Raw genomic sequence first — 83,618 nt, 5'->3', positions numbered from 1 at the left:
GTGGTGATTTGGCTCCAGAAGGCAAAAGTGGCCAGGCACAAATAGAGTCAACTGGATTAGGCGAGTTAATAATTGACTTAAACTCAATTTATGAAGATACATTGAGTATCGATCCTGATGAGTCTGCCGAGTATGAAAGGGATAGCTGGCTATATGTGCTTCGGAAAATCAGCTAACAAGTGACTGTGGTGTCGCCGCTATTGTGGCTTAGACTTCAGCCTCATCAACCCTTTACGTTAGAAATCTCTGTGGTCAGGGAAGTAATATGGAACTCGAAATAACGGTAGTAGACGCTTTTACTGATGCTGTGTTTGGTGGGAACCCAGCCGCTGTGATTATCACCGATGAATGGCTCTCCGACGATTTAATGCAGTCAATTGCGGCGGAGAACAACCTTTCTGAGACCGCTTTTTTGGTATCAGCAGATGCCTCAACGTATCAGATCCGCTGGTTTTCACCTCTGACTGAGATCGCTTTTTGTGGGCATGCCACTCGGGCTTCTGCCTTTGTGTTGTTTAATAAAAGCCCCGGCTTAACGAGTCTTAAGTTTTCAGCCGAGGCAGTTGGGGAATTATTGGTTACGAAAACCGAATCAGGTCAGGTGCAGATGGACTTTCCGAATACCCGACCTGAGAGAGTTGAGTCTATCCCGGATACCCTGCTAGCGGGCCTCTCTATCTCACCGGAGGAGGTTTATTGTAACTCGCAAGCCTATTTCGTGATTTATCAATCTGAATCTGACGTGTTGTCTGTGTTGCGTGATAACGAGACTCTGAAGCGGTTGAAGCCCCGTGATGTCGTCGTTACAGCCAGGTCCGAATCCCGTCATTATGATTTTATATCAAGGTACTTCTGGCCTGCGAATGGTGGCGATGAAGATCCTGTGACTGGCTCAATTCACACGGGTTTAGCTCCGCTTTGGGCTGAGCGTCTGGGTAAGAAGGAGTTAGTGGCCTACCAGGCTTCTCGTCGTGGAGGTGTTCTTAACTGTGTCGTTTCTGGTGACAGGGTTTTAATCTCAGGTAATGCAGCTCAGTATTTACACGGTAGTATTACCGTTTAGGGCTGTAACTTTGTAACAAGCGACAGATTGAGCTGCCTACTATTGATTATTAGCGGGGGTGTTTTCCTGGCAGTCTGTTGTTGCACTTATGCTCTCAAATCAATATGCGCATAACGTTACCCGCTAAGTATTCTCTTTCCAGGCATTCAGCTGTAAACACAGACCGGAGAAGAGGGTGTTGCTCGCAGAAGGGGGGTGATTGTCTGCTGTCATTAATAAGCGCTGGCTGGTGGTGACAGCCTTCCAGGCTGACTTTGTTAAACTCCAGTCGTTGGTGTTATCCGGCAGCAAGCCGATGTAGGTCATCGCTTTGGTGTCTTTATCTTCAGCCCACAAATGAAGTCTCTTGTCTGTGCTTCTGGTTGCCCCTTTCAACCACTGAACATGCAAGCGTGAACGCTCGTTTTGTTCAGTTTTCTTGTAGGCGGTAATGACAAATCGAACATTGTCGGGTGAATCGCCCTGAGCTGACATGTTGGCCAGATAATCAGGTCCGGCGATAACAACGGTTGGCTCAACAGGTGAACCAGTAAACAGCATATAGGCCATCAGTACCGATGCCAGTGCAGCGCCGCCTGTGGTAAAGCGCCATACAAACAGGCTATTCCAGAACGATACCTTTGCTTTTTTCTCTTCTGCTGTTTCGGTATGGATCGCTTGCTCAATCACTGTCCATGACGCTTGTTGGGCTGCCATGGATATCTCTGGTTCTGGCAAACGTATGTGCAGCTCCGCAAAGGAATCTGCCCAGCGGGCTATTGCCCGGTCCAGTTCTGGCGTGGTTATTAATAAGGCTTCAATTCTGCGACGAACGCGTGAGGTCAGTGTTCCCGCCACATATTTACTGGCAAGATAGTCACAAATAACAGGGTTTTGATATCTTAAGCAACGAGACATTTTTTTAACTCCTGCAACCCACGGCGAATTAACGCTTTAACCGTCCCTAAAGGCAGGGATAATTTTTGGGCCAGTTCACTATTGCTATAACCATTCACGTAGCTGAGCAGAATGGCATTACTGGCTTTTGGTTTCAGCTCCTTAAGGCATGTGCCTAACCAGTGATGATTGACAACTTCATTATCTTCGAATAACTGGTTTAGCAATTCAGGGGATTCGTCTGTGGACAGATGTCCTCTGGCCTGAAGAGTTCGAAGCCGGTCAATTGCACTATGACGGGAAAGCACGCAGATCCAGCCCCAGGCACTGCCACTGCCTGTATACTGTCCTGATTGTTGCCAGATTTTTATGAATACTTCCTGTAATACATCTTCAGCTTCATGGGAATCATGAACAATCCGGGTAATCAGCCCTAATATTTTAGGGTAGGTGATGTCATATAATCGTCTCATTGCAATGGCGTCTTGCCGTTGAATAAGACGAAGCAGGGATGATATTTCAGCTAACCAGTCAGAATCTGTCACTGCGTTTATCTAGTGTCCATTTGTGTGGTTTAAGAGTTTACTAAGGACGAAGTTAACAAGTCCAATGTTTCTCTTTGGGAAGAGCTGTCTTCGGTTGGAGCAGCAATACTCTCAATCTGTTCTCTAGGGGGATCAGAGCCCCTGCAACTGATTGCAATGGAGAAACGCCTGACGAGAGGCTTGCCTGCAAACCCCTCGTCAAGGTCGGTTAGTGTCGATATTCTATCTTAGTACCCGCTGTAGCTGGATCCCGATTGTGAATGTTCTGTTTTAGCCTTTTTAGTGGCGGTATGCCAGACGCCACCGATGCCATCTCCGGTTCGATCCCCTGTATGCTGGTCACCCACCCATAAGTACAGCGGTTTTCCCTGAAAGGTATGCTGCGTGGAACCATCCTCACGCATCGTAACACCCCAGCCGGGCCTTGCTGCATCGCTCGACGTCACTAAGTAAGGAGGCCAGCTGGTAGCGCAGCTGTCATAGCAGTGCGAGTTGTTAGGGCTGTCCTTATCAAAGGTATACAGGGTCATACCATCAAGGTTTGTTAAAACGGTAACGTTTTGGCTGGCAGCAACGTTAAAGCTTGCGGCTAATGTAAAGGCCAGTATCAGTAATTTATTCATATTAGTTCCTCAGCATAGCAGTTTGTTTACTTACATCTCTTATGACGAACTGACTAAGGTATTTGGATGCAAAAAAATAAATTTTTTTAGGAATGTCTGTTGTGAAAGGAGTAAGCGTAAGTTTCTCAACCGTGGGAAGCGGGTAGCGAGGTATAAATTATGGGACCTGAGTGCATTGACTGACGTGCAAACGCCATCTGTTAGCGTTGCGCTATGAAGTTTGTATCACACCCGCAAGAGTCGCTTGCTGGGTGGCAGTGTGAAAATCGGGTAGCTGAGGATCATATCATAGGGTCATACCACAGGAGTAAAGCCCTTTTCATTGCTGCGTTTTTCACGAAAAAGGGGAGAGATCTATTGCTTTCCTCATCTCTCATCTCAACCCACGGAAGCATCGCTTTTTCTGGCAAGCGATGTAGTCGCGTCGAGACACTAGCTGGCCACCTAGCGGCGGTCAGGCTACGGCTTTATCTGCGTCAGAGAGTAACAACCCGGGCGGCCAGCGCAATCAGTATTCCACCGGTCAGACGGTTAACCAGTTGACTACGGTTTTGCAGGGTTCTCAGTATCGGGCCGTGGGAGAGCAGGAAAACTACAATACTGTACCATAAGCCATCAACCAGTAAGGCGGTGACCGTCATAATCAGCTGATCTGACAGCGTCGCGTCGGGGCTGACGAACTGGGAAAACAGGGCGATAAAGAAGATCGCCAGTTTTGGGTTTAGCAGAGAGATAGCCGCACCCTCAATACCCGCGGTGAGGATGGAAACCTTTTCACCGCCATTCACGTTGAAGGCTGAGTTTTTTCCTGCTCGGATCGCTTTAACCCCGGTCCAGGCAAGGTAGCCAGCCCCCAGCCAGGTGATCAGCCGAAAAGCGGTTTCTGATTGTGCCACCAGAATAGCCAGCCCGGAGATGGTTGCAAAGGCCCACAGACCGACTCCAGCCGCATGAAACCAACTGGCGGCAAGGCCATGACTGCGGCTGTTGCTAACGGTCTGCTTCAATACTACTGCCAGGCTTGGACCAGGTGACATTGCGCCGAGACAACATACTGCAAATAGTGAAAGCCAGGCCGCGAAAGTCATGTGGATTCCTGATAATTGAAAGCAGTGAATGGGTTTCTGCTCAGCGTGATGGTCGAAAACCAGCTAAGCTGAAAGGGTGAATTATATGGCAGTGTGGTGTAGGGGGCTAGCAATCAGTCAGGATTACTTTTGCTGATTCGACCAGCCTGCTTTACCGTTAACTTTTAAACTCAGGTGTAGGTTATGCAAACTCTGGAAGCGGTGTCACGAACATGTCCTTATTGCGGGGAACCTATCGAATTAGTCGTGGATTGTACGGCCGGTAATCAGCAGTATTTTGAAGATTGCTCTGTTTGTTGTAAGCCCATTATGGTTGAGCTGGATGTCGAAGGGCCTGAGGCTGTGATCTCTCTGAAAGATGAAAATGAGGTATAAACAAACGCCGCTGAGATAAGCGGCGTTTTTATGTTTCAGACTCGGGTACGGTATTAGTCGATCAGACCGTATTGGTCACGCAGAATCTCAACGATCTCGGCTTTAGGGTTATCCGATAGCGTCAGCTTTTCGCCGATAATCTTCTCCGCGATGCCTACGTAGGTATCAGATACTTTCTGCAGCAGCGCCGCTGGCAGGGCGTTGTCTTTAGCCAGAGCGTAACGCTCTTCCATGCGGTCTTTGTTAATCAGAATATCCGGATCAGGGAAGTAGCTGAGCAGTTCCTGACGAAATACCTCTTTAGAGTTTTCGATCACTTTGCCTTCACGGTAGGAGGGACCATCCCAGATACGGGATGAATCGGGTGTGCCCACTTCATCCATATAGATCAGCTTCTCATTACCTGAGGCGTCAGTGACGTAGCCAAACTCGAACTTGGTATCAACGAAAACCTGATCGATCTTTTCCAGCTCAGCACTGATAACGTCGAAACCCTCTTTGAGAAGTTTTTCGTACACCGCAATATCGTTTTGTGAGCGGAAATGGAACGCTTCATAGTTATTGATGATGTCTTCACGGGTGACGTTAACATCATCGACCTCAGGCACACCCGGAATGCCTTTCAGAATGCCTTTGCTGGACGGTGTGATCAGCAGCTCAGGCAGTTTCTGGTCTTTCTGCAAGCCTTCGGCAATCTGAATGCCACAGAACTCGCGCTCGCCCTTAAGGTAGGAACGCCACATAGAGCCGGTAATATACTGACGGCAGATCGCTTCAATCATCACCGGTTTGGCTTTCTGAACAATCCAGACAAACGGGTGTGGGATATCGAGAATATGGCTATCAGCCAGACCATTTTCGCGGAACAGTTTAAACCAGTGGTTTGAGATGGCATTCAGTGCGGCACCTTTGCCGGGTACGCCGTTCATTCCGCCTTCGCCGTGCCAGATGCATTCGAATGCAGAGATACGGTCGCTGATGACCATGATGGCCAGCGGAGCATCCGCAGCGACATCGTAGCCTTTCTCTTTGATCAGACGGCGACTGTCGGCTTCGGTCAGCCAGTAAACGGAGCGTACTTTTCCACTGTGTACCGGCAGGTCGGTACGGATCGGCAGATCATTGTTTACTGCCAAAACCTTATCAGCAAGACTCATTGCAAACTGTCCTGTATGTCTAAAATAGATTGATAAAAACGTTCCAGAAAGTCAGCGTTTGCCTGATAACGGCAGTGCAGCTCTGGCAGAGTTACGGCGGAAAAGCCTCGTATTATTTCTGCCTGATTCTGGAACAGGGATAGTACACAGATTTGTAATATCCCGCTACATTTTGGCGCTCCAGACTTGAATATATCAGCGAATCTGGCCACCCATGCTAAACGCATTAACATATGATTCACCTCTTATTAAATCGCTATAATCATCCGTTGTTCAACGTGCTTTCAGGGGCTATCCGGGGGCGCTGATTTTGCGACCCAAAAGCTCCTTATCGCCCGGTTACTGAGTCCGTTTATTGAGTCTGTTTTTTTGAGTCTGTTTTTTTGAGTCCCGTTATTGATTAGCCGCTTTATCGTTTGCGTCAGAAAGCCCATCTGAATTTATGAACATATAAACTATCTCCTGCTATACTTCTCCGCCTTACTTCGAAGGTGTCATCGTGATCGCATACTCAGATAATTCGTTCTATCAGGAAAACCCCCGCGCCCGTTGGTTTGTACTAGTCAGTATCTGTATTGCCCTGTTTTTGGTGCCGATGTCGTTGTCCTCAGTGAATATGGCGTTGCCTGCTATTGCGGATGCGTTGCACGCCGACGCGGTATGGCTAAGCTGGATTCCCACCGCTACCTTATGGGGCAGCATTGTGCTGTTATTACCCGCGGGGAGGGTGGCTGACTCTGTTGGCCGAAAACCGATCTATGTGATCGGTGTGCTGGGTTTTTCGTTCGCCTCGCTGCTTGTTCTGGGGGTTGACTCTGTCGGGTTTCTTCTGCTGGTGCGAGTGTTGCAGGGACTGTTCAGTAGTCTGGTCTTTGCCACTGCGATGGCAATTATCGCAGCCGTATTCAGTGGCAGTAACCGGGGCACTGCGCTGGGTCTGACCGCAACATCGGTCTATCTCGGGCTTACCTGTGGCCCCCTGTTTGGCGGCTGGCTGACCGAGCATCTTGGCTGGCGGAGTGTCTTCTGGGGGCCGGTTATTCTGGCAATGGTTGCTTTGGTGCTGGCGTTTATCTATATCAGGAATGATAGCAACACTGATAAGCAGACCCATCCCCTGGACTGGTTTGGCTCGCTGTTATTTGTCGTCCTGTCTACGCTGTTGTTGCTTGGTCTTTCGGGGTTGCCGGGGCTCTATAACTGGCTGATGCTGATAGCCGGTATCGCGCTACTGTTTGTGTTTGTCCGCCAGCAGAACCGCTGCGCTTTCCCTCTGGTGCGCTTCAATATGCTGGCGGCAAACCGAGTGATGAGCCGTTCTCTGATGGCTAGTTTTATGATGTATGCGGCGCACTATCCGGTGCTCTTTCTGCTGAGTCTCTATCTGCAATATCTGCAAGGCCTGTCACCGAGTGAAACGGGGCAGATGATACTGCTACAAGCGCTGATTATGGCGTGTCTGGCACCGGTTGCGGGGCGCTTGTCTGACCGCTTTGAACCCCGGCTGATTGCCACGGTGGGATGTCTGTTCTTTAGCGCAGGTTTTGCTGTTCTGGTCTTTCTGCAGGCAGACAGCTCACTGAACCATGTGATTGTCGCGCTGGTATTACTGGGGGTTGGTTTCGGGCTGTTCTCAACGCCGAACAATAATGCGGCGCTGGGCTCTGTGCCCAAAGAGCGTCTGAGTATCGCCTCTGCGCTGTTGAATCTGTCCCGCACCGGCGGAAATATGTTCAGTATGGCGATCATTATGTTGTTAATGAGCCTGCTGCTGGGTAGTGAACAGATTCTTCCTGAGCGTTATCCGGATCTGTTGATTGTTGTGAGGCTGGGGTTTGCCAGCGCCTGTGCCTATAGCTTTGTGGCTGCCTGGTTCTCCTATAGCCGGGGTAACGTTAGCCGACAGCAAGATTAGTTAATGCGTCGTTTAAGCCCCATCTGCGCGATGATGCGGGTGGCTATCTCTTCAATAGAGAAGTGCGTGGTGTTGATATGCGGTAGTTTCTGCTTGCGGAACATCCGCTCCACCATCCGTACCTCATCTTCACACTGATCCAGTGATGCATAGCGGCTGTTAGGGCGGCGTTCATGACGAATCGCGGCCAGCTGGAATGGATCGATAGTCAGACCAAATAACTTGTCTTTGAACGGTTCTAACGCTTGCGGCAGGGTGGTACTGTTGACGTCATCATCGGTGAGGGGGTAGTTGGCAGCCCGAATGCCAAACTGAAGCGCCATATAGAGACAGGATGGGGTTTTACCACAGCGCGAGACACCGGTCAGAATGATGTCGGCTTTATCATAGTGCAACGTCCGTGCACCATCATCGTTGTCGATGGCGAAGTTCACCGATTCAATACGATCCATGTATCTGTTGATCTCATTGATCGAATGGGACTTACCCACGCTGTAGGAGGAATGGCTACCCAGTTCAAGTTCCAGAGGTTTAAGGAACGCTGAAAACACATCAATCTTATACGCCGTGCTGGTGGCGATGATCTCCCGGGTTGCCTCATCCACGACCGTATCAAAGACGATGGGGCGCTGACCATCATCTTTACCCGCCTGGTCGATAATGTCGACCGCCTCTACCGCTTTATCGATGCTATCGATGTAGGGCAGGGTCACTTTGTTAAACTGAATCGAACCGAACTGTGCCAACAGGCTGTTTCCCAGTGCTTCTGCGGTGATACCGGTACCATCAGAGATAAAAAAGGCTGTTCGTTTCATAGGGTTAAGCGATCCTGCGTCATCAAAGTGTATTTTTCAAACGTTAATATTACAGTGGTTATCGGGGCTATTATTACGGGATGAGTGGACGCTGTATAGCTAACCCTCGAATAAAGCAGGATATTGGCGAACACACTGACCTTATCGAAGAATTGCAGTATGATGCGCCATAACACTAAAAAATTTGGGAGTGCGGGGTTTTGCAGGAATATATCGTTCGTCTGGATCAGGTAGGTATGGATGATATTGAGCAGGTGGGTGGAAAAAACGCCTCACTTGGCGAGATGATCACAGAACTGTCTGGTGCCGGCGTTAAAGTGCCCGGTGGCTTCGCCACAACAGCCACGGCATTCCGGGACTTCTTGAAGCACAATCAGCTTGACCAGAAAATCAATGAAACGCTGGCTCAGCTTGACCCTGAAGATGTTAATGCACTGGCGGCTACCGGAACTCAGGTACGCCAGTGGATTCTTGAAACCCCCTTTCCTGATGCCCTGGATCAGGCCATTGAGGCTGCTTTTGAAGAGATGGGCGGGCATGCTGATCTGGCGGTGGCGATTCGCTCATCCGCGACCGCTGAAGATCTGCCCGATGCTTCCTTTGCAGGTCAGCAGGAAACTTTTCTGAATATCCGTGGACTGGCGAATATTAAAGCTGCCATCCATGAGGTGTTTGCCTCTCTCTATAATGACCGGGCAATCTCTTACCGGGTTCACCATGGTTTTGAACATCATGAAGTCGCGTTGTCTGCGGGTATTCAGCGAATGGTGCGCAGTGAAACCGGCGCCAGTGGTGTTATGTTTACGCTGGATACCGAATCAGGCTTTCAGCATGTAGTGTTTATCACCTCTGCTTATGGTCTGGGCGAAACGGTGGTTCAGGGCGCGGTTAACCCGGATGAATTCTATGTTTACAAACCCACTCTGCGACAGGGCGCTCCGGCCATTCTGCGCCGCAGCTTAGGTAGCAAAGCGATTAAAATGATTTATGGTGCTGAGGGAACAACGGCGAGTGCCGTCGAGACCGTTAGCGTACCTGTTGAACAGCGGATGCAGTTCTCTATCAATGATGCCGAGGTTCAGGAGCTGGCAAAAATCGCCATGACCATCGAGCAACATTATGGCCGTCCGATGGATATTGAGTGGGCTAAAGATGGCGATGATGGTGAACTCTATATCGTTCAGGCTCGCCCTGAGACCGTCAAGAGCCGTGATAATGCTACTGTTATCGAGCGCTATCTGCTGACCGAAACCGGTAATGTGCTGCTTGAAGGTCGCTCTATTGGTCACCGGATTGGCAGTGGTCCGGTACGGATCGTTGAAAGCCTGAGTGATATGGATAAGATCCAGCCCGGCGACGTTCTTGTAACCGATATGACCGACCCCGACTGGGAGCCGGTGATGAAACGCTCTTCTGCGATCATTACCAACCGGGGAGGGCGTACCTGCCATGCGGCGATCATCGCCCGTGAACTGGGTATTCCCGCGATCGTTGGCTGTGGTGATGCGACTGAACGGTTAACAGATGGCCAGGAAGTAACCGTATCCTGTGCAGAAGGGGATACGGGACGTGCCTATGAAGGCTGTCTGGATTTTGAGCACCAGACCAATAAAGTTGATTCAATGCCGCCGTTGCCATTCGATATTATGATGAATGTAGGTAACCCGGATCGCGCATTCGATTTTCAGGCGTTGCCCAACGCGGGTGTCGGGCTGGCACGTCTGGAATTCATCATAAACCGGATGATTGGTATTCACCCGAAAGCTCTGATCGAGTTTGATCAGCAGGATGAAGGTCTGAAACGAACCATCGAACGTCGTATCGCCGGTTATGAAAATCCGATAGAGTTTTATGTTGCCAAGCTGGTGGAGGGGATATCGACGCTGGCCGCAGCATTTTACCCCAAAAAAGTGATCGTACGGATGTCGGATTTTAAATCCAATGAGTATGGTCATCTGATCGGCGGTCAGGCCTATGAAGCCCATGAAGAGAATCCAATGTTGGGATTCCGCGGTGCCAGTCGCTATATAGCCGAATCATTCCGTCAGTGTTTTGAACTGGAATGCCGGGCACTTAAGTATGTTCGCGATGTGATGAAGCTGACCAATGTCGAGGTGATGATACCGTTTGTGCGCACCGTAGGTGAAGCAAAGCAGGTGGTTGAACTGCTGGCGGAGAATGGCCTTAACCGTGGCGAGAACGGCTTGCGGGTGATCATGATGTGTGAGATCCCCTCGAATGCGTTGCTGGCGGATCAGTTTCTCGAGTATTTCGACGGCTTCTCCATTGGTTCTAACGACCTGACTCAGCTAACCCTGGGGCTTGACCGTGATTCCGGCGTGATCGCCCATCTGTTTGATGAACGTAACGACGCTGTGCGCAAGCTTCTGGCGATGGCAATACAGGCTTGCAAGGCGCAGGATAAGTACGTAGGCATCTGCGGTCAGGGGCCTTCTGACCATCCCGATCTGGCTAAGTGGCTGATGGAGCAGGGTATCAGTTCAGTTTCGCTGAATCCGGACTCAGTGCTCGACACCTGGTTCTTCCTGGCGAATGAAGAGCATTCTGCGAGCTAAATTTATACCGTTATCTATTGTGGTGGGTGCACTGATTACACTTCGTTAACACGGCGGGTGGTCGCTACGGATGCAACTGAATCGGTTTATACAGATCAACACGCCCTATAGTCGCCAGCAGGCTAAACTCATACTGGCGCAGGGGCGGGTAAAGGTAGCGGGCCAGGTTGTTACTGATGTAAATCTGGAGATTGACCGGTTTGTCAGGATCGAACTTGATAACCGGGTGTTGCAGGAGTTGCAACGCTGCTATCTGATGCTCAATAAGCCCGTAGGAGTGGTCAGTGCTACCGAGCATCCTGAACACCAAACGGTTATCGATCTGTTACCGCAACCGCTGCGACAGGGAATGCATCTTGCGGGAAGGCTGGACCTTAAAACCACCGGCCTGATGTTGCTCACCAATGATGGCAATTGGTCCCGCAGGGTCACCCAGCCAGACTCAAAAGTAGCGAAAGTCTACCGGGTTACCACGAAGGATCCTGTTGCGGCAGAAGCCGAAGCGGTGTTCAGCCGGGGGATCTATTTTCGTTATGAAGATATCACCACCCGTCCGGCTGACCTTGAACGAATAGATCGCTTTAATTCCCGGCTGACCATTCATGAAGGGCGTTACCATCAGGTAAAACGGATGTTTGGCTATTTTGACAATGAGGTGACTGCACTTCATCGTGAAAGCATCGGCGCCATCACGCTGGACCCAAAGCTTAAGCCTGGAGAATTTCGCCCACTTACTCCTGCTGAGGTTGCGCTGTTTTAGCGTTGTAACCGCTGCGGCTTAATTGAAGTGCATTTTTAATTATCAATACTCCGCCAATAGCTCCAGCTAAATGAGCAGCTGGGTAGGGAGGCCAGGGGCTTTGACTCAATAGAGCCTGCTGACTGAACTGCTCCCATATCAGCTTAGCCATACATAGCAGCAATGGTAACCAACCATTCAGAGAAGCTTGTCTGCGTGCAAAAATTAGCAGGCTGATCAGCAGCGGCGAAAACAGCAGGCCGGATAGTCCGGCATAGCTGCTAACCCCTGACCAGGGAGATAACAGTAGTACATCAACGCTGATCATCCCAGTGAGCAGCGAGGTCAGCATAACTCTGCGTGAACTGAGTTCGAGATATCCTGCAGCGATGACGAAAGCCAGCAGATCCCATCCCAGATGGCTGGGGGATGTATGGCTCAGATGACCGGTGATGAGTCGCCAAACTTGCCCCTGTTCTATCAGTGACCTGTCGAAATAACTGAATTGAAACAGCTCAGGGGATACGCTTAACGGTATACTGAGTAACACTATTGCTAAGGTAACCAGTGGGAGTTTTAAGATACCTCCCGCGGATGCGGGAGGGCGAAAAAAGATGTCTTTTAGTGGGGCCATGTTGAGAAGCATCTCAGTCTTTCCTGCGATTACGGCTATTGCTGTATTGCACCAGTAGCAGGGTGCCGATCAGCAACAGAATCCAGTGCCCGATCGCACCTGAACCACCTCCGCCTAAAGATGCCCTGTGTTGTGATGGGTTGAACATTGGTTGCTGACGATCAGCCCGATGACTGGTCACCGGTTGCTGCAGACGCTGCTGCCTGGCATTGTCCTCACTGGCAATCCGTTGCTGGTTATTACGTTCAATATTCAGCTGTTTGAACACCTCATCTCTGACGATCAGCATTGAGGTGTAGTCGGTTACCAGATCATATTGAACGGCCAGGTCGGTGATCGCCTGTTGAGTGTCAGCGTTACTGCTTTCCTCTTCACCCAGATAGTCCATTTTAGCCTGCATAGCTTCGATGCTGGCAAAGGCCCAGATTCGCTCCAGCTCCGGGTGCAGTAAACTGGCTTCCGGTAGTGTTATCTGCGTCGTGTAGCTGCGCTGCTGATCACCGGCTTTCCCGGTCAGCGATATCTGTACTGGTCCTGGTTTGTGGTAATGCCCCAGGACCGTCAGTTGCTCACCCCGATACAGTGAGTTTATCTGTTCCGGGGTCAGATCAGTTACTCTACCGCCATCAATCTTCAACTCAACATCTCTCAACGCCTGGTGAGTCATCTTGCTGGTTGCCAGCATCAGCTGGCCGACAATGTCATCTGCATTTGAGACACTGATGGCAAAGCCGTTTGAGACCTCTGTCATGCCGTTTAGCAGTGGTCGATTTGCGCTGTTGCCCATGACAAAAGTAAAGAGGCGGATATCGGTTTGTTCCATCAGATCGAGGAAGCGCTTTTTCTCGGTGACACCTAAATTGGCAACGCCATCGGTCACCAGAATCATCGCGGTACTGCGATCGGCATCAAGATCTTTCAGCCCCAGAGATAAGCCGGAATAGAGGTCGGTGCCACTGCTTGGCTGATACTGTTCAAGTCGGTTCAGCAGGGGGGTAATTAGCGCTGGCGTCGCTGCCTGGAAACCCTGGGAGAAATCGCTGGCGGAACTGTTAAACAGGATAATTTTAAAACGATCATCAGGGCGTAATTTGTTCAGGCCCTGACGCACACCCTCTACAAGGGTGGTGTATTTTCCCTGCATTGATCCAGAGACATCCAGTACGAAGACCCAGTCCCGGCCGCCTTGTAAGGCGCCAAGATCATCCCCGGGAGTGAGCGTCATCATAAAGGTGCCCTGGGTACTGTCTGGCGCTTTGTAACTGAGCAGATCGAGGCTGCCTGGCAGGTTCTGATTATGCCGCCAATAAACGACGATATCCTTATCCAGACTGGCGGCTGGGACTACGCCCGGGCTTTGATTTTGAGCTGCCAGCATGCCCTCTGGTGGCGGTGTTTCTTCCGGTTGAAGGGCGGCAGTTTGACTGCTCATGCTGACCTGCCACTGGTTGGGCGTGATCTGTTGTATTGCAGCCTGTGAGTGCTGCGGCAAGCGGATAGAGTCAATGGGGTAGCCTGAAGCGAGCCTCATATTGAAGCTGAATTTTTCATCGACAACTTCGTTACGGCTCCAGAATGCATTTTTTTGTTCATCGACACCGCCGTCTTCCAGAGGATAAACATAGCGGCCTACTCCTGAGTCCAGATGGGCCGGTTGGATATAGACAAGCTTTATCCGTACATCGCTGTTGGGTTGTACCGGAGTGACACTGATATCAAAGGTCTTATAACTGTCTTTCTCAACCAGCGCGGCCTCATGTCCGGCCTGTTTTTGCTGTTCATAGATCTCTCTGGCCTGCTGTTTTTTCACCACTTCGCCGGTAACGGGTTTGCCATCAATCCAGTAGGTAAACTCACCTACGGCGGCGTGGTCAGGCACAGGAAAACTGTAGATAGCTTCTAATACCTGACTGGATGGATTGTGAAATACCTGCTCAACCGTAGTGACAGCATAGCTGTGTTCCAGTACCACATTAACATGGTGTTCGCTGATGCTTAGCTCAGGCAGGCTTGAGTTAACCGGCTTTAACAGTCCGGCGGCCTCGACAGATGGTATCGCTGCACTTGTTGTCAGTACTGCGCTTAGTGCCAGTGCACCGGAGAGTCTTGTGATCTTCATATGATTCCTCTGCAACCTTGTTGTTGAAGTCAGAGGGATCATGGTGGTGAAAAAGGTCAGAAAGTAGTCAAACTGATAAGGTATCAAATGATGATACGTTAAGTCTAAAACAGCGTGTCCGGCAGGTCGTCAGATCAGTTTTTACGGTAGTGTTTAAACAGACTGTACTGCCACTGACGAATGGCCAGCACCATGGTGTTGCCATGTTTCTGATCCATAGGCAGGGGAGAGTCATCGCGGATCAGACTGTTAAACTCTTCTGCGATCCGTTCCATCTTTTTCTGCATCGCCAGGTTCGCTTCCGGGCTGAGGACACCGTTCAGCACAATTAGCTTTTCATGCTTTTTATCAAACCGTGACTGGAAAAAATCCTGCTCAACTTTTTGTTGAAAGAACTGCTGGATCGGACCGTTGGGCAACCAGGTGAAGTTGGGATCGATCAGCAGTTTGATCCGGTTATTGGGCTGGAGCTCAATAATATGTATCCGGTCTAACTGGGCCAGCTTACGGATACACTGATGCTCATTAATCTGGTAATGGCTGATAATGTCGTTAAAGCTAAAACCATTGATAACACTGACGGTTACCAGCAGCAGTTCAAGGTCTGACGCGATCTCCTGTTCCTGCTCACGGGTCAGTTGTGTCAGCCGTTGCTGCTCCTGAGCCATCAGCCGGAACAGTCCACTTAGTTCCAGACCTGCCAGCTCTGCGATGATCTCCAGTCGTTGCAGGGTGAAGTTGTGTTCGGAAAACAGGCGTTTTACTGAGGCCTCGCTCAGCCCAAGTGCCTGAGCAACATCTATATAGGTTTTTCCCTGTGCCTTGAGCTGCTTTTTCAGGGTTTGCACCAGTGCCGCTGTCTGTGCCATATCGTGTTCTCTAGTCCATTAAACTAGTGTTTTTAGCATATAACCGCTTCAAAATCTGTCTTCATGAGCACCAAAATCGCGGAAAATATTTATACCGTTATCTATATTTGCTGAAAATATGTTAATTAATGTTCGAACCAGTATCCGCTATTTAGTAAAGTGAGCGGCCTGTGGCATAAATAATTGATTTCGTCAGCGTAAGGAGTGAGTGTGACCTACAGAATACCAGAGTTGATAAGCACCAGCCGCTTGAATCTCGTCAAGGTGACTATTGAAGACTGGCCGTCCCTGCACAATTTTTACAAAGATATTGAAGCAACCCGCTATACAACCGGTCGCCCTTTGAGTGAGGGTGAGAGCTGGCGTATCGTTGCCGCACTGATTGGTCATTGGCAGATCCATGGCTATGGACCTTACTCGCTGAAGCTAAAAGACTGTGGAGCCGTAGTGGGGGTTGTCGGCCTCTGGTATCCGGGAGACTGGCCCGAACCCGAAATTATGTGGTCGTTAATTCCGGGGTTTTCCGGCAAGGGATATGCGCAGGAGGCGGCGTTAGCCGTTCGCCAGATGGCCGCAGCATATCTGCCCGAGTTGCATCTGATCAGCCTGATTTTTGCTCAGAACCGGCCCTCGCGAAAACTGGCTGAAACGCTGGGTGCGACGCTTGAAAAGCGTTTTCTGTTTCGCAATAAAGAAGCCCTGATCTACCGGCATCGGTCACCGTCTGACACGGGTCAGGGAGATACCGGCGAGAATTCCGACCAGTGCGATAAGGCTGTTTGAAGACACAGCATCGCCGAGAATCAGTGTTCCGGCAAAATATGCGACGACCGGAATCAGGAAGTTACAGTTGGACAGAAAGCTCGGGCCTGCGCGGTTGACGACAACGAAGTAGATGATTGAAGCGACCCCGGACGGCATGAGTCCAAGCCAGATAACAGCCATCACCGATTGTGGTTGCGCGATATAGGCCAGCTCTTGAATAATACCTTGTGCTTCAGAGAGTACAAACGGGGATATCAGAAGCGTGCCACAGATCAGCATGCCTGAGCCTGCGACCAGTGGATTGAATTTAGGTAACAAGCGGATCAGCACCGTATTCAGCGCATAGCTGCTGGCGGCCGCGAGAATCGCCATCGCACCCAGCAGGTCGACGCTGCCAGCAGCGAACGGGTTGAGGAGAAACGTTACCCCAGAGAAGGCGAGAATCAAGCCGATTATTTTATAGCGATTAAGCGTTTCACCTTCGACAAAATAGTGGGCAATCAGCATGGTGACGAAGGGCATCACCGACATCAGCACGCCGGTGCTTGCAGATGTTACCGATTGCTGGCCCCATGAGATCAGGATGAAAGGCAGGGCACTGCCAAATAATCCCAGCAGCATGAAACTGCCCCAGCTTTTAGCATTGAGAGGTAATCGTAACCCTCTTGAGTATGCAAACAGAGTGACTACTGCTGCGCCCAGTGATATGCGTAACAGGGTTATGGTCAGTGCGGTTAAGCCCCCTCCGATGGCAACAGAGGTCACCATAAAAGAGGTGCCCCAGGTGATGACCAGAAAGCTAAGCAGAAGCCAGTTGATAAGTTGAGGTGTCAGCACGATTCAGATCTACTTGTTCAAGATTGAGAAAACGGCAAAGTTTATACTACTCTTGGTTTTATTACTGTAACTGGTTTTCGGGTTTAAGCGGTGATAACGTCGTTGATCCCGTTGCCGGTGACCATCAGGTGCCCAGCTTGCCTCTGTCCGGGGACTGCCGCATCGGCGGCTCATTGTTTAGGCTTACTATTAAGGGCGCTGCTGTAAGGGCTCGACTCTAAGGTGTTTATGAAACAACTTATTTTTATCGCCGTGGTACTGGCTCTGGTTGTGGTGAGCTACTTTGCTTATCAGGGGGTTATCTCCCGTAGTCAGAAAGCCCCGGGGCTGGTCGATGGCCGGTTAACCTCTTGTGGGACTAAACCGAACTCAGTGTGCAGTCAGAAAGATGCTGATAAGGAGCATTTTATTGAGCCGATAGGCTTATGTGTCGCTGATATGTCGTCTGTTGTGGCTGATGTAGAGCGTTTAGGGGGCCGGGTTGTTGTGCTTGAAAAAGACTATCTGGCGGCCGAGTTCAGCTCGTCAGTATTTGGTTTTGTCGATGATCTTGAGCTGCTGCGGGACCCTGTTGCCGGGGTTATCCATCTTCGTTCTGCTTCCCGGGTAGGTTATTCCGATCTGGGGGTCAACCGTAAGCGTGTTGCGGCGTTGCGTAAACTGCTGGAGCGTGGTCAATGAGCCGGAAGCGGGCAAATAACTTTTTGTCAGGTTATTCACCTGAGTTGCAACAACAGGCCACGGCTCTTATTGACTCAGGTAAACTACCGGACTATTTGCGCAACCGTTATCAGGGCGGACATGCTGTTTCAAGTTCAAAGGCGTTATATCAGTACACGCTTGAACTGAAAAATACTTTTCTCAAACAGTCTGCGCCACTCAGCAAGGTTGAATATGATGACCGTATTGACGTTATCCATAACGCCCTGGGATTGCATACACAGATCTCCCGTGTGCAGGGAAACAAGTTGCGGGCTAAAAAGGAGATTCGCATCGCCTCGCTGTTTAAACTAACCCCTGAACCTTTTTTGAAAATGATTGTGGTGCATGAGTTGGCGCATATCCGGGAAAAAGAGCATAACCGGGCATTTTATAAGCTCTGTCAGCACATGGAGCCTGATTATCACCAGCTTGAACTGGATCTGCGGCTTTATCTTACCTGTATCGACCGCTTTGGGCCGCTCTACTAAGTGTCGGACAGCTTTCACTGCTACTTTAACCTTTACTGATCTCTAAGACCTTGCATGTATGATCTTCAGCTTTACCAATATGTTTTAATCGCGCTGCTATTTGTCTGGAGCGGATTTGTTCGTTCAGGCCTTGGGTTTGGCGGGGCGGTGCTGACGTTGCCATTTCTGCTTCTGGTGGTAGATGATCCGCTGGTTTTTTTGCCGATTATCGGCGTACATCTGATGTTTTTTTCATTTCTGATAACCTGGCAGAACCGGCAACGGGTTAAGCGGGCAGCTTCTGAAAATGGTAAAGATATCTCTACCATCGACTGGAAGTATCTGCGCTTTGCCATGTCCATCATGATTGTGCCTAAGCTGATCGGTATTCTGGGATTGTTAACCCTGCCGGCATCACTGATGAGCAGTATTATCTACTGTATCGTTATCGGCTATGCGATCAGCTATGTACTCAACCGGCCATTTAAAAGTAATAGCCGCGGTCTCGATATTCTGTTTTTAATCTTAGGGGGCTATGTCAGTGGTACCTCTCTGATTGGCGCACCTCTGATTGCGGCAGTCTTTGCATCCCATGTCAGCCGGGAAAAGCTGCGCGATACGCTGTTTGTGTTGTGGTTTATTCTGGTGTTAATCAAACTGACCTCATTTGTCATTGCGGGTGTCGACCTGCAACTGATTCACCACCTGTGGTTGTTACCCTGTGCTTATATTGGTCATCTGTTTGGTGAGCGGTTGCACAACAAACTGCTCGGGGCTGAAAGCAAAGTGTTTTTTCGGGTGTTGGGTAGCGTGTTAATTCTTGTCAGTACTCTGGGGTTGATCCGGACTCTTATCTGAGATCTGTTGTATCTTATTGATGCTGAACGATACTGCAATCAAACTGATGGAAAATGTTATTTGCTGGCGCTGGGGGAGGTGATAGCTTAGTTACTTTTCATAGGAGGCGTTTATGTCAATCTGGAAAACTGAAAATAGTGTTGACGAGCTACAGCTATTTGCCAGAAACACCCTGATCGATCATCTGGGGATTAAGATCACCGAGATCGGTTCTGATTATATCAGTGCTTCAATGCCGGTTGATTGCCGAACCCATCAACCGATGGGGCTTTTGCATGGTGGTGCCTCTGTTGTTCTGGCTGAAACGCTGGGCAGTGTTGCTGCACAACTGGCGGCAGAACCTGACCAGAGTTGTGTCGGCCTAGAGATCAATGCAAATCATCTGTCAGGTATCAGCACGGGGACTGTATATGGCACGGCATCGCCGGTTCACATTGGCCGTTCAACACAGGTGTGGGATATCCGCATCGTCGATGAAAAGGGAAAAGGGATCTGTATCTCTCGCTTAACGGTAGCGGTGTTAGCAAAGTCGCCAAATTTTAGGTAAATGACCTTTGATTATGACCTGAATCGGGACTTTAGGGGTGTATATGAGTGATTTAGGATGCTAGACTGACTAACTTAACAAGCCGGCCGATTAAGCCGGCTTTTTTTTATTTTCAGGTGGGTTAAAACTCGCTGCTCTGTCTGTTTAATTTAATTTTCTGAAGAGAGAAAGCTTCGTGCGTAACGCTTTGTTGTCATTGCTTGCTCTGCTTAGCAGTTGCATCATCCTCTATCTCGGTATCGGCCTGATGAATATTCTGGTGCCATCACGGATGGGGCTGGAAGGTATCTCCACCGACACTATCGGTATGGTGTTGTCGATGTATTTTGTGGGGATGCTGACCGGGGCAATCTATAGTAAGCAGCTGGTTAAACGAGTCGGTCATGTCAGGGTGTTTGCCGGTAGTCTGGCTATAGAAGCGATCTGTATCCTGGTGTTCACGCTGGATGCGAATGCCTTGTTATGGGGACTTTTGCGGGTATTACTGGGGTTCAGTCATGCCTGTCTGCTGACGGCGATGGAAAGCTGGTTGAGTGACAGTGCCACGGAAGAGACCCGGGGGAAAATTCTCGCGGTCTACAACGCCTGCATTATGGGCGGCTTATTTGGTGGTCAGTTCCTGATGGGGCTCGCTGAGCCGACCGATGATATGTTGTTTGTCATTGTCGGAATCCTCTTCTGTCTGGCGACGCTACCGGTACTATTCAGCCGCTCCAAAGGCCCGGTGATTGAAACGGTTGCGCCGATGTCGATCATATCTCTTTTCAGAATATCACCTCTGGGGGTCGTGACCTGTCTGGCCTCCGGTGCTGTTTATTCCGCGCTTTTCAACCTGCTGCCGGTTTTTGCTACGGAATATCATATCAGCGGTTTTCAGCTATCCCTGTTTATGGGTTGCGCTATATTGGGGGCGTTCAGTATGCAGTTTCCGGTGGGACTGCTGTCTGACCGTTTCGACCGGCGCACGGTGCTGTTAGGGTTGTTGCTGATATCGTCCATGCTGGGTATCGCCATTGTTCCATTGGCTGAAATGGAGATGATGACCGCTATCTTTGTGCTCTGTGGGATGACGTCAGGAATGGTTGCCTGTTATTACCCGCTGAGTGTGGCTGAGGCGTTTGATAAACTGAAAAAATCAGAGATGGTTTCGGCGATGGGCAGTATGCTGCTGGCATTTGGTGTTGGCGGCGCGATAGGTCCTTATACTGCATCTCTGGTTATGACCGCCTTTGGTAGCTCCAGTCTGTTCTATTTCCTGGCGGTTACCCAGGCATTTCTGGCACTGTTTACCCTCTATCAGATGAAGGTAAGCAAGGCACTACCGGTAGCAGATCAGGAAGGGTTTGTTATGCAGGGTGAAGCGCTCTCTGCATCGGTACACCTTGACCCACGGACCGAATATACCGAGCCTGAGGCTAAGCTTAGCTCTGCTGCGAAAACAGCGATCAGTATTGCAGAAACTGACCCTGCGGCCGCAGTCAAGCTGGCCCGGGCACTGACCATCAGAAACCCTGAGAAGGGTACTGAAGTGGCTGCCGCGGTTGCTAAGGTACCGGGCATCGACGTGATGCGTCTGTATGAGGTAATGAAAGAAGCCGCGCCTTATCAGATTCTGGAAATCACCCAGGCGATTGTTAAGGCCAAGCCTGAACTCGCCGGAGATCTGGTATCCCGCCTGGCTGAATGGTATCCCCAGCAGGTTGTGCCTGTTGCTATTGAGGTAGGCCGGGTGTTCCCGGAAATGCGGATCGAGATGGCTCGGATTGCGGTGGCGTCAGCGCCTGAATCTGCTACTCAGGTAGCTGAATACTATGCGCGGCTGATTGCTGAAGAGCGTGAATCAATGCGTCCGGCTGACCGGGAAGACGATACCAGTGAGGTTGATGCCCTGAATATGGCGACAGAGCTTTGGGATGCGAATCCTGAACAGGCGCTTGATATCGCTGTTACCCTTGCCGGCTCTGTTCCGGAGACTGCGGTGGCGATGACAGAGGAGTATATGTCTCACTATGAGTCTGGTTCTGCGAATGATGCCTCTCTAACCGATAGTGACTCAACCGCTGAGACTGGCGAGGGCGATTATCAGGATGCGGTTGAATGGGTATCAAGAATATCTGAAGCAGCACCTGAACAGGCGATGGATGTTGCGGCAACCGTCGTTGAAGCAGTACCTGAGTCAATGTATGAAGTGACGCAAGAGTATCTGTCTGTCGCTGAAGAGGAGCAGGCTGAGCAGGAAAACGCGGATGGCCGTGAGGCTGATGCTACTGATACCGAAGGGGCTGATGGGGCAGAAGAGGTAGTGGATGAGCATCAGAAAGCGATTGAGTGGCTGACCCGGATGTCCCAGCTATCGCCGGAAATGTCGCTCAACCTGGCCGTTAAGATTGTTGAAGCGGTACCGGAAAGCGCACAGTATGTGGCGGCTGAAGTAGCCCGGTTGCTGCATGAAAGTTACCAGACGGACAATACCGGTCTGAACGCTGAGCCGGCCAGTGAAATCCGGGATGCCGTTGAACTGGTTAACCGACTCAAAGAGGTTTCACCCGATAGCGCGGAAGAGGTTGCGGTGGCGGTGCTTGAAAGTATCCCTGAAGCGGCATCTGATGTTGTTGATGCGATCAGTGTCGGTGCTGAATCCCGTGAAGGCGAGTGGGTCGATTCCATCGACAGAGACAGTGAAAAGCAGGTCGATAAGCGTCAAGATCAGCCGGATGATAACCGCGAAGATAAGCCCGTATAAGCGGGGCGGTAACGCCCCGAAGACCGTTGGCCGAACGGTGAAACTTAAAATATAAGTGCGGTTCGGCTTATCTATATTTGTGCTCTTTGCTCAGTTCAGCTCAAAGCGATTTTGCCAACCGGGTTATCGCTTCCTCAACTAATGTCGTGTCAGTATTACTGAAATTAAGACGGATATGGCAATCCTCTGGCGCTGCTTCTTGCTCATAAAAGGCGGACCCCGGCACTACTGCCAGTTTATGTGCAAGTGCTCTTGCGGCCACCTGCGCTCCACTTTTGCCTTTCAATGATAGCCAGATAAACATCCCACCCTCAACCGGGTCAAACTCGATTTGCGCTCCCAGCTGTCGATGCAGTTCGGCACTCAGATGCTGATACCGACTGTGGTATCCTTGTCGCAGTTGCACCAGGTGTTTCGGGTATTCCGGGTGGTTCAGCAAACGGTCAATGATCACCTGTTGCGGAATACCAGTATGCAGATCCGTTGCCTGCTTAATGCGTTCAGCGAGGGCGATAAATTCCGCCGGGCCACTCATCGCTCCGACTCTGAGTCCGGGAAAGCCGGTTTTTGAAAAAGATATCAGACGGATTGTTTGTTCCGGGTATAACTCGCTGACGGTAGAGAGTTGTGCACCGCTGAACCTTAACTGTCGATAGGGTGAGTCTTCAATCAGTGTCACGCCATAGTGGCGGCACAGCCCGGCAACGGCGATTCGGGTTTCAGCAGACCATACCCGACCGGTAGGGTTATGAAAGTCAGGCACCGCATAAAACAGTTTTACGGCAGTGGTTTTAAAATAGTGTTCAAGCTGGTTCAGGTCTGGCCCGGCAGCACTACTGAGCAGCGGCAACAGAGCCGCACCACTTAATTGAAACGCCTGTAGTGCGCCAAGATAAGCAGGAACTTCAGCAACAACATGATCACCCGGTTCGAGTAGCGCCCGGGCAATCAGATCCAGAGCCTGCTGACTGCCGTTGCAGATCAGCCAGGGCTGAGTTGACTCCGGCTGCCATCTCTCCAGTGTTTCAAGCAGAGGCTGGTAACCGCGGCTATTGCCATATTGAAATAATTGACGGTTGTCCGCCAGAGACGCGCAGGCAACACGCACCAGCTCCACCGGCAAGAGGGAGGCCGCAGGCAGCCCCCCGGCCATGGAGATCATCTCCGGTTGGCTTGCAGCGCTGAGAATCTCTCTGATATAAGAGGCTTGCAGTGATTGTGCGTGTGTGGAAAATTTCATACCCCTGTCCTGGTGGTCATACAGTTAGTAGTGTTAATAGGCACTGCTAATAAGCAGTGCCGATAAGCGTTGCAAAAAATGGTGATTAATAATCTGGCTGAACAAGCGTCACAGTGTATGCCTCACCCTGTTTGGTGATTTATCTGTTTATGCTTTACTACTTATCTGTTTATGATTATTACTATCGGTTAGCCGATCCTGTTAAAGTAAACAGCTAATGACCAGTGCAACACAAAAAGCCCGTATTAATGACGTCCTGCACCGCATCCACCGGGATCTTGCGGCCCCGTTAACGGGGGCAGGTCTGGCCCGGGTTGCCGCCTACTCAGAACAGCACTTTCATCGGCTGTTTCAGCAGGTGACCGGTGAATCTCTGCATCGTTACATCCGCCGGGTGCGTCTTGAACATGCCGCGAATCTGCTGATGTTCGAACCGTCGACGCCGGTGCGGGATATCGCCTTAAAGTGTGGCTATAACTCGCTGGCATCCTTTACCCGGGTGTTTGGCGAGCAGTTTGAGATGAGTCCGGGGCGCTGGCGTCACCAGGAACGATCGCAACGGATCCCCTATATGAGCGACCCTGAAGTGGCTGCCGGGGCGGAGCGCGTTGCGCTGCTGCCCCTGCCTGTGCCTGATCTGGTTGAACTTCGGGAGCGGCCGGTTGCTTATGTCCGCCATCAGGGTTATAACCACTCGATTCGTTCAGCCTGGCAGATTCTGCAGGCGTGGGCTGCGGCAGAGCAACGACCTTTTGTGGATCAGATAGGACTGCATCACTCAAACCCCACCTGGACGCCACAGGCACGCTGTCGTTATGTTGCCTGTCTCGGGGTGGATAGTCCGGTTCCCCGGCGTGGGGTTGTGAATGGGATGGTGATTCCCGGAGGGTTGCACGCACGGTTTCGCTTCAGCGGGCAGTATGGCGACCTGCTGCCCTGGATCACCCGGCTACAGGATGAATGGCTGGCAGGCTCGGGGCTTAAAACGGCTGCAACACCAGCTTTCGCCAAGTATCAGCGCAACCAGTTTATCGACTCTGAGGATAAGTTTGAGTTGGAATATTATCAGCCGGTTACGCTGTATTAACCGGTATTTTTCAGGAGCATTATGAATGGATATTGAGATCAGTCTGACCGACTTGCCGGAGCAATCTGAGGTAATCAGGCTTTACCGTGCTAATGAGTGGTCTGCTGCCGATAAACCTGAGCAGCTGATGGCGGCGCTGGCCGGGTCACACTCACTGGTGACGGCACGCATTAACGGCGAGCTGATCGGTCTGGGTAACGCACTGTCAGATGGGCATCTGGTGGTCTACTACCCGCATATGCTGGTTGCCCCCGAGTATCAGGGGCGAGGGGTGGGGAAACAACTGATGCTGGCGATGCAGCAGCGTTATCAGGGGTTTCATCAACAGATGCTGACCGCCGATGGTGAGGCGATCGGTTTTTATGAATCTTTAGGCTTCAGCCGTGCAGGTAAAACCGAGCCGATGTGGATCTACGCAGGCAATGATCATTAGGCCGGATCATTCGCTATGGCGTATAGCGCTTTAAAATTAGAATTCTGGCCTGACAACCAGTACAGTAGCGTTTTCATAGATCGGTGATCCCGTGAGACATTCTCATTTTATCCGTCTGGTTCCAGCGCTGTTTGTACTGCTCTGGAGCACTGGTTTTATTGGTGCAAAGTACGCTTTGCCCTATATCGAACCGTTCTACCTTCTGTTTATCCGTATGCTGCTGACGCTGGTAGTATTTACTGCGCTTGCACTGATCTATCGTTCCCGCTGGCCCTCTTTGCGTGAAGGGGGGCAGCAGGCAGTTACCGGGTTTCTCGTGCATGCCTGTTATCTCGGTGGCGTTTTTGCTGCGATTAAGTGGCAGATGCCCGCCGGTATTACGGCGATTGTTGTCGGCTTGCAGCCGTTACTGACCTCCCTGATCGGCTGGCAATGGCTGGGAGAGAAGTTGAGAATGGTGCAATGGTCAGGCTTGCTGATGGGACTGGCAGGAGTGGTGGTTATCCTGCTCAATGGTCAGCACAGTGAAGTGACTGTGCTCCGGCCTGAAGCTATAGCAGCATTAATTATTGCACTGTTTGCGATCTCCTTTGGCACCCTGTACCAGAAGCGTTTTGGGAGCAAGGTTGATCTGTTAACCGGGTCTATCTGGCAATATCTCTCAACCGCAGTGGCGATGGGGCTGCTGGCGTTTCTGTTTGAAGAACGCCATGTTGAATGGAACATGACGTTGCTCTTGTCCCTTGGCTGGCTGGTTTTTGGGTTGTCGATATCCGCTATTCTGCTGTTGATGTTTATGATTCGTGAAGGTGAGTCTGCCCGGGTAGCCAGTTATTTCTATCTGGTACCGCCGGTGACCTCGCTTGAAGCCTGGCTTCTGTTTGGTGAAGACCTTAGCTGGATTCAGGTGGTGGCGATTGGGGTTACCGTTTTTGGGGTCTACCTGGTGTTAAGGCCTGCAACCAAAGCCGCTGCCATGAAATAGCGCAATTATGTTACCTGTTCGCGCTGTGCGATTATTCAGCAGGATTAAAACGTTAACCCTTTGTCCCGATAGTTTTAACAATCGTCAGCCAACTCGTTGGATAAAATGTGAATATTGAGATTCTGTTTGTTTTCGCTCTGCTGTTAATCACTATCGGCCTGTTTATCTGGGATCGTATCCGCATGGATATGGTAGCGATGATGGTGGTTGTGGTGCTGGCCGTATCGGGTGTTATTACACCGGCGGAAACGGTATCCGGTTTTGGTCAGTCTCTGGTGGTGATGATTGCCGGTTTGTTTGTGGTTGGGGAGGGGCTGTTCCGTACCGGTGTCGCAGCGGCGGTGGGCGACTGGATTATGCGCATGGGCGGGCAGAGTGAACGAAAACTGTTGTTCGTACTGATACCTGTGGTGGCGGGGATGTCTGCGGTGATGAGTTCGACCGGCGCGGTGGCGCTGTTTATTCCGGTGGTCCTGAGTATCTGTCGCTCAGCCAAGCTACAGCCTTCAAAAATGCTGATGCCGCTCTCCTTTGCATCGCTGATTGGCGGAATGATGACGCTGATCGGCACACCACCGAATATGGTTGCCAGTACCCAGCTGCGGGCTGCCGGGCTGGAGCCGTTCGGTTTCTTTGATTTCACCCCGGTCGGTGGCGTTATTCTGCTATTTGGTACTCTCTATCTGGTGTTTATTGCGCCTAAACTGCTGCCTGAAACCGGGGTTCGCGAGGCGTCACATCCCCACCTGAAAGAGTTTGCTCAACGCTATGCAATCGAGGACAACCTGTATCGTTTACGGGTGAGAAAAGATTCGGAACTGGTTGGGAAAACGGTCTCAGATATGCGCCTGAGAACCCGCTTTGAGGTGACGGTATTCGCCATTCGCCGGGATGGCAAACTGGTGTCAACGTTTATGCCGGTGCTCAGTGAGACCCAGATAGAGAGTGGTGATGTGCTGTTAGCCTATGGCGAAGCGGATGGTATAGAGCAGTTGTGTATCGAAACCGGGTGTATGTTTTTTGGTTTCCCCGATGACGAACGTACCCGTATGGATAAAGAGTTCGGTGTTGCTGAGGTGATGTTGCATAATCGCTCACCGATGATTGGTAAAACAATTCAGGAAGGACGCTTTCGTGAACGTTACCATCTCAGTGTAATCGGGGTGCTGCGCGATGGTAAACCACTGGCGACCCGGTTTGGCGGAGAACCGCTGCAGTTTGGTGACACCCTGTTGCTGGCCGGGGGCTGGCGCTATATCGAAGCGCTGGATGATCGCCAGAATTTCGTTATGCTGGAAACCCCGGCGGAGATGACTGAAACTTCGGCGCGCTGGGGACACGCCCCCATTGCCCTAACTATTATGGTAGCGATGCTGGCACTGATGATCAGTGGTGCGTTGTCCAGTCTCAGTGCGATACTACTGGCTGCGGTAGCGATGGTGCTTAGCGGCTGTATCAATATGAATGAAGCTTACCGTTCATTGAATGCCAGCAGTCTGGTGCTGATTGCCGGGATGTTGCCTCTGGCACTGGCGATGCAGAAGAGCGGGGCGCTCGATCTGATTGTAACCGGGTTGCTATCTCTGCTGGGCGCAGGTACACCGATTCTTATCTGTGGTGGACTGTTTGTGCTGACCTCGGTGCTGAGTCAGTTTATCTCCAATACCGCGACGACGGTACTGATTGCGCCGATCTCTATTGCGATTGCGCAGGGGCTGGGGATGAATCCCGAGCCCTTTATGATGACGGTTGCTATTGCCGCCTCTACTGCGTTTTCGACGCCGATCGCCTCACCCGTTAATACGCTGGTGCTGGTGCCCGGTAACTATCGCTTTATTGACTTTGTAAAAGTAGGGCTGCCATTACAGATTATGTCGATGATAATTACATTGGTTGTTACACCGCTGGTTTTTCCATTTTAAGTCGGCATCAGTGCCTTAAAAATGTATTATCTGCAAACTAAAACATAATAAATTGATAGGTTTACATAATGAGTGATCGTGAATACCGCACGGTGAAGGCCTCGCAAACAGTGTTGAAAGAACTGATGGTACCCTCCTATGCTAATTTCGGCGGAAAGGTTCATGGTGGGGTGATTCTCTCGCTGATGGATAAGATCGCTTATACCTGTGCGGCGTCGCATGTCAAAGGTTACTGCGTTACCGCATCGGTCGATTCAGTTAACTTCCTCAATCCGGTGGAAGTGGGCGAGCTGCTGACGTTATCAGCCTCGGTTAACTACGTCGGTAACTCATCGCTGGAGATCGGCATCAAGGTTATCTCCGAAGATTTTCGTCTGGGTATTGTTAAGCATACCAACACCTCCTATTTCACTATGGTGGCGATGGATGAAGAGAGCCGCAAGCCGGTGCCGGTGCCAGGATTGATTCTCGAAGATGAGCAGGAGATAAAGCGCTTTATCGAAGGCAAGATTCGTAAGCAGCTTAAGTCGGAACACCGCGCGGAGATGAAGAAAATCCGCAGTAATCTCGATCTGATTAAAGAGATCAACGCGCTCGACGGTGAAAATTGCCGTCTTTATAAGTCCTGAACAGGCCGCTCTGGTTGCTCTGTGCTTTCAAGATAGGGCGGCAGAACCATAGTGAAGAAGTGTTGCCGGGCAAAGCTCAGCAGGGTTGATGCGGCAGGGCTCAGTGAACGTCCTTTGCGGCTCACCAGACAGATCTCCCGGCGCATCTGTGGTGCAGTCAGTGGAATAAAACCGAGCTCTTTGAACGACTCGGTGCTGGCGGCCAGTGCTGGCAATACCGAGATGCCGATCCCCTGGCGGATGAGTGCGGCCAGGCCTGCCGGATTGGACACCTCCAGAATCGCTTTCTGATCAGAGAGCTGTAACTGACCCGCCTGACGAAACTGATTCAGTTGTGCGCGGATACCGGTATCCGCCGACAGAAACAGTAACTCCTCCTCAATCAACTGCTGCCACTGAACCGCTTTCGTCCCTCTGAAACGGTGACTGGCTGGCACAACTACACCATAACGGTCGGACAGCACCGGCTGATAGTTGAGTTCCGGATGGGCAGAGTGGTTGGCGCCGATACCGAAATCGACATCATTATCCAGCACCCGCTGCTCAATCTGTCCGGCACTGTCATCCCGTAGCGAGATGGCGATTTCAGGAAACTGCTGACGGTAATCATCGATAACCGGGGGTAACAGACGGCTGATGGTTGAGGGTGATGCCGCGATGGCAACCTGGCCCTGTTGCTGGCCTGCGATCGCTTGCAGGTCACCAATGGCGGTATCGAAATCAGAGATCAGCTTCTCGGCAACCGGGCGGAACTGTTCCCCCTGCAGTGTCAGTAACACCCGCCGTGTGGTTCGGTCAAACAGGGTTAGTCCCACTGACTGTTCCAGCTGTTTGATGGTGGCGGTCAGGCTTGACTGGGTGAGATGAAGGCGGCTGGCAGCCTGGGTGAAGCTACCGCAGCAGGCGACCTCAGTGAATGCCCGCAGATGTCTGATAGAGAGGTTTGTATTCATTTATCGTTTTATCTGATTAATTGATCATATTTTATCGTTTGAATGATAAATGATAATTCTGCATTATGGCTATCTGTTTATCCGTATTTAGTCCGTCAAAGTGCACAGGTTGAGCGATGATCCCACGTATTGCCGAAATTAACACGACCCAGAAACTCTATCTTGATTTTATAGAGGCCTTAAAAAACAGTCACTTTGGTGGAGAAGTTAATCCTGACTATGCCAGCAGGATCGTGCTGTCTACGGATAATAGTATCTATCAGGTGTTGCCCCAGGGAGTAGTTTTTCCTAAGTCTGTTGAAGACCTGGTGCTGTTGGCCGGTCTGGCAGTGGAGCCCCGTTTTAACGGCGTGGTGCTCAGCGCCCGCGGCGGTGGTACCGGTACCAACGGTCAGTCGCTTACCGACGGGCTGATCGTCGACATCTCCCGGCACATGAATCAGATCCTCGAAATCAACGCGGAAGAACGCTGGGTGCGGGTGCAGGGTGGGGTGGTCAAAGACCAGCTTAATGCTGCACTGAAACCCTACGGGCTGTTCTTTGCGCCGGAGCTGTCAACCAGTAACCGCGCCACCATTGGCGGCATGATCAATACCGATGCCAGCGGTCAGGGGTCCTGTATGTACGGCAAAACCCGTGACCATGTACTGGAATTGAAATCCGTCTTTCTCGATGGCACCCTGTGGAGTTCAGCTCCCTTGAGCGATACTGAGCTGGATGAGATCAAAGCGCGTAATGACCGGGTTGGTGAAGTACATCGTGTGGTTGATCAGGTGTTCACTGAGCATCGTGAGCTGATCGATGCCAAATTCCCGAAACTGAACCGCTGTCTGACCGGCTACGATCTGGCCCATATCCGCGACGAAGCGGGGCGTTTTAACCTGAATTCGGTGCTCTGTGGTGCCGAAGGCTCGCTGGCATTTATCGCCGAGGCAAAGCTGAATGTTTTGCCAATTCCAAAGTACTCGGCACTGGTGAATCTCAAGTATGCGGGTTTTCAGGAGTCTCTTGAAGATGCGGCTGAACTGATGGCGTGGGGGCCAACCTCAATCGAAACCGTTGATTCGAAAGTTCTGAATCTGGCGATGAACGATATTGTCTGGGATTCTGTTAAAGACTACTTTCCCCAGAATGACGGTGAACCAACGATTCAGGGGATCAATCTGGTCGAATACACCGGCGATGATGAAGCTGAGTTGAAAGCTAAAATTGCAAAACTCACGGATTATCTCGACAGCGTGGCGGGGCAGCCGGGTAAAACCTTCGGTTATACGGTGACCTTTGGTGCGGCTGAGGTGAATAAGATCTGGGGGATGCGTAAGAAATCGGTTGGGTTGCTGGGCAATGGAGTCGGTGAACGTCGTCCCATCCCATTTGTTGAAGACACCGCCGTGCCCCCGGAAAATCTCGCCGCCTATATTAAAGAGTTCCGGGCACTGTTAGATAGCCATAATCTGGCCTACGGTATGTTTGGTCATGTGGATGCCGGTGTACTGCATGTGCGTCCCGCCATCGATATGAAAAATGAGGATGAAGAGGGGCTGATCCGTGTGATCTCTGATGGGGTGGTGGCGCTGACGCAGAAATATCATGGTCTGATCTGGGGTGAACATGGCAAGGGGGTGCGCTCTGAATACGCACCGGCTTTCTTTGGTGAGCTCTATCCGCAGCTACAGATCATTAAAGGCGCATTTGATCCGGCCAACCAGCTGAATCCCGGCAAGATCTGTACGCCGCTGATCGATGGGGCAGAACTGCTGAAGATCGATGAGGTGCCCACGCGAGGCCAGTATGACCGCCAGATTCCTGCGGTTGCCCGTGAAGAGTACAGTGAGGCGATGTTCTGCAATGGTAACGGCGCCTGCTATAACTACGATCCGAAGGATGCGATGTGTCCCTCCTGGAAAGCCACCCGCGAGCGTAAACATTCACCTAAAGGGCGTTCATCGCTGATTCGTGAATGGTTGCGTCTGATGGCGCTACAGGGCGTAGATATCGTCGCCGAGGGGAGTAAAGCCCGTCATGGGTCGTTTATGGCCAGCCTGCCTGCGCGAGTCAAAAACAGCTGGAAGAAAAAGCAGGGGGAGTACGATTTTAACAATGAGGTGCACGAAGCGATGATGGGCTGTCTGGCCTGCAAGTCCTGTGTGGCGCAGTGTCCGATTAAAGTCAATGTCCCGGATTTTCGCTCCCGCTTTCTGGAAGCTTATTACAGCCGCTATCTGCGCCCTTTGAAGGATTATATGATCGGCGGGCTGGAATATATGATTCCCTATCTGTCCCGCTTTCCGGCGCCCTATAACTGGATGATGGCTAACCGCACCATGCAGTCAGTGTTTGGTCGCTGGGTAGGGATGGTGGATAGTCCGGCAATCTGTACCAATACGCTGGTAAAAGGGATGGGCGAGCGGGGCGTGCCGTTTGCAACTGCGCAAAATCTAGCGGCCATCATGCCGGAACACAAGCCGCACTCGGTGATTCTGGTGCAGGATGCCTTTACCAGCTTTTTTGAAACCCAACTGGTGTTGGATATTATCGATCTGCTGCGTGAAACCGGCTTCAATGTACTGGTTGCGCCGTTTAAGCCCAATGGCAAACCGCTGCACGTACATGGATTTAAAGCCGCGTTTAACAAGGCCGCAGATAGCAATACCCAGATGCTGCAGTCTTTAGCCAGCAGCGGAATTGCGATGGTGGGTATTGATCCGTCGATGACGCTGACTTACCGTCAGGAGTATATTGATGATGGTATGCGCCTGCCGGTGAAGGTTGAGTTGATTCAGGAGTGGCTGGTAAAGCATTGTGATCTGCTGAACCAGAAAGCAGAAGGGCTGCCGCAAAATGACTATAAACTGATGGCACACTGCTCTGAAAAGACCTCGGCCGCAGCCTCCATTGCTGACTGGAAAAAGATCTTTCAGGCGCTGGGGCAAACGCTGGAACTGCAGGCAACCGGCTGCTGCGGCATGGCGGGAACCTACGGCCATGAAACCGAAAATGTCGAAACATCAAGAAAAATCTACGATCTGAGCTGGTCAGAGGTGGTCAATGATCCGGCTAATGACGGCCGCCTGGTCGCCACTGGCTACTCCTGTCGTAGTCAGGTTAAGCGTCTGGATGAGCAGCAGCTACAGCACCCTCTGCAGGTTCTGCTGCAACTGCTGAAAACCGCGTAAGCGTCGATTAGCATCTGAAGGCCGGATTACTGTTCAGTATTCTGGCCTTTTTTGTTTTGGGCCTGGGTATACTGACGATCCATTTCGCCATACTGTCGTTCGTAAGAGAGCGGATCAGAGCGCCACAGACGATAGAGCTTACGATCATTGCTGGCCATCGGTGGCGGATTGAGTTTTCGCCGCCTGATCGCCTGCCAGGTGATCGGTGTAAACACCAGGGCGATAAACAGGATCACAATGAGAAGTTTATACTGTTCCATTTTTCTGTCGGGCTCTCGATGCATACAGGCCTGCGGGCCTATCGTGTTGCTAGATATTTTTGCTGTTAAATAGATGCTTTTTAATAAGTGCTTAGAGGATTGTACACTAATGAGCAGAGCTGATCTCTGGAACCGACGCTACCAGGAGAAGGCTGAGATCGCCCCCGATCTGCCTGTTGAGTTACAGCACTCTCTGGCGTTACTGCCCCCAGGTTATACTCTGGATCTGGCGTGCGGCGATGGTGCGGCCAGTCTCTATCTTGCGGGCCTGGGGCATCGGGTTCTGGCGGTTGATTTTGCTATCGAAGGTTTAAAACGCTTACAGAGGTTTGCTGCACTGACAAACTCTGCAAGCGCGAGTCTCCGCCCGGAGATAGAGACGCTGGTCGTTGACCTGAATGCAGCGGACGCACTTTGCGGTTTGGGCGGTTTTGATAATATTGTGATACTGCGTTATCTCCCCGAGGTGGCGCTATTAGCCCGTTTACCCCGGCTGATGCAGCGGGGAGGTCATCTGCTGATCAAAACCTTTAATTCAGAATATCACCGGCAAACCGGCTTTCCTGAGCGGTTTTGCTTGCAGCCCGGGGCGTTGACAGACTGCCTGCCCGGGCTGACTCTGGAGCAATATGAAAACGGTCTGTTAGACGGCGGGTTTTATGACAGCTATCTCTATGCCTTTAAATGACATAGTTTCCGCCTATAGTGCAAGTGCAAAAAAGCCCAGGATAAGCGATGATACAAAACTATTAACGGTTTAATTTAAGGAGCATGCTCGTGGACGATTTATTGCCTGAACTGTGTGACCAGTTCCCGGATCTGGTGCAGGTTGTAGAGCCGATGTTTGGTAATTTTGGTGGTCGTGAACGTTTTGGTGGCGAAATCGTCACGCTGAAGGCGTTTGAAGATAACTCTCTGGTGCGTGAACAGGTGGCTCTGCCCGGTGAAGGCCGTGTTCTGGTGGTTGATAGTGGCGGTTCTATGCGCCGGGCGATGCTGGGGGATATGCTGGCCGAAAAAGCGGTGCTGAATGGCTGGTCCGGCATTATTATTTACGGCTGCATCCGTGATGTGAACGCAATAGGCGAGCTGGATCTTGGCGTGCAGGCATTGGGCACGCATCCGATGAAAACCGACAAAAACGGCATCGGTGAGCTGAATGTTGACCTGACCTTTGGTGGCGTGACATTTAAACCCGGCCATTATGTCTATGCGGATAACAATGGCATCCTGGTATCTCCGGAGAAACTTGAGCTCAGTGAAGCTTAATTCCCGGTATTGTTAAGGGTGATATAAAAAAGCCTCTGCTGATGATCTGCAGAGGCTTTTTTGTTTATCGATAGCGCTTATTTGAAAGTATCAGCAAACAGGTTGTCGGACCAGGTAAACATATCGTTGAAGTTACGGCTGCTCCAGTTATGGGCTTCACCCAGCGAGCCCGGCACCAGCCCCATTGAGCCAGTATCGGGGTTGTAGCTGTACACGGCGGTCAGCCAGGATGCCTGATCGTACGTGATTGGGCTGAAGCAAGCCGAGTTTGTGGTGATGTTCTGTAAACGCTCCTCTGTATAGCTGGAAAGCCCATGGGCGGTACGGATAATACTGTCGGCACAGATTTTAGCCTGGGCATTTGCCATATGGCCGGATTTTGGCTGGCTGGTGCCCTGAGCATCGCCAATCACATAAACATCCTTAAATAGCGTATTGGTAGACGCATAGGTTACCGGGTCAACATCTGCCCAGCGTGAGTCGCCGGTCAGTCCACTGAGTTTGAGGATGTTCTGTGCGCCGTGGGTCGGGATAACGTTAAGCACATCCCCGGCAAAACTGCCCTGAGAGGTGTTAACAATCAGGTTGTCGGAGTCGACAGACTCAACCTGGGCATTCGGAATATACTCGATAATATCGCCATAGAGATCATTGAAGGCACTGGTGAAGGTGCCTTTTTCCGCCATGATGCCGGGATTAGCGTCCAGCACCACAACCCGGGGGGCGACACTGCCACTGCCATCAAGATAACCACTGCGGCGACCGAGAATGTCCGCGACGATACAGGCCCGCTCATAGGGGCCGGGAGGGCAACGATAAGGCGCTTTAGGCACGGTCATAACAAAGGTGCCGGTGTCCGGCATTTTGTTTATTTTGTTGCGCAGGTTATTTGACTGCCCTCCGGCGATCCAGGCATGGGGAACTTTGCGGTAATCCTGCCCCGGAATGCTGTCAAACTGAATTCCGGTGGCGACCACAAGGCTGTCGTAATTGATCCATCCCGCCTCTTTTAGCTTGAGTTGCTTTTGTGGCCCTCTGATTCTGAGTGCCCGATCATGAACGACCTCAACCCCATACTTTACCTGCAGATCATTATATTCAAAGGTAAGGTCTGTTGTTTTCAGGCGTTTATTCAGAACCAGGTTACTCATGATGCAGGAAACATGATTTGCATTTGGTTCTATCAGGGTGACGGCGATTTCACCGTTGCTCCACATGCGTAAATATTTTGCAACGGTACAGCCTGCAAAGCCGCCGCCGAGCACCGTAACATGGTGAATCGGTTCTGCGGCTTTTGCTCCGCGGGTTAGCGCCAGTGCTGCAGCAGAAGCTGGCACCATCTGGATAAAATTACGTCTGGTTAATGGCATTTTGAAGCCCTCCGGTGTCCTAATAGCAAGCTATATCAATGTGATCAGAATGTAATAAATGCGCTTAGTTGCCACCGTTTTCAGGTAGGGTGGAATAATACTGAGCGATGCGTCGTATCTGATCGTCGGTATAGCCGAGGGCCTGATGGTCCATGATGCCGCTGGGGCGGTCTTCACCTTTCATATCGTATAGGTGATCGGCGAGATCTTTAGCTTCATCGCCTCCAAGATCCGGATAGGAGCCGCGCGCATATCCATTAGTGCCGTGGCACTGAGCACATTGCGAGGCGATCATTCGGTTAACCGTTTCATCTTCAGCAACGGCCGAATTGACGGATAGAAGAAGGACAGCGGGTGCTAACAGGAGCTTCCCGAAGGTTCGTGTAGAGCTGACTCTCATGCAGTTCACCTTACTTATAGAGTTAAGTTAACACAGCCCTTCTTGGACTGTGAGGCACTTCCCCCCCCATAAGCAGCTACATCATGTAGCACTTATTTATATATAGACAGCATTTCTGGCTATATCCATTAAAAATGTGGAGGATTTATAAATGATCTTTGTCAGACGTTCAGTTGTGAGAGGAATCAGGGAGAAAATGAGGCCAAAAGAAAGGCCGCTGTAGCGGCCTTGGTTTTTGCATTAAACAGTTGAACAGTCTTAATCCTCAGGGATCAGGGTGCCCTTAATCTGATAGGCTTTGCCCCGGAAAAATGCCAGCTCCTCATCTTTCTGGTTATACAACGTAATGTCGTATACACCGGTGCGGCCACTGCGCGAGCGTTCTTTGGCAATGGCCGTGAGGGTATCACCCTCAAAAGCGGGTGCGATAAACTCAATGTTACATCCGCTGGCAACGGTTGAACGGTTATAGGTGTTACATGAGTGTGCAAAGGCGGTATCACAGAGGGTAAACATCATCCCTCCGTGGCCCATTGCATGACCGTTGAGCATATCTTTACGCAATACCATCGATAGTTTTGCATATCCGGGCGCAACTTCTTCAATCGTTATACCCATCGACTGGGCTGTATGATCATTTCGGTTCAGTGCCACGCTGCAGGCTTCAGCCAGTTGTTGCGGTGTCATCTCACTGGTTTTCATCTTATGCGCCTCCGGCCACTTTTCTCAGTAACAGGGGGGATGCCCGATAACGGTCTTCACCGTAGGCATCCATCAGGTTATCCAGAACATCAAGGGCGTAGCTAAGTTCCAGTTTATTGACCCACTCAATTGGGCCACAAGGGTAGTTAACACCGCCTTTCATAGCGATATCGACCGCCTGTTCATCACAAACCTGTTGATTCACAGCATCAAAGCCTTCGTTGGCGAGCATGCAAACGGTGCGCATCACCACCATACCGGGGATATCATCAATAACGGTAACCGTCTTGCCGATTGCCTGAAACAGCCCGATGGCAGCTTCAAGTGCTGCAGGTGATGCCTGATCAGCCGGGGCCAGTGCGATACGGGTGGCGCTGGCGTAATCCAGCGCAAGATCGAAGTTGATCAGATCGGGACGGAGCGTTTCACCTGCGCGCATCGTTGTGAACTGGCCGTTGGTGAGCATCAGGGTGGCATCACCGACGGTGATCATCCCTTCAACTTCATCATTCTCGATCAGATCGACACGGATGTCCGCTTGTTCAAACAGGGCTATCAGCGGTTCAGCAACCCCCAGCTGACCCTCAATAGTGATCGATTTAGGTTCCGCACATGGCGCTGCAATTTTAGCCTCAGGTTTAACCGCCGCCGGGTTATAGTTGTAAAACCCCCGGCCTGTTTTGCGTCCCAGGTGCCCTGCATCGACCAGTTCTTTCTGAATCAGCGAAGGCAAAAAGCGCTGATCATGATAGAAGGCGTCAAACACTGAGCAGGTGACTGCGTAGTTAACATCATGGCCGATCAGATCCATCAGCTCAAACGGGCCCATCCGAAAGCCACCACAATCACGCATCAGGGCATCAATAGTGGCGATATCAGCGCCACCTTCCTGATAGATACGCAACCCTTCGGCATAGAACGGGCGGGCTACACGGTTAACAATAAATCCAGGGGTGGATTTAGCCATGACCGGTTGTTTCCCCCAGCTGGCTGACAGAGCATAAACATCAGCGGCAACCGCCGGGTCGGTATCCAGGCCACTAATGACCTCTACCAACTTCATCACCGGTGCCGGATTGAAAAAATGCATGCCGACCAGGTTTTGTGGTCGTTGCAGTGTTGAGCCGATGGCGGTCACTGATATAGACGAGGTGTTGGTGGCGATAACGGTGCTGTCTGCACAGATCTCTTCCAGTTGTCCGAACACCTGCTGTTTAATATCCAGCCGCTCGACAATCGCTTCAATCACCAGGCTGGCCGGAGCCAGGTCTGATAGCGCCTCAACAGGGGTTAAGCGGGTGAGCAGAGCATCCACATCAGCCTGGCTCATTTTGCCCCGTTCAACCAGCTTAGCCAGCCCTTTTGCGGTGTTATCAATACCCCGTTTAGCGGCGCCTTCGGCGGCATCAAACAGCAATACCTGATGGCCCGCACTGGCAGCCACCTGTGCGATACCGGCACCCATCGTGCCTGCACCGATGACAGCAATCACCGAATCTGTTGTAAAACGATTCATCTCAGTTTACTCCGTTATTTACCGGTAAATTGTGCTGGACGCTTGGCCATGAATGCGCTGACACCTTCACGATAATCATCGGTACGGCCCGCCAGTGTTTGCAGATCCCGCTCCAGATCAAGCTGCTCATTAAAGCTGTTATTTGCGGAGGACTGCAGTGCACGTTTGATCAGTGCCAGGCCTTTGGTCGGCTGAGTGGCCAGTTGTTTCGCCATCGCCAGAGCGGCATCTTTTAACTCCTCTGCGGGGTAGGTTTTCCAGATCATTCCCCATTGCTCGGCTTGTTCAGCGGGGAGTTTGTCACCCAACAGAGATAGCGCCATCGCCCGTGGAAAACCAACAGCACGGGGCAGGGTCCAGGTGCCGCCGGAGTCGGGAATCAGGCCGATCTTGCAGAACGCCTGAATAAAGCTGGCGCTTTTGGCTGCCAGTACAATGTCGCAGGCCAGAGCTATATTAGCTCCGGCTCCTGCAGCGACACCGTTAACGGCGCAGATCACCGGCATCTCCAGCGAACTGATCGTACGGATCATCGGGTTGTAGTTTTTCTCGATCGATTCGCCCAGATTAGGCATCGCGGCATCCGGATCGACGGCCCGGTCGCTGAGATCCTGTCCGGCACAGAAGCCCCGGCCATTGCCGGTAATCAGCAGGCAGCGTACCGCATCGCTGGTTTTAACCTGTTTCAGGGCATCGCGTACTTCAGCGTGCATCTGGGTATTGAAGCTGTTGAGACTGTCCGGGCGGTTGAGTGTCAGAACGGCAACACCTTCGGTGATCTCAAACTCGATATGTTGATAGGTCATGTTATTATTTTCCTTGAAAATTAGGTTGGCGCTTTTCCATAAAGGCGGCGATGCCTTCGTTCCGATCCTCTGTTGCAGCCAGCAGGGTAAATGCTTTTCGCTCTAAGTTGAGGCCGGTTTCCAGTGTTGTTTCGTAGGCTTTAAGTAGTGATTCTTTCGCCAGGCGAACGGCAATAGGGGGCTTGGCGGCGATGGTTTTTGCCAGTGTTAAAGCCCTTGGATAGCTCATTTCGGGAATAGTCACTTCGCTGACCAGCCCAAACTCACGGGCCTGCCTGGCATTTATAAACTCGCCTGAGAGAACCAGCTGCATCGCCATCGATTTACCCACGGTTCTCAGTAAACGCTGGGTGCCTCCGGCGCCGGGAATAATGCCCAGATTGATCTCCGGTTGCCCGAACTGAGCCGTGTCACCGGCGATGACAATATCGCAGTGCATCATCAATTCGCAGCCCCCACCCAGGGCAAAGCCGTTAACCGCTGCAATAATGGGCTTAGGGTATTGGGCGATACGTCGCCAGTAGGTCGGACGGATATCATTTAGCACACCGACGGTATCCAGTTCTGCCATCTCTTTGATGTCAGCGCCCGCCGCGAATACTTTTTCACCCCCGGTAATAACCACCGCTTTGATGCTTTCATCGTTGACGGTGGCGTCCAGAGTCTCTGCAATCTCGCGCAGCAGGTTATTGCACAGAGCGTTTCGCGCTTGAGGACGGTTGAGGGTAAGGGTGATTACTCCGGAATCCGGCCCTGTAACCAGAATATCTTGATAGTCAGACATGGTGTATCTCAGCATATTGGGTATCGAAAGCCGCTGTCAGCCTGAGGCCAACAGACTAAGGTTCAGCATTATCTTTATCGATCCTCTGGCTTACTCATCGTGCAATATAAGCAGAGGCTCTTATGGTTTTGTTTGTGAACCTGTCTGTTCGGGCCTGATTACGTTAACAGTCGGATCAAAGGTTACCGTAAAACGGTAAAGGGATACAAATATATTATTATTAATTTATCTTTTCGTATCACTTTGTTTGGTGTATCTTTTAGTTTTATAGCAATTTGTCAGGCAGTTTAGGCCGGTTAAATATAATCTGCTGAAAAAGTACTATCTTTTATAGCCTGTCTGAGATTTAACCCTATACAAGCAGAAAGGCGCTGGTAGATGTGACGTCTCATCAGCGACGTTCTGAACCAAGACAAAGCCTTTGGGCCAGTAAAATAAAGAGAATCCTGTATGAGTCATACCCTGTTTGATCTGCATAAAGCAAAACTTGATGCCGCGCTGAACGCAATCCGTACCCGCGATTATTACAGTGCTTATCCGGAAAGCCCAAGCCCCCGTGTCTACGGAGAAACCGCAGATAAGGATGGACAGGCTGCATTTAAAGCACACCTGAATGGTTCTTTTAAGCTGACTATGCCGGGCATTACCGGCGAAGCGGGTAGCGAAGTCTCGCCCTATGGCTTCGATCTGGGTGTGAAGTATCCGACTGTTGATATCGATGAGTTGCTGCCAGCGATGAATGAAGCGCGTAAAGCCTGGCGTGATATCGGCGTTGAAGGCCGTACCGGTATCTGTCTGGAAATTCTGAAGCGCATCAACCAGCGCAGCTTCGAGATCGGTTATGCAGTGATGCATACTTCGGGACAGGGATTCATGATGGCGTTTCAGGCGGGCGGTCCTCATGCTCAGGACCGTGGTCTGGAAGCTATTGCCTATGGCTATGATGCGATGACCCATTCGGCCGGTTCTGCCACCTGGACTAAACCTCAGGGTAAGCACGACCCGCTGGTAATGGACAAAACCTTCACCGTCGCCGGACGTGGCGTCGCCCTGGTCATCGGCTGTTCTACTTTCCCCACCTGGAACACCTATCCGGGCATGTTTGCTTCTCTGGTAACGGGAAATCCGGTTATTGTTAAGCCACATCCGGCGGGTATTCTGCCAGCCGCGATCAGTGTGCAGATTGCCCAGGAAGTACTGGCAGATCAGGGTTTGCCACCGCATATTGTGTCGCTGGTGATTGATGCTGACCCTGCCCAGCCGTGCACTAAAGCGCTGGCGCAACGTGATGAAGTTAAACTGATCGACTTCACCGGCAATACCCCGTTTGGTGACTGGCTGGAGCATAACTGCCATCAGGCGCAGGTTTACACTGAGAAAGCCGGTGTGAATACCATTATTATCGACTCTACCGACAACTTTAAGGGGATGATTCAGAATCTGTCATTCACCCTGAGCCTGTATTCCGGTCAGATGTGTACCACGCCGCAGGATATCTTTATTCCAGCCGGGGGGATCGAAACCGATCAGGGACACAAAAGTTTTGATGAAGTAGCAGAGGCACTGAGCACCGGCATTACCCGGTTCCTGTCTGACCCTGAGCGTGCCGGTATGGTGCTGGGCTGTATTCAGGCAGAGGTGACCGATAAGCGTATCGATAGCGCCCGCGAACTGGGCGAAAAGATCGGTACGGTGGTGCGGGAATCAGACCGTCCTGAAAACCCCTGGTTTAAAGAGGGGCGGATGCGTAGCCCATTGCTGATCGCGGTGGATGCCGATAAAGAAGACGCTTATATGGAAGAACTGTTTGGCCCGATCAGCTTCCTGGTGCGCACCGGCAGCACGGCGCACTCGATTGAGCTGGCGCATAAAGCGGTGAAAAATCATGGTGCGATCACCATGGGATGTTACTCAACCGATGCCGCGGTATTGGAACAGATAGAAGACGCGGCGCTGGATGCCGGTGTTGCACTGTCGACTAACCTGACTGCAGGTGTTTATGTTAACCAGAGCGCTGCGTTCAGTGATTTTCATGCCACTGGCTGCAATCCGGCGGCTAATGCGTCACTGTCTGACCTGGCTTATGTGGCTAACCGTTTCCGCATCATCCAGAGCAGAAAGCACGCCTGAAAGGCAACTCAACAGAAGACTAACGGAAAAGGCCTGGTTATGAGTTATCAATGCATTCTGACGGAAGTCAGTCAGGGGGTGGGGATTATCACCCTCAATCGCCCGGAAGTAATGAACGCACTTAACGCGACGCTGTGTCGTGAGGTGGGTGAGGCGGTCGACGGGTTTGAAGCGGATGAAGCGATCGGCTGTATTATCATCACCGGGGGCAGCCAGGTGTTTGCTGCCGGTGCGGATATTAAAGAGATGAAAGACCAGTCGTTTGCCGATCTGCACCGTAAAGATTTTCCCCGTATTCAGCGGGATTGCTGGCGGGCGATTGAAGATGCCCGCAAGCCGGTGATTGCGGCGGTGGCCGGTTTTGCACTGGGCGGTGGTTGTGAGTTGACCATGGCCTGCGATTTTATCATTGCCGCAGATAGCGCAAAGTTTGGTCAGCCCGAAATCGCGATTGGTACGATGCCGGGTGCCGGAGGGACGCAGCGTTTGACGAAAGCGATTGGTAAAGCCAAAGCGATGGAGATGTGTCTGACCGGCAGAATGATGGACGCTGAAGAAGCCGAACGCGCCGGGCTGATTGCACGTATTGTTCCGGCAGAAACGCTGGCGGAACAGGCACTCAAAACGGCCGCTAAGATCGCTTCGATGTCACAGCCTGCGGTTATGTTAATTAAAGAGAGTGTTAACATGGCGGTAAGTTGCTCTCTGGATGATGGCATGCGTTTTGAGCGCCGGGCTTTTGAAGCAACCTTTGCCTTCGAGGACTGCTCAGAAGGGATGAACGCCTTTGCTGAAAAGCGAAAACCGGTCTTCAAAAATCGCTGATCAGCCTATATTGAAAGCACAGACAAAGGGCAGCCAGACTGCTCTGATAAAGCCGCCGGGTCACTGCTCTGGCGGCTTTTGTGCTTCTGGGTACGTGCGCTTATATTTAATTAATCAGATAAAGTATCAGAGTTAATTTTATGAAATTATTAGGAAAAACTGCCTGGATTACCGGTGCCAGTTCCGGTATAGGTCAGGCAACAGCCCGTCTGTTAGCCGGTGAAGGTGCCGATCTGGTGATCAGTGCCCGGCGCGATGATCGGCTGCAGCAGCTGGCTGATGAGATTCGCCCACTGGGACGTAAAGTCACTGTTGCGACGGCTGATGTTTCTGATCGCCAGGCGATGCAGGCAGTCGGCGAGCTGATTAGCTCACTGGGTGGCGTTGATATCCTTATCAATAACGCCGGTACCATGCCGATCAGCCCGATTATCAATGGTCGGGTAGATGAATGGGAACAGATGATCGACACCAATATTAAGGGGGTGTTGTATGCTATTCACGGGGTCTATCCCGGTATGGCAGAACGTAAACAGGGCCATATCGTTAATATTAGCTCGGTGGCTGCACGGCTGACCTATCCCAGTGCCGGCGTTTATGCGGGCACCAAACATGCGGTGCGGGCGATCTCTGACACGCTGCGTAAAGAGGCGATTCGTTATGGTGTGCGGGTCACCGATATTCAGCCGGGGGCGGTTGACACCGAACTGCCGGACAGCATCGTTCACGATAAGATCCGCGCTGCGGTGAAAGAGAATATGTATGCTGAAGGTATGTCCAATCTCCAGCCGGAGGATATTGCCAATGCCATTCTCTATGCGCTGACTCAGCCGCCACACGTGGATGTCAGCGAGTTGCTGATTCGCCCACTGGTGCAGGAGAATTAAGCGCTTTTGCCAGGCTAATTATCAACCTGAGGTTATCTTTATCCTCCTGTTAACGTAAGATCAGTTTCCAGGTTTACGATTAACAGGTTGGATATCTATTTTGTACAAGTTACTTATTTTTGACTGGGACGGCACCATCATCGATTCAGCGGCCCGGATCGTCTCCAGCATGCAGAAAGCCGCGCGGGATCTGCAGCAGCCGGAACTGACCGATGACGCAGTACGTAATATCATCGGTCTTGGCTTACCTGAAGCGATTCAGGCACTGATTCCCGGCGTTGATGATGCCATTATTCCACAGATGCGGGAGCGCTACGGACACTATTATCTGGATGCGGACGACACGCCGACCGCTCTGTTTGCCGGTGTTGAACAGACGCTGAGCAATCTGAAACAGAAGGGGTTTCGACTGGCGGTCGCTACCGGAAAGAGTCGTCGTGGGCTGGACCGGGTGTTTGCTGAAACCGGCCTTGAGCCTCTGTTCGAAACCTCCCGCTGCGCTGATGAAACCACGTCGAAGCCTCACCCTCACATGCTGGAAGAGATTCTTGAGGAGACCGGTCTTAACCCTTCTGATGCAGTGATGATTGGTGATACGGAATTTGATCTCGAAATGGGTGTCAGAGCGGGTATGGATACGATTGCGGTGAGTTATGGTGCCCATCATATCGACCGGTTGCTGCCGTATAAGCCGGTATTAGTGATGCATCAGTTTGCAGAGCTGGAACACTGGCTGACAGAAACATCGCTCAACCGTTCATAAAACGTAATGTAAATTTCAAACATATTAAGGAGAACAGCGTGGGCTCAAATCCCTGGGAAGCTGAAGATAGCAAGGAACCGGAAGCAGCAAAACCGCACGAGAGCAAAACCAAAGAGTGGCGACTGATCGAGAAAACCATGATGGGGCTGCAGAAAGAGCAGCGTGCCGCCCGTCGCTGGGGCATCTTTTTTAAGCTGCTGACCTTTGGTTATCTGTTTGTGATTCTCGGCATCTACCTGTTTGCCGGCTCGTTCACCCCGGATATGGATGAAGGCGGAGAGCATACCGCGGTGGTGCAGGTGAAGGGCGTGATCGCTGACGGTGAAGACGCCAGTGCCGATAATATTATCGGCGCACTGCGCCGTGCCTTTGATGATGAGGGCACAAAAGCAGTTATTCTGCGGATTAACAGCCCTGGTGGCAGCCCGGTACAGTCGGGTTATGTTTATGATGAAGTAAAACGTCTGCGGGCACTGCATCCTGAGAAGAAAGTCTATGCAGTGATTCTGGATATCGGTGCATCAGGGGCATACTACATCGCCGCTTCTGCTGATGAGATCTATGCGGATAAAGCCAGTTTAGTGGGCTCTATCGGTGTGGTATCGTCTGGTTTTGGCTTTGTTGATCTGATGGAGAAGGTTGGTGTTGAACGCCGCAACCTGATCTCTGGCGAGAATAAAACCTTCCTCGATCCGTTTTCACCCCTGAAAGATAAAGACCGTGCTTTCTGGCAGACCGTGCTGGATACCACCCATGCACAGTTTATCGATCAGGTGCGTAAAGGCAGGGGCGATCGCCTGAAAGAGAACGATCAGCTGTTCAGTGGTCTCGTTTGGACCGGCGAACAGGCGCTGGATCTGGGCCTGATCGATGGACTGGGCAGCAGCAGCTATGTGGCCCGGGAGATTGTTGGTGCTGAGAAACTGGTTGATTACACCCCTAAAGGTACACCACTGGAGCAACTGATTGACCGGCTGGGCGTTACCTTTGGTAAAACCATTGCTACTCAGCTGGGGCTAAACGGCTCAGTTCAACTGCGCTAAGTTAATCGTTTATTGTCGAAAGCCGCCGCAGAGATGTAGCGGCTTTTTTTTTTGCTTTTTCTGTCTATCTGAAGCTGATGGCCTAAGCTGAACAGGTCAGTCTCTGCTTATGACCAGTCAGGCTGACCTCATCGTAGCCGTGACATTAGCGGCTCTTCCATCCAAAAGTAATTTGATAGTTCAACCGCTCCTCCTTATACGTAATGCAGACAGGGATGCTGATTCTTGAACTCAAGTGTTATCAGGTCTGCACTCTTCAGCTGTGTATTCACTGATGTGTCAGATAAGCCCCTTTGGGTAAGTCGCTTGATAGTGAAATACGCAGTCAACAGGTCTAACCAAACATTAGGCGTTCGATACAGATCGCAAGCCTGTAACGATCTGGATGGGACTCTTATTTATCAGCAGAAGGTGAATTCAGATGCGAATAGCTAAAGATGATATTGATGTAAAAATGGAGATTCCCGGTGCTGTGATACGTCAGCAAACCGGATTTGGTGATGCTACCGGGCTGGGGAAAATCAGTGGGGAGTACTTCAGTCTCTCGGCTGGAGTGGATACCACGCCGTTGTTTTTGGGGCTTGATGGCGATATGTGCCAGTGTCCCCACTGGGGCTATGTCATCCAGGGCGAACTGACCACCACCGACGCAAGTGGACAAGAGGAGACTGTCGGTGCAAGCGATCTTTTCTACTGGCCACCGGGCCACAACGTCAGGGTTATTGCCGATGCCGAAATAGTGATGTTCAGCCCTCAGAATCAGCACAGCCATGTGATCAGTCATATGATTGCGAAGGTGAGTGGTTGAGCATCTGTATCTAAGTTCTGCATCTACGTTCTGCATCTAAGTACCCTGAGTTACAGATTTCTCAACGTTGTCTGAAACACTGAAGGCTCTGTTTCACACATCAAAACACGCCTTAATCGATGATTGGAGGCGAGGGCTGTTCATGTGTCATTTTGCTCTATAGCATAGGGTGAAATCAGTCCGCCAATCTGTAAGGGTCTCTTCGCGGATACAAGTGTCGGGGTTTTAAAGAAAAGGAGTTTCAACGTTGCAACTGGATAGTATTGTCCCCTGGGGGCGTTCCTTAGATGAGTACCGGTTGATGTTTGCGCTATCTGAAACCGATCTGCAGAAACACATTCTGGGGTGTGGCGATGGCCCTGCAGCGTTTAATGCCGGGTTGAGTGCGCGCGGTGGCCGGGTGGTATCTGTTGACCCGGTTTACCAGTTTACAGCAGAGCAGATACGGGCGCAGATCGAGCGGGTATACCCTCAGGTTATGTCGCAGATGCAGCAGAATGCCGACAATTATATCTGGGACAGTATCAGCAGTGTTGACGCGCTGGGCAGTATCCGTATGGATGCCATGCAGGAGTTTCTGATGGACTTTGATGCGGGCCTTGAAGCAGGGCGATACCTGACCGCGTCACTGCCGGATCTGCCATTCGCAGAAAGGCAGTTTGAGCTGGCGCTCTGTTCCCATTTTTTGTTTCTCTATAGTGAGCATTTCTCCCTTAGTCAGCATATTGAAAGCATACGCGAGCTCTGCCGTGTGGCTGAAGAGGTGCGGGTGTATCCATTACTGACACTGGATGGCAAGCCATCGGATTATCTGCCTGCGGTCAGGGAGGCGCTATCCGCTGAGGGTATTGAGACGCGTCTTCAGACTGTTGACTACCAGTTTCAGAAGGGCGCAACGCAGATGTTAGTGGCCAGTGCTTCTTAAAACCTTTAAAGATAAAAGCTGTTTACCACAGAGGACACTGAGGAAAGATTTCTTGGTCGGATCTTTCTGTGCCCTCGGTGTTATCTGTGGTGAAATCACAACCAGTCGTCCGTTTAACTGTCTGTTGATGAGTTCCGGTTGCTTTGGCTTTGACGATAGAAGCTTTTTACCACCGAGGACACAGAGTACACCGAGGAAGGGCGAGAAAATTCCAGCATATGGTTTTTCTCTGTGTCCTCGATGTTCTCTGTGGTGAGATCACAACCAGTCGTCCGTTTAACTGTCTGTTGATGAGCTCCGGCTGGTCTGGCTTTGAAGATAGAAGCTTTTTAACTACCGAGGACTCAGAGTACACCGAGGAAGGGCGAAAAATTACAGCATATGGTTTTTCTCTGTGTCCTCGGTGTTCTCTGTGGTGAAATCAAATTCGGTCGTCCGTTTAACTGTCTGTCGATGAATTTCGGCTGCTCTGGCTTTGAAGATAGAAGCTTTTTAACCACCGAGGACACAGAGTACGCCGAGGAAGGGCAAAAAATTCCAGCGGTTGTGTGACGCATAAATCTGATTAGTCTTTCAGTTATTTTTTTGTGGCAGCAGCGGTTATTTCGGCGTAGATTCGCTTGGAGAAGAGCACCACGCAGGCGCATCTCTCAGGTTTTGCAGATCAATAATGAAAATCTCTTTTTGCAGGTGCGGGTTGGTATTATGAGCTATATGAGTGACAACGCCGGTAAGGTGCTTGAGCCTTTTGGTACTTTGCTGGGATACGCTCCGGGTGGGGTGCCTGCTTATTCCTCTGATTACGATACCGCCTCTGATACCGATTACCCAAAGCGCACCTCATACCGCAGTTATTACAACGGCATTTATATGGGTTATAAGTGGCAGTGCGTCGAATTTGCCCGCCGCTGGATGTATATCAATAAAGGCTACATCTTTGATGATGTGGCGATGGCTTACGATATTTTCGAGTTGCGCACGGTGCGCGATGTTAATGCCAACACATTGTTGCCCTTAAACGCATTTGCTAATGGCAGTCAGCGCCACCCGGAAGCCGGTTGTCTGTTGATCTGGAAGGAGGGCGGTGAGTTTGAGGATACCGGACATGTTGCGGTTGTTACCGATGTGACGCCGGACTATGTGCGTATTGCTGAGCAGAATGTAGGTCATGGCCGCTGGGCTGCCGACTGTGACTATGCCCGTGAGCTGAACGCGGTGGTGACAGAGGAGGGGGAATACTGGATTACCTGTTCTTACGGTGATGCTGAAATTCTCGGATGGATGATTCAGACCGATGATTGCCGCTTCGCCGAACCGACCCTGACACCCGATCCTCAGTTGAGCTGCATTAGCAGCCGCCGGATTGATAATCCCGCGGCAAAGAAAAAATCCTGGCTGAATATTGCCAACCCCGACGAAGCGGCGTTTGTTAAAGCGATGGGCGGGCATTTTCTCAGCAGCCAGCCATCTGAGCAGAATCGTTATCTGGTGCTGTCCCGCACCACACAGCAGCGACTGGAACATGCCAGTAATGAGCTGCATGGACTCTTTATGCATGCCACGGAATATGTCTTATCCGATGACAACCTGCTGGCGAAATTCAATCTGCCCAATGCGGTGCTGCCAAAAGTACGTCAGTCCTGGGATAACCGACTGAATGAGGTGATCACCAGCCGTTTTGACTTTGCCCTGACACCACAGGGGTTAAAGGTGTACGAATATAACTGTGACTCAGCGTCATGTTATATGGAGGCGGGCAAAGTACAGGGTAAGTGGCTGAGCCATTTTGGTGCCACCGAGGGAGAAAATGGTGGTAAAGATCTGTTTGCCGATCTGGTGCGGGCGTGGAAAAAAAGCCATGCCAAAGGGCTGGTGCATATTCTGAGGGATGACGATCCTGAAGAGGTCTACCATGCACTGTTTATGCAGGATGCGATTCGTGCCGCAGGCCTGCGCAGTAAAATAATAGAGGGGCTTGATGGGCTGAGCTGGGATGTAAACGACAATATTATTGATGCCGCGGGAGAGCCCGTGCAGTGGGTCTGGAAAACCTGGGCCTGGGAAACCGCCCTGGATCAGATTCGCGATGAGCTCGAGGTCTCAGGTTTACAACCGGAGGTCTATGAACCGGGCAGAAAACTGGGCAAACCATTGCAGCTGTCGGATGTGCTGTTTCACAAACAGGTGATGGTGTTTGAACCGCTCTGGTCGCTGATTCCCAGTAATAAGGCAATTTTGCCGGTGCTCTGGTCGTTGTTTCCCAACCATCCGTTACTTTTGAATGCTTCTTTCGGGCTGACCGATGAACTAACGGCCAGCGGCTATGTGGCCAAGCCGATTGTCGGGCGCTGTGGTGCCAACATCTCGTTGTTTAATAAAGATGCAGAGCTGATTGAATCGACGGCAGGGGGCTTTGGCGAACAGGATAAAGTCTACCAGCAGTTTTTTCAGTTGCCGCAGGTCGATGGCTTTTATACTCAGATATCGACCTTTATGTCTGCTGGCGTCTATTCGGGTAGCGGTATGCGGGTGAGCGAGTCACGGGTTATTGATAAAGAGAGTGATTGTCTGCCTTTACAGTTTATCTCCGATAAGCAGTTTTTAGCGGGCGGTTAGCTTGTTACTAAACAGGTTTCATCTTGTCGGGTTGAGGGGCAATATATAACAGAATCCGTTCCGGGCAGACTGGAGCACATATTTGTCACAAATATATTCTGACGTGTTTAACACAAGGGCGTGGTATGAATCTGGATAAAGCGAGAAAGCGGATCGAGAAGCATGTGAAGAAAGGTTTCAGGGGGTATCCGATGATCTCTCTGTGCTATTCAGGAGAGACGGCAGAGTGCGCAACACAGGTTGTGATTCAGTTTGTTGCGGCAGAGGGCGCAGAACCTCAGGAACAGCGGTTTGCCGCAAAAACGGATATCAGGAAGGATGAAGTTGTCCAGACCACGCTGTTGAAAATCATTGAACGGGCTGAGGCAAATACGGTCACAGAATCAGAGGTGGTTGCGGTTAGTTAGCAATCCCCGGATGCTCAGCAGAGACGGCCTCGCATACTATTAAAAGGAACGATCAGCATGACAGGAATCTATCTTCAGCCCACCCTGACAGGTAAGCAGATAACCCTTCGACCGCTACTGGCAGAGGATTTTGAAGCGCTGTATGAGGCAGCTTCGGACCCGATTATCTGGGCGATGCATCCTGACTCATATCGCTATGAAAGGGATATTTTTGAACAGCGTTTTTTTAACAGCGCGATCAGCAGTGGCGGTGCCCTGGCGGTGATTGATAACCGCACCGCCCGGATGGTCGGCTCTTCCCGTTACTATGACTGGAACCCTGAGCAGGGTGAGGTTGCCATAGGTTTCACTTTTATTGAGCAGGCGTACTGGGGCAAGGGTGTTAATACTGAGATGAAAGCGCTGATGCTGAATCATATTTTCGAATATGCGGACAGGGTCTGGTTTCATATTGCAGAGGAGAATATCCGCTCGGTCAAAGCCGTTGAAAAGCTCGGGGCAAGCTATTCACATAAAGAAAATAAAGCGGTTGAAGACAAACCGTTTGTGCAGCTGTATTACCAACTGACACTGCCGGCATATCGTAAGGCCTGTGGTGCGTAAACGTGTTAATTGATGATAAATGGGGTGAACAAGAATGACCTATCCAATTGAGGGGGCTTGCCAGTGTGGCGGGGTTAAGTATCGGTTACTGGCTGCGCCGCTGAAGGTGATGGCTTGTCATTGCAAAGCCTGTCAGAAGCTCTCCACCAGCGCCTTCAGTATCACCGCTCTGGTCAGAGCGTCTGATATTGAGTTTGAGGGAGAGATGGCTGAATGGAGCCGTCTGGCGGATAGCGGCAATACCAATGGGGCTAAATTCTGCCCCACATGCGGTAACCGGATCTACCACTTTAATCCGGCAGACCCCGACATAATAAAGCTTAAGCCGTCAACGTTGTCCGATACCTCTGTTATCAACCCGACTGTGCATGTCTGGGTGAGTGAAAAGCAGGACTGGTTCACTTTACCGGAAGGTGTCACCGCATTTCCGAAGCAGGCTCAGTCTTAAGTGAGCTTGTGAACCCTCCGAACCCTCCCACCGCCCGCGGGAGGGGAATAACCCATTAACCCCGGGGCTCACTTTTTGCCCCGGGTTTTACCAGTGACCATAGCGGTTCATATCATACACCCCCGCTTCCAGTGGGTTGGTTGTATGCATATAGTCGGCGAAGCTGTGGAATACCGGCCAGAACTGCGGGTTCATCCGGCCAACGCCCCAGCGTTCGACAAACTGCTCGAATGTGCTATCTGAATTGATACCCTGGAATGAGGTGACAAAGTCATCCAGTTGCGACTGCTTAAGTTGCAGAATCAGGTTGGGATAGCTGCCAACAGGTTCAGGCATCACCGTCAGCGTATCAAGATCTTCCTGATAGCGTAATGATTCCCCCAGCAGATAAGCGACGCTGCTGTGACGGCGGTTGCGTAGCAGGCTGTATACCTTAAATGATGTTGCAGCGGACCCTCCGTCACTGGCTGCGGCCTCGTCATCCAGATTGATCCGCACGAAACTGACCTCAGGTAACCACTTCACTCCCGCTAATTCAGCAGCCGGTGTCGCAGCGATTTGACTCAGTGCCAGGCTGATCTGATCTGTCGCAGTGTCCGGCATCCCCTTTTCGCAGCAGCGGTTGATGTTGTCCGTACCGGTCAGTTGTGGGTATCGCCCGAGCAGGGTTCGCAGTAACTCCTCTTTCGGTTTATCACTGGTGAACGTTATATTGCTGGGCGTTTTGGTATCCAGATCGTGATAGGTGATTTTTGCTTTAATTTGGGCGGTGGACTGATACCAGTCTGAGTAGATCTCCCGTCGTGATGCTGCGGGCATAAAGCGCAGAAAATTGGTTTCTGAACCATTACGGATAAGATCGAAATAGAGCCGGGTCTGTGCCTGATGGGACACACTGCCAAACACGTCGAAATTAACCACCAGCTCGTAATAGGTTCTCTCCAGTAACGGGTAACCCATTACCCAGGCGGTGAGGGGGATCTCCCCCTGCCAGCCGCTGGTAACCGATGCGCTGTTGTGATGGCGGAATACGGTTAAAAAAGCGTTGTCATTGGTTTGATCGCCATCCCAGATCTGCTGCAGTACTGCACCTGATGGATATGCCTGCTGATAAGCTTTCTGGCGCATGTCCAGATAGGTATTGCGCTTATCGCTGTAGGTAAACCACTGGCTGCCAAAATCCAGCAGCGAGCTTTTTTCTCCGGGCAGCCCCAGATAGTCGTTAACCGATAGCTGATACTCAGGATTATTGCTGTAGAGCTCGGTGTCAGGAGACTCAAACATCACCCAGAACTGATCACGGATAACGTTTGTTGCAATCTGTCCCCGGCACACCGGGCCACGGATAAAGTTTCTGACAAAGAAGCGGGCATCATTGAGCAAAAAGCGGTAGCGCAGTTTCGCCGGAATCGCGGCAAAGGTGATAAAAGGATTGGAGCGCTCCTGATAACCATAAGCGGGCAGGGTTTCAACCTGCCAGTCAACACTGGAAAACAGCTGCTGATATTGCTTTAGCCGGTCGGCATCAAACCGGTAGGTAATATGGGTTTTATGGACAATGGTGCCTGGCAGCGGTATCAGTCGATAGTAAAACGGCTGTTGTGAGGTGTTGTCAGGGCGGTCGTTAGGTCGCACCGTTGGCACGATAACTGGTTTCTCTCCGGTCGCAGTATAGGAGCGTATCAACTGGTAAAACCGGGGTGCCTCGCGGTTCTCTCCATCAGACTGGTCGGCACTGTTGAGATACAGATGGCCGAGAAACAGGTGTTCGTAGAGGTAGCGGGATAGAAGAGCCGAGCGTTTATCCGTCCTGTTTAGCCAGGACTCCCAGCGGCTGATCATTAACTGATCGGCATCGCTGATAGCGGCAGGCGGGGTGTCGATTTGCGCTCCCTGTTTGAGCCAGGTGGAGAGTGTCTGGTATTCCCGCTTATCCAGGCCGGATACCGCCAGCGGCATCCCCCCATGGGGAAACTTATTGACATAGTCTTTGAACTCGCCCGGCGCCGGGCAGTAATTAACACGGTCAAAGCCCAGCTCGATATCGTCCGGTACCCGGGTGTTGGCTGCTAACGGGTTGCTCTGGCCCAGGTCAAGCATCTGCTGCATCAGCGGCGCTGTGCTATTTTCACCCTCATGACTGTATTCAGAAAGCACTGAATAAAAGCCTTTTTTAAACCATTCCTGAGGTGTCTGAGCGTCAATATAGAGACGAGTAGGAGTGGAGTCCTGAAGTCTGCCGCCATCGTACACTTTGAGTTTCGACGCACCACGCTCTACACCGTGCCATGATTCCATCTTCAACTGACAGGGGGCATCGTAACATGAGTGGCATGCCAGGCATTTATTGTCCAGTATCGGCCGGACGTCATTGGCAAAACTGTAGGTTTGCGTGGGGGCAATAACCCGTGGCTGAACCTGTTCCGCTGGCTGATGCTTATCGGGGAACAGGAAGATAATACTGACGACAAGAATAACACTTGCGTAAGTTCTTCCCTGTGCTGGTTTTTTCATTCGCTGTTTTGTGTCACTCTAATCGGATAGACAGATTAACAAATACCGACATTACTTCAACAGGTTATCATGACGCTCAGGTTAACTGATGAGTAACCGATATAGTTCAGTCACTCAACTGATTTTTCAGGTTGCCTGTTTGTCATGAACAGCAACTGCATGGTTTTGGTCGCAGGCCTGTGTCGGTGCAGGTATTTTGGGCGCATTCAGGAGCTTTATGAGTCATCATAATCATCATAGCCATAGCCATCACGTTGCCAGTTACAACCGGGCATTTGCCATCGGTATCGCCCTTAATCTTATATTTGTGGTGCTTGAAGTTATCTACGGGTTGTTGTCAGAATCGTTGGCACTGATCGCAGATGCAGGACACAATCTCAGTGATGTATTCAGTCTGATACTCGCATGGGGGGCCAGTTTTTTGGCTAAAAAAGCGGCCACTGAAAAGCGTACCTATGGTTTACGTAAGGCAACCGTCATGGCGTCACTGGGCAGCGCTATTCTGCTACTGGTTGCGCTTGGTGGTATTGCCTGGGAAGCATTAAACCGTTTTTCCGATCCGGCACCGGTAGCCGGGATGACAGTTATCGTCGTGGCTGCCATCGGCGTGGTCATCAACACCGTTACAGCACTGCTGTTTTTCAGCGGTCAGAAAGATGATCTGAACATTAAAGGCGCTTTTCTGCATATGGCGGCCGATGCTGTGGTATCGCTGGGCGTGGTGATCGCCGGTCTGTTTATTCTGTTTTATGGCTGGGTGTGGATCGATCCGGTGATCAGTCTTATCATCGTTGCGGTAATACTGGTGGGAACCTGGGGGTTGCTGAAAGACTCAATGAACTATGCACTGGATGCGGTGCCGGACAGTGTTGATATTCCCGCTTTAAAGCAATACTTCAATAGCCTGGATTCTGTGGAGCGGATTCACGATCTGCATGTCTGGCCGCTGAGTACGACAGAGATCGCCCTCACAGTTCATCTGGTTGTCAGTGATGGCACAACTGACAACCGCTTTCTGTGCAGCCTGCAGCAACACCTGCATGACCATTTTGGCATAGCCCACTCCACGATTCAGATTGAATCAGCCGGAGAGGAGCAAAACTGCATGCTGGATAATCGTCATAGTCATCAACACTGCTGAGCTTTGGTGCTCTTCTTAAACAGTACAAAACACGGTATTCAATTGCGGATCATTGATTTGGCTGGCCGGGGTAAGTGTCTGCCGTTTCCAGGGAATAAAGCCGAGAAACCAGCAGCGCCAGAATCTGACTGAGGCCTGAGGGTTTTCCTGGAGCAATTGTTCAAGTGTTTGTGCCTTACCCAACGCAATGCCTAAGGCATCTTTATACACCAGATGAACAAATTTAGAACAGAACTGGCGTTTCGAATCGAAATCAAATCCCAGATGGTAGAGCGTGGTCGGCAGGGTGGCTGACAGTTTATCTGCGGATTGTTTCAGCTGTTCAATCTCTGTTGCGGTAAGCGGCTGCTTCAGGCGACGAACCATCACTTCACCATTGCAGGTCCGGCTTAGGAATTTACGTAACGGGGTTTTACTGACAACAGGGACTTTGCTTTCAACTACCAGCCACTGGTTATTTTCTTTAATCGCAAAACCCACATGGGAGCACCAGCTTCCGGTACCTTTGGCAACCTGCTTATAGAGAAAAGCATCAATTGAGATAAACAGTACATCGCCTTCCTGAAGCGTTGCAGAAACCTGTTGTTCAAGACGGTTAAGTTGGGGGTTTTTCATGTTCAGCTCCAATGTTGTGCAGTTCGATGGAGCTGATTCTGTGAGATTCAGGCCAGATTCTGAATCAGAAAGCGGAAGGTATTGTATATTGATACCTTATGGGTCAGATAATGTTGACCCCCTGGTTCTCCAGCATTCGGATCAGGCGGATCAGCGGCAGGCCTATCAGGGCGTTAGGGTCATCTCCCTCCAGTTTCTCAAACAGGGCGATTCCCAGGCCCTCCGATTTAAAGCTACCGGCACAGTTATATGGCTGCTCTGCCAGGAGGTAGTTTTCTATCATCTCTGGCGTCAGTGTTCTGAAGTAGACGTGGAAGGGGATTACGTCGGTTTCGCAGCTATCGGTTTGAGTGTTCAGCAGAGAGAGGCCGGTCAGGAAAGTAATCTTCTGACCCGATGCATCGGTCAGTTGCTGGAAAGCGTTTTCATAGCTGCCTGGTTTGCCAATGGTTGCACCATTAATGATGGCGGTCTGGTCTGATCCGATAATCAGTGCATCCGGATAATCTGCCTGAAGTGCCCGGGCTTTCTGTTCCGCCAGCCGGGCAACATACTGCATAGGCGTTTCTGCCGCTGAGCGGGTTTCATCAATATCCGGAGAAACCGCCTCATAGGTGAGGTTGAGCTTGTCCAGAATTGCTTTTCTGAAAGGCGAGCTGGATGCCAGAATTAGCCGGGCCATAGCCGATTTTCTCCAAAACTGTTCAGGTTGTGATAAGTTGCAGATATTAGCCTGTTTTTTTCGCTTTAAAAGCCTTATTTCCTTTGACAGACTGGTTTTTGATCCCTAGAATTGCGCGCTTATGTCGAACGCCCCATTACCAAAGAAAATTGACCCGCGTAAGCTTGCTGATCGGGGAGTACGGATTGAAGGTGACGCTGAGCTGGCGCTACTGCCGAATCTGGTCACAATGCTGACTGATTCGCAGGGTAAAGTCTCTGTTGATCTGCAGTTTGATATTGATGAACTGCGTATCCGTACAATTAAAGGCACTGCCGACGCTAAGGTCTATATGACTTGTCAGCGCTGCCTTGAGCCAGTTGAGATCGACATCGAAGCGAAGTTCAATTTGGCTATTGCTCCTACTGAGGAGCATGCGAAGAATCTACCCAAGTACTACGATGCTTTAATTGTAGCGGGAGATGATCTGGAGTTGTTTTCGATGGTAGAAGAGGAGCTGATTCTGTCGCTTCCGATTGTGCCATACCATAACGACTGCAGTGTGCAGACTTCCTTCGGTGACGTGGCTACGACTGACAATGAAACTGATAAACCGAACCCTTTCAGTGTATTAGCCTCACTGAAGGCTGATAAGTGAAATAGGAGCTATATACCCATGGCAGTACAAAAGAGCAAAGTAACTCGTTCACGTCGCGGACAGCGTCGTTCACACGATGCGCTGGGCAACCCAACTCTTTCCGTAGACGCAACTACTGGTGAAACTCACCGTCGTCACCACGTTAGTGCTGACGGTTTCTACCGTGGTAAGCAGGTTGTTGCACAGCAAGACGACGAGTAAACTTGTCTGACAGCATTTGCATCGCGATAGACGCGATGGGCGGGGACTTCGGTCCCCGCGTTGTTATTCCCGCCTCAGTTGATGCTTTGAAGCGTCATCCCCAGCTGACCCTGCAACTGGTTGGTCAGCAGGCTGCACTTACGCCTTTTCTTGAAAAATCCCTGAAAAAAAATTCTGATAAATCCCTGGCGTCGCGTATCAGTATTATTGCTGCTGAAAATGTTATCGCGAACGATGAACGGCCGTCTCATGCATTGCGCAAGCGCGCTGATACTTCGATGTTTCGTGCTATTAGTCAGGTAGCAGATGGCAGTGCGCAGGCCTGTGTCAGTGCGGGTAATACCGGTGCACTGATGGCGCTGGGGCGCTTTACCCTTAAAATGCTGCCGGGAATAGATCGTCCTGCGATTATTACCGCTATCCCCTCGGTGAGCGGCATCAGCTACATGCTTGATCTTGGGGCTAATGTTGATTGTAGTGCTGAGCATCTGTTGCAGTTCGCCATTATGGGGTCAGTGATGACCCGTGCGGTTGAAGGTATCTCCGAGCCGCGCATCGGTTTGCTGAATGTCGGCGCGGAAGAGATTAAGGGTAATGAGCAGGTGAAGCTGGCATCGCGACTGATACGCGAACATGGCGGGCTTAACTATGTCGGCTTTATCGAAGGTGATGAGATCTTTACCGGTAAGGTAGATGTCGTGGTGTGCGATGGTTTTGTCGGCAACATAGCGCTAAAAAGCAGCGAAGGGGTGGCGCGCCTGATCGGTCGCCAGTTGCGTACCAGCTTTAGCCGCTCGCTGTTGCGTAAAATCATGGCTATGCTTGTGCGCCCGGTGCTGGAAGAGATTCGTGAACATATTGATCCTGCACGCCGTAACGGTGCAAGTTTACTGGGATTGCAGGGGATTGTGGTTAAGAGTCATGGTTCAGCAAATCGTCAGTGCTTTGGTTATGCTATTGATCAGGCCGTGGCAGAGGTGAGAATGGATGTTCCGGGCAGCATTAACCGTCAGCTTGAATCGCACATTAACTGAGTTTTACAGGAAATGTTTGATCTATAAGACAAACGTTTTAATTCATAGCGAATCCTGTAAACTACGACCTTTAAATTGTTATGCGTTTATCTGTACATTGAGGTAACAATGCCACAACCCCTCGCGTTTGTTTTTCCTGGTCAGGGCTCTCAGCACCTGGCTATGCTGGCTGAACTGGCCGCTGAACACACTATTATCCAGGAAACCTTTGCTGAAGCATCAGAAGTGCTTGGCTATGATCTCTGGGAGTTGACCCAGAATGGTCCTGAAGCTGATCTCAATCAAACTGACCGCACACAGCCAGCACTGCTTACTGCAGGTGTGGCTTTGTGGCGTCTGTGGTTGCAACAGGGCGGCGCAGAGCCTGCCATGATGGCAGGTCACAGTCTGGGCGAATATACTGCCCTGGTGTGCTCAGGTGCGATTGAGTTTAAAGACGCGGTTAATCTGGTTCGGCTGCGCGGTGAGTTTATGCAGCAGGCAGTGCCGGCAGGTACCGGTGCAATGGCGGCGATTCTTGGGCTCGATGATGATGCCATTCAGGCGGCCTGTGCCGCCGCTGCGGGCGATGAGGTTGTTTCACCTGTTAACTTTAACTGCCCGGGGCAGGTTGTTATTGCGGGCAATGCAGCAGCGGTAGAACGTGCCATTGAAGGCTGTAAAGAGGCTGGTGCTAAACGGGCTATCCCTCTGCCGGTCAGTGTTCCTTCGCACTGCGTGCTGATGAAGCCTGCTGCCGAACAGATGGCTGTTGAATTAAAGAATATCGATATCAAAATGCCAGCAATTCAGGTTATTCAGAATTTTACTGCGAAAACACCGGCGACGGTTGCTGAGCTGGTCGATAATTTGCTGGCACAGCTTTATAGTCCCGTTTTATGGACAGACTCTGTGCAAAATATGATTGATCAGGGGATTGAATGCACTGTTGAGTGTGGTCCGGGCAAGGTGCTTTCAGGTTTAAATAAGAAAGTTCAGCGCACCCTGACGGTTGTTGCAATTAACGACCCTGCGGGTCTTGAGAAAGCGCTTGGCGCCTAATCTCTGAAACAAAGGAAACAGATTATGAGTATCGAAGGCAAAGTTGCACTGGTTACCGGTGCTACTCGGGGTATCGGTAAAGCGATTGCGCTGGAGCTGGGGCGTCAGGGAGTTGTGGTTGTTGGTACTGCGACCAGTGAGAATGGTGCTGCTGCTATTGCAGGCTATCTGCAGGAAGCGGGTGTCAGTGGTACCGGTTTGTGCCTCGATGTAGGATCAAATGAGTCTGTTGATGATGCCCTGAAAGCGATTCAGGATCAGTTTGGTGCTGTGACGATCATCGTCAATAATGCAGGTATCACCCGCGATAATATCATGTTGCGGATGAAAGAGGATGAGTGGGATTCGGTTCTGAATACCAATCTCAAGTCTGTCTATCGGGTGGTAAAAGGCTGTTTGCGCGGCATGACTAAAGCGCGCTGGGGTCGTATCATCAATGTTTCATCCGTTGTTGCTTCAATGGGTAATGCAGGACAGGCAAACTATGCCGCCGCGAAATCAGGTATGGAAGGTTTCAGCCGGGCACTGGCTCGTGAAGTGGCCTCCCGTAATATTACCGTTAACTGTGTTGCCCCCGGTTTTATCGACACCGATATGACCAGCGGACTGCCGGAAGAGCACAAGGAAACGCTGCAAAAACAGATCCCTATGGGGCGTTTAGGGCGGCCTGAAGAGATCGCTGCGGTTGTTGGTTTTTTAGCCAGCGATGCAGGCGGATACGTCACCGGAGACACGATCCATGTCAACGGCGGCATGTATATGTCGTAAAGATTTTCCCTAGGGAATTGTTTTTTTTGCAAAAGTGTTGATAATGAGCCGCAGCTCACTGGAGAAATATCGCCGTCAGGCTTGATCCATAGCGGCGGATTCTAATAAAATCCCTGTTCACATCTTCGGGTGTGGATGTCGATAAATAATAGGAAGAGTTATGAGCAACATCGAAGATCGCGTAAAGAAAATCATTGCTGAACAGCTTGGTGTGAAAGAAGAAGAAGTGACTATTGATGCTTCTTTTGTTGAAGACCTGGGTGCAGACTCTCTGGACACTGTAGAGCTGGTTATGGCTCTGGAAGAGGAATTCGAAACTGAAATTCCTGATGAAGAGGCAGAGAAGATCACCACTGTTAGACTGGCAATCGATTACATCAACGCACATCAGTAATCGACTCACCCAGATTGCCGAGAAGCCGCAACTATAGTGATATAGTGCGGCTTTTCTTTTGTTAGACCGGTAAACCAGGAGGATTTTGATGTCTCGCAGAAGAGTCGTTGTTACTGGTATGGGGATGCTGACCCCGGTAGGTAACACTGTCCAGGAGACATGGACCAACATTCTTAACGGTAAAAGTGGTGCAGCTGAAATCACTCACTTTGATGCTACGCCGTTTGGTACCCGTTTTTCCGCGCCCGTTAAAGAGTTTGATCTTAGTGCTTATATGAGCCCTAAGGATGCGCGCAAAATGGATCTGTTTATTCAATACGGGATGGTAGCTGCGATTCAGGCAGTTGAAGATGCCGCACTTGAAGTGACAGAAGAGAATGCTCCGCGTATCGGTGTAGCCATCGGTTCAGGTATTGGCGGCTTGCCCATGATTGAGGCAACCCACGATACGCTTAACAAGAGTGGCCCGCGGCGAATTTCACCGTTTTTTGTTCCTGGCAGCATCATTAATATGATTGCTGGCAATCTGGCGATCAAATATGGCTTTAAAGGGCCAAATATTGCGATCACCACGGCCTGTACAACGGGCACACATAATATCGGTTTTGCAGCGCGAATGATTCAGAACAGCGACGCCGACATCATGGTCGCTGGCGGGGCTGAGATGGCAACGACGCCTTTAGGGGTGGGTGGCTTCTCCGCAGCACGCGCGCTATCAACCCGCAATGACGATCCTCAGGCGGCCAGTCGTCCATGGGACCGGGATCGTGATGGTTTTGTACTCGGTGATGGTGCCGGTGTCGTTGTACTTGAAGAGTATGAAGCGGCTAAAGCCCGTGGTGCGAAGATTTATGCCGAGCTGGTTGGCTTTGGTATGAGTGATGATGCCTATCATATGACGTCACCTCCGGAAGATGGTGCCGGTGCTGCGATGTCGATGAAGAATGCAATTAAAGATGCGGGTCTTAATCCGGATCAGATTCATTACATCAATGCTCATGGTACATCCACCCCTGCGGGTGATATTGCCGAGTCCAACGCAGCTAAGCTGGTGTTGGGTAGTGCTGCTGCAAATGTTCGTATGAGTTCAACCAAGTCGATGATTGGACATCTGCTGGGAGCTGCCGGTGCGGTTGAGGCGATCTTTTCCGTCCTGGCGATTCGCGATCAGGTGGCTCCGCCAACCATCAACCTGGATAACCCATCAGAAGGCTGTGACCTGAACTATGTGCCACATACGGCTCAGGAAGCGCCTATTGAAGCGGCTGTATCCAACTCTTTCGGTTTCGGTGGTACTAACGGTACCCTGGTATTCCGTAAGATCTGAGTATACGGGCGTGCACTGAGCACGCCCGTTCTCTTTTATGATGCCAACTATTCTTATCAACGGCTTATCTGAATCGTCGCTTCCAGTAAATGACCGTGGGCTGGCATATGGTCATGGCTTGTTTGAAACTATCGCGCTCAACGGTTCTCAACCGGTTGCCTGGCAAGCGCATCTTGCCAGACTCAAAGAGGGAGCGCTTCGCCTTGTAATCCCGCTGCCTGCTAATATCGATCAGTTGCTTGAGAGCGATCTCGCTGCTCTGCTTGCTCTGCAACGTTCTGAGAAGGGGGGGCAGGTCCGGCGTCAGGTGCTAAAAATTACCATTACCCGCGGTTGTGGTGGGCGCGGTTATGCCGTAGACGACGCGGTTTCGATCAACCGAGTTGTTCAGCTCAGTGCTTTTCCTGAATATCCCGATCATCCCGCTGAGAATGGCATTACGGTAAGGCTGTGCCAGACAGCGTTAGCGATAGCGCCTCATCTGGCCGGTATTAAGCATCTCAACCGACTTGAACAGGTTTTGGCCCGCGCTGAGTGGCATGATGCCAGTATTCGCGAAGGGCTGGTGCTGGATACTGAGGGGTTTCTGGTGGAAGGCACTATGAGCAACCTGTTTTGGTCACAGGGTGGTGCACTTTATACTCCGCAACTCGATCGTTGTGGTGTCAAAGGCATCATTCGGCAACGCATCATCAATCTGGCTGTGCAACAGGGTATCGATCTGCATGAAGGTTTGTTTACCCCTGAGGTGTTGGTTGCAGCTGATGAAGTGTTTGTCTGTAACAGTATTATCGGCATCTGGCCTGTCACTGAAGCGGTTTTGTACCATGATCAGCTGCCTGTATGGCCCGTTGGTCCGATTACCCGGATGCTGCAGTCGCAGTTGTCCACTGAAGGAATCTATTAGTGCGTAAAGTTGTTGTCTCTTTTGTCATTACCCTGGTGGTTGTTATTGCAATAGCCTACGGCGGTTGGCGCTCGCTACAGTCCTATCTCGATACACCGCTGAACCTGTCTCAGTCACGCACTATTATGGTTGAACAGGGCAGTAGTTTTGGTCGCGTCGCCGGTCAGCTTGCAGCTGAGGGCGTGATGGAAAAGCCGGACTGGTTCGCTTTTTTTATTCGCTTAAAGAAAGTGGGGCATCTGCTGAAAGCGGGGGAATACGAGATAGTTCCGGGTACAACTCCCCGGACGTTGCTGGTTCAGTTAGTTGAAGGGAAGATTGTTGCTTATAAATTTACCATCATAGAAGGCTCAACTTTCAATCAGTTACGAGATTCTCTTAAAGCAAATTTACAGATTAAACAGACGCTGGACAATAAAAGTGATGCTGAGTTGATGGCGGCCCTCGGGCTTGCAGATACCCATCCAGAGGGGATGTTCCTGGCGGACACCTATCAGTTTCATCGGGGAATGAGCGATCTTGACCTGCTCAAACGTGCCAATGCGCTGCTGCAGTCCGAGCTCGATAAGGCATGGCAGAATAAAGCTGATAATCTGCCATACCAATCTGCTTATGATGCTTTGATTATGGCATCCATTGTCGAGAAAGAAACCGCGCTGAGTTCGGAACGTCCAACCATTGCGGGTGTATTTGTGCAGCGGTTAAAAAAGGGTATGAAGCTGCAAACCGATCCGACCGTGATATATGGTATGGGGGCGCGTTACAAGGGGAATATAACCCGTGCTGATCTGCGCCGGCCCACCCCTTACAACACGTACACCATCAGCGGGTTGCCACCGACGCCGATAGCAATGGTGGGGCGGGAAGCAATTCAGGCAGCGTTACACCCTGAAAGTAATAAATGGCTCTATTTCGTTGCCAAAGGTAATGGTAGCCATCAGTTTTCGGCAACTCTGGAGGAGCATAATAAAGCGGTTAAAACGTATCAGTTACGTCGCCGCAGTGATTATCGCTCCAGTCCGGGTGAGTAGTACCGGCCCGCTGCAACGCCACAAACCTCGGAAACGTGTGTCGGAAACTACAGAGAAATCGTTGGATCATATGAGTTGGGAAGCATGAGTTCAGGCCGCTTTATTACATTGGAAGGCACCGAAGGGGTTGGTAAATCCACTAATCTGCGCTTTATTGAATCGGTTCTGCAGCAGCATCAGATCAGTTATCGGCTGACCCGTGAACCGGGTGGCACACCACTGGCGGAGGAGGTGCGAGAGTTGTTGCTGGCTAACCGCGAGGAGCGGGTTGCTGACGATGCTGAGTTGTTGCTGGTATTTGCTGCCCGCGCACAGCATCTTGAACAAGTGATCCGGCCAACCTTGGCGGAAGGGCGTTGGGTACTCTGTGATCGTTTTACCGATGCTACTTTTGCCTATCAGGGCGGTGGTCGCGGACTCAGCAAAGCGTTAATTAGCCAGCTGGAAACTATGGTGCAGCGCGGCCTGCAGCCAGATCTGACGATTCTGCTCGATCTGCCTGTTGAGATCGGTCTCGCCCGGGCTAGTCAGCGGGGCGCGCTGGACCGGTTTGAAAATGAGCGGGCCACATTTTTCCGGCAAGTTCGCAGCGCTTATCTGGAGCGGGCAGCCGCCGATCCGAAACGCTTTGCAGTAATTGATGCATCAGGCACACTGGAGCAGGTGCAGCAGCAGATCGCTGTGGTGCTCGAACGTTATCTTCAGGAGCAAAACCGGTGAGTGACTCACTCTGGCAGGATCGCGCAGTGGTATTACCCTGGCTGAAAGGGCGCTGGGAGTATCTTCTTGAATTAAAAGCCCAGAACCGCTTTCCTCATGCGTTGCTGATTAACGGCCCGGAAGGGATAGGTAAGGCCTGTTTTGCGCTGGCGCTGGCTAATTATGTGCTGTGCCGTGAGCCAAAAGGTGGCGCCGCCTGTGGCCACTGTCGCAGTTGTGAGCTGACCAATAGTGGTAACCATCCCGACCTTTATCTGCTAAAACCTGAAGAGCCAGGCAAGCCGATTAAGATAGATCAGGTTCGTGAGCTGACCAGTTTTATCTACTCAACTGCGCAGCAGGGCGGCTATCGGGTGGTGATACTTGATCCCGCTGACAGCATGAATGTCAATGCTGCGAACGCTTTGTTAAAAATGCTGGAAGAGCCGGGAACAAACACTCTGCTGATGTTATTGACTCACCGCCTGGGGCAGATGTTGCCAACCATTAAGAGTCGTTGTCAGCGGGTCGATATGCCACCTGCGGATATTTCATTGGCGACCCAGTGGGTTGCCACGCAACTCGAAGTCGATGCGGCTGAGGCCGCCCAGTTGTTGGTGATTGCACATAACTCGCCACTCCAGGCTCTGTCCTATAAGCAGGATGATTTGTTGGGGCTGCGGGCCAAGGTTTTAAAAGGTCTGGCTGATATTCTGAAAAATCGCAGCAGTGCTGTTGAAGTCGCGCAGTCGCTCTATAAAGAGGATCTTGAGCTGGTGCTTGGCTGGATATACAGCTGGATTGTCGATATCGCCCGATCGTCGGAAAACCAGGCCGATCCGGAGCTATTACGTCACGCAGATGCGAAAAACATGCTGCTAGCGCTGGCGCGCAAAGTCAGCAGCCAGAAGCTTTATCATTTTGCTGATCAGGTGCAGGTGGCTCGCAAGGATCTGATGTTCCGGCGTAATCCAAATAAGCAGTTACTGATGGAGACTTTATTAACGGCCTGGTATTCGCTGCCAAGGCCTAACTAACTGACCTGACAGGATATACAGCAGCACAAAGCGATAGTAATATATAGACAGTCTGAATCAGGATGAAATTTGCACTAGGGAGGCTATACGGCCTATGTCAGTTGTACCCCGCATGAGTCATGGGATTCTATCCCTGGCAATTGAGACCAAGGAAGATCTCTATAAATCATATATGCCATTTATCAAAAATGGCGGGTTATTTATTCCTACTACCCGGACCTATCAGCTTGGCGAAGAGGTTTTTATGCTGCTAAGCCTGATCGATGAAGAAGACAAGATCCCGGTTACGGGTAAAGTTGTCTGGGTAACGCCAAGGGCGGCCCAGGGTGGACGTATTCCCGGCATCGGCATTCAACTGTCTCAGGATGATGCGACGCTGATCTCTAAGATTGAAACCTATATTGCGACGTTGATTAATTCCGGCAGACGCACCAATACCATGTAACACTGAGTTACCCTCATGTTTGTAGATTCTCACTGTCATCTCGACAGGCTGGACCTTTCTGGCCGAAATAACGACCTTAAGTCTGTCATTGATGACGCCGCGGCCCGACATGTGTCCCGGATGCTATGTGTCGCCATCGACATGGAAACGTTCCCCGGCATGCTGGCAACCGTTAACCAATTTGATAACGTCTATGCATCCGCTGGCGTGCATCCGCTTCATGTCCATGAAGGTATTCCTGAAATATCCACTTTGCTTGAGTATGCAGCAGACCCAAAAGTCATTGCATTGGGCGAGTCCGGGCTGGATTACTACTATCAGAAAGATACCATAGAGCAGCAACAAGAAAGTTTTATTCGCCATTTGCAGGTCTCAGCACAGTCACGCTTACCGGTCATTGTGCATACCCGCGATGCCCGTGAAGATACCATCAGCCTGCTGCGTCAGCATGCTGATACCGCGGTGGGCGGAGTATTGCACTGCTTTACCGAAAACTGGGAGATGGCCAGTCAGGCATTGGAACTAAACTACATGATCTCTTTTTCCGGGATCATCACGTTCCGTAACGCCGCTGAACTTCGGGAGGTCGTGCGTCAGGTACCGATTGAAAGCCTGTTGATCGAAACCGACTCTCCCTATCTGGCACCGATACCCTATCGCGGCAAGTCAAATGAGCCACAATATGTTGTTGAAGTGGCGCAGTGTGTGGCCGATATTAAGGGGCTTCGCATCGAAGAGGTTGCCGAGATAACCAGTGCCAATTTTGACCGCAAGTTTTCTAAAGCGGTGAGTGGCTGACAATGAGTTGGCCTCCGGTTGCCCCTCCGGTGAGTTATATCGAGCCGGTGTTTCGCCCACCGAGTGAAGCTCAATCTCTTATTCTCCAGGTCACTAATGGTTGCAGCTGGAATCGTTGCACCTTCTGTGAGATGTATATCGATCCGCAAAAAAAGTTTAAACCTAAAAGTGAAGCTCAACTGCTGGAAGAGATCATACGTTGCGGCCAGCAACTATCTGGGGTAAGGCGTGTTTTCCTTGGGGATGGTGATCCCATGGTGTTGTCATTCCGGCGTCTGAAAACAATTCTTGAAGCGATCCGGACCTATCTGCCAGGGGTAACACGGGTTTCGGCCTACGCATTGCCAGCCAACCTCAAGCATAAAACCATCGAAGAACTGCAGGCGCTGCGTGAGCTTGGCCTGAAGCTGATCTATGTTGGCGCAGAAAGTGGTGATGACGAGGTGCTAAGCTGTATCGATAAAGGCGAGACCTTTGCCACTACGCGGGATGGTTTACTGAAAGCAAGGCTGGCTGGAATCAAAACCTCGGTTATGCTGATCAATGGGGTCGGCGGGGTACGCATGAGCGAGCAGCATGCACTAGCTTCTGCCCGACTGGTTAATGCCGTTCAGCCAGATTACCTGGCAACGCTGGTGCTGTTTTCCCGGCGCGGTAATCAACGGGTTGCGCAGGGTTTTGGGGGCGATTTCACCCCGCTTAATCAGCGTCAGCTGTTTCAGGAGATGGAGCTGTTGCTGTCAAATCTGACGCTGGAGAAGACTATTTTCCGTAGTGACCATGCGTCAAACTTCCTGGTTTTAAAGGGCGTGCTGAACCGCGATCTTGATGCAATATTAAAGCAGTTACGTACCGCGATAGAGACCCCCGACAGAGTATTTCTCCGGCAGGATTATCAGCGCGGTCTGTAACGCGCATTATCTCCAGATCGTCCAGTAAAAGTCGCTATTGATAACGCCAGCAAACCTGCAGACTATGCAAACTAACGTCGCAAGCTCATCACTAAGGCTGATCCCGGAGGCATCCGGATACCACCAGGGTTGCCGATATCGCTCACACTGACCTGCGGTGTTGCTATGTTGCTGGTGAGTGTTATTGCCGGATTGCTGTGCAGTGGCTTCGGCGCACCGGTCACTTTTTATGTCGGGGCGGGTTCTGTGTGATGACGCTTGTTTGTCTGCTCGGCAATTCTTCCCGGCTGAAAGCGCAAGACTCAAACGCTGTTTTTACCTCTTCACTATTGTGCGCTCTGCGGTAGAGTTTGGTCGTTTTTTGTAATTCTGGCGGTTAGCATATGCTGTATTCTAACTATATATCGATCTGTTATAGACAATCCTCATTCGGTAGTAGTTACATCCCAAACCCATTGATTTATACTTTTGTATAAGAGTTAGCTCTCATAAGTATATAATAAAAGGTAATAAGCCATGAGAAGACCCGTACGGATAGCTGTCACCGGCGCAGCAGGTGCGATCAGTTACAACCTGCTATTCAAAATTGCAGCTGGTGAGATGATGGGGCGTGATCAGCCGGTTATTCTCCAGTTGATTGAAATTCCGGAAGCGATGGAAGCGCTTCGTGGTGTAGCGATGGAGCTGGAGGATTGTGCTTATCCTTTACTGCACACCATCACGCTGCACGATAACGTCGAAGAGGGCTTTAGCAACTGTCACTATGCCTTGCTGGTTGGTGCCCGTCCACGGGGGCCAGGTATGGAACGTAGCGACCTGCTGGAAGTCAATGCCGAGATTTTTGCCCGTCAGGGTAAGGCGTTGAATGATTTTGCCAACCGTGACGTTAAGGTTCTGGTGACTGGCAACCCAGCCAACACCAATGCACTGATTGCCAGTCGTAATGCGCCTAAGTTGAGTCCATCGCAGTTCACCTGTCTGACACGACTGGATCACAACCGCGCTAAAGGGATGCTGGCCAGTCAGTGTGGTGTTACCGCCCGTGATATTCAGAATATCATTATCTGGGGCAACCACTCTCCGACTCAGTATCCGGATCTACATCACGCCACGGTGTTTGGTGAGCCTGCGATGGGGCAGATCGACACATCCTGGTATCGTAATGAGTTTATTCCCCGGGTTCAGGAGCGGGGTAGTGAGATTATTAAAGCGCGGGGGCTTTCCAGTGCCGCTTCTGCGGCACAGGCGATTGTTGACCAGATGCACAACTGGTCTCAGGGTACTGAACCAGGCGAAATCGTCAGTATGGGTATTCTTAGTGATGGCAGCTATGGCATAGAGAAGGGGGTTTTCTTTTCCTTCCCGGTACGTTGCAACTATGGCCGTTATCAGATTGTGCATGGTCTTGATATCAGTGATTTCAGCCGCAAAAAACTGACAGCGACCGAACTTGAGTTGCTTGAAGAAAAAGCGGTTGTTGAGCATTTGCTGCCGAAAGAGACCGAAGAGTCGCATATGAACCTGACTATCTGTCTGAAATCCGGTGTAACACTATATGCTGATGGCACTGGGCCTAGTCAGGAAAGTAAGTTCCTGAATAATAACCGGGTGCTCTGATATTGGCTTTTGAAACACAGAACTATAGCCCTGCCTGAGTTATTCTGGCGGGGCTTTTTTATAATGGATGGCTAGTGATGGTCGAGGTAATTACTGTTCACACCCGGGGGCAGGGGTTGTATGAGTTTACTGATGAAGTTCGGCGCCTGCTTGACGCAAGTGCAGTGCAGGAGGGGCTGTGCTCTTTGCTGATTCAACATACCAGTGCCAGCCTGACGATTCAGGAAAATGCCGACCCCAGCGCACAACTGGATCTGGAGAACTGGTTGAACCGTCTGGTGCCTGAAGGAGATCCGCTTTATACCCATGTGTTTGAAGGACGGGATGATATGCCCGCCCATATCAAGGCCGCGCTGACGGCAACCACCTTATCAATACCGGTTAAGAATGGCCGCTTAATGCTGGGAACCTGGCAGGGGATCTATTGCTGGGAGCACCGTCACGGCCACCAGCTGAGATCTGTTGCCGTACATATCGCTTAACGCACATTGGTGTAATATGGACGGGGCGAATAGCACAGCGCTGACGTCAGCCAGCTCACGATTTAAATAAACGGCTGTAAAACCGCAAGCGTTTGTCCTGAATCGATGTGCCAGCTATTTTTGCAGCATTAGCGCTGCAGACACGGGTTAACAGAAACGGAAGGCTAACCTTGCAAGACTCGTAACCAGTGTCTTGGCAGGTTGTATTTACTGCTGGGTTTCAACCAGCGAATTTTTAAAACCCGCCAGCATTCGGTCAAGATCCAGCAAAATAATAAGCTGTTCTTCGCGGTAGCAAACGCCCTGTACAAACTGTCGCTGGCTATCTTCGCGCATCACCCCAGGCGCTCTTTCTGTGTCACTTTCAGGCAGGTTAAGCACCTCATCAACACCGTCAACCAGAATGCCGAGCACCTCCTGGCCATCAAACTCAACGACGACGATGCGGGTGTTATGATCAATCTCTGTATCTTCCAGTTTAAACAGAGTGCGGGAACTAACAACCGTCACGACACTACCGCGAAGGTTGATAATACCGAGAATGCCGTCTGGCGCGCCGGGAACCGGGGTGATATCGGTAAACCGCAGAACCTCTTTAACCTGCATAACGTCAATCGCGTATAACTCATCGGCAATTGAAAAGGTTGCCCATTTTCGATAAGCCTCCTGAGTTTCGCCACTTTTTTTATGCTGCTCGTAAACATTCGAGCTAAGCTCTGCCTGAATCTGCTGTAGTTGTTTAGCTGCGTCTTCAAGACCCATAGGTTGCTCTCTTATGCTATCTGTTTCAGCCAGGCAAAACTTTTGCTTGTGCTGACAGAGGGATTATATTCAAGACTTGTTATACCGGAGTATCCCATATCATCCAGAGCTTTAAAAATATTGCTGAAGTTTAGCTCCCCAGTTTGGGGTTCATGCCTGCCAGGAACATCGGCAAACTGTATATGGCCAATTCTATCCAGGTTGTTTCTCAGAGTCTGAATCAGATTACCCTCCATTATCTGCATATGATAGATATCGTATTGCAGTTTGATATTGGCATGACCAACCGCTGTAAACAGGGCAAAGGCCTGGGCACTGTTGTTGAGGAAAAAGCCGGGAATATCCTGGGTGTTGATTGCTTCCGTCAGCAGCTGAATACCCGCATGGGTGAACTCTTCAGCACAGAATTTCAGGTTGTCGATAAAGGTTTTTTCAGCTAAAGCATAGTCACAGTCTTCAGGAACTATACCTGACAAGATATTGATATTATGGCAGTTTATTTTTTTAGCATAGTCGATAGCCAGGATAACCCCCTGACGAAACTCATCGACGCGATGGGGCTGGCAGGCGATGCCACGATCCCCGGCTAGCCAGTTGCCTGCCGGGGCATTCAGGAGTATCAGCTGTTGCTGATTCTCTGCCAGCAGGGTGGCAATCTGAGCGGCGGGCAGCTCGTAGGGAAACTGAATTTCGACCTTACCAAACCCTTGCTCAGCTGCTGCGGCAAATCGTTCAGGCAGTGGAACTTCGGTGAACAGCAAACTCAGATTAACAGCAAAATCGGGCATGATATCTCTCTCTGCTAATGGCTGGGGTTATGACTGGTTCGACAGAACGTAGGGGGTGACGGTAGGTTTATCGTTCAGTGTCCGCTGTCCGTTCAGCATCTCCAGTTGCAGTAGCAGGCCGCTGTGATCCACCTCTTCAAGCCCGCTGTCGACCAGGGCCTGATACTGGTCACAGGTTTGCTGTACCAGGGGCAGCGTCAGCTCTTCAGCTTTTGCGGTATCCAGAATCGTTCGCAGGTCTTTCAGCTGCACGCGGGCGGTTGCCCCCGGGTTGAACTCCCGGTCGATCATCCGCTGGCCGTGTAACTCAAGAATCCGGCTGCTGGCAAAGCCTCCCAGCAACGCCTCGCGTACGGCGACAGGGTCTGCGCCCCCCTCGGCGGCAAGCAACAGTGCTTCGGCAACTGCTCCGATGGTAATGCCGACAATCGCCTGATTGGCGCATTTAGCCAGCTGACCGGAACCTGCGGGGCCGATATAGGTAGCGTTGCCCAGCGCGCTGAAGAGTGTCTGACAACGGTCAAATACCGCTTTATCGCCTCCGGCCATAATCGCCAGTGACCGTTGCTCTGCACCTAGTGTACCGCCCGATACGGGCGCATCGAGATAATCCACACCGATATTTTTTAAGCGGGCAGAGTGCTGTTTAGCCAGTACCGGCGGGATAGAACTCATATCGATGACCGTGCTGCCTGGTTTATAGCAGACAGCTGTATCGTTGCTAAACAGAATCTGGTCAACAATCGGACCATTTTCCAGCATGGTGATGATGATATCGGCATCTGCAATCGCTTCGGCGGGTGTCTGTGCCACCATAGCGCCATGATCTGATAGCATTTCCGCTTTACTGCGGGTGCGGTTCCACAGCGTTAGAGGGTACCCGGCATTGAGCAGATTAACGGCCATCGGGCGTCCCATCAGCCCAATTCCGAGAAACGCGATTTTCATCGAAAATACTCCGTTACAAGCAGTTGGTCGGCTTCGGCAGACCCGCAATTTTGCTGGCGAGTTTTGCCGGACTACCTGGGAACAGCGACATCAGATAGATGCTCTTGCCTTTGTCCGGGCCGAGCTTAGCGCTGATCGCTTTAATAAGAGGACGCATCGCCGGAGACATCTCATAGGTCTGATAGAACTGGCGTAACACCTCAAGGATCTCCCAGTGGGCCGCATTTAATTCGATCCCTTCCCGCTGTGCCAGCTGCTCAGCGACCGCTTCATTCCAGTCGTGAAGATCGCGCAGATAGCCTTCATTATCAACGGGAATAGTGGCACCTTTTACGCTCAGATTATCCATATCAGAACCAGCTTACCACTTTTTTATAGCGACAACTCAGCTCGACAAAGCCGTCATAGCTGACCGCTCTAAAATCCTGACTGAGATCTTTCAGTCCACGGGCGATTGCATCGTCCTCAAGCAGATAGCACTGCACAGCACCGGGCAACCGGGTAAACAGCTCTGCATAGGCAGGCATTGCCGCGTACACACCGTTTTCGATCAGCAGCAGGGCATCGCCATTGCTGAGGGCGGCCAGGCTGTCACGCAGCGCGCTACTCTCTGACGGGGTTTTGTTAATCAGGTGAAGTGTCATAATCAGAAGCTCAGAACCTGGTCCTGCTGTTTGATCAGTGCGGCAATACCGTTCTGATCCAGCAGGGTAATATTTAATTTAATATCGTCGGGGCGGATACCCCGTTGTTCAAGGGCGTGGCGACACACATATAGCTGGTCGATATCATACATCTCCAGCATCACCAGATTGGCTGACAGATTTTTCTGGCCAATCGCTGAGGCATTGTGGTCAGGTAGCAGCTGCAGGACGGCATCCCCCATAAACAACAAGCTCAGGGGTTGTTCAAACACCGATATTGTCAGGGCAACATCCAGGGCGTCGCGGGCAGCGCTGCTGCCATAGGGCGCTTTTCGGTTGATAATCAGAAATGATTTTTTGCTATCACTCATCATCAGACTCCAAAGGTGACAACACGGTCAGAAACAATGCCAGCTTCAACCAGTTGTCCCAGTCCTGAGAGAGTAAAGCCGGAGGCCAGGTTATGGCCGTTTTTTTCATAACGGCGCGCCTCATTTTCATCGAGAACCCCCCGTCTGACTGCCGCAGCGATACAGACCACCAGGTCCAGATCATGCTCAAGGGCGAATGCGGCCCATTCTTCAGGAATATTGGATTCATCCTGGGGCGGGGCCGCCAGAGCGGAACCGCTGTGGACTCCATCAGCGTAAAAAAACACCCGATGAATTGTATGCTCAAGTTTTAATACGCTTCTGCAAAATTGCAGCGCACTGGCTGACGCCTGGGAGCTATAGGGCGCTCCGGTAATAACAATTGAAAAAATCATAATAGTGATGTCTGTAAACTAAAAAGCCCTGCAATCTTATCAGGATTGCAGGGCTTTGTGTGCTGTTTTCAGCAGGTGAAAACTAAACAGAAACGCTTAGTCGTCGCTCAGAAAACCTACCAGTTGCAGCAGGTTGATGAACAGGTTGAAGATGCTGGTGTACAGGCTGACCGTGGCCATAATGTAGTTGGTATAGGTGCCATTCACTATGTTGCTGGTGTCATACACAATGAAGCCAGACATCAGTAACACAACTGCAGCAGAGAAAGCCAGGTGCAGTGCCGGAATGTGAACGCCGAAGAATGGCAGGGCGATCAGTACCACCATGGATACCAGCAGGACCATTAAGCCCGCAGCCAGGAAACCACCCATAAAGCTGAAGTCTTTTTTGCTGGTCAGAACATATGCTGACAGGCCCAGGAAGGTTGCCGCAGTCATGCCCATCGCAGTCATCACGATCTGGCCACCATTGTTCATGGCGAGATAGGTATTCAGAATCGGACCCAGCGCAAAACCAAACAAGCCAGTGAACGCAAAAACAAGTGGTAATGCCGCAGCGCTATTCTGTTTTTTAGCGATGACAAAGGTTAAGATCATGCCAACGATCATCGCCCCAAGGGCTAAGATCATCGGTGGATTGATCGCCATAGAGATACCTGCGGTGACTGCACTGAATACCAGTGTCATCGCAAGCAGCATATAGGTGTTACGAATCACCTTGTTCGTCGATAGCACAGATTGCTCTGTGCGGACGCTCATTGTATCGATATTACGCATCTTATCCCTCTGATAATTAAGGCTTCAGGCGCCAGTTTAGTTTATCGGATACCCTATATATATAGGTTTCTTCCAGTATTTCAACCATACAGGTTTTACGTCTTAATAGGTATGACCGGATCAACTTATATAGGTTCATAGGCAATCTGATGATTTATTGGTAAGCTGCGCGGCTTTAATGACCCAGGTAAGCTGCAACGATGTACCCCATCAATATTCTTTTTGAAGATGAATTCTATTTTGCTATTGATAAACCGGCCGGACTTTTGGTTCATCCAAGTCCGATAGAACGCCGGGCCACCAATGCAATAGCACTGATTCGCGAACAGATGGGGATTAAAGCCTATACGGTGCACCGTCTTGACCGGCCAACGTCCGGGGTGCTGATCTTTGCTAAAACCTCTGAGGCGGCGAATAAACTCAACCTTTGCTTTGCCGGGCGTCGGGTGCAGAAAACCTATCTGTGTGTCTGCCGGGGCTATACAGAGGAGCAGGGGGTCATCGATTACCCGTTGAAAGAGATCATTGATAAAGTTGCGGATAAGATGGCTAACCCGAATAAGCCGGCGAAAGATGCTGTGAGTGAGTATCGCCGGCTAGGCACGGTTGAACTGCCAATTCCGGTGAGCAAATATCCGGCGGCGCGCTACTCTCTGGTTGAGGTAAAGCCTAAAACCGGACGCAAGCATCAGATACGTCGCCACCTGAAACATATTTTCCACCCCCTTGTTGGTGATACTCAACACGGTGATGGTAAGCATAATGCTCTTTTCCGGGAGCACTTTGGTCTGGATCGCCTGCTGCTGATGGCAACTAAACTGGAGTTTGTGCACCCATTTACCGGGCAGGCGATAGAGATCAATGCCCCGGTTTCAGGCTGGGTTGATCAGCTGTTTACTGAGTTCGGCTGGCAGGGGCTTTATCCTGCACCGACAGCAATCGATGAGGTTCAGTCTGATCGTCCGGACTGACCCCTGCGATCCTCTCAAGATGCTGTCAATCGTTGTCAGTCAGCCCGTGTTTTCTGCTTTATGGGCTTAATCATCTGCCAGGCGTGCTAGCACGCCATTCATCTCGAATAAAACTGATGGTTTTATTCTTTTTTTCTGCCTTTTGACTATTGTCCACCGGTGTAATTTCCGTATCCTTAACCCTCAAACAATATGACCTTTATAATAGCCGTGATGGAATCACCTGAATGACCAACAACACCTCCTTTGCTGAGCGCCTTAATGCTCAGTCTGATCAGCTTAAAATCGGTATTATCGGCGCCATGGATGAAGAGGTCGAACTACTGAAACAATCAATGGAGGCGCGTCAGGAGCATACCATTGCTGGCTATAGTCTCTTCACTGGAACCATGCATGGCGTACAGGTTGTGCTGCTTAAATCGGGCATTGGCAAAGTGAATGCAGCGATCGGTACGGCATTGATGTTACAAACGTTTCAGCCTACCTGTGTCATCAACACCGGCTCTGCTGGCGGCTTTGCCTCTGAGCTTGAGGTGGGTGATGTGGTGATCTCCAGCGAAGTACGGCATCACGATGTTGATGTCACGGTGTTTGGTTATGAACATGGCCAGGTGCCTGGTCTGCCCGCTGCCTTTATGCCTGACAACTTCCTGGTTGATGTGGCTCAGCGCTGCATCTCCCGTATGGCAGGAATTAAAACCGTAAAAGGGTTGATTGCGACGGGCGACGCCTTTATGAATTGTCCCGATCGGGTTGCCAAAACCCGGGAGCACTTTCCGGCAATGAAAGCGGTTGAGATGGAAGCGGCGGCTATTGCACAAACCTGCTATCAGTTTGATATCCCATTCATTGTGATACGGGCACTGTCCGATATCGCGGGTAAAGAATCTAACCTGTCGTTTGATCAGTTTCTGGTTGTGGCGGCCAAACACTCAGCGGAGATGGTCATGGCGATTGTTCAAACCATCGCTGATGAAGCGATATGACTCAATCGCTCAATGTTAGTATCCAGTCAACATAACGATAAAGAGCAACGGCAAAACAATGACTAAATCTTTTTATCCTCCACAGCGAACGCTGATGGGACCTGGCCCTTCCGATGTCAATCCACGGGTTCTGGCAGCGCTTTCCCGGCCAACTATTGGTCATCTTGATCCTGAGTTTATCCGTATGATGGACGAGATTAAGCAGATGCTGCAGTATGCTTTTAAAACCTCCAGCCCGCTGACGATGCCAATCTCTGCGCCGGGTTCTGCGGGGATGGAAGCCTGCTTTGTGAATCTGGTTGAACCCGGTGACAAGGTCATTGTCTGTCAGAACGGGGTGTTCGGTGGGCGGATGAAAGAGAATGTTGAGCGCTTTGGCGGCAGCGCCATTATGGTGCAGGACGATTGGGGTAAGCCTGTTGATCCGGCCAAGGTAGAAGCGGCATTTGCCGAACACGCTGACGCTAAAATACTGGCATTTGTCCATGCAGAAACCTCTACCGGGGTGCTGTCAGATGCTAAAACCCTGTGCCAGATTGCCCGCAAGCATGGTGCGCTGACGATTGTTGATAGTGTGACATCCCTGGGGGGCAGTGAGCTTGATGTGGATGGCTGGGGGATCGATGCTGTCTATTCCGGTACGCAAAAGTGTCTTTCCTGTCCTCCGGGAATTTCCCCTATCAGTTTTAATCAGCGCGCTATTGAAGTGATTGAGAAGCGTCAAAGCCGTACCCCTAGCTGGTTTCTGGATCAGAAGCTGGTGATGGGGTATTGGGGGGGCGGTGCTAAGCGTGCTTACCATCATACCGCGCCGGTTAACGCCCTGTATGCCTTCCACGAATCCCTGGTGATGCTGGAAGAAGAAGGGCTTGAGAATGCCTGGGCACGACATAGCTTCCATCACAATGCGTTGCGTGATGGTCTGGAAGCGATGGGAATCGGCTTTCTGGTAGAACAACCCTATCGTTTACCACAACTTAACTCCGTGTTTGTGCCGGCAGGCATTGACGAAGCTGAAGTGCGTAATCGTTTGCTGGCTGATTACAGTCTGGAGATCGGTGCCGGTCTTGGCGCACTGGCGGGTAAAGTCTGGCGCATCGGCCTGATGGGTGCCGCCTGCAACAAGAAAAATGTGTTGTTGTGTCTGAGTGCGCTGGAAAATACGTTGTCCGCAATGGGGGCCGATATCGCCCAGGGTAAAGCGATCGCCGCCGCAGAAGCGGTCTACAAAGCGGCGTAATCTGAGCGCCAACATCTGCTCTCCGGACACTGCCTCTGCCAGTGGTGGTTTCACATCACTGGCTGGCGGTTGTCAGTGTTCGGTCGTCGGTGGGCTGCTGATCAGTTGGCGTACCGCATCGATATTGCCAGGGTGGTCCCACTCGCGCGAACCCACAATGGTTTCAATTGGGTAGCCCTGGCTATTTAACAGATAGCTGGATGGCATCCCTTCAATTCCCAATGCAGTAAACGCCCGGCCTTTATCATCAAGATAGACAGGCAGGTTGAACTCGAAGGTTTGTTCCTTAAAAAAGCTGTTGACCGTTGTCGCGGTCTGCCCCAGGTTAATCAGTACTACCCTGAACTCGCTTGGCTCGAACTGCTGTTGCAGTCGTTGCAGAGAGGGCATCTCTTTCACACAGGGAGGGCACCAGGTGGCCCAGAAATTAACTAATACCAATCCGCCTTTGTGCTGACTCAGGTCGACGGAATGCCCCTCCAGATCGGTTACCTGGAGTTTTTCATAGAGTGAATCGGACGCCACAGTCGCGGTAGAAAAGCTGCATAGCAGTACCAGCAGCAAGTGGAACAACCGCTTTACCATCGCCAGTGTCGTTTTAGCTGATTGCATCATATGACCCTGAAAAATAGAGGTGTTTGAATATATACCATTAGCATAGAATAATCCGATCATAACAATAGTCAGCCTTAGGGTGGAGAAGAAACCTATGAAAGTTGCATTTATCGGCCTGGGAGTGATGGGCTATCCGATGGCGGGCCACCTGGCAAAAGCCGGTCATGATGTCACTGTGTATAACCGTACCACAGCTAAAGCTGATAAATGGTGTCAGGAATATAAGGGAAGCCGGGCGGTTACTCCGGCAGAAGCGGCGCGTAACGCAGAGATCGTGTTTAGTTGCGTGGGTAACGACGACGATCTGCGTCAGGTGGTCACAGGTGCCCAGGGTGTATTCAGCAGCATGGCCCAGGGCGCTATTCTGGTTGACCACACCACGGCTTCTGCAGAGGTTGCCCGGGAGCTGGCAGTGATTGCTGCTGATAAAGGCCTGTGTTTTCTCGATGCTCCGGTCTCTGGCGGGCAGGCAGGTGCAGAGAACGGTGTTCTCAGTATTATGATTGGTGGTGATGAGCTGGTGTTTGAAAAGGTTGCCCCGGTGATCGATTGCTATGCTAAATCCGCTAAGCTGCTGGGCGCGGCAGGTAGTGGTCAGTTAGCGAAGATGGTGAATCAGATCTGTATTGCCGGACTGGTTCAGGGGTTGGCCGAGGGAGTTCATTTTGCCAGACAGGCTGGCCTGGATGCGGCTGCTGTGTTTGATGTTATTCAGCATGGGGCGGCAGGCTCATGGCAGATGGTCAATCGTCATCAGACAATGATCGACGAACAGTTTGATTTTGGTTTTGCTGTTGACTGGATGCGCAAAGATCTGAAAATCACCCTTGATGAGGCACGTAGTAATGGTGCTCAGTTGCCGGTCACGGCGCTGGTTGACCAGTTCTATGCTGAAGTACAGAAGATGGGTGGTAATCGCTGGGATACTTCCAGTCTGGTTAAACGGCTTGATTCCTAGCTGCTGGAGGAGATAGCTTGCAAAAGCAGGCCTGGTGAGTCCGAGCCTGCCTGAAATTTTCTAATACATCTTTTGGGCTATTGTGCCTGAGGATAGATGCTCTATAATCGCGCCTTATAACTAAAACAGATATAACCACATAATTTATCCGTATTTAAGTATTACGGTTACAAATGAGGACAGTTCTATGGCCGATAAATACACTATGATCTCTTTTGCACCTAGTATGGTAATTGTTGCCGCGATGGTTGTTGGTACCTTCGTTGCAATTCACTACCTGCGTAAGTGCATGGCGAAAGATGCAGCAAAAGCAGCTCAGCGCGCTGAGTGATAAATCGCTTTTCTGAAAAAAGCAGCCTTTGAAGCTGCTTTTTTTGTGCCCGTAATCTGGCTGAATGGTAAAGCTAAAGAGGGGCCCTAAGGGGTTGGAAACAAGCCTGGGTGTTCAGGTTTGCTCATTCCAGCTATCCGGGACGATAAATCCCCGGTCGCACTCGCACCAGGCACCTGATTTTTTATCTAAGATAAGCCTGGCAACCAGTACTGGCGTGGTTATGCTGCTCCTTGAGTCAATCAGCTCGGCGCAGGAGAGGGTTTCCTGAAAGCAACACCGCGCCAGAGCCAGCCAGCGTGGCTTCATTAGTATCACATATTGATAATCAGCTCCCAGTGACTCAACCTCGGTAACGCTGATCCACCATCCCCGTAGATGGTTGGCATTAATAGGAGCAGGGGGGTGATAATCCTGCCATGCACTGAAGGGATAAAACAGGTAGCCCCGGAGCAGCAGTGAGTGATGATCAGGTAGCAAGCCAAGCGCCATAGCCTGCGCTTTACCAGAGTCGGTTTTCGATAGCTGCAGCTGGTGTTGTGTCAGTCGTTGCCATTTCCGGCTCAGTCTGTCGGACCTGTTAGGGCCGACAAAATCATCGAGAGTGCAGTGCTGCGGGTCCTCTGATGTGCACAGGTAAAACTTCACTGCCGCCTCCAGATGAATCTTTATGCCATTTTTAAGTGCCATAAGAAAATCATATTCACCCACGGTAGTCTTATCTCTTAACACCTGTATATTATATTTAAAATCAACTGGTTGAATAAATATATTGATGTAGATTCTGACTAAATCTTCAAAATAATAACCGAGGCGGAACTGTGCTTGCTGACGCAGGCCGGTGATTAACGGTTGTGGTTTTTGATCCAGTTCAGCGAGGCGCTGATCAATCATCGGCGTGTTGAAAAGCCAGTCGCAAGATTCGCTTGCAGCAGCAGACATCAGCGCGGGGCTGTAGATCAGCCAGTGTAGATCACGCACAACCTGCTGCTCATAGAGCATCGCTGACTTAATGGTCTCTGTCTGAGAGGTGTCAGCGTCAGAAGGGCGCTCTGAATTATGGCGGATCGATCTGCTCATAAATCATATATTCACATTAATGTGAAAAGCTCATAAAGTATTAGGTGATTTTTAACTTTACTCTACTTTTATCAGGATGTCTCATGGCACCAAATACCCGCGCGAATGAACTTCATCTGGCACCCAATGAGAAAGACCGTCACCCGCTAATGAGTGACTCTGACATCAATACCATCATGCTCAATGGTGCCATGATTTCACTGTCTAAGCTCAAGCGGGCGCGAAGCTTCAATGCCAGACTCTATTATTATGCGGAGATCAGCGTCTATCTGGAAGTTAGCCTTTCTCGTGGGGCAGGCATTTCAGATGGCACCCGCAAACAGCTGGAAAAAATTCATTCGGAAGCAACCCACTACCACATGAATGCTAATAAGCTATTGAATATCCTTGAGGATTAGAAGGTGCCGCAGTTAGAATAGGCGGATGAATGATACCCAGAATAATGATGCTCCGGATCGTGACATACAGGATCAGGATCAGGATCTGCCGGAGCCGGAGGCTAATCCCGCGTCTCTGGCTGCGCTGAATAAGCAGGAGGCTCAGGCCGACGCTTCCGCCTTCGACTACAAAAGTTTTCTCTCCCGTCTGACCCGCAGGCCTGGCATCTATCAGATGTTCAACAGCGGCGGCGAGATTCTCTATGTCGGCAAAGCCAAAAACCTGAAAAACCGGGTCAGCAGCTATTTTCGCAGTACCGGCCTCAACATTAAGACTCAGGCACTGGTGAGTCGAATTGCTGATATTCAGGTAACCGTTACCAATAGCGAGACAGAAGCTCTGCTGCTGGAACAAAACCTGATTAAAACCAACCGTCCGCCGTACAATATTCTGCTGCGCGATGACAAATCTTATCCCTACATTTTTGTCTCCACTGAGCAGGAGTATCCCGCGGTACGTTTTCATCGCGGGGCGAGGCGGCAAAAGGGACGTTATTTTGGCCCTTTCCCCAGTAGTGGAGCGGTGCGCGATAGCCTGACGATTATGCAGAAAGTATTTCGGATTCGTCAGTGTGAAGAGAGTTTTTTCAAAAACCGCTCGCGACCCTGCCTGCAGTATCAGATAAAGCGTTGTAGTGCGCCCTGCGTAGGCATTCCAACGCCAGAGGTTTATCAGACGGATATTCGTCACGCGATGATGTTTCTCGAAGGCAAAAACAGCACCATCATGAATGAGCTGGCCGAGCAGATGGACACCGCTTCACGGGCACTGAATTTTGAAGAGGCCGCGATCTATCGCGACCAGATATCCAGCCTGCAACAGGTGCAGGAACAGCAGCACGTCAGTGGCCAGAGCGGTGATGCAGATGTTATTGGCTGTGCGCTGCAATCCGGTTCAGTCTGCATGCATATGCTGTTTGTGCGCGGTGGCAGGATCATCGGCAGCAAAGTGTATCATCCACGCTTTAGCATTGAAGAGACGCCGCAAGAGTTGCTATCGGCCTTTATCGCCCAGTGGTATCTGGCGAGCGGCCGGGATATACCGCCAGTCATAATCACGGTAGAAGAAGCGGCCGACCGGGAGCTGCTTGAAGAGGCGTTGAGCCAGCGTAGCGGGCGTAAAGTTGGACTGGTGCATAAAGTCCGGTCTGATAAAGCGGGCTGGCAACGACTGGCACAGACCAATGCAGAGCAGAATCTGCAGAGTCATCTGTCCAGCAAGCAGAATGTTTATAATCGTTATCTGGCGCTGCAGGAGATATTGCAGCTGGATGCGATACCGCAACGGATGGAATGTTTTGATATCAGCCATAGCTCAGGTGAAGCCACCGTCGCTTCCTGTGTAGTCTTTGATCGCAACGGGCCGCTGAAATCGGACTATCGCCATTTTAATATTGAAGGGATTACCGGGGGTGATGATTATGCAGCGATGCATCAGGCGCTTACCCGGCGTTATACCCGGCTGAAAAAAGGCGAAGGTAAGCTGCCGGACATTCTGCTGATTGATGGTGGTAAAGGGCAGGTGGCTCAGGCGGTTGAGGTGCTGGCAGAGCTGCAGATTGAAGAGGTGCTGATTGTTGGTGTAGCGAAAGGCAGTGACCGTAAAGCAGGGCTTGAGACTCTGATTATGGGTGATAGCGGGGCGGAGGTCGCGCTGCGCTCAGACTCACCCGCACTGCATCTGATTCAGCATATCCGGGATGAAGCGCACCGCTTTGCGATTACAGGTCACCGGGCGCGTAGAGGCAAGGCCCGGCGTAAATCATCCCTGGAAGGTATTCCGGGTGTTGGACCCAAGCGGCGACGCGAGTTGTTAAAGCATTTCGGCAGTGTGCCGTCGATTGAAACCGCAAGTATTGAAGAAATTGCAAAAGTCTCTAGTATAAACCGCAAAATTGCCGAAGATATTTATGCTACCCTGCATCCTGATCCTTAATGGCAGCGGCCACTCTGCTAATACTGACTATATCCCGTTGTAACAGGAAACCCGAGCGTCAATGAAAATACCAAATATCCTGACATTGCTACGTATTGTCCTGATACCTGTCTTTGTTTTAATTTATTACCTCCCGTATGCCTGGGGGCCGATGGCGGCTGCCCTGGTGTTTGCACTGGCAGCGGTCACCGACTGGTTCGATGGATATCTGGCGCGTAAGCTGAATCAAACCTCGCCGTTTGGCGCGTTTCTTGACCCTGTTGCTGATAAACTGATGGTCGCGACTGCGTTGGTCGTGTTGGTCGATACCTATTCAATTTTCTGGATTACCGCGCCAGCGATAGTCATTATTGGTCGGGAGATTGTAATCTCGGCACTGCGGGAATGGATGGCAGAACTGGGTAAGCGCGCTAATATCGCCGTCTCCTATATCGGTAAATTAAAAACGGCATTGCAGATGCTGTCGATTTTTATCATGCTGGGGACTGTGCCTTATACGCTGTTCTCCTGGATTGGCATCGGCGCCCTGTATATAGCGTCAGTACTGACCCTCTGGTCAATGTATGTATATCTGAAAGCCGCCTGGCCAGACCTGACAGACGATATTTGATCAATCGTTATACAGTTCTAACTTATTAATCTGATTGCACTTTTCTCTGGCTGAAAAGTTGTTGACATAAAAGGAGAGCTGTCTATAATACGCACCACTTCTTCGGAAGCATGCGGAATTAGCTCAGTTGGTAGAGCGGAACCTTGCCAAGGTTCAGGTCGTCGGTTCGAGCCCGATATTCCGCTCCA

General features: G+C 51.0%; 88 protein-coding genes and 1 tRNA gene. 57 read left to right on the top strand and 32 right to left on the bottom strand.

Annotated features, from left to right (window positions below; all coding sequences use genetic code 11):
• Positions 1 to 265: 265 nt before the first annotated feature.
• A complete protein-coding gene (locus ACQY8X_RS04215) occupies positions 266 to 1,063 on the top strand; it encodes a PhzF family phenazine biosynthesis protein (protein ID WP_428033894.1) in 798 nt (265 codons plus the stop codon).
• 123 nt (positions 1,064 to 1,186) lie between these two features.
• On the opposite strand, the gene ACQY8X_RS04210 is transcribed toward ACQY8X_RS04215, so the two are convergent.
• The 4 genes from ACQY8X_RS04210 to ACQY8X_RS04195 all read right to left on the bottom strand — a co-directional run bounded on the left by ACQY8X_RS04210 (position 1,187) and on the right by ACQY8X_RS04195 (position 4,195).
• Positions 1,187 to 1,960 (bottom strand): hypothetical protein, encoded by a 774-nt coding sequence (locus ACQY8X_RS04210; protein ID WP_428033893.1) that lies wholly within the window; start codon positions 1,958 to 1,960, stop codon positions 1,187 to 1,189.
• A complete protein-coding gene (locus tag ACQY8X_RS04205; protein ID WP_428033892.1) occupies positions 1,945 to 2,484 on the bottom strand; it encodes an RNA polymerase sigma factor in 540 nt (179 codons plus the stop codon). The genes ACQY8X_RS04210 and ACQY8X_RS04205 overlap by 16 nt, the downstream gene beginning before the upstream one ends.
• Positions 2,485 to 2,711: 227 nt before the next feature.
• On the bottom strand, positions 2,712 to 3,107 hold the full coding sequence (locus tag ACQY8X_RS04200) for a COG4315 family predicted lipoprotein (protein ID WP_428033891.1): 396 nt from the start codon (positions 3,105 to 3,107) through the stop codon (positions 2,712 to 2,714).
• A gap of 476 nt (positions 3,108 to 3,583) precedes the next feature.
• Complete coding sequence (locus ACQY8X_RS04195) at positions 3,584 to 4,195, bottom strand: LysE family translocator (RefSeq protein WP_428033890.1); 612 nt, start codon at positions 4,193 to 4,195, stop codon at positions 3,584 to 3,586.
• Between the two features lie 183 nt (positions 4,196 to 4,378).
• Here ACQY8X_RS04195 and ACQY8X_RS04190 point away from each other — a divergent pair, with 183 nt between their 5' ends.
• A complete protein-coding gene (locus tag ACQY8X_RS04190; RefSeq protein ID WP_428033889.1) occupies positions 4,379 to 4,570 on the top strand; it encodes a CPXCG motif-containing cysteine-rich protein in 192 nt (63 codons plus the stop codon).
• Between the two features lie 53 nt (positions 4,571 to 4,623).
• Here the strand turns inward: ACQY8X_RS04190 and ACQY8X_RS04185 are convergent, their stop codons facing one another.
• Positions 4,624 to 5,727, bottom strand: coding sequence for a phosphoribosylaminoimidazolesuccinocarboxamide synthase (locus tag ACQY8X_RS04185; protein WP_428033888.1), 1,104 nt, complete (start codon positions 5,725 to 5,727; stop codon positions 4,624 to 4,626).
• A gap of 499 nt (positions 5,728 to 6,226) precedes the next feature.
• Here ACQY8X_RS04185 and ACQY8X_RS04180 point away from each other — a divergent pair, with 499 nt between their 5' ends.
• The gene (locus ACQY8X_RS04180) at positions 6,227 to 7,642 is read left to right on the top strand and encodes an MFS transporter (protein ID WP_428033887.1); all 1,416 of its coding nucleotides are present in this window, start codon (positions 6,227 to 6,229) and stop codon (positions 7,640 to 7,642) included.
• On the opposite strand, the gene ppsR is transcribed toward ACQY8X_RS04180, so the two are convergent.
• Positions 7,639 to 8,457 (bottom strand): posphoenolpyruvate synthetase regulatory kinase/phosphorylase PpsR, encoded by an 819-nt coding sequence (gene ppsR, locus ACQY8X_RS04175; protein WP_428033886.1) that lies wholly within the window; start codon positions 8,455 to 8,457, stop codon positions 7,639 to 7,641. The genes ACQY8X_RS04180 and ppsR overlap by 4 nt on opposite strands.
• 200 nt (positions 8,458 to 8,657) lie before the next feature.
• On the opposite strand from ppsR, the gene ppsA reads away from it, so the two are divergent.
• Both ppsA and ACQY8X_RS04165 read left to right on the top strand, forming a co-directional pair.
• Positions 8,658 to 11,033, top strand: coding sequence for a phosphoenolpyruvate synthase (ppsA, locus tag ACQY8X_RS04170; protein ID WP_428033885.1), 2,376 nt, complete (start codon positions 8,658 to 8,660; stop codon positions 11,031 to 11,033).
• 70 nt (positions 11,034 to 11,103) lie between these two features.
• Complete coding sequence (locus tag ACQY8X_RS04165) at positions 11,104 to 11,793, top strand: pseudouridine synthase (protein WP_428033884.1); 690 nt, start codon at positions 11,104 to 11,106, stop codon at positions 11,791 to 11,793.
• Here the strand turns inward: ACQY8X_RS04165 and rrtA are convergent.
• The 3 genes from rrtA to ACQY8X_RS04150 all read right to left on the bottom strand — a co-directional run bounded on the left by rrtA (position 11,765) and on the right by ACQY8X_RS04150 (position 15,394).
• A complete protein-coding gene (gene rrtA / locus ACQY8X_RS04160) occupies positions 11,765 to 12,418 on the bottom strand; it encodes a rhombosortase (protein ID WP_428033883.1) in 654 nt (217 codons plus the stop codon). The genes ACQY8X_RS04165 and rrtA overlap by 29 nt on opposite strands.
• Before the next feature lies 1 nt (position 12,419).
• Complete coding sequence (locus tag ACQY8X_RS04155) at positions 12,420 to 14,525, bottom strand: VIT and vWA domain-containing protein (RefSeq protein WP_428033882.1); 2,106 nt, start codon at positions 14,523 to 14,525, stop codon at positions 12,420 to 12,422.
• Between the two features lie 134 nt (positions 14,526 to 14,659).
• Entirely contained in the window at positions 14,660 to 15,394 is a 735-nt protein-coding gene (locus tag ACQY8X_RS04150) for a helix-turn-helix domain-containing protein (RefSeq protein ID WP_428033881.1), read from the bottom strand.
• A gap of 210 nt (positions 15,395 to 15,604) precedes the next feature.
• Between ACQY8X_RS04150 and ACQY8X_RS04145 the strand changes: the two genes are divergently transcribed.
• On the top strand, positions 15,605 to 16,177 hold the full coding sequence (locus ACQY8X_RS04145) for a GNAT family N-acetyltransferase (RefSeq protein WP_428033880.1): 573 nt from the start codon (positions 15,605 to 15,607) through the stop codon (positions 16,175 to 16,177).
• Here ACQY8X_RS04145 and ACQY8X_RS04140 read toward each other — a convergent pair.
• Positions 16,112 to 16,996: a DMT family transporter gene (locus tag ACQY8X_RS04140; protein WP_428033879.1), complete on the bottom strand. Its 885-nt coding sequence runs from the start codon at positions 16,994 to 16,996 to the stop codon at positions 16,112 to 16,114. The two genes, ACQY8X_RS04145 and ACQY8X_RS04140, sit on opposite strands and share 66 nt — an antisense overlap.
• Before the next feature lie 228 nt (positions 16,997 to 17,224).
• Here ACQY8X_RS04140 and ACQY8X_RS04135 point away from each other — a divergent pair, with 228 nt between their 5' ends.
• The 5 genes from ACQY8X_RS04135 to ACQY8X_RS04115 all read left to right on the top strand — a co-directional run bounded on the left by ACQY8X_RS04135 (position 17,225) and on the right by ACQY8X_RS04115 (position 22,313).
• Complete coding sequence (locus ACQY8X_RS04135) at positions 17,225 to 17,677, top strand: DUF1499 domain-containing protein (protein WP_428033878.1); 453 nt, start codon at positions 17,225 to 17,227, stop codon at positions 17,675 to 17,677.
• Positions 17,674 to 18,186, top strand: coding sequence for a M48 family metallopeptidase (locus ACQY8X_RS04130; protein WP_428033877.1), 513 nt, complete (start codon positions 17,674 to 17,676; stop codon positions 18,184 to 18,186). The genes ACQY8X_RS04135 and ACQY8X_RS04130 overlap by 4 nt, the downstream gene beginning before the upstream one ends.
• Positions 18,187 to 18,240: 54 nt before the next feature.
• Positions 18,241 to 19,023 (top strand): TSUP family transporter, encoded by a 783-nt coding sequence (locus tag ACQY8X_RS04125; RefSeq protein ID WP_428033876.1) that lies wholly within the window; start codon positions 18,241 to 18,243, stop codon positions 19,021 to 19,023.
• A gap of 112 nt (positions 19,024 to 19,135) precedes the next feature.
• Positions 19,136 to 19,570 (top strand): hotdog fold thioesterase, encoded by a 435-nt coding sequence (locus tag ACQY8X_RS04120; RefSeq protein WP_428033875.1) that lies wholly within the window; start codon positions 19,136 to 19,138, stop codon positions 19,568 to 19,570.
• 175 nt (positions 19,571 to 19,745) lie between these two features.
• Positions 19,746 to 22,313 carry an MFS transporter gene (locus ACQY8X_RS04115; protein ID WP_428033874.1) on the top strand — a complete coding sequence of 856 codons (2,568 nt, stop codon included), beginning with the start codon at positions 19,746 to 19,748 and terminating at the stop codon, positions 22,311 to 22,313.
• A gap of 100 nt (positions 22,314 to 22,413) precedes the next feature.
• On the opposite strand, the gene ACQY8X_RS04110 is transcribed toward ACQY8X_RS04115, so the two are convergent.
• Positions 22,414 to 23,553 carry a PLP-dependent aminotransferase family protein gene (locus ACQY8X_RS04110; protein ID WP_428033873.1) on the bottom strand — a complete coding sequence of 380 codons (1,140 nt, stop codon included), beginning with the start codon at positions 23,551 to 23,553 and terminating at the stop codon, positions 22,414 to 22,416.
• A 217-nt stretch (positions 23,554 to 23,770) separates the two neighbouring features.
• Between ACQY8X_RS04110 and ACQY8X_RS04105 the strand changes: the two genes are divergently transcribed.
• The 5 genes from ACQY8X_RS04105 to ACQY8X_RS04085 all read left to right on the top strand — a co-directional run bounded on the left by ACQY8X_RS04105 (position 23,771) and on the right by ACQY8X_RS04085 (position 28,609).
• Positions 23,771 to 24,640 (top strand): AraC family transcriptional regulator, encoded by an 870-nt coding sequence (locus ACQY8X_RS04105; RefSeq protein WP_428033872.1) that lies wholly within the window; start codon positions 23,771 to 23,773, stop codon positions 24,638 to 24,640.
• A 25-nt stretch (positions 24,641 to 24,665) separates the two neighbouring features.
• Positions 24,666 to 25,073, top strand: a complete 408-nt coding sequence (locus tag ACQY8X_RS04100) for a GNAT family N-acetyltransferase (RefSeq protein ID WP_428033871.1) — start codon at positions 24,666 to 24,668, stop codon at positions 25,071 to 25,073.
• A gap of 91 nt (positions 25,074 to 25,164) precedes the next feature.
• Entirely contained in the window at positions 25,165 to 26,058 is an 894-nt protein-coding gene (locus ACQY8X_RS04095) for a DMT family transporter (RefSeq protein WP_428033870.1), read from the top strand.
• 107 nt (positions 26,059 to 26,165) lie between these two features.
• Complete coding sequence (locus tag ACQY8X_RS04090; RefSeq protein WP_428033869.1) at positions 26,166 to 27,980, top strand: SLC13 family permease; 1,815 nt, start codon at positions 26,166 to 26,168, stop codon at positions 27,978 to 27,980.
• A 68-nt stretch (positions 27,981 to 28,048) separates the two neighbouring features.
• On the top strand, positions 28,049 to 28,609 hold the full coding sequence (locus ACQY8X_RS04085; protein ID WP_428033868.1) for an acyl-CoA thioesterase: 561 nt from the start codon (positions 28,049 to 28,051) through the stop codon (positions 28,607 to 28,609).
• Here the strand turns inward: ACQY8X_RS04085 and ACQY8X_RS04080 are convergent.
• Complete coding sequence (locus ACQY8X_RS04080; protein WP_428033867.1) at positions 28,597 to 29,562, bottom strand: LysR family transcriptional regulator; 966 nt, start codon at positions 29,560 to 29,562, stop codon at positions 28,597 to 28,599. The two genes, ACQY8X_RS04085 and ACQY8X_RS04080, sit on opposite strands and share 13 nt — an antisense overlap.
• A 116-nt stretch (positions 29,563 to 29,678) precedes the next feature.
• Here ACQY8X_RS04080 and ydiJ point away from each other — a divergent pair, with 116 nt between their 5' ends.
• On the top strand, positions 29,679 to 32,738 hold the full coding sequence (gene ydiJ / locus ACQY8X_RS04075; protein WP_428033866.1) for a D-2-hydroxyglutarate dehydrogenase YdiJ: 3,060 nt from the start codon (positions 29,679 to 29,681) through the stop codon (positions 32,736 to 32,738).
• 26 nt (positions 32,739 to 32,764) lie between these two features.
• Here the strand turns inward: ydiJ and ACQY8X_RS04070 are convergent, their stop codons facing one another.
• Positions 32,765 to 32,998, bottom strand: a complete 234-nt coding sequence (locus tag ACQY8X_RS04070) for a hypothetical protein (protein WP_428033865.1) — start codon at positions 32,996 to 32,998, stop codon at positions 32,765 to 32,767.
• A gap of 109 nt (positions 32,999 to 33,107) precedes the next feature.
• On the opposite strand from ACQY8X_RS04070, the gene ACQY8X_RS04065 reads away from it, so the two are divergent.
• Both ACQY8X_RS04065 and rraA read left to right on the top strand, forming a co-directional pair.
• Positions 33,108 to 33,686 (top strand): class I SAM-dependent methyltransferase, encoded by a 579-nt coding sequence (locus ACQY8X_RS04065; RefSeq protein ID WP_428033864.1) that lies wholly within the window; start codon positions 33,108 to 33,110, stop codon positions 33,684 to 33,686.
• Between the two features lie 89 nt (positions 33,687 to 33,775).
• Positions 33,776 to 34,267 carry a ribonuclease E activity regulator RraA gene (gene rraA / locus ACQY8X_RS04060; protein WP_205209104.1) on the top strand — a complete coding sequence of 164 codons (492 nt, stop codon included), beginning with the start codon at positions 33,776 to 33,778 and terminating at the stop codon, positions 34,265 to 34,267.
• 77 nt (positions 34,268 to 34,344) lie between these two features.
• On the opposite strand, the gene ACQY8X_RS04055 is transcribed toward rraA, so the two are convergent.
• From ACQY8X_RS04055 to paaF, 6 genes are all read right to left on the bottom strand, one after another.
• Positions 34,345 to 35,637 (bottom strand): NAD(P)/FAD-dependent oxidoreductase, encoded by a 1,293-nt coding sequence (locus ACQY8X_RS04055; protein WP_428033863.1) that lies wholly within the window; start codon positions 35,635 to 35,637, stop codon positions 34,345 to 34,347.
• Positions 35,638 to 35,701: 64 nt separating this feature from the next.
• Positions 35,702 to 36,037 (bottom strand): c-type cytochrome, encoded by a 336-nt coding sequence (locus ACQY8X_RS04050; protein WP_428033862.1) that lies wholly within the window; start codon positions 36,035 to 36,037, stop codon positions 35,702 to 35,704.
• A gap of 258 nt (positions 36,038 to 36,295) precedes the next feature.
• Complete coding sequence (gene paaI, locus ACQY8X_RS04045) at positions 36,296 to 36,739, bottom strand: hydroxyphenylacetyl-CoA thioesterase PaaI (protein WP_428033861.1); 444 nt, start codon at positions 36,737 to 36,739, stop codon at positions 36,296 to 36,298.
• A 1-nt stretch (position 36,740) separates the two neighbouring features.
• Positions 36,741 to 38,255 (bottom strand): 3-hydroxyacyl-CoA dehydrogenase PaaH, encoded by a 1,515-nt coding sequence (gene paaH / locus ACQY8X_RS04040; protein ID WP_428033860.1) that lies wholly within the window; start codon positions 38,253 to 38,255, stop codon positions 36,741 to 36,743.
• Positions 38,256 to 38,269: 14 nt separating this feature from the next.
• Positions 38,270 to 39,061 carry a 2-(1,2-epoxy-1,2-dihydrophenyl)acetyl-CoA isomerase PaaG gene (gene paaG, locus ACQY8X_RS04035; protein WP_428033859.1) on the bottom strand — a complete coding sequence of 264 codons (792 nt, stop codon included), beginning with the start codon at positions 39,059 to 39,061 and terminating at the stop codon, positions 38,270 to 38,272.
• Between the two features lie 4 nt (positions 39,062 to 39,065).
• The gene (gene paaF / locus ACQY8X_RS04030; RefSeq protein ID WP_428033858.1) at positions 39,066 to 39,845 is read right to left on the bottom strand and encodes a 2,3-dehydroadipyl-CoA hydratase PaaF; all 780 of its coding nucleotides are present in this window, start codon (positions 39,843 to 39,845) and stop codon (positions 39,066 to 39,068) included.
• A gap of 450 nt (positions 39,846 to 40,295) precedes the next feature.
• Between paaF and paaN the strand changes: the two genes are divergently transcribed.
• From paaN to ACQY8X_RS03975, 11 genes are all read left to right on the top strand, one after another.
• The gene (gene paaN / locus ACQY8X_RS04025; protein ID WP_428033857.1) at positions 40,296 to 41,975 is read left to right on the top strand and encodes a phenylacetic acid degradation protein PaaN; all 1,680 of its coding nucleotides are present in this window, start codon (positions 40,296 to 40,298) and stop codon (positions 41,973 to 41,975) included.
• A 39-nt stretch (positions 41,976 to 42,014) separates the two neighbouring features.
• Positions 42,015 to 42,800 (top strand): enoyl-CoA hydratase-related protein, encoded by a 786-nt coding sequence (locus ACQY8X_RS04020; protein WP_428033856.1) that lies wholly within the window; start codon positions 42,015 to 42,017, stop codon positions 42,798 to 42,800.
• Positions 42,801 to 42,940: 140 nt separating this feature from the next.
• Positions 42,941 to 43,687 carry an SDR family oxidoreductase gene (locus ACQY8X_RS04015; protein WP_428033855.1) on the top strand — a complete coding sequence of 249 codons (747 nt, stop codon included), beginning with the start codon at positions 42,941 to 42,943 and terminating at the stop codon, positions 43,685 to 43,687.
• 100 nt (positions 43,688 to 43,787) lie between these two features.
• Positions 43,788 to 44,450 carry an HAD family hydrolase gene (locus ACQY8X_RS04010; RefSeq protein ID WP_428033854.1) on the top strand — a complete coding sequence of 221 codons (663 nt, stop codon included), beginning with the start codon at positions 43,788 to 43,790 and terminating at the stop codon, positions 44,448 to 44,450.
• A 38-nt stretch (positions 44,451 to 44,488) separates the two neighbouring features.
• Positions 44,489 to 45,493 carry a signal peptide peptidase SppA gene (sppA, locus tag ACQY8X_RS04005; protein ID WP_428033853.1) on the top strand — a complete coding sequence of 335 codons (1,005 nt, stop codon included), beginning with the start codon at positions 44,489 to 44,491 and terminating at the stop codon, positions 45,491 to 45,493.
• A 421-nt stretch (positions 45,494 to 45,914) separates the two neighbouring features.
• Entirely contained in the window at positions 45,915 to 46,301 is a 387-nt protein-coding gene (locus ACQY8X_RS04000) for a hypothetical protein (RefSeq protein WP_428033852.1), read from the top strand.
• Between the two features lie 247 nt (positions 46,302 to 46,548).
• On the top strand, positions 46,549 to 47,226 hold the full coding sequence (locus ACQY8X_RS03995) for an SAM-dependent methyltransferase (RefSeq protein ID WP_428033851.1): 678 nt from the start codon (positions 46,549 to 46,551) through the stop codon (positions 47,224 to 47,226).
• 705 nt (positions 47,227 to 47,931) lie between these two features.
• Positions 47,932 to 49,842, top strand: a complete 1,911-nt coding sequence (gss, locus tag ACQY8X_RS03990; RefSeq protein WP_428033850.1) for a bifunctional glutathionylspermidine amidase/synthase — start codon at positions 47,932 to 47,934, stop codon at positions 49,840 to 49,842.
• Between the two features lie 125 nt (positions 49,843 to 49,967).
• Positions 49,968 to 50,249 carry a hypothetical protein gene (locus ACQY8X_RS03985; RefSeq protein WP_428033849.1) on the top strand — a complete coding sequence of 94 codons (282 nt, stop codon included), beginning with the start codon at positions 49,968 to 49,970 and terminating at the stop codon, positions 50,247 to 50,249.
• A gap of 57 nt (positions 50,250 to 50,306) precedes the next feature.
• Complete coding sequence (locus ACQY8X_RS03980; protein WP_428033848.1) at positions 50,307 to 50,852, top strand: GNAT family N-acetyltransferase; 546 nt, start codon at positions 50,307 to 50,309, stop codon at positions 50,850 to 50,852.
• Positions 50,853 to 50,886: 34 nt separating this feature from the next.
• The gene (locus ACQY8X_RS03975) at positions 50,887 to 51,300 is read left to right on the top strand and encodes a GFA family protein (RefSeq protein WP_428033847.1); all 414 of its coding nucleotides are present in this window, start codon (positions 50,887 to 50,889) and stop codon (positions 51,298 to 51,300) included.
• 87 nt (positions 51,301 to 51,387) lie between these two features.
• Here ACQY8X_RS03975 and ACQY8X_RS03970 read toward each other — a convergent pair whose 3' ends face one another.
• Positions 51,388 to 53,814, bottom strand: coding sequence for a fatty acid cis/trans isomerase (locus ACQY8X_RS03970; protein WP_428033846.1), 2,427 nt, complete (start codon positions 53,812 to 53,814; stop codon positions 51,388 to 51,390).
• 217 nt (positions 53,815 to 54,031) lie between these two features.
• Between ACQY8X_RS03970 and ACQY8X_RS03965 the strand changes: the two genes are divergently transcribed.
• Entirely contained in the window at positions 54,032 to 54,955 is a 924-nt protein-coding gene (locus ACQY8X_RS03965; protein WP_428033845.1) for a cation diffusion facilitator family transporter, read from the top strand.
• Between the two features lie 15 nt (positions 54,956 to 54,970).
• Here ACQY8X_RS03965 and ACQY8X_RS03960 read toward each other — a convergent pair whose 3' ends face one another.
• Both ACQY8X_RS03960 and ACQY8X_RS03955 read right to left on the bottom strand, forming a co-directional pair.
• Positions 54,971 to 55,570: a YiiX/YebB-like N1pC/P60 family cysteine hydrolase gene (locus ACQY8X_RS03960; RefSeq protein WP_428033844.1), complete on the bottom strand. Its 600-nt coding sequence runs from the start codon at positions 55,568 to 55,570 to the stop codon at positions 54,971 to 54,973.
• A gap of 103 nt (positions 55,571 to 55,673) precedes the next feature.
• On the bottom strand, positions 55,674 to 56,252 hold the full coding sequence (locus tag ACQY8X_RS03955; RefSeq protein WP_428033843.1) for a Maf family protein: 579 nt from the start codon (positions 56,250 to 56,252) through the stop codon (positions 55,674 to 55,676).
• 121 nt (positions 56,253 to 56,373) lie between these two features.
• Between ACQY8X_RS03955 and ACQY8X_RS03950 the strand changes: the two genes are divergently transcribed.
• From ACQY8X_RS03950 to ACQY8X_RS03870, 17 genes are all read left to right on the top strand, one after another.
• Positions 56,374 to 56,889 carry a YceD family protein gene (locus tag ACQY8X_RS03950; protein WP_428033842.1) on the top strand — a complete coding sequence of 172 codons (516 nt, stop codon included), beginning with the start codon at positions 56,374 to 56,376 and terminating at the stop codon, positions 56,887 to 56,889.
• 18 nt (positions 56,890 to 56,907) lie between these two features.
• Positions 56,908 to 57,090 carry a 50S ribosomal protein L32 gene (rpmF, locus tag ACQY8X_RS03945; RefSeq protein ID WP_428033841.1) on the top strand — a complete coding sequence of 61 codons (183 nt, stop codon included), beginning with the start codon at positions 56,908 to 56,910 and terminating at the stop codon, positions 57,088 to 57,090.
• A gap of 2 nt (positions 57,091 to 57,092) precedes the next feature.
• The gene (gene plsX, locus ACQY8X_RS03940) at positions 57,093 to 58,124 is read left to right on the top strand and encodes a phosphate acyltransferase PlsX (RefSeq protein WP_428033840.1); all 1,032 of its coding nucleotides are present in this window, start codon (positions 57,093 to 57,095) and stop codon (positions 58,122 to 58,124) included.
• Positions 58,125 to 58,232: 108 nt separating this feature from the next.
• Complete coding sequence (gene fabD, locus ACQY8X_RS03935) at positions 58,233 to 59,165, top strand: ACP S-malonyltransferase (RefSeq protein WP_428033839.1); 933 nt, start codon at positions 58,233 to 58,235, stop codon at positions 59,163 to 59,165.
• A 24-nt stretch (positions 59,166 to 59,189) separates the two neighbouring features.
• Positions 59,190 to 59,933, top strand: a complete 744-nt coding sequence (gene fabG / locus ACQY8X_RS03930; RefSeq protein ID WP_428033838.1) for a 3-oxoacyl-ACP reductase FabG — start codon at positions 59,190 to 59,192, stop codon at positions 59,931 to 59,933.
• A gap of 160 nt (positions 59,934 to 60,093) precedes the next feature.
• The gene (acpP, locus tag ACQY8X_RS03925) at positions 60,094 to 60,327 is read left to right on the top strand and encodes an acyl carrier protein (protein WP_126160046.1); all 234 of its coding nucleotides are present in this window, start codon (positions 60,094 to 60,096) and stop codon (positions 60,325 to 60,327) included.
• Positions 60,328 to 60,415: 88 nt separating this feature from the next.
• Positions 60,416 to 61,654, top strand: a complete 1,239-nt coding sequence (fabF, locus tag ACQY8X_RS03920) for a beta-ketoacyl-ACP synthase II (RefSeq protein WP_428033837.1) — start codon at positions 60,416 to 60,418, stop codon at positions 61,652 to 61,654.
• Positions 61,655 to 61,691: 37 nt separating this feature from the next.
• On the top strand, positions 61,692 to 62,561 hold the full coding sequence (pabC, locus tag ACQY8X_RS03915; protein WP_428033836.1) for an aminodeoxychorismate lyase: 870 nt from the start codon (positions 61,692 to 61,694) through the stop codon (positions 62,559 to 62,561).
• The gene (gene mltG, locus ACQY8X_RS03910; RefSeq protein ID WP_428033835.1) at positions 62,561 to 63,592 is read left to right on the top strand and encodes an endolytic transglycosylase MltG; all 1,032 of its coding nucleotides are present in this window, start codon (positions 62,561 to 62,563) and stop codon (positions 63,590 to 63,592) included. The genes pabC and mltG overlap by 1 nt, the downstream gene beginning before the upstream one ends.
• An 84-nt stretch (positions 63,593 to 63,676) precedes the next feature.
• Positions 63,677 to 64,312, top strand: coding sequence for a dTMP kinase (gene tmk / locus ACQY8X_RS03905; protein ID WP_428033834.1), 636 nt, complete (start codon positions 63,677 to 63,679; stop codon positions 64,310 to 64,312).
• On the top strand, positions 64,309 to 65,328 hold the full coding sequence (locus tag ACQY8X_RS03900; protein WP_428033833.1) for a DNA polymerase III subunit delta': 1,020 nt from the start codon (positions 64,309 to 64,311) through the stop codon (positions 65,326 to 65,328). Before tmk ends, ACQY8X_RS03900 begins: the two co-directional genes overlap by 4 nt.
• A 94-nt stretch (positions 65,329 to 65,422) precedes the next feature.
• The gene (locus ACQY8X_RS03895; RefSeq protein ID WP_428033832.1) at positions 65,423 to 65,773 is read left to right on the top strand and encodes a PilZ domain-containing protein; all 351 of its coding nucleotides are present in this window, start codon (positions 65,423 to 65,425) and stop codon (positions 65,771 to 65,773) included.
• A 15-nt stretch (positions 65,774 to 65,788) separates the two neighbouring features.
• Positions 65,789 to 66,571 carry a TatD family hydrolase gene (locus tag ACQY8X_RS03890; protein WP_428033831.1) on the top strand — a complete coding sequence of 261 codons (783 nt, stop codon included), beginning with the start codon at positions 65,789 to 65,791 and terminating at the stop codon, positions 66,569 to 66,571.
• Between the two features lie 2 nt (positions 66,572 to 66,573).
• The gene (locus ACQY8X_RS03885) at positions 66,574 to 67,482 is read left to right on the top strand and encodes a radical SAM protein (RefSeq protein ID WP_428033830.1); all 909 of its coding nucleotides are present in this window, start codon (positions 66,574 to 66,576) and stop codon (positions 67,480 to 67,482) included.
• 129 nt (positions 67,483 to 67,611) lie between these two features.
• Positions 67,612 to 67,734, top strand: coding sequence for a hypothetical protein (locus ACQY8X_RS03880; protein ID WP_428033829.1), 123 nt, complete (start codon positions 67,612 to 67,614; stop codon positions 67,732 to 67,734).
• Between the two features lie 264 nt (positions 67,735 to 67,998).
• Positions 67,999 to 69,099 (top strand): malate dehydrogenase, encoded by a 1,101-nt coding sequence (locus ACQY8X_RS03875; RefSeq protein WP_428033828.1) that lies wholly within the window; start codon positions 67,999 to 68,001, stop codon positions 69,097 to 69,099.
• A 77-nt stretch (positions 69,100 to 69,176) separates the two neighbouring features.
• Positions 69,177 to 69,581 carry a secondary thiamine-phosphate synthase enzyme YjbQ gene (locus ACQY8X_RS03870; RefSeq protein WP_428033827.1) on the top strand — a complete coding sequence of 135 codons (405 nt, stop codon included), beginning with the start codon at positions 69,177 to 69,179 and terminating at the stop codon, positions 69,579 to 69,581.
• 207 nt (positions 69,582 to 69,788) lie between these two features.
• Here ACQY8X_RS03870 and ACQY8X_RS03865 read toward each other — a convergent pair whose 3' ends face one another.
• The 8 genes from ACQY8X_RS03865 to ACQY8X_RS03830 all read right to left on the bottom strand — a co-directional run bounded on the left by ACQY8X_RS03865 (position 69,789) and on the right by ACQY8X_RS03830 (position 74,266).
• Complete coding sequence (locus tag ACQY8X_RS03865) at positions 69,789 to 70,343, bottom strand: chemotaxis protein CheW (protein ID WP_428033826.1); 555 nt, start codon at positions 70,341 to 70,343, stop codon at positions 69,789 to 69,791.
• Positions 70,344 to 70,354: 11 nt separating this feature from the next.
• Positions 70,355 to 71,131, bottom strand: a complete 777-nt coding sequence (locus ACQY8X_RS03860) for a hydroxypyruvate isomerase family protein (protein WP_428033825.1) — start codon at positions 71,129 to 71,131, stop codon at positions 70,355 to 70,357.
• 27 nt (positions 71,132 to 71,158) lie between these two features.
• Positions 71,159 to 72,079, bottom strand: a complete 921-nt coding sequence (locus ACQY8X_RS03855) for an NAD(P)-dependent oxidoreductase (protein WP_428033824.1) — start codon at positions 72,077 to 72,079, stop codon at positions 71,159 to 71,161.
• A 13-nt stretch (positions 72,080 to 72,092) separates the two neighbouring features.
• Entirely contained in the window at positions 72,093 to 72,428 is a 336-nt protein-coding gene (locus ACQY8X_RS03850; protein WP_428033823.1) for a TusE/DsrC/DsvC family sulfur relay protein, read from the bottom strand.
• Between the two features lies 1 nt (position 72,429).
• Positions 72,430 to 72,723, bottom strand: a complete 294-nt coding sequence (gene tusB / locus ACQY8X_RS03845) for a sulfurtransferase complex subunit TusB (protein WP_428033822.1) — start codon at positions 72,721 to 72,723, stop codon at positions 72,430 to 72,432.
• Between the two features lie 2 nt (positions 72,724 to 72,725).
• Positions 72,726 to 73,094, bottom strand: a complete 369-nt coding sequence (gene tusC / locus ACQY8X_RS03840) for a sulfurtransferase complex subunit TusC (RefSeq protein ID WP_428033821.1) — start codon at positions 73,092 to 73,094, stop codon at positions 72,726 to 72,728.
• A 2-nt stretch (positions 73,095 to 73,096) separates the two neighbouring features.
• Entirely contained in the window at positions 73,097 to 73,489 is a 393-nt protein-coding gene (tusD, locus tag ACQY8X_RS03835; protein WP_428033820.1) for a sulfurtransferase complex subunit TusD, read from the bottom strand.
• A gap of 96 nt (positions 73,490 to 73,585) precedes the next feature.
• Positions 73,586 to 74,266: a Bax inhibitor-1/YccA family protein gene (locus ACQY8X_RS03830; RefSeq protein ID WP_428033819.1), complete on the bottom strand. Its 681-nt coding sequence runs from the start codon at positions 74,264 to 74,266 to the stop codon at positions 73,586 to 73,588.
• A gap of 200 nt (positions 74,267 to 74,466) precedes the next feature.
• On the opposite strand from ACQY8X_RS03830, the gene ACQY8X_RS03825 reads away from it, so the two are divergent.
• The 3 genes from ACQY8X_RS03825 (at position 74,467) to ACQY8X_RS03815 (ending at position 77,463) form a co-directional block, all read left to right on the top strand.
• Complete coding sequence (locus ACQY8X_RS03825; protein ID WP_428033818.1) at positions 74,467 to 75,237, top strand: pseudouridine synthase; 771 nt, start codon at positions 74,467 to 74,469, stop codon at positions 75,235 to 75,237.
• A gap of 227 nt (positions 75,238 to 75,464) precedes the next feature.
• Positions 75,465 to 76,223 (top strand): 5'-methylthioadenosine/S-adenosylhomocysteine nucleosidase, encoded by a 759-nt coding sequence (mtnN, locus tag ACQY8X_RS03820; protein ID WP_428033817.1) that lies wholly within the window; start codon positions 75,465 to 75,467, stop codon positions 76,221 to 76,223.
• A 58-nt stretch (positions 76,224 to 76,281) separates the two neighbouring features.
• A complete protein-coding gene (locus tag ACQY8X_RS03815; protein WP_428033816.1) occupies positions 76,282 to 77,463 on the top strand; it encodes a pyridoxal-phosphate-dependent aminotransferase family protein in 1,182 nt (393 codons plus the stop codon).
• 72 nt (positions 77,464 to 77,535) lie between these two features.
• Here ACQY8X_RS03815 and ACQY8X_RS03810 read toward each other — a convergent pair whose 3' ends face one another.
• Positions 77,536 to 78,075, bottom strand: coding sequence for a TlpA disulfide reductase family protein (locus tag ACQY8X_RS03810; protein ID WP_428033815.1), 540 nt, complete (start codon positions 78,073 to 78,075; stop codon positions 77,536 to 77,538).
• A 97-nt stretch (positions 78,076 to 78,172) separates the two neighbouring features.
• Between ACQY8X_RS03810 and ACQY8X_RS03805 the strand changes: the two genes are divergently transcribed.
• Together ACQY8X_RS03805 and ACQY8X_RS03800 are read left to right on the top strand one after the other, a co-directional pair.
• Positions 78,173 to 79,036, top strand: a complete 864-nt coding sequence (locus ACQY8X_RS03805) for an NAD(P)-dependent oxidoreductase (protein ID WP_428033814.1) — start codon at positions 78,173 to 78,175, stop codon at positions 79,034 to 79,036.
• 187 nt (positions 79,037 to 79,223) lie between these two features.
• Positions 79,224 to 79,367: a hypothetical protein gene (locus ACQY8X_RS03800; protein ID WP_428033813.1), complete on the top strand. Its 144-nt coding sequence runs from the start codon at positions 79,224 to 79,226 to the stop codon at positions 79,365 to 79,367.
• 114 nt (positions 79,368 to 79,481) lie between these two features.
• Here ACQY8X_RS03800 and ACQY8X_RS03795 read toward each other — a convergent pair whose 3' ends face one another.
• Complete coding sequence (locus ACQY8X_RS03795; protein ID WP_428033812.1) at positions 79,482 to 80,447, bottom strand: DUF1853 family protein; 966 nt, start codon at positions 80,445 to 80,447, stop codon at positions 79,482 to 79,484.
• Between the two features lie 83 nt (positions 80,448 to 80,530).
• Here ACQY8X_RS03795 and ACQY8X_RS03790 point away from each other — a divergent pair, with 83 nt between their 5' ends.
• The 4 genes from ACQY8X_RS03790 to ACQY8X_RS03775 all read left to right on the top strand — a co-directional run bounded on the left by ACQY8X_RS03790 (position 80,531) and on the right by ACQY8X_RS03775 (position 83,618).
• The gene (locus tag ACQY8X_RS03790) at positions 80,531 to 80,845 is read left to right on the top strand and encodes an excinuclease ABC subunit C (protein ID WP_428033811.1); all 315 of its coding nucleotides are present in this window, start codon (positions 80,531 to 80,533) and stop codon (positions 80,843 to 80,845) included.
• Between the two features lie 25 nt (positions 80,846 to 80,870).
• Entirely contained in the window at positions 80,871 to 82,820 is a 1,950-nt protein-coding gene (gene uvrC / locus ACQY8X_RS03785) for an excinuclease ABC subunit UvrC (RefSeq protein ID WP_428033810.1), read from the top strand.
• A 61-nt stretch (positions 82,821 to 82,881) separates the two neighbouring features.
• Positions 82,882 to 83,430 (top strand): CDP-diacylglycerol--glycerol-3-phosphate 3-phosphatidyltransferase, encoded by a 549-nt coding sequence (gene pgsA, locus ACQY8X_RS03780; RefSeq protein WP_428033809.1) that lies wholly within the window; start codon positions 82,882 to 82,884, stop codon positions 83,428 to 83,430.
• Between the two features lie 112 nt (positions 83,431 to 83,542).
• Positions 83,543 to 83,618 (top strand) — tRNA-Gly (locus ACQY8X_RS03775).

The organism is Amphritea sp., assembly GCF_050300915.1.
GTDB lineage: Bacteria > Pseudomonadota > Gammaproteobacteria > Pseudomonadales > Balneatricaceae > Amphritea.
This window is presented reverse-complemented; position numbering and strand designations above follow the sequence as displayed.

Excerpts from the sequence above, each read along its gene's own strand:
- ACQY8X_RS04135 (WP_428033878.1), top strand. The coding sequence starts at position 17,225 with ATGAAACAACTTATTTTTATCGCCGTGGTACTGGCTCTGGTTGTGGTG.
- ACQY8X_RS03875 (WP_428033828.1), top strand. The coding sequence starts at position 67,999 with ATGAGAAGACCCGTACGGATAGCTGTCACCGGCGCAGCAGGTGCGATC.
- ACQY8X_RS04055 (WP_428033863.1), bottom strand. The coding sequence starts at position 35,637 with ATGCCATTAACCAGACGTAATTTTATCCAGATGGTGCCAGCTTCTGCT.
- ACQY8X_RS04065 (WP_428033864.1), top strand. The coding sequence starts at position 33,108 with ATGAGCAGAGCTGATCTCTGGAACCGACGCTACCAGGAGAAGGCTGAG.
- ACQY8X_RS03870 (WP_428033827.1), top strand. The coding sequence starts at position 69,177 with ATGGTCGAGGTAATTACTGTTCACACCCGGGGGCAGGGGTTGTATGAG.
- ACQY8X_RS03985 (WP_428033849.1), top strand. The coding sequence starts at position 49,968 with ATGAATCTGGATAAAGCGAGAAAGCGGATCGAGAAGCATGTGAAGAAA.
- ACQY8X_RS03955 (WP_428033843.1), bottom strand. The coding sequence starts at position 56,252 with ATGGCCCGGCTAATTCTGGCATCCAGCTCGCCTTTCAGAAAAGCAATT.
- ACQY8X_RS03950 (WP_428033842.1), top strand. The coding sequence starts at position 56,374 with ATGTCGAACGCCCCATTACCAAAGAAAATTGACCCGCGTAAGCTTGCT.
- ACQY8X_RS04130 (WP_428033877.1), top strand. The coding sequence starts at position 17,674 with ATGAGCCGGAAGCGGGCAAATAACTTTTTGTCAGGTTATTCACCTGAG.
- fabD (WP_428033839.1), top strand. The coding sequence starts at position 58,233 with ATGCCACAACCCCTCGCGTTTGTTTTTCCTGGTCAGGGCTCTCAGCAC.
- ACQY8X_RS03810 (WP_428033815.1), bottom strand. The coding sequence starts at position 78,075 with ATGCAATCAGCTAAAACGACACTGGCGATGGTAAAGCGGTTGTTCCAC.
- ACQY8X_RS03800 (WP_428033813.1), top strand. The coding sequence starts at position 79,224 with ATGGCCGATAAATACACTATGATCTCTTTTGCACCTAGTATGGTAATT.
- ACQY8X_RS04195 (WP_428033890.1), bottom strand. The coding sequence starts at position 4,195 with ATGACTTTCGCGGCCTGGCTTTCACTATTTGCAGTATGTTGTCTCGGC.
- ACQY8X_RS04150 (WP_428033881.1), bottom strand. The coding sequence starts at position 15,394 with ATGGCACAGACAGCGGCACTGGTGCAAACCCTGAAAAAGCAGCTCAAG.
- ACQY8X_RS04120 (WP_428033875.1), top strand. The coding sequence starts at position 19,136 with ATGTCAATCTGGAAAACTGAAAATAGTGTTGACGAGCTACAGCTATTT.
- ydiJ (WP_428033866.1), top strand. The coding sequence starts at position 29,679 with ATGATCCCACGTATTGCCGAAATTAACACGACCCAGAAACTCTATCTT.
- ACQY8X_RS04015 (WP_428033855.1), top strand. The coding sequence starts at position 42,941 with ATGAAATTATTAGGAAAAACTGCCTGGATTACCGGTGCCAGTTCCGGT.
- ACQY8X_RS04085 (WP_428033868.1), top strand. The coding sequence starts at position 28,049 with ATGAGTGATCGTGAATACCGCACGGTGAAGGCCTCGCAAACAGTGTTG.
- ACQY8X_RS04110 (WP_428033873.1), bottom strand. The coding sequence starts at position 23,553 with ATGAAATTTTCCACACACGCACAATCACTGCAAGCCTCTTATATCAGA.
- acpP (WP_126160046.1), top strand. The coding sequence starts at position 60,094 with ATGAGCAACATCGAAGATCGCGTAAAGAAAATCATTGCTGAACAGCTT.
- ACQY8X_RS04185 (WP_428033888.1), bottom strand. The coding sequence starts at position 5,727 with ATGAGTCTTGCTGATAAGGTTTTGGCAGTAAACAATGATCTGCCGATC.
- paaH (WP_428033860.1), bottom strand. The coding sequence starts at position 38,255 with ATGAATCGTTTTACAACAGATTCGGTGATTGCTGTCATCGGTGCAGGC.
- ACQY8X_RS03890 (WP_428033831.1), top strand. The coding sequence starts at position 65,789 with ATGTTTGTAGATTCTCACTGTCATCTCGACAGGCTGGACCTTTCTGGC.
- ACQY8X_RS03895 (WP_428033832.1), top strand. The coding sequence starts at position 65,423 with ATGTCAGTTGTACCCCGCATGAGTCATGGGATTCTATCCCTGGCAATT.
- ACQY8X_RS04190 (WP_428033889.1), top strand. The coding sequence starts at position 4,379 with ATGCAAACTCTGGAAGCGGTGTCACGAACATGTCCTTATTGCGGGGAA.
- ACQY8X_RS03865 (WP_428033826.1), bottom strand. The coding sequence starts at position 70,343 with ATGGGTCTTGAAGACGCAGCTAAACAACTACAGCAGATTCAGGCAGAG.
- ACQY8X_RS03790 (WP_428033811.1), top strand. The coding sequence starts at position 80,531 with ATGGCACCAAATACCCGCGCGAATGAACTTCATCTGGCACCCAATGAG.
- paaN (WP_428033857.1), top strand. The coding sequence starts at position 40,296 with ATGAGTCATACCCTGTTTGATCTGCATAAAGCAAAACTTGATGCCGCG.
- tusB (WP_428033822.1), bottom strand. The coding sequence starts at position 72,723 with ATGACACTTCACCTGATTAACAAAACCCCGTCAGAGAGTAGCGCGCTG.
- ACQY8X_RS04000 (WP_428033852.1), top strand. The coding sequence starts at position 45,915 with ATGCGAATAGCTAAAGATGATATTGATGTAAAAATGGAGATTCCCGGT.
- fabG (WP_428033838.1), top strand. The coding sequence starts at position 59,190 with ATGAGTATCGAAGGCAAAGTTGCACTGGTTACCGGTGCTACTCGGGGT.
- rpmF (WP_428033841.1), top strand. The coding sequence starts at position 56,908 with ATGGCAGTACAAAAGAGCAAAGTAACTCGTTCACGTCGCGGACAGCGT.
- ACQY8X_RS03975 (WP_428033847.1), top strand. The coding sequence starts at position 50,887 with ATGACCTATCCAATTGAGGGGGCTTGCCAGTGTGGCGGGGTTAAGTAT.
- tusD (WP_428033820.1), bottom strand. The coding sequence starts at position 73,489 with ATGATTTTTTCAATTGTTATTACCGGAGCGCCCTATAGCTCCCAGGCG.
- ACQY8X_RS04020 (WP_428033856.1), top strand. The coding sequence starts at position 42,015 with ATGAGTTATCAATGCATTCTGACGGAAGTCAGTCAGGGGGTGGGGATT.
- ACQY8X_RS03970 (WP_428033846.1), bottom strand. The coding sequence starts at position 53,814 with ATGAAAAAACCAGCACAGGGAAGAACTTACGCAAGTGTTATTCTTGTC.
- ACQY8X_RS04210 (WP_428033893.1), bottom strand. The coding sequence starts at position 1,960 with ATGTCTCGTTGCTTAAGATATCAAAACCCTGTTATTTGTGACTATCTT.
- uvrC (WP_428033810.1), top strand. The coding sequence starts at position 80,871 with ATGAATGATACCCAGAATAATGATGCTCCGGATCGTGACATACAGGAT.
- ACQY8X_RS03805 (WP_428033814.1), top strand. The coding sequence starts at position 78,173 with ATGAAAGTTGCATTTATCGGCCTGGGAGTGATGGGCTATCCGATGGCG.
- pabC (WP_428033836.1), top strand. The coding sequence starts at position 61,692 with ATGATGCCAACTATTCTTATCAACGGCTTATCTGAATCGTCGCTTCCA.
- ACQY8X_RS04125 (WP_428033876.1), top strand. The coding sequence starts at position 18,241 with ATGTATGATCTTCAGCTTTACCAATATGTTTTAATCGCGCTGCTATTT.
- ACQY8X_RS04080 (WP_428033867.1), bottom strand. The coding sequence starts at position 29,562 with ATGAATACAAACCTCTCTATCAGACATCTGCGGGCATTCACTGAGGTC.
- ACQY8X_RS04165 (WP_428033884.1), top strand. The coding sequence starts at position 11,104 with ATGCAACTGAATCGGTTTATACAGATCAACACGCCCTATAGTCGCCAG.
- ACQY8X_RS04215 (WP_428033894.1), top strand. The coding sequence starts at position 266 with ATGGAACTCGAAATAACGGTAGTAGACGCTTTTACTGATGCTGTGTTT.
- paaG (WP_428033859.1), bottom strand. The coding sequence starts at position 39,061 with ATGACCTATCAACATATCGAGTTTGAGATCACCGAAGGTGTTGCCGTT.
- ACQY8X_RS03965 (WP_428033845.1), top strand. The coding sequence starts at position 54,032 with ATGAGTCATCATAATCATCATAGCCATAGCCATCACGTTGCCAGTTAC.
- rrtA (WP_428033883.1), bottom strand. The coding sequence starts at position 12,418 with ATGCTTCTCAACATGGCCCCACTAAAAGACATCTTTTTTCGCCCTCCC.
- paaI (WP_428033861.1), bottom strand. The coding sequence starts at position 36,739 with ATGAAAACCAGTGAGATGACACCGCAACAACTGGCTGAAGCCTGCAGC.
- tmk (WP_428033834.1), top strand. The coding sequence starts at position 63,677 with ATGAGTTCAGGCCGCTTTATTACATTGGAAGGCACCGAAGGGGTTGGT.
- ACQY8X_RS03825 (WP_428033818.1), top strand. The coding sequence starts at position 74,467 with ATGTACCCCATCAATATTCTTTTTGAAGATGAATTCTATTTTGCTATT.
- ACQY8X_RS03815 (WP_428033816.1), top strand. The coding sequence starts at position 76,282 with ATGACTAAATCTTTTTATCCTCCACAGCGAACGCTGATGGGACCTGGC.
- ACQY8X_RS04070 (WP_428033865.1), bottom strand. The coding sequence starts at position 32,998 with ATGGAACAGTATAAACTTCTCATTGTGATCCTGTTTATCGCCCTGGTG.
- ACQY8X_RS03860 (WP_428033825.1), bottom strand. The coding sequence starts at position 71,131 with ATGCCCGATTTTGCTGTTAATCTGAGTTTGCTGTTCACCGAAGTTCCA.
- gss (WP_428033850.1), top strand. The coding sequence starts at position 47,932 with ATGAGCTATATGAGTGACAACGCCGGTAAGGTGCTTGAGCCTTTTGGT.
- ACQY8X_RS03795 (WP_428033812.1), bottom strand. The coding sequence starts at position 80,447 with ATGAGCAGATCGATCCGCCATAATTCAGAGCGCCCTTCTGACGCTGAC.
- ACQY8X_RS03830 (WP_428033819.1), bottom strand. The coding sequence starts at position 74,266 with ATGCGTAATATCGATACAATGAGCGTCCGCACAGAGCAATCTGTGCTA.
- mtnN (WP_428033817.1), top strand. The coding sequence starts at position 75,465 with ATGACCAACAACACCTCCTTTGCTGAGCGCCTTAATGCTCAGTCTGAT.
- ACQY8X_RS03850 (WP_428033823.1), bottom strand. The coding sequence starts at position 72,428 with ATGGATAATCTGAGCGTAAAAGGTGCCACTATTCCCGTTGATAATGAA.
- ACQY8X_RS03960 (WP_428033844.1), bottom strand. The coding sequence starts at position 55,570 with ATGAAAAACCCCCAACTTAACCGTCTTGAACAACAGGTTTCTGCAACG.
- tusC (WP_428033821.1), bottom strand. The coding sequence starts at position 73,094 with ATGAGTGATAGCAAAAAATCATTTCTGATTATCAACCGAAAAGCGCCC.
- ACQY8X_RS04155 (WP_428033882.1), bottom strand. The coding sequence starts at position 14,525 with ATGAAGATCACAAGACTCTCCGGTGCACTGGCACTAAGCGCAGTACTG.
- paaF (WP_428033858.1), bottom strand. The coding sequence starts at position 39,845 with ATGTCTGACTATCAAGATATTCTGGTTACAGGGCCGGATTCCGGAGTA.
- ACQY8X_RS04050 (WP_428033862.1), bottom strand. The coding sequence starts at position 36,037 with ATGAGAGTCAGCTCTACACGAACCTTCGGGAAGCTCCTGTTAGCACCC.
- ACQY8X_RS03885 (WP_428033830.1), top strand. The coding sequence starts at position 66,574 with ATGAGTTGGCCTCCGGTTGCCCCTCCGGTGAGTTATATCGAGCCGGTG.
- fabF (WP_428033837.1), top strand. The coding sequence starts at position 60,416 with ATGTCTCGCAGAAGAGTCGTTGTTACTGGTATGGGGATGCTGACCCCG.
- ACQY8X_RS04100 (WP_428033871.1), top strand. The coding sequence starts at position 24,666 with ATGGATATTGAGATCAGTCTGACCGACTTGCCGGAGCAATCTGAGGTA.
- ACQY8X_RS04105 (WP_428033872.1), top strand. The coding sequence starts at position 23,771 with ATGACCAGTGCAACACAAAAAGCCCGTATTAATGACGTCCTGCACCGC.
- ACQY8X_RS03855 (WP_428033824.1), bottom strand. The coding sequence starts at position 72,079 with ATGAAAATCGCGTTTCTCGGAATTGGGCTGATGGGACGCCCGATGGCC.
- ACQY8X_RS03980 (WP_428033848.1), top strand. The coding sequence starts at position 50,307 with ATGACAGGAATCTATCTTCAGCCCACCCTGACAGGTAAGCAGATAACC.
- pgsA (WP_428033809.1), top strand. The coding sequence starts at position 82,882 with ATGAAAATACCAAATATCCTGACATTGCTACGTATTGTCCTGATACCT.
- ppsR (WP_428033886.1), bottom strand. The coding sequence starts at position 8,457 with ATGAAACGAACAGCCTTTTTTATCTCTGATGGTACCGGTATCACCGCA.
- ACQY8X_RS04200 (WP_428033891.1), bottom strand. The coding sequence starts at position 3,107 with ATGAATAAATTACTGATACTGGCCTTTACATTAGCCGCAAGCTTTAAC.